Origin of the sequence: Arthrobacter burdickii (assembly GCF_030433645.1) — a bacterium.
Lineage (GTDB): Bacteria > Actinomycetota > Actinomycetes > Actinomycetales > Micrococcaceae > Arthrobacter_D > Arthrobacter_D burdickii.
In genome coordinates this window covers 628,038-743,380 of record NZ_JAROCG010000001.1, presented here as the reverse complement: position 1 = coordinate 743,380, position 115,343 = coordinate 628,038, and the positions used below count along the sequence as shown (strand labels likewise).

General features: G+C 65.7%; 93 protein-coding genes and 1 pseudogene (2 of these 94 cut by a window edge). 43 read left to right on the top strand and 51 right to left on the bottom strand.

Features of this window, described 5'->3' with window-relative positions:
- Window positions 1-582: the 3' portion of an LLM class flavin-dependent oxidoreductase gene (locus tag P5G52_RS03395; RefSeq protein WP_301224681.1), read on the top strand. 450 nt of this gene lie to the left of the window's left edge; 582 of the gene's 1,032 nt are visible here — the last part of the coding sequence; its start codon lies beyond the left edge, outside the window; it ends in the stop codon at window positions 580-582.
- Window positions 583-591: 9 nt separating this feature from the next.
- Window positions 592-1,536, top strand: coding sequence for an SMP-30/gluconolactonase/LRE family protein (locus P5G52_RS03390; protein WP_301224679.1), 945 nt, complete (start codon window positions 592-594; stop codon window positions 1,534-1,536).
- 107 nt (window positions 1,537-1,643) lie between these two features.
- Here the strand turns inward: P5G52_RS03390 and P5G52_RS03385 are convergent, their stop codons facing one another.
- The gene (locus P5G52_RS03385) at window positions 1,644-1,946 is read right to left on the bottom strand and encodes a DUF4193 domain-containing protein (protein WP_301224677.1); all 303 of its coding nucleotides are present in this window, start codon (window positions 1,944-1,946) and stop codon (window positions 1,644-1,646) included.
- Between the two features lie 253 nt (window positions 1,947-2,199).
- Here P5G52_RS03385 and P5G52_RS03380 point away from each other — a divergent pair.
- From P5G52_RS03380 to P5G52_RS03350, 7 genes and pseudogenes are all read left to right on the top strand, one after another.
- A pseudogene (locus tag P5G52_RS03380) lies at window positions 2,200-2,555 on the top strand (PDDEXK nuclease domain-containing protein); the annotation flags it as partial.
- Between the two features lie 68 nt (window positions 2,556-2,623).
- Window positions 2,624-3,634, top strand: coding sequence for a LacI family DNA-binding transcriptional regulator (locus P5G52_RS03375; protein WP_301224675.1), 1,011 nt, complete (start codon window positions 2,624-2,626; stop codon window positions 3,632-3,634).
- On the top strand, window positions 3,631-4,596 hold the full coding sequence (locus P5G52_RS03370; protein ID WP_301224673.1) for an ABC transporter permease: 966 nt from the start codon (window positions 3,631-3,633) through the stop codon (window positions 4,594-4,596). Before P5G52_RS03375 ends, P5G52_RS03370 begins: the two co-directional genes overlap by 4 nt.
- A gap of 124 nt (window positions 4,597-4,720) precedes the next feature.
- Window positions 4,721-5,581 (top strand): carbohydrate ABC transporter permease, encoded by an 861-nt coding sequence (locus tag P5G52_RS03365; protein ID WP_301224671.1) that lies wholly within the window; start codon window positions 4,721-4,723, stop codon window positions 5,579-5,581.
- 94 nt (window positions 5,582-5,675) lie between these two features.
- The gene (locus P5G52_RS03360) at window positions 5,676-7,238 is read left to right on the top strand and encodes an ABC transporter substrate-binding protein (protein WP_301224669.1); all 1,563 of its coding nucleotides are present in this window, start codon (window positions 5,676-5,678) and stop codon (window positions 7,236-7,238) included.
- 115 nt (window positions 7,239-7,353) lie between these two features.
- Window positions 7,354-8,751, top strand: a complete 1,398-nt coding sequence (locus P5G52_RS03355) for a glycoside hydrolase family 32 protein (protein ID WP_301224667.1) — start codon at window positions 7,354-7,356, stop codon at window positions 8,749-8,751.
- A 25-nt stretch (window positions 8,752-8,776) separates the two neighbouring features.
- Window positions 8,777-9,652 (top strand): carbohydrate kinase family protein, encoded by an 876-nt coding sequence (locus tag P5G52_RS03350; protein ID WP_301224665.1) that lies wholly within the window; start codon window positions 8,777-8,779, stop codon window positions 9,650-9,652.
- A gap of 363 nt (window positions 9,653-10,015) precedes the next feature.
- Here P5G52_RS03350 and P5G52_RS03345 read toward each other — a convergent pair whose 3' ends face one another.
- Window positions 10,016-10,204: a hypothetical protein gene (locus P5G52_RS03345; protein WP_301224663.1), complete on the bottom strand. Its 189-nt coding sequence runs from the start codon at window positions 10,202-10,204 to the stop codon at window positions 10,016-10,018.
- 305 nt (window positions 10,205-10,509) lie between these two features.
- Between P5G52_RS03345 and P5G52_RS03340 the strand changes: the two genes are divergently transcribed.
- The gene (locus P5G52_RS03340) at window positions 10,510-11,460 is read left to right on the top strand and encodes an alpha/beta hydrolase fold domain-containing protein (RefSeq protein WP_301224661.1); all 951 of its coding nucleotides are present in this window, start codon (window positions 10,510-10,512) and stop codon (window positions 11,458-11,460) included.
- Here the strand turns inward: P5G52_RS03340 and P5G52_RS03335 are convergent.
- From P5G52_RS03335 to P5G52_RS03315, 5 genes are all read right to left on the bottom strand, one after another.
- Window positions 11,430-11,795: a DUF1016 N-terminal domain-containing protein gene (locus tag P5G52_RS03335; protein WP_301228631.1), complete on the bottom strand. Its 366-nt coding sequence runs from the start codon at window positions 11,793-11,795 to the stop codon at window positions 11,430-11,432. The genes P5G52_RS03340 and P5G52_RS03335 overlap by 31 nt on opposite strands.
- A gap of 813 nt (window positions 11,796-12,608) precedes the next feature.
- Entirely contained in the window at window positions 12,609-13,619 is a 1,011-nt protein-coding gene (locus P5G52_RS03330) for a D-ribose ABC transporter substrate-binding protein (protein ID WP_301224659.1), read from the bottom strand.
- Between the two features lie 47 nt (window positions 13,620-13,666).
- The gene (locus P5G52_RS03325) at window positions 13,667-14,812 is read right to left on the bottom strand and encodes an ABC transporter permease (protein WP_301224657.1); all 1,146 of its coding nucleotides are present in this window, start codon (window positions 14,810-14,812) and stop codon (window positions 13,667-13,669) included.
- Window positions 14,809-16,383 (bottom strand): sugar ABC transporter ATP-binding protein, encoded by a 1,575-nt coding sequence (locus P5G52_RS03320; protein ID WP_301224655.1) that lies wholly within the window; start codon window positions 16,381-16,383, stop codon window positions 14,809-14,811. Before P5G52_RS03320 ends, P5G52_RS03325 begins: the two co-directional genes overlap by 4 nt.
- Window positions 16,380-16,985: a DUF2291 family protein gene (locus tag P5G52_RS03315; RefSeq protein ID WP_301224653.1), complete on the bottom strand. Its 606-nt coding sequence runs from the start codon at window positions 16,983-16,985 to the stop codon at window positions 16,380-16,382. Before P5G52_RS03315 ends, P5G52_RS03320 begins: the two co-directional genes overlap by 4 nt.
- Before the next feature lie 223 nt (window positions 16,986-17,208).
- On the opposite strand from P5G52_RS03315, the gene P5G52_RS03310 reads away from it, so the two are divergent.
- The 3 genes from P5G52_RS03310 to P5G52_RS03300 are packed head-to-tail and all read left to right on the top strand — an operon-like array spanning window position 17,209 to window position 20,186.
- Window positions 17,209-17,964: an SDR family NAD(P)-dependent oxidoreductase gene (locus P5G52_RS03310; protein WP_301224651.1), complete on the top strand. Its 756-nt coding sequence runs from the start codon at window positions 17,209-17,211 to the stop codon at window positions 17,962-17,964.
- 3 nt (window positions 17,965-17,967) lie between these two features.
- Window positions 17,968-19,737 (top strand): D-apionate lactonase family protein, encoded by a 1,770-nt coding sequence (locus P5G52_RS03305; RefSeq protein WP_301224649.1) that lies wholly within the window; start codon window positions 17,968-17,970, stop codon window positions 19,735-19,737.
- Window positions 19,738-19,745: 8 nt separating this feature from the next.
- Window positions 19,746-20,186 (top strand): RbsD/FucU family protein, encoded by a 441-nt coding sequence (locus P5G52_RS03300; protein ID WP_301224647.1) that lies wholly within the window; start codon window positions 19,746-19,748, stop codon window positions 20,184-20,186.
- Window positions 20,187-20,277: 91 nt separating this feature from the next.
- Here P5G52_RS03300 and P5G52_RS03295 read toward each other — a convergent pair whose 3' ends face one another.
- Complete coding sequence (locus P5G52_RS03295; protein WP_301224645.1) at window positions 20,278-21,021, bottom strand: FadR/GntR family transcriptional regulator; 744 nt, start codon at window positions 21,019-21,021, stop codon at window positions 20,278-20,280.
- 494 nt (window positions 21,022-21,515) lie between these two features.
- Between P5G52_RS03295 and P5G52_RS03290 the strand changes: the two genes are divergently transcribed.
- The 5 genes from P5G52_RS03290 to P5G52_RS03270 are packed head-to-tail and all read left to right on the top strand — an operon-like array spanning window position 21,516 to window position 26,213.
- The gene (locus P5G52_RS03290) at window positions 21,516-23,273 is read left to right on the top strand and encodes a dihydroxyacetone kinase family protein (RefSeq protein ID WP_301224643.1); all 1,758 of its coding nucleotides are present in this window, start codon (window positions 21,516-21,518) and stop codon (window positions 23,271-23,273) included.
- A complete protein-coding gene (locus P5G52_RS03285) occupies window positions 23,270-23,740 on the top strand; it encodes a ribose-5-phosphate isomerase (RefSeq protein WP_301224641.1) in 471 nt (156 codons plus the stop codon). Before P5G52_RS03290 ends, P5G52_RS03285 begins: the two co-directional genes overlap by 4 nt.
- The gene (locus tag P5G52_RS03280; protein ID WP_301224639.1) at window positions 23,724-24,557 is read left to right on the top strand and encodes a triose-phosphate isomerase family protein; all 834 of its coding nucleotides are present in this window, start codon (window positions 23,724-23,726) and stop codon (window positions 24,555-24,557) included. The genes P5G52_RS03285 and P5G52_RS03280 overlap by 17 nt, the downstream gene beginning before the upstream one ends.
- Window positions 24,554-25,351 carry a sugar phosphate isomerase/epimerase family protein gene (locus tag P5G52_RS03275; RefSeq protein WP_301224637.1) on the top strand — a complete coding sequence of 266 codons (798 nt, stop codon included), beginning with the start codon at window positions 24,554-24,556 and terminating at the stop codon, window positions 25,349-25,351. Before P5G52_RS03280 ends, P5G52_RS03275 begins: the two co-directional genes overlap by 4 nt.
- A gap of 1 nt (window position 25,352) precedes the next feature.
- Window positions 25,353-26,213 (top strand): phosphogluconate dehydrogenase C-terminal domain-containing protein, encoded by an 861-nt coding sequence (locus P5G52_RS03270; RefSeq protein WP_301224635.1) that lies wholly within the window; start codon window positions 25,353-25,355, stop codon window positions 26,211-26,213.
- A 621-nt stretch (window positions 26,214-26,834) separates the two neighbouring features.
- Here P5G52_RS03270 and P5G52_RS03265 read toward each other — a convergent pair.
- From P5G52_RS03265 to P5G52_RS03230, 8 genes are all read right to left on the bottom strand, one after another.
- Window positions 26,835-27,179: a Dabb family protein gene (locus P5G52_RS03265; protein WP_301224633.1), complete on the bottom strand. Its 345-nt coding sequence runs from the start codon at window positions 27,177-27,179 to the stop codon at window positions 26,835-26,837.
- A gap of 148 nt (window positions 27,180-27,327) precedes the next feature.
- Window positions 27,328-28,872, bottom strand: a complete 1,545-nt coding sequence (locus P5G52_RS03260) for a DUF5605 domain-containing protein (protein WP_301224632.1) — start codon at window positions 28,870-28,872, stop codon at window positions 27,328-27,330.
- Between the two features lie 481 nt (window positions 28,873-29,353).
- On the bottom strand, window positions 29,354-30,820 hold the full coding sequence (locus P5G52_RS03255; RefSeq protein ID WP_301224631.1) for a glycoside hydrolase family 43 protein: 1,467 nt from the start codon (window positions 30,818-30,820) through the stop codon (window positions 29,354-29,356).
- A 229-nt stretch (window positions 30,821-31,049) separates the two neighbouring features.
- A complete protein-coding gene (locus P5G52_RS03250; protein WP_301224630.1) occupies window positions 31,050-33,077 on the bottom strand; it encodes a beta-galactosidase in 2,028 nt (675 codons plus the stop codon).
- 236 nt (window positions 33,078-33,313) lie between these two features.
- Window positions 33,314-34,780 carry a glycoside hydrolase family 43 protein gene (locus P5G52_RS03245; protein WP_301224628.1) on the bottom strand — a complete coding sequence of 489 codons (1,467 nt, stop codon included), beginning with the start codon at window positions 34,778-34,780 and terminating at the stop codon, window positions 33,314-33,316.
- A 14-nt stretch (window positions 34,781-34,794) separates the two neighbouring features.
- Window positions 34,795-35,700, bottom strand: coding sequence for a nucleoside hydrolase (locus P5G52_RS03240; RefSeq protein WP_301224627.1), 906 nt, complete (start codon window positions 35,698-35,700; stop codon window positions 34,795-34,797).
- 123 nt (window positions 35,701-35,823) lie between these two features.
- Complete coding sequence (locus P5G52_RS03235) at window positions 35,824-36,258, bottom strand: universal stress protein (RefSeq protein WP_301224626.1); 435 nt, start codon at window positions 36,256-36,258, stop codon at window positions 35,824-35,826.
- A gap of 211 nt (window positions 36,259-36,469) precedes the next feature.
- Window positions 36,470-38,329, bottom strand: a complete 1,860-nt coding sequence (locus P5G52_RS03230) for a PKD domain-containing protein (protein ID WP_301224624.1) — start codon at window positions 38,327-38,329, stop codon at window positions 36,470-36,472.
- 520 nt (window positions 38,330-38,849) lie between these two features.
- Between P5G52_RS03230 and P5G52_RS03225 the strand changes: the two genes are divergently transcribed.
- The gene (locus P5G52_RS03225) at window positions 38,850-41,255 is read left to right on the top strand and encodes a glycoside hydrolase family 3 N-terminal domain-containing protein (RefSeq protein WP_301224622.1); all 2,406 of its coding nucleotides are present in this window, start codon (window positions 38,850-38,852) and stop codon (window positions 41,253-41,255) included.
- Window positions 41,256-41,308: 53 nt separating this feature from the next.
- Complete coding sequence (locus tag P5G52_RS03220; RefSeq protein WP_301224620.1) at window positions 41,309-42,337, top strand: family 43 glycosylhydrolase; 1,029 nt, start codon at window positions 41,309-41,311, stop codon at window positions 42,335-42,337.
- 352 nt (window positions 42,338-42,689) lie between these two features.
- Here P5G52_RS03220 and P5G52_RS03215 read toward each other — a convergent pair whose 3' ends face one another.
- A complete protein-coding gene (locus P5G52_RS03215; protein ID WP_301224618.1) occupies window positions 42,690-43,913 on the bottom strand; it encodes a Bcr/CflA family efflux MFS transporter in 1,224 nt (407 codons plus the stop codon).
- Window positions 43,914-44,771: 858 nt separating this feature from the next.
- Entirely contained in the window at window positions 44,772-45,872 is a 1,101-nt protein-coding gene (locus P5G52_RS03210) for a LacI family DNA-binding transcriptional regulator (protein ID WP_301224616.1), read from the bottom strand.
- Window positions 45,873-46,094: 222 nt separating this feature from the next.
- Between P5G52_RS03210 and P5G52_RS03205 the strand changes: the two genes are divergently transcribed.
- The 6 genes from P5G52_RS03205 to P5G52_RS03180 all read left to right on the top strand — a co-directional run bounded on the left by P5G52_RS03205 (window position 46,095) and on the right by P5G52_RS03180 (window position 55,243).
- The gene (locus tag P5G52_RS03205; RefSeq protein WP_301224614.1) at window positions 46,095-47,621 is read left to right on the top strand and encodes an ABC transporter substrate-binding protein; all 1,527 of its coding nucleotides are present in this window, start codon (window positions 46,095-46,097) and stop codon (window positions 47,619-47,621) included.
- A 24-nt stretch (window positions 47,622-47,645) separates the two neighbouring features.
- On the top strand, window positions 47,646-48,587 hold the full coding sequence (locus tag P5G52_RS03200) for an ABC transporter permease (RefSeq protein WP_301224612.1): 942 nt from the start codon (window positions 47,646-47,648) through the stop codon (window positions 48,585-48,587).
- Entirely contained in the window at window positions 48,584-50,365 is a 1,782-nt protein-coding gene (locus tag P5G52_RS03195) for a dipeptide/oligopeptide/nickel ABC transporter permease/ATP-binding protein (RefSeq protein ID WP_301224610.1), read from the top strand. Before P5G52_RS03200 ends, P5G52_RS03195 begins: the two co-directional genes overlap by 4 nt.
- Window positions 50,366-50,367: 2 nt before the next feature.
- On the top strand, window positions 50,368-51,240 hold the full coding sequence (locus P5G52_RS03190; protein WP_301224608.1) for an ATP-binding cassette domain-containing protein: 873 nt from the start codon (window positions 50,368-50,370) through the stop codon (window positions 51,238-51,240).
- 84 nt (window positions 51,241-51,324) lie between these two features.
- The gene (locus P5G52_RS03185) at window positions 51,325-54,132 is read left to right on the top strand and encodes a glycoside hydrolase family 78 protein (protein WP_301224607.1); all 2,808 of its coding nucleotides are present in this window, start codon (window positions 51,325-51,327) and stop codon (window positions 54,130-54,132) included.
- Window positions 54,133-54,814: 682 nt separating this feature from the next.
- Entirely contained in the window at window positions 54,815-55,243 is a 429-nt protein-coding gene (locus P5G52_RS03180; protein ID WP_301224606.1) for a hypothetical protein, read from the top strand.
- On the opposite strand, the gene P5G52_RS03175 is transcribed toward P5G52_RS03180, so the two are convergent.
- On the bottom strand, window positions 55,213-56,010 hold the full coding sequence (locus tag P5G52_RS03175) for a response regulator transcription factor (RefSeq protein ID WP_301224604.1): 798 nt from the start codon (window positions 56,008-56,010) through the stop codon (window positions 55,213-55,215). The genes P5G52_RS03180 and P5G52_RS03175 overlap by 31 nt on opposite strands.
- A gap of 195 nt (window positions 56,011-56,205) precedes the next feature.
- Here P5G52_RS03175 and P5G52_RS03170 point away from each other — a divergent pair, with 195 nt between their 5' ends.
- The 10 genes from P5G52_RS03170 (at window position 56,206) to P5G52_RS03125 (ending at window position 65,552) form a co-directional block, all read left to right on the top strand.
- Window positions 56,206-57,396 (top strand): 4-hydroxybenzoate 3-monooxygenase, encoded by a 1,191-nt coding sequence (locus P5G52_RS03170; protein ID WP_087071841.1) that lies wholly within the window; start codon window positions 56,206-56,208, stop codon window positions 57,394-57,396.
- A gap of 46 nt (window positions 57,397-57,442) precedes the next feature.
- Window positions 57,443-58,312 carry a protocatechuate 3,4-dioxygenase subunit beta gene (pcaH, locus tag P5G52_RS03165; RefSeq protein ID WP_301224600.1) on the top strand — a complete coding sequence of 290 codons (870 nt, stop codon included), beginning with the start codon at window positions 57,443-57,445 and terminating at the stop codon, window positions 58,310-58,312.
- 6 nt (window positions 58,313-58,318) lie between these two features.
- Window positions 58,319-58,885: a protocatechuate 3,4-dioxygenase subunit alpha gene (gene pcaG / locus P5G52_RS03160; protein WP_301224598.1), complete on the top strand. Its 567-nt coding sequence runs from the start codon at window positions 58,319-58,321 to the stop codon at window positions 58,883-58,885.
- Window positions 58,882-60,405: a lyase family protein gene (locus tag P5G52_RS03155; protein ID WP_301224596.1), complete on the top strand. Its 1,524-nt coding sequence runs from the start codon at window positions 58,882-58,884 to the stop codon at window positions 60,403-60,405. Before pcaG ends, P5G52_RS03155 begins: the two co-directional genes overlap by 4 nt.
- Window positions 60,398-61,228 carry an alpha/beta fold hydrolase gene (locus tag P5G52_RS03150; RefSeq protein ID WP_301224594.1) on the top strand — a complete coding sequence of 277 codons (831 nt, stop codon included), beginning with the start codon at window positions 60,398-60,400 and terminating at the stop codon, window positions 61,226-61,228. The genes P5G52_RS03155 and P5G52_RS03150 overlap by 8 nt, the downstream gene beginning before the upstream one ends.
- Window positions 61,225-61,677 (top strand): 4-carboxymuconolactone decarboxylase, encoded by a 453-nt coding sequence (gene pcaC / locus P5G52_RS03145; protein ID WP_301224592.1) that lies wholly within the window; start codon window positions 61,225-61,227, stop codon window positions 61,675-61,677. The genes P5G52_RS03150 and pcaC overlap by 4 nt, the downstream gene beginning before the upstream one ends.
- Entirely contained in the window at window positions 61,674-62,912 is a 1,239-nt protein-coding gene (locus tag P5G52_RS03140; protein WP_301224590.1) for a thiolase family protein, read from the top strand. The genes pcaC and P5G52_RS03140 overlap by 4 nt, the downstream gene beginning before the upstream one ends.
- 3 nt (window positions 62,913-62,915) lie before the next feature.
- Window positions 62,916-63,626, top strand: coding sequence for a 3-oxoacid CoA-transferase subunit A (locus P5G52_RS03135; RefSeq protein WP_301224588.1), 711 nt, complete (start codon window positions 62,916-62,918; stop codon window positions 63,624-63,626).
- 1 nt (window position 63,627) lies between these two features.
- Window positions 63,628-64,341, top strand: a complete 714-nt coding sequence (locus P5G52_RS03130) for a 3-oxoacid CoA-transferase subunit B (protein ID WP_301224586.1) — start codon at window positions 63,628-63,630, stop codon at window positions 64,339-64,341.
- 140 nt (window positions 64,342-64,481) lie between these two features.
- Window positions 64,482-65,552, top strand: coding sequence for a quercetin 2,3-dioxygenase (locus P5G52_RS03125; RefSeq protein ID WP_301224584.1), 1,071 nt, complete (start codon window positions 64,482-64,484; stop codon window positions 65,550-65,552).
- Between the two features lie 138 nt (window positions 65,553-65,690).
- Here the strand turns inward: P5G52_RS03125 and P5G52_RS03120 are convergent, their stop codons facing one another.
- The 9 genes from P5G52_RS03120 to P5G52_RS03080 all read right to left on the bottom strand — a co-directional run bounded on the left by P5G52_RS03120 (window position 65,691) and on the right by P5G52_RS03080 (window position 76,919).
- Window positions 65,691-67,223, bottom strand: a complete 1,533-nt coding sequence (locus P5G52_RS03120; protein WP_301224582.1) for a carboxylesterase/lipase family protein — start codon at window positions 67,221-67,223, stop codon at window positions 65,691-65,693.
- A gap of 7 nt (window positions 67,224-67,230) precedes the next feature.
- Window positions 67,231-68,475, bottom strand: coding sequence for a DUF3500 domain-containing protein (locus P5G52_RS03115; protein ID WP_301224580.1), 1,245 nt, complete (start codon window positions 68,473-68,475; stop codon window positions 67,231-67,233).
- Window positions 68,453-70,174, bottom strand: a complete 1,722-nt coding sequence (locus P5G52_RS03110) for an FAD-dependent monooxygenase (RefSeq protein WP_301224578.1) — start codon at window positions 70,172-70,174, stop codon at window positions 68,453-68,455. Before P5G52_RS03110 ends, P5G52_RS03115 begins: the two co-directional genes overlap by 23 nt.
- The gene (locus tag P5G52_RS03105) at window positions 70,174-71,040 is read right to left on the bottom strand and encodes a fumarylacetoacetate hydrolase family protein (protein WP_301224576.1); all 867 of its coding nucleotides are present in this window, start codon (window positions 71,038-71,040) and stop codon (window positions 70,174-70,176) included. Before P5G52_RS03105 ends, P5G52_RS03110 begins: the two co-directional genes overlap by 1 nt.
- 20 nt (window positions 71,041-71,060) lie before the next feature.
- Complete coding sequence (locus P5G52_RS03100) at window positions 71,061-71,942, bottom strand: alpha/beta hydrolase (RefSeq protein WP_301224574.1); 882 nt, start codon at window positions 71,940-71,942, stop codon at window positions 71,061-71,063.
- 183 nt (window positions 71,943-72,125) lie between these two features.
- A complete protein-coding gene (locus tag P5G52_RS03095) occupies window positions 72,126-72,266 on the bottom strand; it encodes a hypothetical protein (protein WP_301224572.1) in 141 nt (46 codons plus the stop codon).
- Window positions 72,263-73,222 carry an alpha/beta hydrolase gene (locus tag P5G52_RS03090; protein WP_301224570.1) on the bottom strand — a complete coding sequence of 320 codons (960 nt, stop codon included), beginning with the start codon at window positions 73,220-73,222 and terminating at the stop codon, window positions 72,263-72,265. The genes P5G52_RS03095 and P5G52_RS03090 overlap by 4 nt, the downstream gene beginning before the upstream one ends.
- Window positions 73,219-74,205: an alpha/beta hydrolase gene (locus tag P5G52_RS03085; RefSeq protein WP_301224568.1), complete on the bottom strand. Its 987-nt coding sequence runs from the start codon at window positions 74,203-74,205 to the stop codon at window positions 73,219-73,221. Before P5G52_RS03085 ends, P5G52_RS03090 begins: the two co-directional genes overlap by 4 nt.
- Window positions 74,202-76,919: an alpha-L-rhamnosidase gene (locus P5G52_RS03080; RefSeq protein WP_301224566.1), complete on the bottom strand. Its 2,718-nt coding sequence runs from the start codon at window positions 76,917-76,919 to the stop codon at window positions 74,202-74,204. The genes P5G52_RS03085 and P5G52_RS03080 overlap by 4 nt, the downstream gene beginning before the upstream one ends.
- A gap of 135 nt (window positions 76,920-77,054) precedes the next feature.
- On the opposite strand from P5G52_RS03080, the gene P5G52_RS03075 reads away from it, so the two are divergent.
- Entirely contained in the window at window positions 77,055-77,885 is an 831-nt protein-coding gene (locus tag P5G52_RS03075; protein WP_301224564.1) for an IclR family transcriptional regulator, read from the top strand.
- An 11-nt stretch (window positions 77,886-77,896) separates the two neighbouring features.
- Here P5G52_RS03075 and P5G52_RS03070 read toward each other — a convergent pair whose 3' ends face one another.
- The 6 genes from P5G52_RS03070 to P5G52_RS03045 form a co-directional block, all read right to left on the bottom strand.
- Window positions 77,897-78,718 carry a nucleoside hydrolase gene (locus tag P5G52_RS03070; protein WP_301224563.1) on the bottom strand — a complete coding sequence of 274 codons (822 nt, stop codon included), beginning with the start codon at window positions 78,716-78,718 and terminating at the stop codon, window positions 77,897-77,899.
- 57 nt (window positions 78,719-78,775) lie between these two features.
- Window positions 78,776-81,061, bottom strand: coding sequence for a family 78 glycoside hydrolase catalytic domain (locus P5G52_RS03065; RefSeq protein WP_301224561.1), 2,286 nt, complete (start codon window positions 81,059-81,061; stop codon window positions 78,776-78,778).
- 146 nt (window positions 81,062-81,207) lie between these two features.
- Window positions 81,208-82,218 (bottom strand): oligopeptide/dipeptide ABC transporter ATP-binding protein, encoded by a 1,011-nt coding sequence (locus P5G52_RS03060; RefSeq protein ID WP_301224559.1) that lies wholly within the window; start codon window positions 82,216-82,218, stop codon window positions 81,208-81,210.
- Window positions 82,215-84,347, bottom strand: a complete 2,133-nt coding sequence (locus tag P5G52_RS03055; RefSeq protein WP_301224557.1) for a dipeptide/oligopeptide/nickel ABC transporter permease/ATP-binding protein — start codon at window positions 84,345-84,347, stop codon at window positions 82,215-82,217. Before P5G52_RS03055 ends, P5G52_RS03060 begins: the two co-directional genes overlap by 4 nt.
- A complete protein-coding gene (locus tag P5G52_RS03050) occupies window positions 84,344-85,297 on the bottom strand; it encodes an ABC transporter permease (protein ID WP_363321859.1) in 954 nt (317 codons plus the stop codon). Before P5G52_RS03050 ends, P5G52_RS03055 begins: the two co-directional genes overlap by 4 nt.
- Before the next feature lie 56 nt (window positions 85,298-85,353).
- Window positions 85,354-86,910 carry an ABC transporter substrate-binding protein gene (locus P5G52_RS03045; RefSeq protein ID WP_301224553.1) on the bottom strand — a complete coding sequence of 519 codons (1,557 nt, stop codon included), beginning with the start codon at window positions 86,908-86,910 and terminating at the stop codon, window positions 85,354-85,356.
- Window positions 86,911-87,130: 220 nt separating this feature from the next.
- On the opposite strand from P5G52_RS03045, the gene P5G52_RS03040 reads away from it, so the two are divergent.
- Window positions 87,131-88,417, top strand: a complete 1,287-nt coding sequence (locus tag P5G52_RS03040) for a glycoside hydrolase family 1 protein (protein WP_301224551.1) — start codon at window positions 87,131-87,133, stop codon at window positions 88,415-88,417.
- Window positions 88,418-89,281: 864 nt separating this feature from the next.
- On the opposite strand, the gene P5G52_RS03035 is transcribed toward P5G52_RS03040, so the two are convergent.
- From P5G52_RS03035 to P5G52_RS03015, 5 genes are all read right to left on the bottom strand, one after another.
- The gene (locus P5G52_RS03035) at window positions 89,282-90,298 is read right to left on the bottom strand and encodes an SIS domain-containing protein (RefSeq protein ID WP_301224549.1); all 1,017 of its coding nucleotides are present in this window, start codon (window positions 90,296-90,298) and stop codon (window positions 89,282-89,284) included.
- Window positions 90,299-90,362: 64 nt separating this feature from the next.
- Window positions 90,363-91,139 carry a PfkB family carbohydrate kinase gene (locus P5G52_RS03030; RefSeq protein ID WP_301224547.1) on the bottom strand — a complete coding sequence of 259 codons (777 nt, stop codon included), beginning with the start codon at window positions 91,137-91,139 and terminating at the stop codon, window positions 90,363-90,365.
- A 65-nt stretch (window positions 91,140-91,204) separates the two neighbouring features.
- Complete coding sequence (locus tag P5G52_RS03025; RefSeq protein ID WP_301224545.1) at window positions 91,205-91,972, bottom strand: amino acid ABC transporter ATP-binding protein; 768 nt, start codon at window positions 91,970-91,972, stop codon at window positions 91,205-91,207.
- Complete coding sequence (locus P5G52_RS03020) at window positions 91,969-92,757, bottom strand: amino acid ABC transporter permease (protein ID WP_087072455.1); 789 nt, start codon at window positions 92,755-92,757, stop codon at window positions 91,969-91,971. Before P5G52_RS03020 ends, P5G52_RS03025 begins: the two co-directional genes overlap by 4 nt.
- Window positions 92,758-92,878: 121 nt before the next feature.
- Complete coding sequence (locus P5G52_RS03015; RefSeq protein WP_301224542.1) at window positions 92,879-93,757, bottom strand: ABC transporter substrate-binding protein; 879 nt, start codon at window positions 93,755-93,757, stop codon at window positions 92,879-92,881.
- Between the two features lie 209 nt (window positions 93,758-93,966).
- Here P5G52_RS03015 and P5G52_RS03010 point away from each other — a divergent pair, with 209 nt between their 5' ends.
- Window positions 93,967-95,037, top strand: a complete 1,071-nt coding sequence (locus P5G52_RS03010) for a LacI family DNA-binding transcriptional regulator (protein ID WP_301224539.1) — start codon at window positions 93,967-93,969, stop codon at window positions 95,035-95,037.
- A gap of 1,040 nt (window positions 95,038-96,077) precedes the next feature.
- Here P5G52_RS03010 and P5G52_RS03000 read toward each other — a convergent pair.
- On the bottom strand, window positions 96,078-97,559 hold the full coding sequence (locus P5G52_RS03000; protein ID WP_301224537.1) for an MFS transporter: 1,482 nt from the start codon (window positions 97,557-97,559) through the stop codon (window positions 96,078-96,080).
- Window positions 97,560-97,648: 89 nt separating this feature from the next.
- Between P5G52_RS03000 and P5G52_RS02995 the strand changes: the two genes are divergently transcribed.
- The gene (locus P5G52_RS02995) at window positions 97,649-98,212 is read left to right on the top strand and encodes a TetR/AcrR family transcriptional regulator (RefSeq protein WP_301224535.1); all 564 of its coding nucleotides are present in this window, start codon (window positions 97,649-97,651) and stop codon (window positions 98,210-98,212) included.
- Between the two features lie 74 nt (window positions 98,213-98,286).
- Here the strand turns inward: P5G52_RS02995 and efeB are convergent, their stop codons facing one another.
- The 3 genes from efeB to efeU are packed head-to-tail and all read right to left on the bottom strand — an operon-like array spanning window position 98,287 to window position 101,620.
- Complete coding sequence (gene efeB / locus P5G52_RS02990) at window positions 98,287-99,564, bottom strand: iron uptake transporter deferrochelatase/peroxidase subunit (protein WP_301224533.1); 1,278 nt, start codon at window positions 99,562-99,564, stop codon at window positions 98,287-98,289.
- Window positions 99,565-99,569: 5 nt separating this feature from the next.
- Complete coding sequence (efeO, locus tag P5G52_RS02985; RefSeq protein ID WP_301224531.1) at window positions 99,570-100,772, bottom strand: iron uptake system protein EfeO; 1,203 nt, start codon at window positions 100,770-100,772, stop codon at window positions 99,570-99,572.
- Window positions 100,769-101,620, bottom strand: a complete 852-nt coding sequence (efeU, locus tag P5G52_RS02980) for an iron uptake transporter permease EfeU (protein WP_301224529.1) — start codon at window positions 101,618-101,620, stop codon at window positions 100,769-100,771. Before efeU ends, efeO begins: the two co-directional genes overlap by 4 nt.
- A gap of 245 nt (window positions 101,621-101,865) precedes the next feature.
- Here efeU and P5G52_RS02975 point away from each other — a divergent pair, with 245 nt between their 5' ends.
- Entirely contained in the window at window positions 101,866-103,323 is a 1,458-nt protein-coding gene (locus tag P5G52_RS02975) for a benzaldehyde dehydrogenase (RefSeq protein WP_301224527.1), read from the top strand.
- Window positions 103,324-103,335: 12 nt separating this feature from the next.
- On the opposite strand, the gene P5G52_RS02970 is transcribed toward P5G52_RS02975, so the two are convergent.
- The 3 genes from P5G52_RS02970 to P5G52_RS02960 are packed head-to-tail and all read right to left on the bottom strand — an operon-like array spanning window position 103,336 to window position 107,498.
- Window positions 103,336-104,775 (bottom strand): phytoene desaturase family protein, encoded by a 1,440-nt coding sequence (locus P5G52_RS02970; RefSeq protein ID WP_301224525.1) that lies wholly within the window; start codon window positions 104,773-104,775, stop codon window positions 103,336-103,338.
- Between the two features lie 39 nt (window positions 104,776-104,814).
- Window positions 104,815-105,912, bottom strand: coding sequence for a lipid II:glycine glycyltransferase FemX (locus tag P5G52_RS02965; RefSeq protein ID WP_301224523.1), 1,098 nt, complete (start codon window positions 105,910-105,912; stop codon window positions 104,815-104,817).
- Window positions 105,909-107,498: a glycosyltransferase family 87 protein gene (locus P5G52_RS02960; RefSeq protein WP_301224521.1), complete on the bottom strand. Its 1,590-nt coding sequence runs from the start codon at window positions 107,496-107,498 to the stop codon at window positions 105,909-105,911. Before P5G52_RS02960 ends, P5G52_RS02965 begins: the two co-directional genes overlap by 4 nt.
- Window positions 107,499-107,697: 199 nt before the next feature.
- On the opposite strand from P5G52_RS02960, the gene P5G52_RS02955 reads away from it, so the two are divergent.
- On the top strand, window positions 107,698-108,783 hold the full coding sequence (locus P5G52_RS02955; protein WP_301224519.1) for an inositol-3-phosphate synthase: 1,086 nt from the start codon (window positions 107,698-107,700) through the stop codon (window positions 108,781-108,783).
- Between the two features lie 94 nt (window positions 108,784-108,877).
- Here P5G52_RS02955 and P5G52_RS02950 read toward each other — a convergent pair whose 3' ends face one another.
- The 5 genes from P5G52_RS02950 to P5G52_RS02930 all read right to left on the bottom strand — a co-directional run bounded on the left by P5G52_RS02950 (window position 108,878) and on the right by P5G52_RS02930 (window position 114,815).
- Entirely contained in the window at window positions 108,878-110,542 is a 1,665-nt protein-coding gene (locus P5G52_RS02950; RefSeq protein WP_301224517.1) for a formate--tetrahydrofolate ligase, read from the bottom strand.
- Window positions 110,539-111,339, bottom strand: coding sequence for a phosphatase (locus P5G52_RS02945; RefSeq protein WP_301224515.1), 801 nt, complete (start codon window positions 111,337-111,339; stop codon window positions 110,539-110,541). The genes P5G52_RS02950 and P5G52_RS02945 overlap by 4 nt, the downstream gene beginning before the upstream one ends.
- A 32-nt stretch (window positions 111,340-111,371) precedes the next feature.
- Window positions 111,372-112,619 carry a D-inositol-3-phosphate glycosyltransferase gene (mshA, locus tag P5G52_RS02940; RefSeq protein WP_301224513.1) on the bottom strand — a complete coding sequence of 416 codons (1,248 nt, stop codon included), beginning with the start codon at window positions 112,617-112,619 and terminating at the stop codon, window positions 111,372-111,374.
- Window positions 112,620-112,725: 106 nt separating this feature from the next.
- A complete protein-coding gene (locus P5G52_RS02935) occupies window positions 112,726-113,376 on the bottom strand; it encodes a histidine phosphatase family protein (RefSeq protein WP_301224511.1) in 651 nt (216 codons plus the stop codon).
- Window positions 113,373-114,815, bottom strand: a complete 1,443-nt coding sequence (locus P5G52_RS02930; protein ID WP_301224509.1) for a CCA tRNA nucleotidyltransferase — start codon at window positions 114,813-114,815, stop codon at window positions 113,373-113,375. The genes P5G52_RS02935 and P5G52_RS02930 overlap by 4 nt, the downstream gene beginning before the upstream one ends.
- Window positions 114,816-114,997: 182 nt before the next feature.
- Here P5G52_RS02930 and P5G52_RS02925 point away from each other — a divergent pair, with 182 nt between their 5' ends.
- Window positions 114,998-115,343, top strand: the 5' portion of a protein-coding gene (locus P5G52_RS02925) for an NUDIX hydrolase (RefSeq protein WP_301224507.1). It continues 134 nt past the right edge of the window; only the first 346 of its 480 coding nucleotides appear in the window; its start codon is at window positions 114,998-115,000; its stop codon lies off the right edge, out of view.

Sequence of the window (115,343 nt, the reverse complement as noted above, 5' to 3'; positions counted from 1 at the left end):
CCGGTCACCTGGTCCGGCACCACCCGTCCCGGCCTGGACAACCACGAGGTGTATCCCAAGACCGAGGGCGGCCGCCTGAAGACCTGGATCGGCGTCGGCGGCAGTCCCGAATCCGTGGTGCGGGCCGCCCGCTACGGTATGCCCCTCATGCTCGCGATCATCGGCGGCGACCCTGCGCGGTTCGCCCCCTACGTGGACCTGTACCACCGGGCGCTGACGCAGCTGGGCCAGCCGACGCTGCCCATCGGCGTCCACTCTCCCGGCTACATCGCCGACTCCGACGAGCAGGCCCGCGAGGAACTGTGGCCGGACAACCGGATCATGCGCGACCGCATCGGCAGCGAGCGCGGCTGGGGCCCGACGACGCGCGTGGAGTTCGACCAGGAGGCGGACTTCGGCTCCCTCTACGTCGGATCCCCCGAGACGGTGGCACGGAAGATCGCGGCGACGGCGCAGACCCTCGGGATCGACCGCTTCGATATGAAGTACAGCGCCGGTCCCCTGCCGCACGAGAAACTCATGCACAGCATCGAGCTCTACGGCACGAAGGTCATCCCGATGGTCCGGGAGATGCTCGCCTAGGATCTGCTCATGACGGCTTCATCACCTCTTCTCGAGCAGGGCGCTGCGCTTCAGCGGGTCGCCACCGGTGCTGTCTGGGCGGAAGGACCGGTGTGGCTGCCTCAGCGCCGCTGCGTCCGCTTCAGCGACATCCACAGCAATCGGATCGTCGAATTCAGTGAAGAGACGGGTGACCTGACGGTCTTCGACGACGATGCCGAATTCACCAACGGACGCACCCTCGACCTCGACGGGAACGTCGTCGAGTGCTCCCACGGCCGCCGCGCCCTCCAGCGCGACACCGCCGTACGGCCGGGCGAGGGCCCGGCGCCGCACACGCTGGTCGATCGGTTCGGCGACGTACGGCTGAATTCGCCCAACGACGTCGTCGTGAAGTCCGACGGCACCATCTGGTTCAGCGACCCGTCCTACGGGATCATGCGGCCCGAAGAGGGGCACGCCGGCGAGGAGGAGTACGGGGACCGGTACGTGTTCCGTTTCGATCCGAGCAACGGTTCGATCGTGCCCGTCGTGATGGATGTCGAAGCCCCCAACGGGCTCGCGTTCTCCCCGGATGAACGAACCCTCTACGTCACGGACTCATCCGCCTCCCCAGCGAGCGGCGAGGTGGACCCGGACCGGCCGGCCGGCCACGCGATCCACGCCTACGACGTCTATGGAGGTCGGCACGCGAAGAACGGCAGGGTCTTCACCGAGGTCTCGCCCGGGTTGCCGGACGGGATCCGCGTCGACGAGCACGGCAACGTGTGGAGCTCGAGCCTGGATGCCGTCCAGGTCTTCGCGCCCTCCGGTGAGCGGATCCTGCGGATCGCGGTGCCGGAGAAGATCGGCAACCTGTGCTTCGGCGGCGACGACGGCCGCACCCTCTACATTGCGGCCACTTCCAGCCTCTACCGCATCCGCACCACGACCCGCGACGCCATCCATGTGGCGCGCGAGGCAGCGGTTGCCTAGGAAGTCGCGTGCCCGCTATCGCTCATCGTGGTGCTACCGCCAAGATCCTGGGGTGACATCCCGCTGCACGTTCGGCCGCCGCTGACCCGACACCGGCCGGCCGGTGGTCAGCCTTCGCACTCGGCGCAGTACTTGTCGCCGTTCTTCTCGCGCGCAAGTTGGGTCCGGTGGTGCACGAGGAAGCATGACATGCAGGTGAACTCGTCTTCCTGGACGGGGATGACCTGCACGAGGAGTTCTTCCTCGAGGATTGCGCCTGGCAGGTCGAAGCCCTCGGCGGTGTCGCTGTCTTCGACGTCGATGACGGCGGTCTGCGTGGTGGTGCTGCGCTGGGCCTGGATCGCTTCGAGCGATTCGTTGGCCGGCTGGTCTTCGGGGCGGACGCGGGGCTCGTCGTAGTCCGTTGCCATGGTGTCTCAGTCCTATCGTTGTGGGGGTGTCGCAACAGGGTACATGCGCACGCGTGGCGTCATATCCAGTTGCGCTGGCAGCCGATTACTGGACTATCCGGCGAGATGCAGGTGCATTGTTCGAGCAAACCGACAACACGGCTTGTGCACTTCGTGCGTGCTGGCGCCGCCATGGTGTTGATCAGGGGCTCGGCGACGACTCCATGACTCCGCACGCTAGTGGGGATGGTCCTCGCAGGATGGGGTCTGTGGCAACCTCCGAGAACTTGGTCCTGAGTTCGCGTTCGTCGGCCGGCAGGTGCACCTCGAGGTCGAGGGCGACGATTTCTATGTCGACCTGCTGTTCTTCCACGTCGAGCACTGCGCTACGTCGTCGAACTCAAGACCGGCAAGTTCCAGGCCGAATACGCCAGCAAGCTGAACTTCTACATCGCCCTGGTCTACGACAGGCTTCACCGCGAGGCCCACACCGTTATGGGTGCATCGTCTGCGCCCTGGTTTCAAGTGCCACGGTGGCTACATCTCCTTGCAGCTACAAACCACCAAGGTCCGCAGGGCGTTCGGAGAGTACGTCTCCACCCTCTTGACCTCATTGCAGTGATCGTCTAACTTCTAGTCATACGATTAACCGACACGAGGAGGTGGAGATAGTGGGACCCAAGTCGCAGACCCCCACAATGTGGCAGGTCGCTGAGCGGGCGGGCGTCTCTCAGGCAACTGTCTCTCTCGTATTGAACAACGTGCCTGGCAGTCGCGTGGCCGATGCGACCCGCACCCGGGTGCTCGATGCGGTACGGGAGCTTGGTTACCGTACCAACGCTTTTGCTAAATCCCTGCGCAGCGGCGAGTCCGGCATGATCGGCTTCATCTCCGACGAGGTAGCCAGCGCTCCTTTCGCCGGCGATCTACTCAAGGGGGCTCAATTACTCGCCTGGGAAACGGGCAACGTGATCCTCAGCGTGGATACCTTCAGGGAGCCCGACCTCGAAGCCGCAGCGATCGACATGATGTTGTCGTACCGGGTTCGCGGAGTTGTCTACGCATCGATGTACCACCGGATGGTCGAGGTGCCCAAGGGCCTGGCAGGCATCCCTACGGTCGTCGTGAACGCCCAGGATCGTTCCGGCGAAGTGCCCAGCGTCTTCCCTGACGAAGAGCTTGGTGGCTACACAGCAACACGCCATCTCATTGAGGCCGGCCACAGCCGTATCGCGATGATCAACATCCAGGATGCGACCAGTGACCTTCCCGCGGGCATCGGACGGCTGGCCGGATACCGACGAGCCCTGGTCGAGGCAGGTATCGCTGCACCTTCGGAACTGGTGCGGTATGGCACCGGCACCGTGGAGGACGGGCTGGAGATAACGACCGACCTACTGCGCGGCACTGAGCACCCCACCGCAATCTTCTGCGGCAACGACCGCACCGCTTGGGGCGCCTACCGTGCACTGGAGGCCGCAGGCCTGAGCGTTCCCGACGACTGCTCTATTGTCGGCTTCGACAACCATGCGATGGTTGCGCCCTATCTCGATCCGGGGCTGACAACCATCGAGCTGCCCTACGAACGAATGGCCAGAAAGGCCGTTGAACTCCTCCTCTCCAACGATTTGGAAAGGCCCCGAAAGAATCCCGTCGAGTGCTCACTGATCCACCGTGGATCCGTGGCGAAGGCAAAGGTGCCAGCATGACAACTCAAACCACCCGCGAGACCCGGAACGCACGTTCGCACCCTCCTCGAGGGGGCATCGCTTCACACGTGAAGAGGATGAAGCGAAGTTGGCAGTTATACGTATTACTTGCTCCGGCCACACTGCTGGTCCTCGTTTTCAAGTACTGGCCCATGTATGGCGCTCAGATCGCCTTCCGTAACTACAACCCGGCCGACGGATTTGCCGGCAGCCCCTGGGTGGGTCTAGAGCACTTCTCTCGGTTCGTCACGTCGTTCCAGTTCGAGCGTCTTCTGGCCAATACTCTGACCGTGAACGCGCTGGGGTTGCTGATCGCGTTTCCTGTCCCGATTGTCTTGGCGCTGATCGTCAATCAGCTACAGAGCGAGCGTTTCAAGAAGTTCGCGCAGACCGTGCTGTACTCGCCCTCGTTCATATCGGTGGTTGTCGTCGTAGGCATGATCCACCTCCTGTTCTCGCCGCGTTCGGGAATCGTCAATAATGCCCTCGTCGCCCTCGGGAGCGAGCCGATTTTCTTCATGGGCTCCCCCGACTGGTTCAGGCCCCTGTATATCGGTTCGGATATCTGGCAGAACGCGGGATTCTCGATGATTGTTTATCTCGCTGCGTTGACGGCGATTGATCCGGCACTGCATGAGGCTGCTCGCGTCGATGGCGCCTCCAAGTGGCAGCGCATCAAGCACATCGATATTCCGGGCATCCTGCCGGTCATCACCATCTTGTTCATTCTTGCTATCGGCAATCTGTTCAATCTCGGGTTCGAAAAGGTGCTTCTCATGCAAACCGACCTGAACCTGCCCACCTCGGAAGTCATCCAGACCTACGTCTATAAGGCGGGCCTGCAACAAGCGCAGTTCAGCTACTCGGCCGCTATCGGTCTGTTCAACTCCCTAATCAACCTTGTCCTGCTGCTCACGTTCAACTGGATTGCCAGGCGTGCAGGACAATCGAGCCTCTGGTGATGACGCCATGACCCACACAACCTCAACTCCCCCATCAATGACGCAGAGCCCGGCTACGGCGTCGGCAAAGCCTCCCGCACGGTTACGGCGGAATAGGGTGCGGCGCGGTCAGCTGGCTGACCCGGTGTTCAACACAGTCGCTATCGGCACCCTTCTCGTCGCGATCGTCGCTATCCTCTACCCGCTCTACTTCATCGTCATCGCGTCCTTCAGCGAGCCGGCCGAGATCCTGAACGGCAACGTTTGGCTCTGGCCCCGTGGTTTCACAACGGAGGGATACTCGAGGATCTTCGCGGACTCGACGATCTGGAGGGGCTTCGCGAATTCGGTGCTCTACACGGCGCTCGGTACTGCGATCAGTGTCATCTCGATCCTGTGCGGAGCGTACGCCCTGTCTCGTAAGGACCTGTACGGGCGCACCTTCTTCATGCTCCTGTTCATCATCACGATGTTCATCGACGGCGGGCTGATCGCCCGGTACCTGGTGGTTCGCGACCTCGGCATGCTCGATACGACCTGGGCCGTCATTCTGCCCGGAGCCGTCGGAGTCTGGAACCTCATCATCGCCCGGGCGTTCTTCGAGAACAACGTGCCCGGGGAGCTTCGAGAAGCGGCCCAACTCGATGGAGCAAATGACTTCCGATTCTTCTTCCAGATAGTTCTTCCGCTGTCGAAACCACTGATCTTCCTCATGATCATGATCCACCTGGTAGCGAACTGGAACGCGTTCTTCGACGCCCTCATCTACCTCGACGACGAAAGCAAGTACCCCCTTCAGCTCGTCCTCCGCAACGTACTCATCCAGTCGGAAGTAACCTCCAGCGGAGGAACCGCAGGGTTGGATTCCTATGCGGCAGCCCAACGCCTGGGCGAACTGATCAAGTACGGAATGATCGTCATCTCCAGCCTCCCACTGCTCATCATTCTTCCCTTCATGCAAAAGCACTTCACCAAGGGCGCCCTCCTCGGCGCCGTCAAAAGCTGACAACAAATCCTTCCGCACACTTCTCACCTAAAGGATCTTCACTATGAGACACCGTCGTTTCACCGCCGTAGCTGCTCTCGCGGTCACCGGCACCATGCTCCTCTCCGGGTGTTCCGGAAGCGGTGGCGCTGCCGAAACCCCCGATAAGTCCGAAGAGCTCGGGCTCAATACCACCGGCCTGCCGATCGTCGACGAGACACTCACGCTGTCGTTCGGTGGCACCAAATCAGCTCTGGCCCCGGACTACGCCGACATGCAGCTGGTTCAGCAGTGGCAGCAGGACACCAACATCGCGATCGAATGGGAGAACCTGCCCGAGCAGGTGTATCTCGAGAAGAAGAACCTCATGCTTGCAAGCGATGAGCTTCCCGACGTCCTCTACAACACGGGTCTCACCGATGCCGAAGTCGTCCAGAATGGCAGCAACGGTACGCTTCTGCCGCTCGAGGACCTGATCGAGGAACACGCCCCGACGCTGTCAGGGATCCTCGATCAGAGGCCGGACATCCGTGCCGCCATCACCGCATCTGACGGACACATCTACACCCTGCCGTCGGTTGAGGAACTTGGACTCGTGCAACATCCGAACTTCCTCTACATCAATAAGGCCTGGCTCGACGCCCTGGGTCTGCCTGTCCCCCGCACCATCGACGAGTACCACGCAGCCCTGGAGGCCTTCAAGACGAAGGACCCGAACGGTAATGGCCTGTCGGACGAGATCCCGTTGTCCTTCCGGACGGATTCATTCGCCGCGAACCCGCATGACCTCATCGCGGCGCTGGGCGGCCAGCCAGAGAACAACGATCACCGCATTGTACGCGACGGGAAAGTCGAGTTCACGGCGAACACCGACGAGTACAAGGCTGGTGTCGATGGGCTTGCGGACTGGTACTCCGACGGCCTGATCGACCCTGAGTCCTTTTCGCAGGATGATGTGGCCTACCTTTCCAAGGGCAAGTCGGAGACGGCGATTCTGGGGTCGTTCTTCTGGTGGGAGCTCAAGGAGATGGTCGGCGAAGACCGGATGGGCGACTACACGATTCTGGGCGTCCTTGAGGGCGTCAACGGCGAGAAACTCGCCAGCGTCAGCAACAACCAGGAAATCAGCCGCGGGGCGATGGCGATCACCCGGGCCAACCAGTACCCCGCCGCGACAATGCGATGGGCGGACCGCCTCTTCGACCCGGCAATGTCCGCACAGGCGAACTGGGGTCCGATCGGAGTAACACTGGAGGAGAACTCCGATGGTGTCCTGGTGCAGATCCCTGCCCCGGCCGGCGAGGCCGAAGGCGAACGGCGGCAGAAAGTCGCCCCCGGCGGCCCGAAGATCACGACCGCCGAGGACTTCGAGACTGTCGTCGCGCCTGAGCCGCGAGCCAAGGAACGCCAGGATCTCGTCAACGAGCTCTATGCGCCGTTCAAGGCCAACGACGCCTACCCGCCAGTCATGCTCTCCGTCGAGGAACTGGAACAAACCTCCTTCCCTGTCACCGACATCAATGGACTCGTCAAAGAGAAGTTCGCGAGTTGGATCGTCAACAACACAGTTGAGCAGGAATGGGACGCCTACGTCTCCCAGCTCGACACGATGGGCATTGACGAAGTAATCGCCACATACCAGCAGGCCTACGACCGCTTCCAGCAGGGCGGCGAATAAGGACGCGCGGAGCGGGCGACCAGTCCGCTCCGCGCCAACCCCTTACTAATCGCTTACCAACCGCACCGATTCCCACACTGATCAGCTACTCGATCAGCTATACGTCAGGATTGTCATGACCACGCCCGCCGCCCGCTCGACGGCAACTCCCTCTTCAGTGCGGCCAGCCGCACACTTCACGGCACGCTCGACCTGGCTGAACGATCCCAATGGCCTGCTGTATCACGAGGGCGTTTATCACCTGTTCTTCCAGAACAACCCAAGCGGTGACACGTGGGGGAATATGTCCTGGGGGCACGCCACTTCCACCGACCTGGTGTCCTGGCAGGAGCAGGCAGTGGCCATCCCGGCCACAGCCGAGGAAATGGTCTTTTCCGGAAGCGCGGTCGTCGACACCCGAAACACCGCCGGGTTCGCCGGGCCCGGCCAGACAGCTCTCGTCGCGATCTACACCAGTGCCCGTCCACCACTAGACGGTGCCCCTGGCATCCAGGCCCAAGCTCTCGCATTCAGCCTGGACGCCGGCAACACCTGGACCCGGTATGAGGGCAATCCAGTCCTGGATATCGGTTCAACCGAGTTCCGCGACCCCAAGGTGTTCTGGTACGGCGGCGACAACGGTCACTGGGTGATGGTGGCCGTGGATGCAGTGGATCGCCGGGTCGTGTTCTACACATCCCCCAACCTGATCGATTGGACGCTCGGGTCCCGCTTCGGGCCCTGTCACGCTGTCGGCGGGGTGTGGGAGTGCCCCGATCTGTTCCCGCTCCCCATCAAAGGGACGCAGGAGACCCGCTGGGTGCTCATCGTCAGCCTCAACCCCGGTGCAATCGCGGGTGGATCCGGAACTCAGTACTTCGTCGGGGACTTCGACGGGACAACGTTCATTCCGACCCGGATCACCGAATCGACCGACCCGGCGGACTATGACTGGCTCGACTACGGCCGGGACTACTATGCGGCCGTCTCCTTCAACAATGTGCCGGATGACCGCCGGTTGATGATCGGCTGGGCAAGTAATTGGGACTATGCCAACGAAACCCCGACCGGGCCCTGGCGATCCGCAATGTCCCTGGTTCGAGAAATCGAACTTGTCCGCACCGCCGGTGACCGCCTCCGTATCGCGCAGAGCCCCATCCTGCCCCCCGAACAGTCACCCCTCCACGTCTTCGACCTCACAGTTCCCTGCACACCCGGGGCGCGTACGACGCTCGTACTCACCGGTGACGACTCCGGCGTGGAACGCTTGACCATCACCATCGACGGTGGTGAACGAAGTATCACCTGCGACCGAACCCAAAGTGGCGCCGTCGACTTCCATCCGGCCTTCCCCTCCGTTGACTGGGCACCCCTACCTGATCAGAACACCGAAGAAATCGACCTGTTGATCGTCGTCGACGCTCACATCGTGGAAATCTATGCCGGAAAAGGACTCGTCACACTCGCCGAACAGGTCTTTCCGACCGCACCCTTCACCCGACTGCACCGAGAAACCATCCATGGCCAGAAATAGAACGAACGTCAGCGCCATTCTGGTTGTGGGAGAGGCGATCATCGACGTCGTCAGCGATGGCATAACCCAGCGCAGGCACCCGGGTGGTTCCCCCGCGAACGTCGCGGTCGGTCTGTCCCGGCTCGGGTCCGACGTATCACTCCTCACCGAGCTGGGCGATGACTCACCGGGGGCCGAAATACGCGACCATCTGGCAGCCGAGGGGGTCCACGTCATCACGGACCCCGAACCCAGCAAGGCCTCCACCGCTTCAGCCACCGCCGTGCTCGATGATCAAGGGGCCGCTACCTACGTGTTCGACTTGCAGTGGTCGCTGCGCGAACAGACCCTTTATCACCGCTTCGGTCTCCTGCACACCGGATCGATTGCCGCATTCCTGGATCCCGGGGCGAGGACGGTTCACGATCTCTTCAGGCAGAGCCGCTCATTGGCTCTCCTCAGTTTCGATCCGAACATTAGGCCGGGCCTGATGCCCGACAAAGACGAATGCCTTGAACGGTTCGAGTCGATGGTCGACATCGTCGACATCGTCAAGATGAGCGATGAGGACGCGGCCTGGCTCTACCCCGGCCGAAGCCCTGAAGAAGTCGCTGAAACTCTGGTTGAACGAGGACCAGGCCTCGTCATCATCACGCAGGGCGCACACGGAGCATTATTGTGGACTGACTTCCACAGATGCTCCGTGCCTGCCAGACCTACACCGGTCGTGGACACCATCGGAGCAGGCGATTCATACATGGCATCCGTCCTGCACTCGGTCGCCGCCCTCGGGAAGCTCCCGGCCACGGTTCAGGAACTGCAGGCCATTGGTTCCACTGCATCATTGGCAGCGAGCATCACCGTCTCAAGAGCAGGAGCGCAACCGCCAAACACCGAAGAACTCGCTCAGCTGAAGAAATAAAAGGCGGGGGGCCTCCTTCCGCCCCCGTTACTCATGCGTTATCAACGGACAGGGTGACTGCTCGTGGGGCCGATCTTGTCGTCCAGTGGAAGGCTCCTACGCCACCTATTCGATGAGTGCGCATCACCTTCGACGACGAACCTCCATCAACGCATACTTAGCACGGCCCAACCATCCTTCCCGGGTACTCGGACGGCTGCCGTCCGTCGGCTGAGGCAATGGCAGGACAGTTAGAGGCCCTGACGTGCGAGCTGGACACCTTTGGTTCGACAAGGGCTGGCAGCAACGGATAGACGGCTCGGGTTCGTACTTACGATCTCCGGTGGGCAACCTGACAAAAGGATGATTATCGGCGATTGAGAATTAGCGGGGGAGGCTGCTGCCACGATGGTCGGATTCGTCACCGGGGTTCTGGCCGATGATCCTTGCCAGCTCAGCAAGCCGCTCACGAACAAACTCTTGGGCTTGCGCACGGCAGGCCACGGCGACCACCGGGTGCTGTTCACACTCGACGTCGAGGACCACGGCTTCTATGTCCATCGCATCAAACATCGATCCACCGTTTGCGAGCCCCGCTGACCCCGGGCCTGAGGATAGTTATCGGCGAATAGATCAGAAGGGCGAGAGCGGCTCATAAGCACCATCACTCCCCACAGCCTGGAACGAACCAGGCTATGGGGCGGAAACCTTGCACCCACACCCTGGAACGCTGGGACTATGTAATAGCTGGCGCCTGAGCCTCTCGTTGTTCGGGCGGGTCCTGCGTCCAACATGTCCGGGATGGTCGCCGAAGATCGTAAATTAAGCAGGGAACGAACCATCCAAGTCATTGCTGGCTACATCGTAAGGAAATCCGTATGACCATTGCCTATGACCCCGACTTCGAATCAGCACTAGCCGCAATGCATGCTGCTTACCCCCATGGCTTCCCAGTCACGCCGCGGATGGACTGGCAGGCCTTGCGAACAAGCACGGAACAGGCATTCGAGGAAACACGGCGGGCCGCGTCAATGCCATCGGACATCCGTTGGACGGACCATCAAAGAACAACCTCTGATGGTCGGGCATTGAACCTTCGCTGGATCCAGAAGGAGGGCGGACAACCAGGATCTGCACTGGTGTACATACACGGAGGTGGCATGATTTGCTGCACCGTCGAGCACTACATGCTCGTCCTGGCCGGCCTCGTCCACGACAGCGGTGTCCCGATCCTCGCCGTGGACTTCCTCAACGCGCCGGAAAATAGGGCAGAACACCTCGCAGAAGACGCGCTGACTGGAGTGTCATGGCTGCTCGAACACTCACCGGAACTGGGAATCGACGCCTCACGAATCGCGATCGGTGGGGACAGCGGCGGCGGCGGTATCGCCGCCGGTGCGACCATCCTCGCCCGCGATCGGGGAATACCGATCGCGAAACAAATCCTTATCTGCCCGATGCTTGATGATCGAACCGTGGAGCCCGACCCGGTGTTAGCTCCTTTGGCGACGTGGACGTACGACAACAACATCACTGCTTGGACAGCCATCCTCGGCGACAGGAGAGGCACCGATACCGTACCAGCAAGCGTCGCGCCTGCCCGCCTTACCGACTTCCGCAACCTCCCCCCGGCCTTCATCGACACCGGCGAGGTCGACATCTTCCGCGACGAGGACATCACCTACGCACAGAACCTTCTACGCGCCGGCGTGCACGTCGACTTCTTCCTCAACCCAGGCGCCCCACATGGCTTTGAAGGATTGACGCCCTCGTCTCCACTCGCGAAGACGGTATGGGCTCAACGAATCAAAGCCATCCGCTCCATCTGAGTAGCCCCACACGGAAGCACAAACACCCTCGGTTGCCTACTCGGAAACTGTGCTCCTGCATGAAGAGCGTTCGACCGATGAGCTACTGACCAACAGTGCTGGATGGAACGAGCTGCGTACCAGGTGCGCAACTCGTGGTCGTCGACATTGTTTGGGGGGGCGACGTTGTGGCTCCAACTCAATTGTCCAGACGGTGTCTGGACAATTGTTTTCGAGCCGTCCCATACCGCCGCGAAGGAGCGCCTGTTGTAGAGATGAGTTTGGGAGAAGCCCCTCATATGGGGGAACTCCGCCATTAGGTCCCTCGCTAGGCGCTCGAAAACCCTACTCCCCAGGGGTTCATCCGCTTGCCTGTCCAGAATCGACCGCCCGGTGTTTTAGTACAGCTCGATCATCGCCATATTCACGACGCTGAGCGCGGTGCGATGCTTCTCGCACCAGCGCCATCAACGCCCTAAGCGCGGCGGCGTAATCTCCCAGGATATCCGATTCGAGGTGAGGCGTAAGCCCCCCTAGTTGGAGTGGCGTTCCTTCTCACCAATCGCTGAAAGAGACCCGTGGTCAGCGTTCTACCCCCCTAGCTTGTGGCTCCCGTACGCGAGGCGCCGGCAGTTCATTGCGCCACAGCCTGTGGCGTTATTGAAAGACCGACCGACAAGCAGCTATGTACTTCTGTGTCTCCGTGTTCAGCAACTAGGTTGTCGTACTTTTTCCTAGCGGCGATGACTGATGTCCTGTCGGCAGTTCCTGATGATGCTGACACTGGGTTCGCTGGGGTGCGACCCTCCACTACGCGCATAGTCCTCTCACGCCTCGCAGATGTCGATGCTGTCCGTAGCCGACACCTCCGCGAAGCTCATGACCGTTCGCAGGGGTATCGAACCGAAGGGTGGCATGACCTCTTCGCTGGTGAACGTTCCGCCGGGCTGGCCGATGGCGGCCAGCGCCTACTGGACCACGGCTTCTGCTCCGGCGCGGTCTCCCGTGTTCGTCAGAGTGACTTCCTTTGACGAACAGACGGTCACGGGATCACGCACGCCCAGGGTCAGGTCTTAGTAGGAGATGCGTCAGCCGCGATATTGAAAAATCAGGATGCACGGGTATGCGGGGCCGCGACTACTTCCGCAGCGGCCCCGCGTACCGCCGGCCTACTTGTCGAGGGCGAAGAGCGAGTATTTGTCCGCGTTGTCGGCGTTGATGACGACGCAGTCGAGTGATTGCTTTTCATCCTCCCCGGTTTCGCCGGTGCGGATGAACGAGTCTGCCTGCTGGACGGCGGTTTGTGAGATCACCACGGCCGGCTGGAGGCCGGTCGCTACGAGCTTGCCTGCCTTGATCGCGTCGACCGCGTCGGGGCTGCCGTCGAAGCCGACGATCTTGATCTGGTCGAGTAGTCCAGCGGCTTCGACCGCCGCGACGGCTCCGAGGGCCATGGTGTCGTTGCCGGCGATGATGCCCTGTACATCGGGGTCACGCTGGAGCAGGGTCTCGACTTTGGAGAAGGCTTCGTCCTGGCTCCAGTTGGCGGTTTCCTTCGACGTCTGTACGAGGGACGGGTACTGGGAGATGACGCTGGCGAATGCCTCCGAGCGGACTCCGGCGTTGGTGTCGGACTCCTTGCCCGTCAACTCGATGTAGTTGCCGCCCTCAGGCAGCGCTGCCACGAACTCTTCCGCTACCGCAGCCGCGCCCTGGGCGTTGTTCGCCACGATCTGCGACTTGGCGATGCCTGCCTCGTTGATCTCGCGGTCAATGAGGAAGACGGCCACCCCGGCGTCCTCGGCCTTCTGAATGGGACCGATGGAGGCGTCAGCGCCGGCGTTGTCGAGGATGATCGCCTTGGCGTTCTGGCTGATGGCCGAGTCGATCAGTTCGCTCTGCCGGTTGGGGTCATCGTCGTGGGAGGCGACTGACGTTTCGTAGCCGAGCTTTTCGGCTTCGGCTTTGGCTGCGTCGGCTTCTGCCTTGAAGAACGGGTTTTCCAGGGGCGGCGTGATGATGGCGATGAGACCACTCGCTTCCCCGTCGCTGGATCCGCTGCTGGAGGCGCTGCTGGGGCTGCCGCTGGAACCGCTGTTATCCGAGCCTCCGCAGCCGACGAGTCCGAGGGCGGTGATCGCCATGGTCGCCGTGGCGAGCAGGATCTTACGTCGCATCATGTGTCCGGTACCTTTCATTTCCTGGTGTTGACCGACGCCGTTGCCGATCAAGATTTCCCAACGGGCGTTACATCCGTCTCGGGTTCGTGGGTCGCCGCAGTGCCGGTGGGCGTAGACCCGGCGGGCGCGATCTTCGAGGTCGACGCGAGGGCGGCGTTCTTATTGCGGGTGATCTTCTGCTGCGCCTGGTCAAGCATCACGGCGAGGATGATCACGGCACCCTTGATCGTGACCTGCCAGAAGGTCGAGACCCCGACGATGACGAGTCCGTCGCTGAGGAAGCCGATCACGAATGCGCCAAGGAGCACACCGCGGACGTTCCCACGGCCCCCGGTCAGGGCTGCACCGCCGATGACGACGGCGGCGATCGCGTTCAGTTCGAAGCTCTCGCCGGTCTGGGGCGCCGCGGCCGTCAGCTCGGACGAGATGATGAGGCCGGCGGTTGCGGCACAGAAACCGCTGATGACGTAGACGCTCATCTTGACACGTTTCGTGGGTACGCCTGCAAGGTCTGCGGCGCGCTCGTTACCGCCGGTGGCGTAGACCCAGCGTCCGAAAGGTGTCGTGCGAAGTACGACAAGGGCGATGACCGCGAAGATGATCATGATCCAGATCGCCATGGGGATGCCGAGCAGGCGGCCGCCGCCAATGAGGTTGAAGCCGGTGTTCCCCAGGGTCTCTTCGCCTTGAAGGCGGGGGTATGTCGAGCCGTTCGAGATGAGCAACGCGGCGCCTCGGGCTATATAGAGCATTCCGAGCGTTGCGATGAACGGTGCGACGTTGAATCGCGTCACCAGCAGGCCGTTCACGAGACCGACGAGCGAGCCCACGAGCAACGAGCAGAGTACGACCACCCAGACGGCGGGGTAGAGCACGACGTCGAGTGAATCGATGCGCAGTCCCTGCAACAGCACTCCTGCGACGATTCCCGAGAGGCCCACGGTCGAGCCAACCGAGAGGTCGATGCCACCCTTGAGGATGACGAAGAGCATGCCGATCGCGAGGATCGCATTCATGGCCACGTGACGGGTCATCGTGATCAGGTTCGGCAGCGTCAGGTACGCATCGGAAATCAGGGAGAAGATGATGATGAGGACGATCAGGGCGATGAAGGCCCTGCCCTCGAGGAGGATGGCGCCGAGGTCGAGCTGCCGTTTAGGTGCGGTCGGCCGGGATGTCGCGGTGCTGGTCATCGCTGTGCTGCCTCTTCTTCTCGGTCCTGATGTGCTTCGCCGCTGGCAACCATGACGTCGTCGCGGTTAGCGGTCCGGGGATCGAACTCGCGCACGATGCGCCCCTTCGACATGACGACGATGCGGTTGGCCGCTCCGAGGGCCTCGCCGATCTCACTCGTGGCGAAGAGCACGCCCAGGCCCCGCCGCGCCTCCCTCGCCATCAGGGCGAAGATTTCGGCTTTGGCGCCCACATCGATACCGCGGGTGGGCTCGTCGAGCAGGAGTACGTCGGGCTGCGTCATCAGTACCTTGCCGATGACGACCTTTTGCTGGTTTCCGCCGGAAAGGGACGTGATCGACGCCGACGGCCCCGCGGTCTTGACCTGCACGTCCCGGACGCCGTCCTCAATGGAGCGCTTCTCGGGCCCGCGTCGGAGGAAGCCGCCCTTGACGAAGTCGAGGAGCGACGCGAGCGACATGTTCTGGCCGACCGACATGGTCTGGACGAGGCCATCTCGCTGGCGGTCCTCGGGCACGAGCGCCAGGCCTCGGCTGATGCGCTGCCGGACGTCGAGGCCTTTCACGGAGTCGCCCTTCAGGCGGACGTCGCCGGTGCGGATAGTGAGGCGCCCGGCGACCGCCTCGAGCAGTTCGGTGCGACCGGCACCCATCAGGCCGTAGAGGCACACGATTTCACCGGTCCGCACCGTGAGGTCGAGGTGGTCAACGCTGAGACGGGACGGGTTCGTCGGGTCAGCGACGCTCACGCCGTCGATTTCAAGTACGGGTTCGCCGAAGGTGTCGAGTAGGTCAGGGTTCAGGCCCTCGGCGTTGCGGCCGACCATGTTCGAGATGACCCAGTTGATGTCGATATCGTGGCGGTCACCGCGGGCGACGAGTGCCCCGTCCCGGAAAACGACGGCATGGTCGGCGAGTTCCAGCGCCTCCTCGAGGTGGTGCGAGATGTAGACGATGGCGACGCCGCGCGATGTCAGGTCGCGGATGACTCCGAAGAGCACCTCCACCTCGCTGCCGCTGAGGGCCGAGGTCGGCTCGTCCATGATCAGGACGCGGGCATCGCCGGCGAGTGCGCGGGCGATCTCGACGACCTGCTGCTGGCCGAGACGCAGATCCGCGACGAGAGTGTGCGGGTCGAGTGGTTCCTGGAGTCGTTCGAGCAACTCCGTAGCGAGGGTGGACTGAGTTCGACGGTCAATGAAGAGGCCGCCGCGGGCCATCTCGCGGCCCATGAAGATGTTGTCCTGGATGCTGAGGTTTGGAGCAAGGCTCAGCTCCTGGTGGATGATCGCGATCCCTTTGTCGACCGCCTCGACGGTGTTACGCAACTGCAGGGGCTCGCCGTCGAGCTCAAGGCTTCCGGAGGTAGGGAGCTCGACACCGCTGAGGATCTTCATGAGAGTGGACTTACCCGCCCCGTTCTCTCCGAACAGCACGGTAACGGAGCCCCGGCGGATCTCGAAGTCCACGCCTTTGAGCGCTTGGGTCGCCCCGTAGGTCTTGGTGATGCCGACAGCGCGCATCACGACATCGCCGGGGACGCCGGCGCCGGTGGCGTCGGCAGCCGTCACTGGGTGACCTCGATCGAGATCGGCACGACGGACACCAGTTGGGGATTTACTCGGAGGAATGCTCCAGTGACCGTGATCGTCTTGCCCTGAGCGGCCACGGCGTCAAAATCGGTGAGCACCTCGGCGCGCACGAGGTCATTGAGTTGCGTCGCGACGTCCTGGTACTCGAGTTGGTTGGTGAATTCGTTGAAGGAGATTTCACCGGTCACGTCGCGCAGGGCCGTGCCGTTCAGTGCCGGCCCAACCTGCACCTGCACTGTTGTCTCCGGCGGGATGCCTTCAACGGTTACAGGCATGACCGGTGGCGTAGCCGCTCCGGCTACGCCGGTGAAAGTAACGGGGAATGCGAACGCGCTACTCGCACCCGAGGTGTTGCCGAACTCGGACTCGTCGGCACCTCCGGCCAGCTGCGTCAGAAGGTCGGGCAGAGGGACGGCCTCGGCTTCGATGGTGTCGGTGATGGTTCCAAATTGGTCCGCAGCATAGCTGGCGGGATCCAACTGCCCCTCAGTCGCAGCAGCATCGGCGTCTGCGGTGCTCACAACTTTGACATTGAAGACAGCAGCGACGAATACGATGACAACCAGGGCGGCCAAGGCCATCCAGGGACGTAAGGGCCATCGAGGAGATCGGGACATCGTTGTCGCTCCAGATACGTTATTGAACTGTGGACAGGTGTTGTAAGGCCGATTAACCCTGACCTCAGGGCGGCGGCGAACCGACCTTCAGTGACGCTCGACACGCTGCCATAAAGGGCTGTATCGTGTCAACCGGTTGACCAATTTATTTCTCAGCTTCGTTCGCAGTTCTAAGGAGAAACGTCGCATGGACGCACGCCTTTCGGGCAAGACCGCACTGGTGACCGGGGCGGCCACGGGTATCGGGAAGGCGATCGCCGACCGGTTCATCGCTGAAGGCGCGCGAGTGGTCTACGCCGACCGTGACGCGGAGGGAGCCCAGCGAGCTGCGCGGGGCCCAGGAGCGCTGGCCGTCACGATGGACATCTCTGACGAGCCAAGCGTCGAAGCCGGCTACGCCCGCTTGTCAGAGGCGGGATGGGAGCTCGACATCGTCGTGGCCAACGCCGGCGTGCAGCTCTTCGGTCGCGATGCGCCGATTGCTGACCTGGACCTCGCAACGTGGCGTCAAACCGTGGACGTCAACCTCACCGGAACGTTTTTGACCATCAAGCACGGTGTACGTGCCCTGCGCGCCCACGGCCGCGGAGGCTCTGTAATCCTCACCGGCAGCCCGACAGCACTCAATGGCGAGGGCGCCGATTTCACGGCCTACAGCTCGTCGAAGGCGGGCATGCATGGTCTCGCCCGTGCCGTGGCCGGGGCGTACGCCCGGGAGAACATCCGCGTGAACACGGTCGTCCCGGGCTACACCGAGACCACTCTTGTTTCGGCAATCAGTGACGATCCGGCATCGCGAGCCGCTATCGTCAGCCGTATTCCACTTGGTCGGGCCGGCAGTCCCCGTGACGTCGAGGGTGCAATGGTCTTCCTTGCATCCGATGACGGAGCCTTCGCCACCGGCGCGGAGTTCCGCGTCGATGGCGGTATGACGACGCTCTGAGCCGTGGACTTCACAACGTGGGGTCCCCACCGGGGAACCCCTTGGACCCGGGGACCCTGGAAGGCCGAGCTGCGGGGTGACGAAATCGCCGACCTGCGATACGACGGCGTCCTCGTGTTGCGCTCGATCCGCGCCGTATCCCGGGACCGGGACTGGGGCACGGTCCCGGTCTCGGTGCTGTCACTCACTCATGGTGACGGTGGAAGTGACGCCGGCGACGAAACTGCTGGCACCACAACCTTCCGGCTGCGGTACGACGGACAAGGCATCGCCGCTGACGCCGACCTGCACCTGCACACCGACGGCGACCGTCTCACGATCACCTTCACGCTGACGGCGACCCGCTCCTTCGACACAAACCGCACGGGACTCGTCGTCCTGCACCCACCGCAGGTCGCGGGCTCCCCGTTCCGCGTTGTACACACCGACGGTTCAAGCGAGAGAACGCAGTTTCCCGACCGGATCAGCCCCCACCAGCCCGCCCTCAACATCGCAGCACTCGAATGGTCTGTGGATGGACTCGACCTGAAGGCCCAGTTCATCGGCGACACATTCGAGATGGAGGACCAGCGCAACTGGACCGACGCATCCTTCAAAACGTACTCGCGGCCTCTCGCGCTTCCCTTCCCATACCGAGTCGAAGCGGGTGAGACGACGATCCAACAGATCGAGCTCACAGCAGTGCCCGCCGCCGCAACATCGCCACAGGCGCCAGCTGCGCAAGGAACCCTCATTCGTCTGATCGACGCAGGTCGCCCCGCACCACAGATCGGCGTCGGCGCTCCACCACCGACAACAAGCGTGCAGCACGGACTGCCGCCCGCCGACGTCATTCTGGTCGAGCTCAAAGGAGACGATCCGGATCCCGCCGCCACGCTTACCCGTGCTGCGGCAGCCGGCCTACCGCTCGACATCCGCCTCGTCGTTGACGCACCTGCCCGAGTCGCCGAACTCGTCGCGCTGGCCGCGCCACTCCTTCCTCTCCGGCTGGCCGTCTTCTCCTCCGAAACCCATGTCACCGAGCCCGAGCTTTGGGAAGCCCTTGTCGGTGCTGTGGGAGACCTGGGGTTCGAGACGGAACTGGTCGGCGGAGCCCGCTCGCACTTCACCGAGCTCAACCGGACACACGCACGCCTACCTGCATTCCCGTCCTGGGCTATCAGCCTCACCCCTCAAATGCATGCCCGCGACACATTCCAGCTCGAGGAGTGCATCGGCATGCAGCGTCGTGTTGCAGCCGACGCGACGAAGATCATCGGAGGCGCGCCGCTGCACGTCGGCCCTGTCACCCTCCGCCCTCGCTTCAATGCCGTCCTCACAACCCCCCGTCCGGGTCACAGTCACGGACAGTCCCTTGACCCCGATACAGTCGATGCCCGGCAGTCCGAACCGCAGTTGGCCGCTTGGGTCATCGCAAGCGCCGCTGCGCTGGCTGAGGGCGGGGTGGCGAGCGTGACGTGGTTTGAGGAGCGGGGGCCGCGCGGCCTCGTGGCGGACGACGGCACACCCTATCCTGTCCGCGATGCCGTCGCCGCAGTGCACGCCATGGGTGGTGCTCCGCTTCTTGTTCCTGCCGAGACCAGCCCGGACGACGCGCACACCTGGGTATTGGGGGTGCGCACCACAGGCGGTGCCCGCCTGCTCATCGCACGTCTTGGCGATACTGCCGATCACGTCCTCATCGACGTGGACGGACACGAGATATTGCTCCCACTGGAACCCGGAACATGGCGTGCCATCGATCTCGAGATCGCACCGCACCCTCAACACTAGGAGAACCAATGCTTAAAGGCATCGACCCCCTCCTGGGGGGTGCACTGCTGCACCTCCTCGACGACATGGGTCACGGAGACCAGCTGCTGGTCGTCGACCGCAACTATCCCGCTGCCGCGACGGGCCTCCCCGTTGTCCACCTCGGGGAGGCATCGATGTCGCGGGTCATTGGCGCCGTGCTGAATGTCTTCCCGCTCGACACCTTCCTCGAGACGCCACTTGAGCGGATGGAGGTCGACGGAGACATCACCAAGACGACCCCGGAGCAGGACGCTGTACTCGAGATCGCGCGGGCGTCCCATCCACGACCGCTTGAATGGGGAGTGATTCCCCGGCTGGAATTCTACGAGCGGGCACGTAGCGCGTTCGCCGTCGTGCATGTGCTCGACCCGGACCCATGGGGGTGCTTCGTGCTCCACAAGGGCGTCGTCTTCGCCGATGAGAGCTGACGACCATCGACAGAATCCCCACACGCCGACATCGCTGGTCGACGATGATCGAAAGGACTGCCAGAGGTGCATCGTTCAAACGAGACGGTGCTTACTGTGAGGCAGTGAATTCGGTGAGCAGACGTCGAGAAGCGGTGTCCATGTGAGACTGCATCGTTTCGGTGGCCGCTGCTGCGTCTCGAGACGTGAGGGCTTCGTAGATCGCCGTGTGCTCCGCGAGTGCTGCTGCGGAGTGCGCTTCGTCAGTGAGGGCGCGGTCCACCCAAATGCGCAGCAGGGAACGAATGCTCTGCAGGAGTTCCTGTAGTACTTGATTCCCCGAACCCTCGGCGATCTCACGGTGAAAAGCTGCATCGGCTTCAATGAACACAGGGAAATTACTGACGTTCTTGGTCATGACATCGAGATAGCCGGACATCCGCGCTAGTGCTTCCTCATCGATTCTTTCTACTGCAAGCTGGACTGCTTGCATCTCGAGACCGTTTCGTAGTTCTACCAGTTCGCGGGTGCGGGGTGCTCCCAGCATCATGCCCCAGCTCAGGGTGCGGGGCAGCAGTTCCGAGATGCCATCACGGAGGTATGTTCCAGAACCAGGCCGAACCACAACAATCCCGAGTATTTCCAGGGCAGCAAGGGCCTCTCGCACAGCTGAGCGGCCTACGCCTAAAGATGCAGCCAGTTGTCGTTCCGCCGGGAGCCGCGTTCCAGGATCAATCTCGCCGCTCGTGAAGTAAGCCAGCAGTCGCTCGGCCACCTCAGTAACCGCGGAACCTTGGCTGACTGAGCCGAGGGCTTCGCTGATCTTGGTCAGCGAGTGAGCGGGAGTTGTGGCCACGTGCCAAGCCTAACAATCACCTGCAACAGAACGGGACCCGACAAACTTATGCAGTCAACCGGTTGACCAATGGGAGGCATGCTTCTAGGATCAACATCACGTACCTTCCCTGCTGCAACGTGTTTCATACCCTCGGCCGCAGGTAATCCGCAGGCAACCCGCAGTCGCCAATGATGGCGACTGCGGAGGACCACTCCAGGGAGTCAGTGTGGACACCAAAGCCAAGCAACCGCTGGTCGAGAAATTCGCCATCGGACAAGCAGCAGGGTGGCTCGTGCCGCTCGTCGCCGCGATGGGTCCCGCATATCGCTCTTCCAGCACTGACCGGCGTCTTGAGCACCCCCTGGGACTGTTCGCCCGACTGCCGAGGCACTGAATCGTGCCGGCACGGCAAGCGCGCCCAGCCGTCCCCCTGCTGCATGGACCTCGAAGACCAGAGGTCAGTGCACGTCCATACGAATGAGAACTTCCAGGATAGGTTTAGGAACCGCCCAATGACCCGCTTGTTCAACGATCCCGCAGCCTTCGCTGATGAAATGATTGAGGGCTTTGCCGCCTCCCATTCCCACTGGGTCAGACGAGTCTCGGGCGGAGTGGCTCGCAATACCGAAAGTACGCCGGACACTGTCGCGCTGGTGATCGGCGGCGGGTCCGGGCACTACCCCGCCTTTGCCGGCCTGGTGGGACAGGGGCTGGCCCACGGAGCAGCGATGGGTAACCTTTTCGCGTCGCCCTCCTCTCAGCAGATCTACACCGTCGCCAAAGCCGCCAACAATGGCAGGGGTGTACTGCTTGGCTACGGTAACTACGCTGGCGACGTACTGCACTTCAACCAGGCCCAGGAACGGCTCCGCGCGGAAGGCATCGATTGCCGGAGCGTTGCTGTCACGGATGACATCTCCTCCGCACCCGTGGCCGAACACAGCAAACGTCGGGGTATTGCCGGTGACCTCACGGTGTTCAAAGTGGCCGCTGCGGCGGCGGAGGCGGGTTACTCCCTGGACGCAGTGACGGAGATCGGTGAGCGCGCCAATCATCGGACCCGTTCCTTCGGTGTCGCCTTCACCGGGTGCACCCTTCCCGGCGCCGACACGCCACTGTTCACCGTCCCGGAGGGACGGATGGCAGTGGGCATGGGAATCCATGGCGAGCCGGGCATCGACGAGACCGATATCCCAACTGCCGACGAGCTGGCCGAGTTGATGGTGGAGAAACTCCTTGCGGAAGTACCTGCAGGAATCGACCTCAAATCGTCGCCTACCCCTGTGCGGGTGGTCCCCATCCTCAACGGTCTGGGCAGCGTCAAGTACGAAGAGCTCTTCGTCGTCTACCGCCGGGTCGCCCAGCTCCTCGACAGGGCAGGACTGCAGGTCGTGGACCCGCAGGTGGGAGAACTGGTCACCAGCTTCGACATGGCAGGCACGTCCCTGACCCTGTTCTGGGTCGACGAGGAACTCGAGGCGCTCTGGGCAGCGCCCTGCGATGCACCGGCTTTCCGTAGGGGATCTGTTACAGCTGCTGTCCTCTCCCCCGAACACTCCTCGCTCAGCCCGGCAACCGAGTTGGACATCCCGGACACCACACCCGAATCCCAGGCTGCAGCCCCCCACATATTGGCTGCACTGACCGCGGCCGAAGCCGTGGTGATCACCAATGCCGATGAGCTGGGAAGGATCGATGCAGTCGCCGGTGACGGTGACCACGGCATCGGCATGGAACGCGGTGTCCGTGCTGCTGTCATCGCAGCAACAGACGCTGTGGCACGCGGGGCAGGAGCCGGGACGACGCTGCACATGGCGGCCGACGCGTGGGCAGACAAGGCCGGCGGGACATCCGGCGCCCTCTGGGGGTTGGCGCTACGTGCGGTAGGGGACGCTGTCGGGAATGCCGTGAAACCGAATGCCAATGCCGTGGCTACCGGAGTTGTCAATGCTGCAGCTGCCATCATGCGATTCGGGAAAGCGAAACCAGGAGACAAAACCCTGATCGACGTCCTCGTCCCCTTCGGAGACGCACTGACAGCCGAGGCAGGGACACAGCAGTCCATCACTCAAGCCTGGGGCGCTGCCGCAGTCATCGCCCAGCAGGCCGCCGACAACACCGCCCAGCTGGTGCCCCTCATGGGACGGGCCCGTCCGCATGCGGAGAAGAGCCTGGGCACACCGGACGCCGGGGCTGTGTCCATGGCGCTGATCATCAACGCAGTCCACGCAACGCTCACCCACGGCGCATCACCAAAGGAGAACCCATGAGCACCAAACTGAGACTGATCGTAGGAGCTGACGACGCCGGCTTCGAGTACAAGGAAGCACTCAAAGCTGATCTCGAAGCATCCGAGCTCGTCGAATCGGTCACCGACGTAGGAGTGGATGCCACCAGCCACACCCCGTACCCGTCTGTCGCCATTGCGGCCGCGGAACTCGTTGCTGCGGGTAAGGCCGACCGTGCACTGCTGGTGTGCGGCACCGGACTGGGAGTGGCCATTGCAGCCAACAAGGTCCCCGGCATCCGCGCCGTCACCGCACACGACAGTTTCTCCGTGGAACGCTCCGTCCTGAGCAACAATGCCCAGGTCCTCACCTTCGGCCAGCGCGTCATCGGACTCGAACTGGCCCGCCGCCTGGCCCGCGAATGGCTCACCTACACTTTCGACGAGGAATCCGCGTCAGCGGAGAAGGTCACCCTGATTAAGGACTACGAGGGTGTCACTTCTTCCTAACCCCGCGCCCGCCAAACCCCACGATGCGACAACTCGTACTGCGGTTATCGGCGTCAGCCTGAAAATGTACTTCGGCTACCAGCGCTCGATCGACTACTGCCGAGACGTCGCCGCCCTCGCCGCCGCCCACCCGGCAGTTCGAAGCGGCACCATCGAACTGTTCATCCTGCCCAGCCTGCCCGTACTCCCCAAGGCCGCGCGGATCCTGAGCGAGGCAGGTGTCCACACAGGAGCGCAGAACATCTTCTGGGAAGACGAGGGCGCGTACACCGGCGAAGTGAGCGCCAGAATGGTCGCCGAGCTCGGAGGCCGCTTCGTCGAGGTCGGGCACGCCGAACGACGGCGCATCTTCCACGAGGACAACCGGACGGTCGGCCTGAAGACAGCGGCTGCTTACCGCAACGGGCTCACCCCGGTCCTATGTGTGGGAGAACTCCAGCACGGCTCTGTGGACGAAGCGGTGGCACACTGCTCAGCAGAAATCGACGCAGCACTCCACGCCGCGGATCTATTGGGTCCTGTCCACCGCACCATCGTCGCCTACGAGCCCCAATGGGCCATCGGGGCTGCTGAACCCGCTACTGCGGAGCACATCAGCGCTGTCATCGCGGGGCTGGACGCGCACCTGAGGTCCCTACCAGGCCAGGCCGACAGCCGCGTCATCTACGGCGGAAGCGCCGGACCGGGGTTGATCACTGACCTCGACCCTGCCGTGGCCGGCCTTTTCCTCGGCCGGTTCGCCCATGACCCGCGGGCACTGAAAAGCATCCTGGACGAAACCGCCGCGCGGTTTGCTGACGTCGAGGTCCCATCATGAGCCGCATCGGGTTGAGCAGCTACGCGTTCTTCTGGCAGCTCTCCGACCGGGTTTCCGCACCTATAAGCATTCACCAGGCACTGGAACGCACAGCGGACCTTGGCGTCGACCTCTTCCAGATCTGTGACTACGTCCCGCTGGAATCCATGGACGCCACAGAACTGGAAGCCGTCCGAAGCACGGCTGACCGTTTGGGCATCTCCCTGGAACTCGGCACCAAGGGCATCCGCCCTGAACACCTGAGGAAATTCCTGCACACCGCGATCGTCCTGCGTGCCCCCCTGCTCAGGACCATGTTCAACGGTCCCGGTCATACACCGACAGCCGACGAAGCCGTAGCGATCTTAGAGGAGGTACTGCCCGAGTTCGAGGCGGCCGGAGTCAGGATTGCCGTAGAAACCTACGAGCAGGTGCCCACCTCACGGATCCTCGAGGTGATCAGGACAGTGGGCAGCCCCTACCTCGGCATCTGCAGTGACCCGGCGAACACCGTCGCAGCGTTGGAGATGCCGCGGGAGGTTATAGATACCGTCGCGCCCTACGTCCTGAACATGCACATCAAGGACTTCGCCTTCACCCGCAAGGACGGCTGGGTCGGCTTCACATATGCCGGTGCGCTACTGGGCGAAGGACTACTTGACTACGACTACATGGTCCGCGCAGTCCAACCCCATCAACGCAACATCAACCAGATCGTCGAACACTGGCTGCCCTGGCAGGACTCGGAAGCGGAAACCATCCGCCTCGAAAACCAGTGGACCCAGCACAGCATCCACTATTTAAGGAGCAAATAAGATGTCAGCAGAAAACTTGACGGTCGCCGTTATCGGCGCCGGAGGCAAAATGGGCATGCGGGTCTCCCGCAACCTCCAGAAGAGCGGCCACACGGTGTTCTACAGCGAGAACTCCCCTGCCGGCCAGGAGCGGATCCAGGCGGAGGGCCGCGACATCACCCCGACCGACGACGCGGTCACAGGCGCCGACGTGGTCATCCTCGCCGTGCCGGACACAGTTCTCGGTGTCGTGTCCGAGGGCGTCGTCCCACAAATGAAGTCCGGTGCCATTCTCCTCACGCTGGATCCCGCGGCAGCCTACGCCGGCCTGCTGGCGAAGCGCGACGACGTCGTCCAGGCAGTCGCGCACCCCTGCCACCCATCCGTGTTCCTCGAGCGGACAACCAAGGAGGAATGGGCGGACACCTTCGGTGGCGAAGGCGCCCCGCAGAACGTCGTGGCCGCCATCGACGAGGGCGCCTCTGAGCCGACCAAAGCCGCTGCAGAGGCAACGATTCGGACCATCTACGCCCCCGTCATCGACGTCCACTGGGTCACGGTGAAACAACTGGCCATCCTGGAACCCACCCTCGTCGAGACGGTTGCCTGCATGATCGGCACCCTCCTCAACGAGGCACTGCACGAAACCGTGCACACCGCCGGCGTCCCGGAAGAAGCAGCCAAAGCCATGCTCTTCGGCCACGTCCAGATCGCACTCACCAACGCCCTCCGCGGCTCGAACCCGTTTTCTGAGGCATGCGAAATCGCTATCCAGTACGGCAGGGACACGATCATCAAGGACGACTGGAAGAAGATCTTCGATGACTCCGAACTCGATCATGTCATCGCCAAGATGCTCAAACTTGAGTCACTGAAGCGCTAGATGAACGACGGTCCGCGTGGCGCGTCGTCGTTTTATGGCTGCGTTGTCCAACGTCTTACGAGCGTCTTGTACAGAAGGAGTTCATGAGCGAATTCTGGGACAACCGCCAGTCAGTGCCCGAGGCGTACTCCCTGGCGGGGGTACGACCACCCACGCACCTCATCGCTTGGACCCATCCGGCCCACCACAGTCGACCGGGCAGGTGTGGGAACGGGCAGGAGGGTCGGCCAGGTGCTCATCGAGCGGATCAGGGGCAGAACGCCATCCGAGCATCGCATCTTGAAGCCACGGTTGGTCGTGCGCGCTTCGACTGCTCCTCTGGCCTGAACCACGAGCTTCGCGGAGGTCAGAAGCTCGACCGGTGCGTCTCGTCGGACTAGAGAGCTTGGTTGCAGCCACTCACTGCAACCAGGCTTTCTTATTCCGGTGCGTTGTCGAATATCGCGGTTCAACAACACACCGAGCTTTTCCGCACGGCGAAGGTGCGACATCCAGGGGTCAGCTACGAGCCCGGGACATGGCCAAGCACGAAGCCGGTGCGGCGCGCACGCAGTCCTGAACCTCAGGAATAGTGCGGCATCGGTGGGAGCCGCTTGAACCACTGCTTGTCTGCAGGGGACATCAACTCCTGCCCGGCAGATACTCGTCGTCGGGGATTTTGGACCCAGTAGCGGCGGTGTGCGGATCGCTCGTTTGCTTCAACGAGAAATCGAACACGACGACGCTCCCCTCCTGGTCGCTGAGCAGCGCAGTGACGAATGACTTGAACGCGTGATGCATCGGGTCGTAGAAAGCGGGATCGGTGATCCACGGTTCACCGACGTAGTAGTTTCGATCGCCCTGCGATGCGAAGGACACGATGAAGGCGTGCTGAAATCCTTGCCCCCGACCCTCAAAACTGGTTTGAGCCCGACTCGATGCTGAGAATGTAGGGCCGCCCGTTCCGCAGGGACGTTCCGAGGGCATGGAATCGCTGCTCCACCTGCTGCAAGTCCTGGTCGGTCACATCCTGCCGCTAGCGGAACAGCACGATATGACGTACGACTCCGGTTCATAGTCCGAACTGGTAGCTGTTTGGCCCACTGCCGCACCGCTTCATCCGCCATGAGTGTCCCTACTCGTCCGCAGCTCGTTGCAGCCGAATTACCACGTAGGGTTTCGCTGGAAGGTCGACCTTGACCGAGCCGGTATGGACGCCCGGCACTGCCTCGATGCTCATGTCCCAGGTGTCGATCACATCGATCCGGGCACTCATTCCCTCCGGAACGACGACAGTGCGGTAGCGCGGCCGGGAGGCGCCGAAGTAAATGAGAATGTACTCTCCGTCGACGCCGCCACGGATGTCATCGAAGGTTGAAGTCAATGGGTTCAGGCGTCCTGTTGGGGACGCGGCAACGATGTCACGCAGGAAGGCGATGCGTGCAGGGCTCTCACCGTGCAATTGCCCGCCCTTTGACCAGTGAATCAGATCGTTGTCGTCATAGTAGGTTTCACCGTGCGTCAGGTAGCCGCCGCGGAGCATGCCCTCCCAGAATCGGCGGACGACTTCCTGCGCCATGAGGTTTCCCCACCCCTGGTCAAGATCGCCTTCGTAGCCGAACTCGTCGATGATGACGGGTTTGTTCCACTGTCGGTGCCATTGGTCGATCTTGGCTCCGATGCCGTGGTCTCCTCGTTGCAGGCTGGCATGACTGGCCCATGCCGCGGAGTAGTCGAAGAGCTGCACCCAGTTGTGTATAGACAGGGGGTGCCCCACATGGTCCTCCCGGCGTACCGTCTCGGCGAGCCGGTCCCAGTCTTCGCGTTGCTTGGCGAGGAGGTCGTATTCGTTCGCCATCGACCACCACACGTTGGGGAAACCAGCGAGGCGGCGCACGACGTACCGGATGTACCGCTCATCTGCGGCACCGCTGAGCCGTGAAAGCCCCCACCGGTCGTCGTAGGGGTGGAACAGGATCAAATCGGCTTCGATCCCGAGGTCTGCCAGTTGATGCAGCCGGCGCTCAAGATTATCGAAGAACGCGAGGTCGAAACGGGTGGTGTCGAAAGCGCCCGTCTCGTCACGTTCGAAGACGTACCGCTCCGGTTCTTCCGTGTTGTGCATGAAGTCCTTCGGAAACAGGCACATGCGGATCTTCGTGAAGGGCGCTTGGGCCAGAGCATCGATTGTGGCGTCCTGAAGTTCCTGGCTCTGATGGATCCACGCGTAGGCCGTGGTGCCGTACGGGAGGAACGGTGTCCCATCAGCCCGGGCGAAGTGGAACGTGTCAGCCACCTGGACCGGGCCGGGCATCTGACTGGTCGCGACATCGAAGCCTCCCGTAATCCCGTCCAGTGACCGCGCGTTGGAGCTGGTGGAGAACCGCCAGTTGCCGGACGCCGGGGGCAGGAGCCTCACAAGGTAGCGGCCGTCACCGGCGTAAAAGCCGCCGACAGTGATTGAGTGCTCGGGTGATTCGAACGTGACCGTCAGTTCGACATCAACGAAGGGGTTACCGATCGAAGGTCCCCGCAGCTCGAGCTGCGCTGTTCGGTACACCTGTGCTTCCTGCGGAGTAACCACGATTGCGCTGGCTCGAGGAACCGTGGTGGGCTGGTAGTCGGCACGGGGCGCAATGGGCTCCTCGTGAACCGGTCGCACCTGTCCGTCCTCGAACACGCTGAGTTCCTTCAGGATCGCTGCCGTCCGTGCATCGTCCTCCCCCAGGACCAGGGTGAGGAAAGGCCCCGTCGGAGCCCAGTCCAGATTCTCCAGCAGCGGGGACCGCAGTACCTCGGGGGCGATTCCCTCGACAGCCGCGAGAGCGGCCTGGTTCGCTCGTACCACCGTGAAGGGGGTTTGGCTGGTGATCGTTGGCTGACTCATGCTGCTCCTTGATTTTCCGGGCCAGGCACACTTGTGCCAATGGTTGATGCTGCACAGGCTTGCTGGAATACGTGGTGTCCGCTGGCCAGCGGGGTGCCCCCAATTCCGGTATGAACGTGTGCCGACGTTCTAGAAGGTACGACGACGCCGCTGGTGGCGCACTGCCCGTTCGTCCGGTTCCCGCGCAGGGCAATCGGGCCGTAGGGGGTGGGAACAGTGCCGGGGTTCATGGTGGTGCCCAACCGGTTTCGGAGCTGGCCACTCAAGGTTGTCGTCATGACCGTGCCTCGTCCGAATGGTAGGTCACGCGCTTGATACACGCGTCGGTTCCATCGGCCCCTACGGCGAGCATCCGGCCTGTGAAGCCAGAGGCTACTTCAGTTGAAAGATATCGTCCGTCCAGCCGTGCGATCTCGATGGTTCCACCCTCCTCATTGAGAACCGACAGGACGATGTCATCCGGACCTGCATGGCCAAGGGGGACGGTCGGGCCGGCGGGCGACACGGCCTCGATCCGTACGGTCACCAGGTGGGGGGACACGGATGCCACTCCGACATCGTGCTGAAGGTCACCAATCCGGGCGGTGGCGGTGACGGCGTCCCCTTTCACGCACAGTCCATACCAGTGGCGCGGGTCCATCAGCACCCGGAAGGTCCCCGAGCCCTCGATCGTGGCTTCGGCACGCCACCGCAGATCGGTGATGCGGGTGCACAGTTGACCTACGGAGCCCTCGCCCCGGGTTCCAGCCGCAGCAATCCGCAACCCGTCGTCCGGGCTCATCGACGCCGTGGACTGCGCTTCGCCTCCGGGTACGACCCACCGACCGTCGAGTTCCTCACCAACGAAGTTGTCATTGAAAGAGGTGGCCGCAGTTGGGACCTCGAATTGGTCCTCAATGACAGCGGGCCAACCGTCGCTCCACTCGATCCCCGCAAGGAACGTCTCTCGGCCCAGCACATGAAAGCCGGGCGTCGACCCCTGCACGCGAACGCCCAAATACACGGCCGCCCATGCTCCGTCGGCCTTCGTCGTGAGGTCCATATGTCCGGCGTTCTGGACCGGATGGATGGAACTACGCCGTGTCAGCAATGGATTGTGCGGGTGTCCCTCAAAAGGACCCCGAGGGTGCGGAGCTCGGGCGATAGTGACGGCATGGCCGCGCTCGGTCCCGCCCTCAGCCAGGAGCAGATACCAGGTGTCGTCCACTTGATAGAGGTGTGGCGCCTCGACGGCGGCCAGCCCGCTCCCCTGCCAGACCGGGTAGGGAGGTTCAAGTAATGCGCCGGTGTTGATATCCAGCGGTGCCTGGAGGATACCGACCTCACCCTCCGTGAAGCTCATGCCCTTCCACGTCAGGTAGCACGTCCCATCGACATCCCAGGCAAGATCCGGATCGATTCCGATCGCATCCTGAATCCGGATGGGCTCGCTCCACGGGCCGGCCGCATCGGTGGCACTGACCAGGACCTGCCCGCCGTCGTAGTCACTGACATTGGTCGTTACGTACCAGAAGCGCCCGTCGTGGTGACGCAGGGTCCCGGCGTACAGGCCAGTGGACGCACGACCATCACCCCGAACGAACTGGCTCCTTCGGGTGAGAATGTGGCCGATTCTGGTCCAGTTAACGAGATCCCGACTGTGCCAGATCGGAGCTCCAGGGAAGTACTCGAAGCTTGAGTGCGCGAGGTAGTAATCATCCCCGACCCGGCAAATTGTCGGGTCGGCGTGAAATCCGGGCACGATCGGACGGAGGGAAGCATTGACCGTCGGGGCCGGGTCGGGATTGACGGTGGTCGAAAGGGACGTCGACAGGGCAGTCTCCTGAGATGAGGATTGAAAAGGGGGTGGCGTGTGGAGCGTCAGACCAAAAGATCAGCCGTCTGCGCGGCCATGTTGGAGCCCTCGGTTCATGCATACCTGCCCGGGCGGTTTTGGACAGCATGTTCTCTTGTCGCGAAACCGGTACACCTCAGTTCTCGTGCAGGATGGCGACGGCGAAAGCCGGGACCTCCACCTTGCCGTCGTAGGTGGTGCCGGTGAGGAGGTCTGTACCCCGTCCGGGGACGATGATGTTGTCGGCGGTGTGGTTGAGCACGAAGAGGAAGCTGTTCGCGCCCTCTCCGCGCCGGACCACCTCGACTCCGGTGGGCAGCGACTCGACTGTGGGCCGGACACCGGCCTCAGCGACCAGCGCGTCGGTGAGCCGGGAGGTTGCCTCGTCGTCCAGACGGGTAGCCACGTACCAGGCGGTTCCGGCACCGACGTCGTGCCGGGTGACTGCCGGGAGTCCAGCCAGCGCGCCGTCGGCGTACGAGCGGACAGCCGTCGCACCGGTCAGGTGGATTTTTTCGCTCCACACGTCCGCGGTGGTGGCATCGTCAAGGGTGACCCGCTCACCCTCCTGAAGTGCGTGGAACTCTTCCGTGCGGACCCCGAGGAGTTCGCGGAACGCGCCGGGATACCCTCCCAGGCGCACGTGGTCGTTCTCGTCGACGATGCCGCTGAAGTAGGTCACCAGTACGGTCGCGCCGGCGTGAGCCGCGGCTGCAACGCGTCCGGCGTCGGCGTCGGTGACCGTGTACAGCGTGGGCACCACGACGAGCCTGTAGCCGGTCAGGTCCGCCCCGACAGGCACGATGTCCACGGTGATGCCGCGGTGCCACAACTGCCGGTACCAAGCGATGACCTGTTGGGTGTAGGCGATGTCGTGGGTGGGGTGGGAGTCGAGTTCGGCGCCCCACCACGAGGGGTAGTCGAACACTAGAGCGACATCCGCTCGCACCCGGCTGCCCTTGACCGGGGCAAGCGCGCGCAGCGCCTGCCCGAGCGCCACGGTGTTGCGCCACACGTCGGTGTCCGTCCCGGCGTGGGGGACCATCGCTGAGTGGAACTTCTCCGCACCAGCGGCAGACTGGCGCCATTGGAAGAACATCACCGCATCCGCCCCGCGTGCAACATGGGACAGCGAATTCCGCAGCATCTCCCCCGGGCCCTTGGTGCGGTTGCGGGGCTGCCAGTTCACTGCCGACGTCGAGTGCTCCATCAGGATCCATGGGTTACCGCCAGCGACCCCGCGGGTCAGATCCGCGCTGAAGGCGAGCTCCACGTGGCCCTCTGGGTCGTGGGCGAGCAGGTAATGGTCGTTGGCCACGACGTCCAGGTCCTGGGCCCAGGAGAAGTAGTCCATCCACTTCGTGCCGGTCGACAGCATGAGGTTAGTCGTCGTCGGCACCTGCGGGGCCACCTCGCGCAACACGTCACGCAGCGCCCGATAATGGACGAGTAACTCGTCGGAGGAGTACCGGGCGAAGTCCAACTGCTGGGTGGGGTTGGCATTGCCCGAAGCGGTACGCGGCGGCAGCACCTCATCGAAGGAATCGTACCGCTGGGACCAGAACGCCGTGCCCCACGCTGCATTGAGGGCCTCGACCGTGCCGTAACGGGCCTCAAGCCAGCGTCGGAATGCCGCCGCTGCGTGATCGCTGAAGTCATGCGGCACGTGACAGCCCAACTCGTTGTCGATGTGCCACAGCGCCACTGCGGGGTGGTTGCGGTACCGCTCAGCCATCACCCGGGTCATGCGGACCGCGTAGTCCCGGAATACAGGCGAGGACACCGCATAGGCCTGGCGGCCGCCCTGGTGCAGCACTGTCCCGTCGGCCAGCCGGGGAAGGATCTCGGGGTGATAGCGGGTCAGCCATGGCGGCGGCGACGCCGTCGCCGTCGCCAGTGCTACCTGGATGCCGGCTGCGTGCAGGCGGTCCATGACCTCGTCCAACCACCCGAAGTCGTACTGGCCCTCACGGGGCTCGAGCATCGCCCAGGAGAAAATCGCGACGCTGACCAGGTTGACCCCGGCCTGCTGCATGAGCTCGGCATCCTCGACCTGGGTCGCCAACGGCCACTGTTCGGGGTTGTAATCACCCCCGTATGCCAGTCCTTCCACCGCGGGGAACCTGGTTCCGGCCGTGGTCTCATTCGCCTGCCGTGTCGTCATGGTGCATGTCCTTCTGAGTTGGGGGGTCTGTTCTATGTCATGGTGTGCAACAGAGCACCGTGGGCTTGCCCGCCGGGGAGAGTAAGAGTGTCGCTATCAGGTCGTCGCGAGACCGACCCGATGAGTCGGATCAGGGCGGCACGGGCGGCGAGGATTGCGGCGCCCGTGCGACGTTCCTTACATCCTTCCGGTACTCGGGTCGGGCACCGAACCGGTGCCCAACCTGGAGTCAGGACTCACTCGTCATGACCTCGGTAGATGAAGGACTCAACGTGCACGTCTCCGTCCCGCGCGACCAACCCGATCATGCGGCCAGTGAATCCGCCCGCGACCTCCGTGGAGAAGTACCGGCCGTCGACTCGTCCTAGCTCCTGGAACTCGTCGCCGACCCGAAGTCCGGCCACGACGGAGTCTGGCCCCGCCCCCGGGGCCCCCGGGCTGCCAGCGGGATCCTCCGTCCTGAGTTCAAGCACGGTTCCCAGGCCGACGGCCGCCTCTCCGATGAGCGTCGTTACATCGCCGATCGTCACCACGGCCCGGGCGGTGGCACCGTCGAACCACAGGGTCATCCTGTGCCACTGGTCGATTCTGACTTCAAGTCCTCCGCGGCTTCCGCCCAGGGGGGTGACGACCGCTTGCGTGCACGTCCGCAAGTGCTCCTGACGGCGGCCTACGAATGTGTCGTGGGCGTCGCCTCCAGTCAGTCGCCAGCGGTCGTCCGACCTCTGGAGCACGTGCTGCGGCCAGGCGGAGGGTGCGACCCATGTCAACGGAAGCGAGTCGTGGAGCTCCTCCGTGAAGAGTGCCGCGGTCTCGGGCTCGATCGCTGTCCCGACGCGGGGCCAACCGGCGTGCCAGTCGATGGTCGCTGCGAAGGTCTCCCTCCCCAGGACGTGCCATCCCGACGTCCACCCGTGCGGGCGCACTCCCAGAAACACGACCGCCCAGCTCCCGTCGGGACGCTGTACCAGGTCCGCGTGCCCGGTGTTCTGCACGGGCCCGTCCGTGCTGCGAGCGGTGATCAGGGGGTTGACCGGCGCCGCTTCGAACGGTCCGTTCGGCGAGGGACCTCGCGCGACTGTCGCCATGTGACCTCGCTCCGTCCCGCCCTCCGCGATGAGGAGGTACCAGTGGCCGTCCACCTCGTACAGGTGCGGGCCCTCGGGGTGGTGACCCCCGGTCCCGAACCAGAGCACCGCCGGTTCGGCGAGCAGGCGCCCGGTATCCGTGTCGAGGGGCGCCTGCAGAATGGCGTGGCGCCCTTCAGGGCTCGGACCGGACCAGCTGAGCCAGCACGTGCCGTCCCGGTCCCAGGTGAGGTCGGGATCGATGCCGTGGGCCTCCGGCACGAACAACGGCTCCGACCACCGCGCGCTGGGATCGTCCGTCGTGACGATGAGCTGACCCGCGCCTCCGCTGACGTTGGTCGTGATCAGCCAGAAGTGGTCAGCGTGGTGACGCAAGGTAGGGGCGTAGATGCCGGCCGAGGCCGTGGCCCCTTCGATCGGCAATTGGTCGGGGCGGTTTAGCGCGTGGCCGACGACCTCCCACGAGAGCAGGTCGGTCGAGGTGAAGATCGGAACCCCGGGTGCATACTCAAAACTCGAGGTAGCCAACCAGTAACGATCCCGGACTCGGCACACGCTTGGGTCGGGATGGAATCCGGAAATCACAGGTCTCTTCGGGAGAGTCGCGTCGGCCATGACTGCACTGTCGCTCAACGCAGTGAAGTAGTGTCGTTGTGCGCCGTCTTCGCGTGGTGCGCCTTGATCTTGGCGTACATGTCCTCGAGCAGGAATCGTACGTCGACGAAGTCCGCGACGGCCACCGTACGATGTGGAACCGCGCGTGTCGTCATCCTGCCCGGTTCCTCGAAATGGTGCACGATATGGTGCCGCCAGCGGGCCCCACTTGGCCTCAGTACAACCCCAACGGCAGGTGAATCACCCAACGTGTGGACCTCCGTCTCCCACGCTTCCTCGGCGCGATGCAGATCCTTGAGCTGGCGAACGAGGTACTGCCCGATGGGACCGTACGGTGCAACGCGTTCCTCCAGTTCCGCATATCCGACGTTGACCAGTGAGTAGACCGTCCAGGGTATTTGCTGAACTTGGACGCCTGACTGTAGGACGACATTCGCTGCGTGGACATCATTGCTGAGGTTGTACTCGTAACCAAGGCCCATTGCGTTGACGCTGTCATAGGGATCTCCGCCTACCCAAACCACCGTGAGATCGGAGTTGGTTGCAATAGTGGGATCCAAAAGGAGCGCCGTCGCCATGTCGGTCAACGGACCCAGGAAGATTATCGAGAGGCGCCCCGGCTTTCGGCACTCTCGGATGATCAGCTGGGCCCCCTCGGAGTCCGCAGGAGTGTGCTCATCCGCGATCGCTTGGGCTGCACCGTTGGCGATTGTGACCTTGCCGGTCATTCCAAGGAGTTCGACCAGCAAATCCACCTCGGCACGACTATCCAGCATGCTCGTCGTCGACCGTCTGGCCCCGAAATGAGCAGGAATGATGCCGCGGATATCCAAAGACGGTGAAAGTAAGGCATGAACAATCGCGAATTGGTCATCCGCCTCGTTCTTTGCGTCAGTGTTGATGATGATTCGTTGTTTCAATGTATCAAATCCTGAATTAACTGTACGATTTGTTTGGGGCTGCTCTTCGGCTCTTATCAATACGGTTTGGCAGCGGGTGGAACGGGGTGGTTATGCATAACAAATTGCGAATCGGGAATCGTCTCATTTGTCAGCGTCGTAGGTGTTAGCGATATACACGTCACATGACGCGCCGTGAGCGACGCTGCTGGCTACGCTTCCCAGCACCCGCCCGATGCCTCGCATACGTCGATTGCCCACGACTATCAGTCGTGCCTTCGTCCGGGCAGCTTCGCTGATGAGGGTGTCGGCCGGTTTGCCACGAGCTACCAGGTGGGTCACCTCCAAGCCGTTAGTCCGGAGGTTCCCGGCAACGCCCTTGGCTACTTTCTCGGCGTCGCGGGTCGCGGAGATGACGAATTCATCATTGCCGCTCCGGATCACTTCGTGGTGATCGCCGTCAAAAGCTGAAATGACAAGCAATGGGGCATTGAGCGCGACGGCGAGATCGCGCGCGACCTCCGCGGCCTTGTAAGCAGTTTCACTGCCGTCGACGCCGACAACGACGGGATGGGGCATGTCTGATCCTCCTTCTAGGGAAACTTCTGTGGAACGCAGTCACCATCTTCTGGTCGGTGTCCGCAGTGTTCGCTGCAGTGATTTGTGCGATGTTCCGCCTACCTGTGGGCCCTGCAGAGGCCGGAATGAACGCGGTGCCAAAAATGTGGCGGAGGAGGGCCCGGCAGTCGCAGGGCCCTCCGTCCACCTACCGGACCGAGCATTCAGATACTCAGCGGCTAGGGGTGACGACGACCTGGACGCGATCGAGATTCTGTGCCAGGGCGAAATGGGCTGTCGGGTCGCCGTTGCGTTCCGAGGAGACACGCAGTGCGACCAGATACGTACCGGGTTCATCGAATGTGACGGTCGACTGGAACGTCAGGGCATTGCCGACCCGGGTGACCGGCGCATCTGTGAACACTCCGTCACCATCGAGGTCCCACTCTGTCCTGACGATCTTTCCGGCATCGGGTGGCACTTGTGCCTTGGCCTTCAATCTCACTGACTGGCCAACCTGTGTGGTGGTGATCTCCTTACCCTGGGCAGTGAGGTCAACTGTGGGTTGGATTCCCCGTCGAGCCGCTGCGTTGTCCGGAACGAGGACCTGAGCGTCGGAAATTTCGTACTGCGTAGATGCCGGAGGGGCTACGCCGTCCTCGACCCACGCGGCGACGTCCCGGAGTGCTTGTTCGGCCATTCCGTACCAGTTGACGAGATGCTTGGCGCGTTCTCCCGCGACAGGCGCATCCTGGTGGTCCGCGTGGTCGTTGAAGTAGACCCGGTAGGTTCCTGCCGCGGCATCGCCGAGCGTCGCTTCAATGCGCTGGCGGTACCAGTCGGTGTGCCATGGCAGGGCGTCAGTATCATAGAGATTCGCTACAGCGATGACCTTGCCGTTGACTGAGCCGTCAAAGGCCGTGTTGCCGGAGGCGGATCCGGCTGAACCACCCGTGTACGGAGCAATGCTCACCGCGCGTTGCGGGTAGAGCGGTGTTCCGTCCGGATGACGGAATTGGTCGAGCCCGACGAAGCCTTCGTCAGCGGCTGGGAGTAGGTACCGGTAGTAGAAACGATTGGCGATGTTCCAGCGGTGGGCAACGGTATCGCCGACCTCGGCGAGTTCAGCTCGAATACGGTCGCCCAATGGGGAATCTTCGGTACCGAGGTATCCGTCTGCGCTCCAGAAGTCGTCAACATAGGTGGGATCATTTGCGAGCGGTCGGCTTTGATCCAGTTGGTCCGATTGGTACCCGGTACGGCCCAGCAGGAAGTCGGGGTATTCCCAGCCCTTCCAGGGGATGCCAAGCGCGTGCACTTCTCGAAGCACGGTTCTTTCGGCCTCGTCGAGCGTTGCATACGGGTCCCCGCTCCCGCCGGGCAGCAGAGCAGCACGAATTTCATCGGCTTTGTCCTCGAGGATGAGTTGAGCGGCAGCGCGACCAAGGAAGTTATAGCTCGTTGGCTGGGGTATGGCCTGCACCATCGGGACGTACCCCTCCCATACGCCGGTGCTGTTCTCGGCCGCACCGATAGTCTGGAATGAACCCCCACTGGGCCCGTAGAGGTAGCCGTAGATGGGCCGGTTACTGCCGTAGTACTTTGCGGCAACCTGCTCCGCGAACTTCGCCGCCGCGGCGGCATGCCTATACCCCAGGGCGAAGGAAGCGTTTCCAGCTTGTACGGCATATCCGCCGCTGGAGAGAGCGAATCCGATGGCCCGATCATCCGCCTTCGAAGTGTCCTGCCCCGGACCGAAGACGACCGGGTACGTGAATTGGAAGAACCGCCCGTCCCACTGCGCCTTGTCCTGCTGCGCGTGAAGGTAGATGGTGAATTGGATGTTGGTGCCTTCAAAGTGCCCACGAACCCGGTGATGCGGTGTAGGCAGTGTCTCATCGGTCTCGCTGTCGATCACCGGAGTGCGATACGTAGGGTCGAGGCAATCTGCGGTCACCTGCATGGCGCTGTCGATGGTGGCGCACTCAGGTGAAGCTGCCAGTGCCGGCGCCGCAGTGCTGAGCCCGGTTCCCAGCAGCAGGGTTGCTGCGGCGGCGCCGATTCCTTTGCGATGGGTAGGGGTGAAACGCATGGTCATGCTCCTACTTCAGAGGGGTCTCCAGCGCCGAGGTGCAGTTCCGTCCCTCACTGCAACGCCTTAGACAACGTTCTACACTGAACATTGCCGTCGACGTTACCTGCCTCACATCGGCACGGTCAACAGGCTCCGGTCCGGGGTCCTGCATGATCCCGCTGCACCGGCCAATCCGGATCAGGCCCTCGAGGTTCTGCGGGTCCTCCCTGCCGGCCGTTCTATCCCGGAAATAGCGGAAATAAAGGGATCTTGGGGCATTCTCGCCCGACCCGCACCCCCTCCTGAGTAGACGCTCCGACCGATGTCCGTTGATAGTCCAGTCGAGCGACCAGGGGTCATCCGTCTTCATCTGCCAAGACCCCGTGCGGTCTGACGTAGAACGTTGTACGCTGTGGGTGACATAAACTTCCAAGTCCGGCGTCCTTCCGTCCGGCGTGGCGAACTGGTTCGCCTTCCGGTCACGGAGACAGAAAGCTCCTGGATCGGCTAAACGACTTCGCGGATCGAGGACGCCCCCATGAGTACGATGAACCCCTGGATGGACAAGCACCTTCCTGCCGATCAGCGGGCCGAGCTGCTGCTGAGTGAACTGAGCCTCGACGAAAAAATGGCTCAAGTCTCCTGCTACTTCCCCACCGACATCACAGATACTGCGGACTTCGCTGAGCGTTTCCCACGCGGGATTGGCGAGGTGTCGGCCCTGGAAGCGCGATCCGCCCTGACGCTGGACGACGTGGCCGCCTTTCAGCGCCGCATTCAGTTAGAGGCGATGAAAGGATCCGGACACGGCATCCCGGCGATCTTCCACATGGAGGGACTGTGTGGTGCGTACCTGCCGGGCGCGACAAGCTTTCCTTCCGGGCTGGGGAGGGCCGCCGGCTGGAACGTTGACCTTGAGCGCGCTGTCGGCGAGATCGTCGGCAAACAGGAACGGGCTCTGGGCATAACCCACACTCTGGCTCCCGTCCTGGACGTGTCCCGCGACCCACGTATGGGCCGTCACGGTGAGAGCTACGGTGAAGATCCAAGCCTCTCAGCTGCGTTGGGGGTCGCATTCACTCTGGGCCTGCAGGATGAGGATCCCGTCGGCCGCCGGACCGAAGCGGTCGCGAAACACTTCGTCGGTTCACACCACACCGAAGGCGGTATCCACGGCGCCTACCTCAACGTTCCCGACCGCACCCTACTGGAGGTGTACGGCAAGCCCTTCCAGGCAGCCATCACTCTGGGGGGGCTACGCGGAATCATGCCCTCCTACAACTCGGTGGGCGGTGAACCCGCATCTGCGTCCGTCCGGCTGCTGACAACACTGCTGCGGGAGCAGATGGGCTTTGATGGGCTGGTCGTGTCCGACTACGGAGCCGTGGGAAATCTCCACACAACACAGCGCACGGCGCAATCCGCGCCCCACGCCGGTCTTGCAGCGCTCCGCGCCGGGATGGACGTTGAGCTTCACGTGCCCTACGGCTTTGGCCCCGAGTTGCGGGACTGGTTCGCAGAGGGCCGGGCCGACATCGCGTTGCTCGATCGCGCCGTGCACCAGGTGCTGGCCGCCAAGTTCCGCATGGGATTGTTCGAACACCCTTTCGCTCCCGAGCAGACGGACCGGAACCACTACTTCCATGTTCCCGCGGACACGAGAACTTCTGTACAGTCCGCCCGGGAGTCGCTGGTTCTCCTGCGCAACGACGGCGTGCTGCCACTCCGGCCGGACGTGCAGCGAATCGCGGTGATCGGTTGCCATGCGGCGACTGCCCGTTTCTTCTTCGGCGGTTACACCCACTACTCCATGGCGGAAGGCAAGCTTGCCGCCAACTCCTCCATGGCTGGACTCACCACCAGTGGCGACGACCTCAGAACCGTAGCGAACACTGTTCCGGGGACGAGCATCGAAGCTTCCGACAGTCCTGCGTATGAGGAACTGCTGCAGCGCCAGCAGCCAGGTATTCGTAGCCTCCTCGACGAGCTTCGCCATCGGATGCCTGACTCCGAGGTGGATTGGGCGTATGGCTACTCGTTCGCTGGCGATGATGATTCCGGACACGATGAAGCTGTTGCCCTCGCCGCCCACGCCGATGTCGTGCTTCTGACGTTGGGCGGCAAGCACGGCACAGCCTCCATCGCGTCCATGGGTGAGGGTATCGACGCGACAGACATCAATCTGCCGCCCTGCCAGGACGACCTGATCACCAAACTCGCCCAGCTGGGCAAGCCGATAATCGGCCTGCACCTTGATGGCAGGCCGGTATCCAGCGACGCAGCGGATACCCACCTCGCGGCACTCCTAGAAGCATGGAGCCCCGCCGAGGGCGGCGCGGAGGCCATCGTCGATGTCCTGACCGGTGCTTACGGGCCCAGCGGTCGACTTCCGGTCAGCGTCGCTCGGAACGCCGGCCAGGTTCCGATCTATTACAACCATTCCTACGGGTCCGCCTGGCACCAGGGCGGCAGTGTGGGGTTCGCCGACTACGTCGATGCGCCCCACACCCCTCGATACTTTTTCGGGCACGGGTTGACGTATACGACCTTCGACTACGCGGACCTCACAGTATCCAAGCACCAGGTAGAGGCTGATGACACGGTGGAAGTCAGTCTCACGCTCACGAATACCGGAAACCGGTCCGGTACCGAGGTCGTCCAACTGTATGTGGGTGACAGGTTCGCCTCGGTCTCCAGGCCTGTCGTGGAACTCGCAGGGTTCCGACGGGTAACCCTGGAACCGGGACATACGACCAAGGTCAGCTTCCAGCTCGACATCAGCCAGATGGCGTTCCTTGACGCCGCCATGCGGTGGCGGATCGAAGCTGGTGAGGTCGACGTGATGGTTGGCGCCTCCTCCCAGGACCTGCGGCTGACTGACACGCTGTCCATCGTTGCGGACGCGCTGATTGACGGAAAAACCCGGGGCTTCTACGCCCGTTAGACAAGGGAAGGCCGGGCAGGACGCCGGGCAGGAATGACAGAAAGGGAAACAGCATGACCGACACGATCCGCCCCGGCGAAATCATGTACGACGCTGAGGGACAGCAGATCCATATTCACGGCGGTTCCATACTTGCGGTCGATGGCGAGTATTACTGGTATGGCGAAGACAAGGGCCAGTCGACGCCTGCGACCGGTCGGTGGCACAGTGGTGTCCGCGCCTACCGCTCCCCCGACCTGGTGAACTGGACCGATCTCGGATCGATCCTGCCGGCGGAATCCAGCGATCCTGATTCACCTCTGCACCCTCAAACCATGATGGACCGGCCCCATATCGTGCGTCACCCCGCTAGCGGGAAGTTCGTGTGTTGGATGAAGGTGATGCATGCAGATGGCCGGCAGCGTTCCTGGGTGTACCAGGCCGATCGCTTCGAAGGGCCCTACAGCCTCGTCAGGCCTGGTTTTGAGCCTCTTGGTATGAGCGCTGGCGACTTCGACCTGGTCATCGACTCGGAAACAGGCCGTGGTTACTACTATTTCGAACGGGTTCACTCCGAGCTCATCTGCGCCGACCTCACGGACGATTTCACCGATGTCACGGGAACTTATTCGACTCATTTTCCGCACCCGAACCCACCGTTCGTTCGGGAAGCCCCAGCCTACTTTCGGCATGACGGGCGCCATTACCTCATCACCTCCGGTACCAGCTGGTACTTCCCCAATCGTTCCGAGATAGCCGTCGCCGATGACTACCACGGGCCATGGACCGTCCTCGGGGATCCGCACCGAAACGATCCAAGTGGCACATCATTCCACTCCCAGATCTCATCAGTATTCACCCTGGAGGACGGCCGCCATATAGCGCTGGCGGACCGCTGGCTCCCTGACATGGCCGACGACATGATCTACCGTGCCTGGCGAGCCACGGAAGCCCAGTTCACCGGCGGCCGCCCCGACCCCGATATCGACGCGATCGTCCAAGCAGGAGCTCCGGATACATCACGCGCCCGCCACGTCTGGCTCGAGATCCGGTTCGACAACGGCCGACCCTTCATCGACTGGCAGGACGCTTGGCGACCCTAGCAATCCACTGCAGACAGTCCGCGATGCGACCCCGCCCATAAGTCACTCGGTACGGACAGGACGACACAGGATCGTCGAAACTCAGACGACCGGGAATTGTGGGACGCACGGTATGGGTACGGCTGCCAACACGTCATCGCGGCGCCCACGCCCGCGTGTCGGCACAGCCTGCGATCATCAGCACACCCGATCGTCAGGCGGTGCCGTACCGCCTTGATAGTAGGCAGGCGCGGACAGCGACCGCCTGCAGTCAGGGCGAGCGAAGCTGACGAGGTGCGGAACGGAACAATCCCGCGACCAAAGAAGCGGACTGTTACGCTCGCCCGCCATCACCGCACAGAGGTCCGCTCGCTCAGGAGTTCGCAGTGTCTGCTTCGACGTGGGTAGGACGTACCAGCACCGCAAATAGGAATACAGCCGTTATCCCCACGGCGCCCATGACCAGACCAACCGGCTCCGCCGATCGGACCCCGAGCACCCCGACCACGGGAGACAGAATTCCTCCCAGGCCGAAATTGACGGCACCCAGCAAAGCTGCAGCCGTACCGGCACGGGCAGCATGCGGCGCCATCCCGATCATGGACAGACACGGGCCCGAGGCTCCCGCGGCAAGGTGGAAGACCACCGTGCAGATGACAAGCGCCACCAGACCCAGGCCCAACCGGCTCGTACCAGCAACCGATAGGCCTGCTATCGCCAGTGTCGGAAGTGTGACTCCCAGGATCGTTCGCGGCGAGAACCGGCCTGCAACGCGCGCAGTGATCTGTGTCCCCGCAACGAAGGCGATGGCGTTGAAAGCGAAGACGAGGCTGTAACCGTTTGCGTCGAGCCCATACACCTGCTGCAGCAGGAAGGACGAGGACGTCATGTATGCGAAAACTCCTGAAACGATCATGCCCCCGATGAAGGCGACTCCGACAAAAGCCCGATCGGTCAGCACGGTGCTGTATCGCAGCAGGACAGTACGGACATCGCCGGCTCCACGCCGCTCTGTCGACAGGGTCTCGCGGAGCACCAGGATTGCCAAGATGAGGATCGATGCACCATACGCTGCGACGCAAACAAAGATCCCACGCCAGTCCACCCAGCGCAGCAGCTGAGAACCAACGGCGGGAGCGATCACCGGTGCTATTCCTGTTACCAGTGCCAGCCTGGCGAGAGCATGCATAAAGGAGCGGCCGGTATAGAGATCACGCACGATCGCCATGGTCACGACCGCCCCTCCCGCGGCGCCGGCGCCCTGCAAAACGCGTAACACCAGTACCCACCCGATACTCGGTGCTAGAGCTACGCCAATACTTGCGAGAACATGCACTGCCGTAGCAATGAGAAGCGGCCACCGCCGCCCAATGACATCACTCCAGGGGCCCATAGCAAGTTGACCCAGCGCAAGACCGAGGGTTGTGGCGGTGAGAGTCAGCTGGACGGCAACGGTGCTGGCGCTCAGGTCTCTCTGTAACGCCGGGAAGGTCGGGAGGTACAAGTCAACGGTCATTGGACCAAGCGCGACCAGCAAACTGAGAACCAGTAGGTTGAGCCGAGGCGATGAGGCCGCGCCTGCGGAAGAAAGTGCCATGTGGATCCTTGAACAGTTCGATGCGGGCCGCGGTGCTGTCCACGGAGCCCTGAAACTACCCGTAATTTCCGAGAATAGTTCGAACCAACGGGATTTATAGTTCGAACTTTGCCGCCTTTAGCGGGGTGTTGGTCGGAGCCAAAGCATCATCGGGGGTCGTTTTCCGCAATCCAAGCGGTTGTTAGCCGTGTCCGGCACCACTGAGATGAGGCGCGCGGCACGAGGATCAACGCGATGGAGAAGCAAATCAAGAAAGGACAACTCACCATCTCGACACCGGCCAGCTGGCGCTACGGCAGCCCTCGCACCAAAAGCGGCGGAGAGGCCGGTGACTCACGCACGATGCGGAAGTGAGCAACAAAGCAATTCGTGTCCTGATCTTGTCCACACTCAACTCCGCAGGAGGAGGTCAGCCCGCTCACTGCGCGCCAGCCGTTCAGACGGCTGACTGTCATGGAGCCCCAGTGCATTGATGGTCCTCGTTCTCCTGGTCGTTCAGCCGGTCGAGGAGGATCTGATTTCGATTGACCGGAACGGCGATCCAATCGCCGCGCCGGACGACAGGGCGCCGGACTTCCGAGAGTTACAAAACGTGGATAACGTTCTACAAAAGCTTATCCTATGAGCATAATCAAGACAAGCGTAGTCTGCACTTTGTTTTACCTATGCTAGGCGTCAATTGGGGAACACGAGGATTAAGCGGCACATCCTTATGACAATAATGTCCCCCAGAGAATGTTCGCGCTCACCAGATGATTCTGGATATGTTTCCCGTTTTGTAGAGCTACCCCGGATTACCTGCCGCCAAAGGTTCCTCCCGGAGATCATCTCAACTACTTCTCTGCGCGACGCTGGTTTTCAGTGCTCGAGTGCTGCGGGCTCGGCCGCCAATCTTGCAAGCCCGCTCGTAGATCGAGGAATCAGGCGGGGCGCAATGACATATTGGGCCGGGTTGGTGCGACCGTCCAGCCGCGCCAGAAGCAGCTGGGCCGCTTTGGATCCGGTCATCCGGCCGGACTGGTCCACGGTGGTCAAAGCAATGCGATTGACCGTCGAGATGTAGATGTTGTCGTACCCGACGATTGACAAGTCCTCGGGCACACGGAGATCGTGTTGTTCAGCAGCTCGAAGAACCCCTAATGCGGCGATATCCGCTCCGGCGAAAATGGCCGTTGGGCGTTCAGGTCTAGCCAGGGCTTCCATTCCAGCCTGATAGCCGCCCTCTTCGGAATACCACGTTTCAATGGTGTCCGGCTCGAGCTTGTGCTGACGCATTGCCCGTATGTAGCCGTCCCTGCGGGCTGTATGGGACAGGGAGAAAGGCGTGGTGCCAGCGCTGGCCGGCATGCTGGTGTGAAGGATGCGACGGTGGCCAAGGCTCACCAGATGGTCGACGGCTAGCCGGGCGCCCTCATAGTCGTCGTCAACCACGGTGTCGAAACTTGCAGCGGCGCCATGCAGCGCGACCGTCACGGTCGGGATACGTAAACCAAGCTCCTCCAGCCATTCCGACTCCATCCAGGGTGCAATCACAATGACACCGTCGACCTGCCGGTCAAGAAGCGCCTCGATCGAGCGCTTCTGCCGCTCAGGGGAGGACCCGCCCGCAACCAGGATTTCCTGGAATGGAGAGGCTTCAAGTTCCTCACTGATTCCTTGGACGACTTCCGGTTGGAACGGCGAGGAGAGCTCAACGAGCATCACACCGATCGTGTAGGAGCGTCCCCTCATCGCCCGCGCACCCGCATTGGGCCGGTATCCCAGCTTCTCAATCGCGCTCAGCACCTTCACCCTCATCTCAGGGCTGCTGCCGTAGGCACCGCGAAGGATCTTCGACACGGCGGACACCGACACCCCCGCCTCAACGGCGACATCACGCATCGTGACGCGCCGAGGACGTCCTCCTGCCGGTGACGCATAAGGAGTGTCATTGCTTCCAGTAGCTGGGGAGATGCTCACGCTGAAACCATAGCCGCTCGGATAACGTTCCACGAGATGGCACTCAGGATGAGATTTCGCGCACTGGTTGGCCGTCAGGGGTTGACGGGTCTACCGCGCGTCCTTACTCTCTTATGTAGAACGTTGCACAGACTCGTGATCTACGACACGATCGGATGAGTTCGTTCTTCGCTCTGTGAGCCCAAGCCTCCAGAGCCGGCGTCATCTTACGAAGGAGTAATCATGCAACGCACACGCGCCCAAACGGCCCTCATGGTTCCGGTCACTGTCCTGGCTCTGGCACTCTCCGCCTGCGGTGGCTCGTCCGGGACAGGCAGCGAGGACCAGGGAGCAGGCACGCAGAAAGATACCCTCACCCTGGGCCAGACGGCTGACATCGAGGGCTACAACATCACTCTCCAGCCCAGCTACCAAGGGTGGTTTGGCGACGCCGTCTGGGACACCCTGCTGACCTGTGATGAGTTGAACAATCCATCACCGCAGATCGCCGAGAGCTGGGAGATCAGCGATGACTCGACATCGGCAACCCTCAAAATCCGCGAGGGCCAGACCTTCTCGGATGACACGGAGATCGACGCGGCGGACATACAGGCTTCCGGTGAACTGATCGCGACAGTCAACGCTCGTTTCGAGGGAGTCAAATACGACATCGCCGATCCCAACACCATCACCCTGACGTGGCCCGAGCCTCAGGCAGTGATGATCTCGCGCCTGTGCGAACTGGGGGTCACCTCATCCGAGGCCATAGAGGGTGGACACCTCGACGAGACGCCCGTCAGCTCCGGACCCTATGAACTGGACGCCGGCAGCACAACACGAGGGTCCACCTATACCCTGACCAAGCGCGAGGACTACTGGGACTCCGAGACCTACCCGTACCAGAACCTTGTGCTGAAGGTTCTTGAAAGCGAGACCGCAGGCATCAACGCTCTGAAGACCGGACAGATCGACGGCGTACTGGCCTCCGCAGCAACGATCGATGAAGTCAAGGCCTCCGGTCAGGAAGCCATCACACTGAGTGGCGCCACTACCCGCCTTCTCATCACCGACCACAAGGGAGAGTCCATCCCGGCCCTCGGTGACGTGCGTGTCCGCCAGGCAATGAATATGGTCTTCGATCGCGATGCAATAGCGAAGCAGCTCTACCGCGGATACGCCACACCGGCCTACCAGATCTTCCGCGAGGGTACGGACGCATACATCGAAGGTCTGGAGGACCCTTACCCTTACGACGTCGAAAAGGCCAAGCAACTGATGGAAGAAGCGGGCTACGCTGACGGATTCGACCTGCAGATCCCCTCAGTCTCGGGACAAAACCACGACCTGCTGATCCCCTATATCGCCGAAGCCCTTGGCAAGATCAACATCAAGGTCACCGAGACGCCCCTGACAGGGCCAGACGCCATCAGTAACCTCCTCAGCGGAACCTACCCCGTGCCGCTATGGCAGCTGGGCAATTACGGCGACTCCAGGCAGGACATCGTGGACTACATCCTTCCGTCGGGAATCTGGAACGTCCTGCACCAGGAGGACCCCAAGGTCGCCGACCTGTGGAACACGGTGTTGACGGGAACGGAAGAAGAGTCTGCCCAGGCCCAGAAGGACATCAACCAGTACGTGATCGATCAGGCATGGTTCGTTCCAATGGCGTACCCGAACGGCTTCTACGCTTACAACCCTGAAGTCAAGATTCCCCACGTCTCTGACTTCGCGAATCTTCACCCGCTGCTGCGGGACTTCCAGAAATAAGCGGGAAGGTCGAGGCCTAGTCTTATGATTTCCATCCTGGTCAAGAACCTACTGCGCTCAGTCGGTGTCCTGCTGACTGTCACGTTCGCGACTTTCGCTCTCATGTATGGCGACGGTCGCGGTATCGCCCGCGCTGTACTCGGCGTCAATGCAAGCGACGAGCAGGTCCAGCAGGAGGTCATCCGACTGGGCCTCGACCAACCACTTCTCGTTCAGTACTTCTCGTGGGCCAAAAATGCCCTCACGGGCGACCTTGGCCGCTCCTTCTTCACCGGCGAATCGGTAACCAGTGCACTGTCGACCAGAGTTCCCGTGACCATGTCCTTGGTGTTCTTCACCCTGGTTCTCATGATCATCATCAGCGTCCTATTGGGCGTCGCGTCGGCGCTCTATGGCGGATGGCTCGACCGCATAGTGCAGTTCGTAGCTATTGGCGGCGCCGCAATCCAGGCCTACATCATCGGAATCGTTCTCGTTTTCCTTTTCGCTGTGATCTGGCGGATTTTCCCCGCCACGGGATATGTGAGCCCTGCCGATGATGTGAATGGGTGGCTTTTATCGATCACGCTACCCGTTCTAGCCTTGCTCGTCGGCGCCATTGCCAACGCTGCGTCCCAGTTTCGTAGCGCAGTGGGCGACACCCTCCAGCAGGACTTCGTACGTACCCTGCGTGCCCGGGGGATCCCCGAGTGGCAGATCATCTTCCGGCATGTGCTCCGCAGCGCCAGCGGACCAGGGTTGATCGTTCTCAGTCTCGGCGTGATCTCACTCTTCGGCGGCGCGGTCTTCATTGAGTTGATCTTCGCCCTACCGGGCCTCGGTCAGCTCGCACAAAGCACCGCCATTCTCGGAGACGTGCCAATGGTGATGGGTGCACTTCTTGTCACCGTTCTGGTGATCCTCGTCGTCAACTTCCTTGCCGACCTCGCCGGCGCGGCACTCAACCCCAAATCGAGGATCAAATGAGCGATTTCATCGCAGCACCTATCGAAGCTGCCGCACCGCAATTAAGGTCCGGGGCGCGTCGATCCGCTTGGATCCGCCTGCTGATGAATCCGCTTGGGGCTTTCAGCATCGCGATCCTGCTTCTCATCATCCTCTTCGGACTCAGCGCCCCTTTGTTCGCGCCCTGGCAGCCCGGGGAAACGGATCTGCTGAACGCGAACTCGGGGCCCTTCACCCCGGGCCACCTGTTCGGAGCTGATCAGTCCGGGCGGGACATCTTCTCCCGGCTCATGTGGGGAACCAACGGCACAGTGATCGCCGCACTCATCACTCTCGTTGTGGCCCTGGTGGTCGGCCTGCCGGCAGGTCTGCTTGCCGGCTTCTACCGGGGACGGGCAGACATGATCCTCAACTTCCTGTCGGACGTCATCATGTCCCTTCCGGGAATTGTTCTGCTGATCGCCTTGTATTCGCTGGCCGGACCGAACATCAATCTTGCGATGGCAGTCTTCGGTGTCATCATCGCCCCGAATTTCTTTCGCCTCGTCCGCGCCGTCGTTATCAGTGTCCGCTCGGAGCTCTACGTTGATGCGGCGAAAGTGGTGGGTTTATCTGACCTGCGGATCGTTGGCCGGCACGTCCTCTGGGCCGTCCGCGCCCCCGTGGTCATCCAAAGTTCGTTCATCCTGGCCGGGGGCGTCGGAATCCAGGGTGGGCTGGACTTCCTCGGCATGGGTGATCCAGCGCAGCCCGCGTGGGGACGAATCCTTCAGCAGACCTTCAACAACATCTACACGACCCCCGCAGCTGTGCTCTTCCCGGCGTTGATCCTCACCCTGACGATCCTGGCCCTGATCCTGCTCGGCAATGCTCTTCGGGACGTGCTTCAGGAAACGTCGCGCAGCAAGGCCCTTTCCCCACGGCGTCGCAGAGCCCTTATCGCGAAGGCCGCGCAGGACAGAGAGGAAACTGCTACCGAATCGGTTGCGATCGGAAGTTCGGATGACGTCGTTCTGTCGATCCGTGGTCTACGCGTCGGATATCCCACGGGAGACGGAGTCGTCGAAGTAGTGCGTGGGGTGGACCTGGATGTCCGCCGCGGGGAAATCCATGGACTTGTCGGGGAATCAGGGTCCGGTAAATCGCAGATTGCGTTCTCTACGCTGGGAATCCTGCCACGCGAAGCGCTCATCCTTGGTGGCAGCATTCTCCTCGAAGGGGTGGACCTGCTGGAGGACAAGAAGCGGCTGCGCGGAGTGCGCGGCAGGCGTATCGCCTATGTTCCTCAGGAACCCATGTCGAACCTTGACCCCTCGTTCACGATCGGCGCGCAACTGGTCTACGGACTACGGGCCGCACGCCCTATGTCCGCAAAGGAGGCGCGCGAGCGGTTAGTGGCCCTGCTCGAACGGGTCGGCATCACTGATCCCGAGCGGGTCATGCGGCTCTACCCCCACGAAATCTCCGGCGGAATGGCTCAGCGGGTTCTCATCTGCGGAGCCATCGCGTCCGACCCGGATGTCATTGTGGCAGATGAACCAACGACAGCCCTCGATGTCACCGTCCAGGCAGACGTCCTCGAGCTTCTACGGGAGCTCAGCGCCGAACGAGGACTGGCCATGATCCTCGTGACCCACAACCTGGGTGTCGTCGCCGACCTGTGCGACACGGTCAGCGTCATGAAATCTGGACAGATCGTGGAACGCAACGACGTCGACGAACTGTTCGCCGCACCAAAGCAGCCGTACACGCAGGAATTGCTTGCGTCATCGCGTCGCGTCGAACTGATGGAGGCCTGATCATGTCGCAACCCATTCTCCAGGTGGAAGACCTGGTTGTCCGCTTCCCGGGACGCCGAGGACGTGAAACCACCGTCATCCATGGAGTCTCCTTCGACCTCCACGCCGGGGAAACCCTCAGCCTTGTCGGCGAATCCGGCTCCGGCAAGACAACGATCGGCCGGGCTATCCTCGGTCTGGCACCGGTCAGTGCCGGGCATATCACCTTCCGGGGCGAAACGATCAGCAACGTCTCCAGAGCTCAACGCCGCAAACTGGCCCGCAACGTCCAGGTCATCTTCCAGGACCCATACTCGTCGCTCAACCCCTCCATGACTGTCGAGGACATCATCGTGGAGCCCATGTCAGCTGCCGGGGTGACCGGCGGCAGGGAGAAGGTTCGGGGGCTTCTCGACAGTGTCGGGTTGCCGGCCGACGCCGGGCGTCGATTCCCCAGGGAATTTTCCGGAGGCCAACGCCAGCGCATTGCCATCGCTCGCGCCCTCGCGCTCGAGCCGGCAGTCATTATCTGCGATGAGCCCACCAGTGCACTTGACGTAACAACCCAGGCACGGGTTCTGACGCTGCTGGAACAAATCCAACAGGAGACCGGAGTGGCGTACCTTTTCGTCAGCCACGACCTCGGCGTCGTCCGACACGTAAGCGATCGGATCGCCGTCCTCTACCGAGGCAACATCGTCGAACTGGGAAACGCAGAGCAGGTAGCTACCCGGCCACACCACGACTACACCAAGCGGTTGCAAATGGCCGCTCCCATCGCGGACCCCGTCAAGCAGCGTGTACGCAGGGAGGCGCGCATGAAGTACCTCGCTGCGCACCCCGACCCCGACTTCACCACGCCAGCCGCCGCTACGTCCGTCTCCCTGACGCCGTAGCGCCACAACCCCTTCCGGCGCCCACCTGACGGGCCCGACTGACGGACAGGGTTGTCCGGCAGATCTACCACCTTTGGAGTACACATGACCTGGGCCGAAGCGCCGAGCGCGCCTCGATTTGAGCACCGCACCGATCTCGGGGCGGTGCTAGGCATCAACACGGCAACACCGCGCCTTTCCTGGTTCGTACCTGCAGCGGACGCGGACTATAGCCAGACAGCTGCCGAGATCGAAGTAGTGCGCGGTGGAGTTGCCACCGTGTACCCTGTCAGCGGACCGGAGCAGGTTCTGGTGCCATGGCCCGGTTCCCCGCTGCAGTCGCGGGAATCAGCGTCTGTCCGCATCCGCGTCGCGCACGACCAGCACTGGAGCGACTGGAGCTCACCGGGAGCCGTCGAAGCAGGTCTTTTCCACCCCGCCGACTGGCAGGCCCAATTCATCACCCCAACCCGGGTCGGCGCGGAGAGCACCCCGGCACCCATCCTCGCAGCATCCATCGATGCGCCCGACCGGGTGGTCTCCGCACGCCTCTACGCCACTGCCCACGGGGTGTACACGGCAACACTCAACGGGCAGCGCGTAGGCGACGAGGTCCTCGCGCCCGGATGGACGTCCTACAGTCACCGCCTCCGCTACCAGGTCTATGACGTCACCAGCCACATCACCCCCGGGCACAACGCGCTGGAATTCAAGCTTGGCAACGGCTGGTACCGCGGCCGGCTCGGCTACGAGGGTGCTCGCGCGCTCTACGGCGATAAACTCGCGCTTCTGGCACAGCTCGAAGTGACAACGGCCGATGGTTCCACCCTCATCCTCGGCACGGACGGAACATGGACCGCGCGGGAAAGCGAAATCCTCGCCGATGACCTCTACGACGGCCAACGGACCGACCTGCGCCGCGTGGGACAGGCATCGCCCCCCTCCCCCGTCAAGATCCTCGACGATGACCTGACCCGCCTTGTCGCGCCCGACGGGCCGCCGATCCGGGCAACCCAAGTCCTTCCGGCCCTGCACGTCTGGACGTCGACGAATGGCCGCACACTCATCGATTTCGGACAGAACGCCGTCGGCTGGATCCGGTTGAAAGTGCGAAACCTGCAGGCAGGCAGCGAAGTCGTCATCCGTCACGCCGAAATGCTCGAAGGAGACGGACTCGCCCTTCGCCCGCTGCGAAACGCTGCCGCAACGGATACCTATATCACCGCCGGCGCACCGGAGGAACTGCTCGAACCCGAATTCACGTTCCACGGCTTCCGCTACGCGGAGGTACAAGGAGTCCCGGACGTACGACCCGAGGACCTTGAAATGGTTGTCATCGGCTCGGACCTCACCCGTACAGGAACGTTCAGCACCTCCCACGAGCTTCTCGACAGACTGCACGAGAACGTTCTCTGGAGCATGCGCGGGAACTTCATCGACGTACCGATCGACTGCCCGCAACGCGATGAGCGCCTGGGCTGGACCGGCGACATCCAGGTCTTCGCGCCCACAGCGTCCTTCCTCTTCGACACCGCGGGATTCCTCACATCCTGGCTTGCAGATCTGGCCAGCGAACAACGAGCCGACGGTGCTGTTCCTCATGTAGTGCCGGTCGTCGAGACGGCACTGTCCTGGTTGCCGGCCGCAGCGTGGGGCGATGCGGCTACCTTCGTGCCCTGGACGCTCTATCAGCGCACAGGGGACCTCGGGATTCTCGCACGCCAGTACGACAGCATGAAGGCCTGGGTATCAAAAGTGACAGATGTCGCCGGACCCGACCTGGTGTGGTCAGGAGGATTCCAATACGGTGACTGGCTGGACCCAACAGCACCACCGGAAGCACCAGGGCGCGGCCAGACCAACCCAGACCTCGTAGCCACCGCCCACTTCGTCCGGTCCGCCGAGATTGTCGCAGCAACGGCACGGTTGCTTGATCGTGATGATGATGCCGCCAAGTACACACTCCTAGCCGACAGTGTCCGAAGCGCGTTCGCCTCCCACTTCGTCACCCCCTCTGGCTTGGTGATCTCCGACTCCACGACCGCGTACGCTCTGGCACTCCAATGGTCTCTCCTACCCACCCGGGCCCAGCAGAAAGAGGCCGGCGAACGTTTAGCGGATCTCGTGCGGAGAACGGGTTTCCGCATCAGTACCGGATTCGTCGGTACTCCCCTGATCTGTGACGCTCTTGTCGCAGCTGGGCACCCCGATGTCGCCCATCGTCTCCTTCTTCAAACCCAATGCCCCTCATGGCTCTACCCAGTGACAATGGGAGCCACAACAATTTGGGAACGCTGGGATAGCCTCCGCCCGGACGGTTCGATCAACCCGGGAGAAATGACCTCCTTCAACCACTACGCGTTGGGTGCGATTGCAGACTTCCTGCATCGGTCGGTAGCCGGCCTGGCTCCTCTCACCCCCGGGTACCGTGAACTGGAGGTACGGCCCGTACCTCCCACCGATCTCAAGTGGGCGGCAGCCAGCCATCAAACTCCTTACGGGCGGGCCAGCGTCCGATGGGAGCGCCTCAACGGCAGCATCGACCTGAAGCTGCAGGTACCTGTCGGAGCCACCGCCCGCGTCTACCTACCCTTCACCGATGAAGCTATTACCGTCGGTCACGGAGAGCACCAATGGTCTGTCCCGGATCGATCCCCACGAGCCGGAAACCACCAGAACCAGGCCACCATTCGGGATGTTGTGGACGACTCGGCCCTATGGAAGCTGTTGGAAGAGTTGGCACTTGACGCAGGGATAGCAACCGACGACGTACACCTGGCAGAACAACTGAGCCCATACCTCGACGCGCCCGCACGTTTCACGAGTAAAGCCCTGACACCTGACGAACGCCAGCCCGGCGTCCACCACTTCCGCAGGAGCGCGGACGGGATTATCGATAGGTTCGCGTCGTAATGGCCAAACCTCCTGATCCTCCGTACTCCACACGCCTCGCGGAGTACGTGGAGGCCGTCGCCCACTCTTTTGAGGATTCGACCTCCAGCACCGGTAGTCCAGGGCTGAGCCTCGTACCTGCTCTACGCAGGAAATAGACAGGTCGCCCGATGAGGCGGCACTACAGATTTCGGTGCGCACCGTAGGGCGCGATACCTGCTGCACACCGAAACAGGGGCCTGACTGCAGTGAGTGGCTGCAGTCGGGTCCCGCCCCATTAACCAGCCAGACCATCCCAAATCCCCCACCCATTGCGGAACTAGACCGGGTTTGACCGGAAACATCGGCTGCGGGCTGATGGGCGGGTCCACGGCTTTCTTCGGATAGGAGCTCTGATGAAGACCTCACCAGGTCCGCTGCTCGAGCGTCATCCACGACCTGTCCCCCCGGACGGGAGGGCTTTTCTCCTGCCCGTCCGCCGGGTGGCATGCCGAGCAGCCTTCGCTCTTTCTTCGGTTTTCTTTCGCCCTTCGGCTACGGCGCCATTGAACGACGCCGACCAGACTAGAGGTCAGGAGCAAGTACTCCGAGATCTTCCTGCCGGCCCCGGACCGTCCACCGGAGCCGGCAGGCAGCTTCCACCGCCGCATTCCGCCGGACGGGATGGGATCAGCAGGAACTAGCGGCAGCACAAGGAGCAGGCGTGACGACGATCGGCCTTCCCTCCGTTCCCTCCGGATCTCAGACCGGCGTACGGCAACCGGGCCAGACCGCAACCGACAGGACCCCTGTGCAGCTTCCCGTGCTCGACCCGCGGATCCTCGACGGCCTGGGGACAGAGCTCTCCAGTCAGGCGTGCGCGGTCCGGTTCGCCGAGCTGTTCGGAGAGATGCTTCCGCAGCGGATCCGCGCGGTCGAGGCCGCTCTCGCCGCGCGCGACGCCGACGCCGCCGTCGTCGCACTCCTCAGCCTGAAGGCGAGCGCCTCGATGGTGGGAGCGCTCCGGCTCGTGGAAGCCTCGTCCTCAGCCCTGGAACTCCTCGATGAGCCCTCGGAACACCCCGCGCTCGCCGTGCGGCTGCAGCGCCTCGGAACGGAATTTCAGTCCGCGCTGGGCGGCATCATCCGATAGCCGACACCGCGCACGGTGCGGATGAACCGCGGCGCCTTCGTGTCCTCGTTCAGCTTCTTCCGCAGGTTCCGGATGTGCACCTCGACGAGGTGCTGGTCGTTGACCCAGCCGTCACCCCAGATGCGGGCGAGCAAGGTCTCCCGCTGCCACACCCGGCGCGGCCCGGATACGAGCGTGGCCAGGAGGTCGAACTCGATCCGCGTCAGCGGCAGCTCGACCCCGTCGAGCATCGCGATCCGGCCCTCGGTATCGATGCTGATCGGCCCATGGACCAGCAGCCCCTCCACCTGTTCCGGCGGTGCAACCGTCGTCGTGGCGGCCACCTGCGGCGCGTCTCGCACCTCACCTCCGGCCACCAGCAGGGGCTGCGACACGCTGCGGACGGTACTCCGGGGACGGCGGAACATCGCGTTCACGCGCGCACCGACCTCGCGCGGGCTGAAGGGCTTGACCACGAAGTCGTCCGCGCCGATCTCGAGGCCGATCAGCCGGTCGATCTCGTCCTGCCGTGCCGTGATCATGATGACGTAGGCATCGGTCAGCGGACGGATCTGACGGCATACCTCCACGCCGTCGATATCCGGGAGGTTGAGATCGAGGGTCACGAGGTCCGGCTGGCGTTCCCGCACGAGCGCGACCCCCTGCCGTCCGTTCTCGGCCTCGAGAGTGGTGAAGCCGTTCATGCCCAGTGTCATGACCAGCAACTGCCGCACGTCGGCGTCATCTTCGATGACGAGTGCAACACGCGAATCGGGGTCGGATGTCATGGCTCCCACACTGCCAGATGATGGAACAAGGGCCCGGGAGCATCGCGGCCGTGCTCCCGATTTTCTGCCGAACCGCGTTCGCCTCTTTTCCATTGGACGGAATCGGTGTTCCGGCGGACCCGATGCCTGCTGCAGATTGGATGCAGGCGTACCAGTCGGCACGCCCTGCGGGCCCGCAACGAAGCGAGACAGACCATGGCAGCGCGAAAGATCCTCTCCACCCAGGTGGCCATCCTGGGGGCCGGTCCGGCGGGGCTGATGCTGTCGCACCTGCTGGCCCGTGCGGGAGTCGAATCCATCGTCATCGAGGTCCGTACCCACCAGGACATCGCCGGGACCGTCCGCGCGGGAATCCTGGAGCACGGCACGGTGAACCTCCTGGTGGACAGCGGGGTCTCGGACCGCGTGCTGCTCGAGGGCGACAGGCACGACGGCATCGAGCTGCGCTTTCACGGCGAGAGCCACCGGGTCGATTTCAAGGACCTGGTCGGGGAGTCGGTCTGGCTCTACCCGCAGACCGACGTCTTCCTGGATCTCGCCGCCCGGCGGGCGGCCGACGGCGGCGACGTGCGCTACGGCGTCACCGACACGAGCGTGCACGATGTGGAGGGCAGCCCGAAGGTCTGGTTCACCGACTCCGAGGGCGGAGAGTTCGAGATCCGGGCCGACTTCGTGGTGGGCGCGGATGGCTCGCGCAGTTCCTGCCGGCCTCTCGTGCCGGAAGCGCAGCGCACGTGGTATTTCCACGAGTACCCTTTCGCCTGGTTCGGCATTCTCGCCGAGGCGCCCAGAAGCTCCGACGAACTCATCTACGCCAATTCCGCCAACGGCTTCGCCCTGATCAGCCAGCGCACCGAGACGGTGCAGAGGATGTACTTCCAGTGCGACCCCCGGGAGGACGTCGCCGGCTGGGACGACGACAGGATCTGGGCCGAGTTCCGTGGCAGGGTGAACGGGAATGGCTTCGAACTGAAGGAGGGGCCCATCATCAGCAAGATGGTGCTGCCGTTCCGCAGCTTCGTCTCCACGCCGATGCGCCACGGCAACCTCTTCCTGGTCGGGGACGCCGCACACACCGTGCCGCCAACCGGCGCCAAGGGCCTCAACCTGGCCATCCACGACGTCCAGGTCCTCTTCGAGGGACTCGACAGCCACTACAACGCCCGGTCGCACCACCTCCTGGAGACCTACAGCGATCGCGCGCTGGACCGGGTCTGGAAGGCCCAGCAGTTCTCCTACTGGATGACGACACTGCTCCACACGCCCGCCGACGCGAACGACTTCTCCCGGGCCCGCCAGCTCGGCGAACTCAACTCGGTGGTCTCCTCCCGGCACGGCATGGCCTACCTCGCGGAGGCCTACACCGGCTGGCCGGATCCGCACTAACCCCCATCCCACCTCCCCCACCCGAACCTTCAGAAAGGAGCCGGCCGTGCCGCACGACACCGAGGCCCCGACGGACAAGCTCGTACCTGCTACCGAGGTCCCGGCAGCACGCGCTCCCCTGGACGCAGCCGTGGAGACCCAGCAGGACCTCAGTGCAGAGATCAATGGACTGGCCGACGCGTACGCGCGAGCCCGAAAGGACGGCGCTCCGGCCGAGATCCAGCCGCGGCTGGACTATCCGCCGTACCGCAGCAGCATCCTGCGGCACCCCACCAAGAGCCTCCACCACGCGGACCCGGAGACCATCGAGCTGTTCTCGCCCGCCTTCGGCCACCAGGACGTGCACGCGCTGGAATCCGACCTGACGATCCAGCACAACGGGGACCCCCAGGGCGAGCGGATCATCGTGGCGGGCAAGGTCCTCGACGGTGACGGCCGGCCCGTGGCCGGCCAGCTGGTGGAGATCTGGCAGGCCAATGCCTCCGGCCGGTACATGCACAAGCGCGACCAGCACCCGGCACCGCTGGATCCCAACTTCACCGGCATCGGCCGCTGCATCACGGGCCCCGACGGCTCGTACCGGTTCACCACCATCAAGCCCGGTGCCTACCCCTGGAAGAACCACCTGAACGCCTGGCGGCCCGCCCACATCCACTTCTCCCTGTTCGGTACCGAGTTCACGCAGCGCATCATCACGCAGATGTACTTCCCGGGTGACCAGCTCTTTCCGCTCGATCCCATTTACCAGACCATCGTGGACCAGGACGCCCGCGACCGGCTGGTGGCGAACTACGACCACGACCTGACGGGACCCGAGTGGGCGCTGGGATACAACTGGGACATCGTCCTGACCGGCCCGAAGCGGACCTGGACGGAGAACGAAGCACTTGGTACCGCAGGCGACGACAGCGAATAGGCAGACATGAGCAACCCGATCACCCAGCTCGTCCCCACCCCCGGCCAGACCGTGGGCCCGTTCTACGGGTACGCGCTGCCGTTCGAGAAGGACAACGAACTCCTCGCCCCCGGACTGGCCGGCTCGATCCGCCTCTCCGGCACCGTGTACGACGGCGCCGGAGAGACAGTGCCGGACGCCATCCTGGAGATCTGGCAGCCGGACGCCGACGGCAGGATCGTCCAGAGGACAGGGTCGCTGCGCCGCGACGGCTACACCTTCACGGGCTGGGGCCGCAGCGCCGTCGGCTACAGCGGCGTGTTCACCTTCACCACCGTCGATCCGGGCCCCACCTCCCCCGGGGCAGCACCGTTCATCTCGGTGGCCATCTTCGCGCGCGGCCTGACCAACCGCCTCTTCACCCGCATCTACCTCCCGGAGAACGAGGAGGCACTGGCCCGGGACCCGCTGCTGGCGTCGCTCGAGCCCGAGCGCCGCAGGACCCTTCTCGCCCGTCGGGATCCCGACGGCGGCCTCACCTGGGACGTCCGACTCCAGGGCGAAGGCGAAACAGTGTTCCTGGACTTCCAGTGACGGATTCCACCGCCCTGCCGACGGTTCCTTCCGGCCGGGCAGCCGACGTCGGCCTGCTCCGCCCGGTCTCCGCGTCACCCCGGGTGACGCTGCTGGCGGGGGACACCGCCGTGCTCGCGGCTCTCCTCGCCGTCGAGTCTGGCTGGGCCGCCGTGCTGGAGGAGGCCGGCCTCGCGCCCGCCGGGTCCGCCGCCGTCGTGGCTGCTGCAGCCGACCCGGACCGGTATGACGCCTCCGGCATCGCGATCCGCGCCCAGGACGGCGGCAACCCGGTGATCCCCCTCGTGGCGGACCTGCGGGCACAGGTCGCTGCACTGGACACCGCCGGCACCGGTGCCGGACAGGCGGTCCACGCCTCGCTGACCAGCCAGGACGTGCTGGACACGGCGCTGATGCTGGTGGCCCGCACCAGCGTGGACGCGCTCCTCGGGGACCTGGAGGGCACGACGGCGGCGCTCGCGGTCCTCGCCGAACAGCACGGGGAGACGCTGTGCGTGGCCAGGAGCCTGACGCAGCACTCCCTGCCCTACACCTTCGGGCTCCGCGCCGCGCAGTGGTTCCACGGCGTCGCCGCCGCAGGACGCCGGCTGGAGAACCTGGAGCTCCCGGTCCAGTTCGGCGGTGCCGCCGGTACGCTGGCCGCCGGAACCGCCCTCACCGCCGGCTCGTCCGCCACGCCGTTCAGCCTGGCCGACGCCCTGGCCCGGCAGCTGGGCCTCGCCACCGCCCCCGCACCGTGGCACACGAACCGCCTGGCGGTCACGTCGCTGGGTGACGCCCTGGCAGCAGTGCTGGATGCCCTGGGCAAGATCGCGGCGGATGTCCTGTTCCTCAGCAGGCCCGAGGTCGCGGAGCTGGCCGAACCGCGCGCCGCCGGCCGGGGCGTCTCCTCGGCGATGCCCCAGAAGCAGAACCCCGTCCTGTCGGTGCTGGTCCGCAGCGCCGCCCTGCAGGCACCGAACCTGGCCGCCCAGCTGCATCTGGCGGCCGCCACCTTCAACGATGAACGGCCCGATGGCGCGTGGCATGCCGAGTGGCCCGCACTCCGGCAGCTCCTGGCCCTGGCCCTCGGCGCCGCCCGCCAGATCCGGGAACTCACGGAAGGCCTGCAGGTCTTCCCCGACGCCATGTGCCGCAACCTGGACCTCGCCGGTCCGCTGCTGCTGGCCGAAGGCGTCCACGCTGCGGTGGCCCCCCTGCTCGAGGAGAAGGACGGCCGCAGCGGCAAGCAGCAGCTCCAGGCCGTGGTGGACCGGACGCTGCAGGCGCCGCCGGCGGAGCAGGGCGCCGCCTACCGCACCCTCCTCCGGGCCGCGGTGCCGGCGGGCCTGCTGACCGACCTCCAGCTGGAGGAGCTCCTGGATCCCGCCGGTTACCTCGGTCAGGCTGCGGAGATCTCCCGGCGTATCCTGGCTGCCTTCCCCGACTTCGCCTCCCCGGGTCCCGTCCCCTCCTCCGCGACCGACTTCCCGGCGACCGACTTCCCCGCTACCGATGCGAATGGAGCCCGCCGTGGCTGAACCTTCCCTGAAAGCCGTACTGCTCTCGCCCCAGCGGCCCCTGGGTGACCACCCCCTGCTGGTGGTGGGGCCGTCCCTCGGCACGTCCTCCCTCCTGTGGGAGCGGGCCGCGTCCCTGCTGGGCGCCGATTACGACGTCGTGGCCTGGGACCTGCCCGGGCACGGGGTCTCACCGGCCGCGGCGGAGGCGTTCGACGTCACCGCCCTGGCCGACGCCGTGGTGCACCTCGTGGACTCCATCGCCCCCGGCCGCTCCTTCCACTACGCCGGGGTCTCCCTGGGCGGGGCCACCGGCCTGCAGCTTGGGATCGAGCACGGCGACAGGCTCAGGAGCCTGTCGGTCCAGTGCAGCGGGGCCCGGATCGGAACTGCTGAGAGCTGGCTGGAACGTGCCGGGACCGTGCGCGCCCAGGGTACGCCGGTGCTGATCCAGGGCTCGGCGCAGCGCTGGTTCGCCCCGGGTTTCCTGGACCGCGAAGCGGAGCTCGGCAGCCGCCTCCTGCACGCCCTGCGGGACGCCGACCGCTTCAGCTACGCCTTCTGCTGCGAGGCACTGGCCGCCTTCGACGTCCGCGAGGAGCTGGGCGGCATCCGCGTCCCCACGCAGGTGATCGCCGGTGCCCTGGACGGTGTGGCGCCGCCGTCGCTGGCCGGGGAGACAGCCGAAGGGATCACCGCCGGCGGGGGCACCGCCACGGCCGTGACGCTGGAGGGAGTGGCGCATCTTGCTCCCGCCGAGGCGCCCGCGCACGTTGCGGAACTGATGCGGAGCCTCATCTCCTGGGCGGAATCACGTCAGGGATCGAAGGAAGCAGGCGCATGAGCAGCACCACCGGAGACACTTCCGGCAACGGAGTGGTCCAGCCCGACGCCACCAGCCAGGACATCTACGACGGCGGCATGGCGGTCCGACGCGAGGTCCTGGGCGACGCACACGTGGACCGCGCCAACGCCGCCAAGGACGCCTTCACCGAGGACTTCCAGGACATGATCACCCGGATCGCATGGGGTGGGATCTGGACCCGGCCCGGCCTGTCCCGGCAGATGCGCTCGGCAGTGACCATCACCGCCATGGTGGCGCACGGTCACTGGGACGAACTGGCCATGCACATCCGGGCCGCCGTCACCAACGGCCTGAGCCGGGACGAGATCAAGGAGATCCTGCTGCAGACCGCGATCTACTGCGGGGTCCCCTCCGCGAACACGGCCTTCAGGACCGCGCAGCAGGTCTTCGGGGACATGGACAGGGAAGAGACGGACAACAGGTCATGAACCAGGCTTTCGTGTACGACGCCGTGCGCACTCCCTTCGGCAAGTACGGTGGTGGTCTCGCCGGGGTCCGCCCGGACGACCTCGCGGCGCACGTGATCCGGGAATCGGTGAAGCGCGCCCCCGGGCTCGATGTGGAGCGGATCGACGAGGTGGTCTTCGGCAACGCCAACGGCGCCGGCGAGGAGAACCGCAATCTCGCCCGGATGGGCACCCTGCTGGCCGGCCTGCCGGTGTCCATCCCCGGCACCACCGTGAACCGCCTGTGCGGATCCTCGCTCGACGCGGCGATCATCGCCTCCCGGCAGATCAACGCCGGCGACGCCGACTTGATGCTCGTCGGCGGCGCCGAGTCCATGAGTCGGGCCCCCTGGGTGCTGCCCAAGACCGAGAAGCCCTACCCCGCCGGTGACATGGCCCTCGCGTCCACCACGCTGGGCTGGCGCCTGGTCAACGAGGCGATGCCCAGCCAGTGGACCATCTCCCTGGGCGAGGCCACCGAACGGCTCCGCGAGAAGTACGCCGTCAGCCGCCACGCGCAGGACGACTTCGCCGCGAAATCCCACAACCTCTCCGCCGCGGCCTGGGACGAGGGCTTCTACGACGACCTCGTGGCAGCCGTGCCCGGCACGGACCTGGTCCGGGACGAAGGGATCCGGCCCGGTTCCACCGCCGAGAAACTGGCCGCCCTGAAGACCGTGTTCCGCAACGACCCCGAGGGCGCCGAGGCGGGCGGAACGGTCACCGCCGGCAACGCATCCCCGCTGTCCGACGGCGCCTCCGCCGCCTGGATCGGCAGCGAGAGGGCCGCCGGGCTGCTCGGACTGGAGCCGCTGGCGCGCATCGCCGGGCGCGGGGCGCACGCGAACGACCCGCAGTACTTCGGCTACGCCCCCGTGGAAGCGGCGAACAAGGCCCTCGCGAAGGCGGGCATCGGCTGGGACCAGGTGGGCGCGGTCGAACTGAACGAGGCGTTCGCCGCGCAGGCCCTGGCCTGCATCGACGCGTGGGGCATCGACCCGGCCATCGTGAACCGCCACGGCGGCGCGATCGCCATGGGCCATCCGCTCGGCGCCTCCGGCACCCGGATCCTGGGCACGCTCGCCCGGACCCTGCAGGCGTCGGGAGAACGCTGGGGGGTCGCGGCCATCTGCATCGGCGTGGGCCAGGGCCTCGCCGTCGTCCTCGAGAACGTCACGTCCACCAGCACCAACACCAACAACACAGGGAAGGCCTAGGCGATGCTGGACTTCGTAGACACCGTCGAGGCGGCCGTGGCCGGGATCGAGGACGGCTCCACCGTGATGATCGGCGGGTTCGGCAATGCCGGGCAGCCGTTCGAGCTGATCGACGCGCTGCTGGACTGCGGTGCCCGGGACCTGACCGTGGTGAACAACAATGCAGGCCAGGGCGACCAGGGGCTGGCCCTGCTCATCAGGGAAGGCCGGGTGAGGAAGATGATCTGCTCCTTCCCGCGGCAGTCCGACTCCTGGCACTTCGACGCGAAATACACGGCGGGCGAGATCGAACTCGAACTGGTGCCGCAGGGCAACCTCGCCGAACGCATCCGCGCCGCCGGGGCCGGCATCGGGGGATTCTTCACTCCCACCGGGTACGGCACCATGCTGGCCGAGGGCAAGGAGACCCGCATCATCGGCGGCCGGGGCCACGTGTTCGAGACACCCCTGGCCGCCGACGTCGCCCTGATCAAGGCCCTCACCGCCGACCGGAAGGGCAACCTCGTCTACCGCAAGACCGCCCGCAACTTCGGCCCGATCATGGCCGCCGCCGCACGGCACACCATCGTCCAGGTATCCGACATCGTGCCGGCGGGGGCACTGGACCCGGAGACCATCGTGACCCCCGGAATCTACGTCAACAGCATCGTCCGCGTCACCGGCAGGACAGACAGTGCCGGCACCACCGCGGGTACAGCGGAAAAGGTGGCCTGACATGAGCGTCCAGTCCAACGAGAAGTACCTCCGTACCTCCGACATCAAGACTTCCGACCTCCAGACCTCCGATGCCCCGCTGGGCCGGAACGACCTGGCACGCCTCGTGGCTGCGGACATCGCCCCCGGCTCCTTCGTGAACCTCGGCATCGGCCAGCCCACCCTGGTCTCCAACTACCTCACGGCGGAACAGGACATCACCCTCCACACCGAGAACGGGATGCTCGGCATGGGGCCCGAGGCCCACGGAGAGGAGATCGACGGCGACCTCATCAACGCCGGGAAGATCCCCGTCACCGAACTCCCCGGAGCGTCCTACTTCCACCACGCCGACTCCTTCGCCATGATGCGCGGAGGACACCTGGACATCTGCGTGCTCGGCGCCTTCCAGGTCTCCGCCACCGGTGACCTCGCGAACTGGCACACCGGCGCACCCGGAGCCATCCCCGCCGTGGGCGGCGCCATGGACCTGGCCACCGGTGCCAAGGACGTGTTCGTCATGATGACCCTGCTCACCCGTGAGGGCGCCTCGAAGATCGTCGAGTCCTGCACCTACCCGCTCACCGGGGTGGGCTGCGTGACCCGGGTCTACACCGACAAGGCCGTGTTCCTCACCGAGCCCCAGGGCGTCACAGTCCGCGAGACCTTCGGCTGCACCCTCGAGGAGCTGCAGGACCTGGTGCCCGTCCCCCTCACGGCCGCCGTGGAGCCCTGAACCGACAGGGCGATGCTCCGGCCGAAGGCGGTGCAGATTTAGTTCCGGCTATTGAAATCCTCCCTCGTGGCGGGAGCTCCGGGTCGGCCAGACTGGAGGTCATGCCCGGCACGGGCCGGCCGACCGGAAAGAAGGAAACCATGTCCCTCAGCGTTGAGGAAATGAACACGCAGCTCCCGCTTGCCAATGTGCTGCCCGGCGAGGCGGTTCCCTATTACATGGCCTCGGGTGAGGGTGCCCGCTACGAGCTGGACGGCCAGCTGGTCACGGTCATCGCGCGTGCCGCCGACACCGGGGGGATCTTCAGTGCTGCCTACATCTCCGGGGGTATGGGAGCCGAGTCGCCGTTCGTCACCCACGCGGTGGAACACAAGACCCTCTACGTCTTCGACGGCATCCTCCACGTCTGGCTGCCCGGCGAGAGCCGGATCCTCACTCCGGGCGATTCGGTCGTCATCCCGCCGAACACCCCGCATGCCTACCGTCTGGCGAGCCACTACACCCGCTTCCTGAACTGGATGACACCCGGCGGTGCGGAAGCCTACTACGAGCGGGTCGGCACCCCCATCGACTCCCACGTCCCGCCCGTCCGTGCCGGCCGCAGGCCCACCCGCGAGGAGCAGGCCGCTGTGGGCGCCGAATTCGGCATTTCGTTCCCGGATGTCGAGCGCGTGGCCCCCTCCTTCCGGCACGACGCCGGCCTGCCTCCTGTGCAGAGCCCCTACTTCCTCAGTGCCGGCGAGGGCGAGCGCCTGGTCAGCTACCAGACCATGTTCACCTACCTGTCCCGACCCGCGAACACCGGCTCCAACTACTTCGCCGTCCACACCAAGGGTGCCAAGTCGCCCTACATCCCGCTGCACTTCCACTCCGAGCACACGGAGAACTTCCTGTGCACGGAGGGCCGGATGTGGCTCTACGCCAACGGCCGGGAGATGCTGCTCACCAAGGGCGATTTCGTCCACGCTCCGGCAGGCACCATCCACTCGTTCGCCTTCGATGCGCACAACACCCAGATGGTGGGCTTCCTCACGCCGTCGGTCTTCAACGGATTCTTCGAGTACTTCAACAAGCCCACCGAGGACTACATGTACACGGAGGGCGGGCAGCCCTACATGGACATGGAAGGCTTCGGCCGCGCCCAGGCCGAGATGGACCTGACCGTGGTGGGTCCCCCGCCGCAGCGCCGGGCGGCACTCGACATCTCCTGACCGCAGGGGGACAACGGAGGGCCGCAGGCAGACAGCGAAGGGCCCGGACCTCCGAGAGGACGTCCGGGCCCTTCCTGCGGGCCGTTCCGGAATGCCTTCCCGAGCCTCGACCGGGTGTTACGGCGCAACCGCCGGGAATCACCCTGCTGGCGGTACGTGCCAGAACTGGCGGAGTTCCCGGCGTGGATCATCTGCCACGCGTGGCACTTCGTCCAGGACCATCGTCCTGCGGCCCGGTGCGTAGGGCGGCCAGGCGGGCAGCTCCTCGGCAGCGGGCCGGCCCGCGCGCGCGAAGGCGGCCCATGCGGTGCTCATCATGGCGCTCAGGCCGTGCGGAGGGGCCCCTCCGGTGAGGAACGCCGCCTCGGGCGAGTCCAGCTGCCGGAACACGAACGGGACGTCGAGGGCGTGGCAGGCGCCCAGCTTCCCGCCCAGGGCAGGGCTGCGCCAGCTGAACAGGTAGGAGAAGGTGTTCCCCGAGGATCCTTGCCGGGCGTCCAGGAGACGGTTGCTGGGCTGCCGGTACACGGCGTCGGAGATGGCCGCTTCCAGGAGTTCCGTGCCGCTGGGGACGGAGCCCACTGCGGACTGGAGAGCCCGGGCGTACTCCTCCTCACGTCCCGGGACGGCCCCGCCGTCCGCCAGCACGGCTGCAGCGCGCTCCGGGTAGGACGGATCCGAGGGATGTTCCGGGCGCATCTGCACCGCGAACGATCCCTCGTTCAGGTTTGTCCCGACCAGCAGGTCGACGTCGGAATTGGTGCCATTGCGTACTGACTCCAAGGGGGGCGCCGGAAGCGACGGCGTTCCGACGGTGGGCTGGAACGGCAGCGGAACGGCGAACGTCCGTGCCGCGGCGCGCTGTACCAGGATCTCCTGGGCGTCGAGCAGTCGCTCCACCGGAAGCGCCAGCAGCTCCGCAGCGTAAGCGCGGTCCAGGCCGCAGAGCTTGAGGAACTCGAGGGTGATGCGCGAGGAGTCCTCCGTGCTGCGGTACCTCTCAGCCGTGCCGCTCTGCAGAATCGCCCGCCGGAACAGCCCGCGGGAGGCAGGCATCCCCAGCAATGTGCCCACGGCAGCAGCACCGGCGGACTCACCGAAGACCGTCACGTTGCCGGGGTCCCCGCCGAAGGCCTCGATGTTCCTGCTGACCCAGCGCAGCGCCTCGAGCTGGTCGAGAAGAGCAAGATTGGAGGAGTCAGCATAGTCGGCGCCCAGCAACTCACCCAGATGGAGGAAGCCCAGCGCGCCCAGCCGGTAGTTGATGGTGACCACGACCGTGCCGGTTGCAGCCGCGAGGCGGGCGCCGCCGTACAGTGCGTCGCTGCCGGAACCGGACAGGTACGCACCGCCGTGGATCCACACCAGAACCGGCAGTCGGGAGCCGCCGTCCGGCGTCCAGACGTTCAGGTTCAGGCAGCCGCTTTCGCTCCAGCTCCGGGGCTTGCGGCCGGGTGAAGCGGGGGTTTCCGGATTCTGCGGCGCCGCGGGCCCCGGCGCCGTGCAGTCCCGGATGCCGGTCCAGTCGGCGGCGGGGACCGGCGGGAGGAACCGGCGCTTTCCTGCGGGAGAGCCTGCATACGGGATGCCACGGAAGGACCGGACGCTTCGGCCGTCAACTTGTGCTGCGGTGCCGCGGACGATTCCTGCGGACGTGGTGGCCAGGGTCATGCCGGCCTCACGGAGCAACCGCCGGGTACTGCTTCACCAGTTCCCGTCCGTAGTCGTTCCCGTTGGGGGTGCGCACTACGGTGTGCATGTGGAAGGGTGCGGGCTCGTCGTTGCTGAGGAAGACGCCGGTGTGGTGGTCCAGCTCCAGCACCACCACCGGGCTCTGCAGCCTGAAGTAGAACGGTTCCTCGTCCTCCCAGCCGCCGATCCAGCTGAAGAATGTCTCGACGTAGTTCTCCTGGATCTCCCGGCGGCGGGCGGCCCGCGGCCCCTGGGGCAGGTACGCGATGAAGTCCTCGACCAGGGCGTCCAGCACCCCGCGCGCCTCGGCGGGCAGATCCGGAACGCGGATCCCCTCGTACGGGATGACCCGGTTGTCCTGGAAACAGCCGCCCAGGTGCCGTTCGTCGCCGGGGTGGATCCGGCCCTCCGGCATGGCCGGGTCCACCATCGCCTCGTACACCGTGGCGTCGGCCCGCAGGGTCCCGGGGAGGGCCCCCATCAGCTGCCGGGCCAGGCGGATGCGTTCCTTGAACACCATGACGCCCCTGTAGGGGCCGTCGTCGATCCTGTCCGGCTCGGCACCCAGGAACACGGGTGAGACGACCAGCTGCGTCCCGACGACGAGGCAGTTCAGCGCCGCGTGGTGGCCGAAGATCTGCCAGCCCCAGGGCTCGGACTCCGATGGCTCGCCGTACAGTGCGAAGTTATAGCTGAACTCGTTCATCAGCAGCGGCAGGTCCACCAGGTCGCCCAGGAACCCGTTGATGCGCATGAGGTTCCGGACCAGGTCGAAGCCCTCGGTGCTGAGGCTCGCCTCCACGACGGCGAGCGCGGCGTCCCGGACAGGGCCGTCCACCTCGTCCAGCCGGAGTCCGGTGTCGTGCTGCATAAACTCCGGATTCGCCCAGCTCTGCCACTCGGGGGCGTCCACGGCATAGCTGAGGCGTCGCGCCTGGTCCGGCGTGGCCACGCCCAGCAGCTTCCGGGCGGCTGCCACCATCTCCGCGGTGGGTGCCTCCTCGCCGGCACGCGCGGGTGCCAGCGGATAGAGGCCCTCGCGGCGGTTCCCGTCGCTGGTGATCCCGGTGAACGGCTGGGGGTAGAGCTTCTTCCAGCCCTCGATCATGGGACCGGCGAAGGGGTCGGTGGTCGCCGCCTCGGCGTACTCGCGGGCGTTCAGGCCGCGGATCTCCGCGACGCGGGGGTGGTCCGGGGCAAAGAGGAAGTCACGGAAGGACAGCGTCGACACGGGTGCTCCTGGATTCATCGATGGACGTCGTCGCCCAGCCGGCGGCGACGGACAGTGCTGCTGCGGCGGCCTCGGCGGAACTGCCGCGCCACGCCACGTGCTGGTCCGGGCGGACCAGCACGGCTTCCGCTCCCCACACGTCGGAGTGGTGCCTGCCGTCGTCGGACGGCCCGACGGCGGCGACCGTCACCGGGATGCCCTGGCGGCGTGCGGCGTCCAGCACCGGCGCGAAGACCTGCGCTGCGGACCGGCCCAGCGCGCCGGCGTCGGCCAGCAGTGTGAAGCCCGAGCCCAACCGGCCGTACACGGAGGTCGAGTCCTCCAGCCAGGTGTGCGGGAGCAGCGCCCCGGGGCTGGCGGAGGGGACATAGCGGATGGGGTCCTCGGGCGGAACGGGTCGGCCGTCCGGCACGACCAGGGGCGAATCGCCGTAGCTGTAGCCGAGCACCAGGCCCAGGGAATCGAACTCGCTCCGCTTCACGGCGAGTGCTTCGTAGGCCGCCTGCCGCGCGGCGTCCCCGGCGGGACCGGCGGTGGCCAGGTCGGGGTCGGCGAAGTGGTACGCGAGCGCCCTGCCGTTGGTTGCGGCATCACGGATGGTGCGCGCGGCCACCGGCCGGCGTTCCTCCCCGTAGCTGGCCAGGAGCTCGGGGCCGCCCCAGCCGTTGATGGCGGCGGCGAGTTTCCAGGCCAGGTTGGCCGCATCACCGATGCAGGTGTTGAAGCCGTGACCACCCCAGGGCGGGTTCAGGTGTGCGGCGTCGCCCACGAGGAAGGTGTTGCCGCGGCTGTACTCGGGAGCCAGCAGCATGCGGGCCGTCCAGGGGTCGGTGGCCAGCACGTCGACGTCCACCTCCGAGCCGACCAGCGAGCGGACCAGTGCGCCGGCATCCTCGGTGCTGACCGCCACGTCGGCGTCCACACCCTGGATGATGGCCCACCAGGTGTCCGTTCCGTCCAGGGGTCCCACCATGCCGGCCGTGTCCGAGCCCACCACCCAGTACTGGACGGCAGGGTCGAGGGCGACTGCCGAGGCGAGGCCCGTCGAGCGGAAGAGGATGCTGATGTTGGACAGCGCGGCGGAGCCTCCCTCGAGGCGGATGCCCAGGCTGCGCCGGACGACTGATGATCCGCCGTCGGCCCCGACCACGAAGTCCGCGGTGATGATCCGGGTGCCGCCGGAGGCGTCGGAGACGACGACGCTGTGGGGGGCCTGCGCCCCGCGGACCTCGACCACGCTCCAGCCCGTCGCGAAGGTGACGAGCGGGTTCGCGGCGACTGCAGCACGGAGCGTCTCCTCCAGGACCGGCTGCGGAACCTGCTGGCCGCATTCCGGCTGGGGGCCGTAGCGTCCGGGGACCAGCTGGAACGCGTTCCGGAACCGGCGCAGCTCGCGGACGGACCCGGTGAGACCCGTGCAGAAGATGACGTCCTGCGAGTAGTCGACCGGGAGCGGCGAGGCGGCACGCAGCGCATCGGCCAGTCCTAGCCGACGCAGGTGCGTCATGGTCCGCGCATTCGTGGTCTTGGCCCGCGGTCGGGTGGGGTCCACGACGGCCCGGGGCTCGATGACGGTGCTGGGAATGCCTCGTGCCGCCAGATCCAGCGCCAGGAACAGCCCGCTGGGACCGCCGCCGGAGATCAGGACCTCCGCCTGTTCCGGTATCTCGCCTGCAGGAAAGGTCGAGAGGGCTACCATCAGGCCCGGCTCCGGAGCGATGGTTCGCCGACGGGGGTGGTCAGGGTGCCGAGCTTCTCGATCTCCACCTCGACGGTGTCGCCGGGCTGGAGCAGCCACTGCGGTGTGCGCGCGTAGCCGACGCCCTCCGGGGTGCCGGTGGCGATGATATCGCCCGGGTGGAGGGTGAAGGTCTCGCTGATCAACGAGATGATCGCGGGCACGGAGAAGATCATGTCCCGCGTGTTGCCGTTCTGCGCCTCGATGCCGTTCACGCGGGTCCGGACCTGCAGTCCGTCGCGGAGGTCACCCACATCGTCGCGGGACACGAGCGGGCCCAGCGGCCCGCTGAAGTCCCCGTTCTTGCCCAGCGTCCACTGCGAGGTGAGCTTCTGGGCCTTGCGGGAGGTGATGTCGTTGAAGGTCGAGTAGCCGAAGACGGCCTCGGCCGCGGTCGCCTCGTCCGCCGACTCCACGCGTCGGCCGATGTAGGCCGCTACTTCCCCTTCCCAGTCCAGGCCCGCCTCGCCGGCAGGCACGGGGACGGGGACATCGCCCACGGAGAGGGAGGCTGTCCAGCGACCGAACAGGGTCGGGTACGGCGGGAGTTCCTGGTCCTTGAAACTGCCCTCGGCGGCATGGGCTCGGTAGTTCAGCCCTACACAGATGACCCGCGCGGAGGCGGGGACGAGCGGTACTTCCGGGACGCTACCGCGCTCCATGGAGCTGCCGGCGCCGGAGGCGTCCGCTACCAGCGAGGCGGACTTGTCCTGCCAGCCTTCCGGGTCGGCCCAGAAATCGGGAACGGGGGCGAGCGGGAACACACGCGAGTCCACAAGGGCCGCTGCCCAGGGTTGGCCGACGTGGAGGATTCCGATGAACTGCATGAAAAAGCCTTTCAGGTGTGTCAGGGCATGGTGCCAGGCAGGTTCCGGCTGGCCTGCCGGCGGAAGAAATCGATGGTGGCGGCGGTCGCCTGTTCAGCGGCCGTGGTACCGCCGTCGGGCTGCGACCACATGTGGTCCGCCTCCTCGATCAGGAGGAGTTCGACGGCGGCACCCGCGCCTTCCAGCGCCTCGGCGAGCGTGGCGGACTGGGGTGCGGGGACGAAGCGGTCGGCCGTCCCGTGGGCCAGGAAGAAGGGGGGAGCGCCGGCATGCACGTACGTGACGGGACTGGCTGCAGCGGCCTTGTCCGGTGCCTCCGACGGCTGGGCGCCGAGAAGGAGCGCCTCCCGTGAGCCCGGATCATCAGCCCGGGCCACGGCGTCCGTCCGGGCCTGGGCGCCCATCCGCACCAGGTCGGTGGGCGGGTACCAGGCAGCGACCGCAGCGACGCCGTCGTCGGTGGCCGGTTCCCCGAAGTGCTCCACCCTGGCGGTCAGGCCGACCAGGCCGGCGAGGTGGCCACCGGCCGAATCACCCCACGCGTAGATGCGATCCGGGTCCACGCCGTAGTCGGCGGAGTGCGTCCGCACCCACCGCACGGCTGCCTTGGCGTCCAGCACCTGAGCCGGGAAGGTCGCTACCCCGCTCAGGCGGTAGTCGGCGGACGCAACCACGAAGCCCGCATCCACCAGCTGCTCGATCGGGCTGAGACCGAACCCGTCGACCGTGGGCCCCAGGGAGGACCGCTCGCCGGTCCGCCACCCGCCTCCATGGAAATGGACCACAGCGGGGAAGGTGGTACCGGCGGATGCGCCGGCGGGCAGGTAGAGATCCAGCAGCAACGGGGCCGAACCCTCGGGGTGTGCGAACTCGATCCCTCGAAGGATCGGTCCTGCCGTCATCGTCGACTCCATGTGTCCCCCGCGCCGTTCTTCCCGTGGTTCTGTGCGATGCGTCGTCCGAACCGCGTCCTGGTTCAACTGTCGGGCATCGGGCCGCCGTGTGCGCGGCCGGTTTCACTGAATGGAAAGTTCGCGTGGCGTCGGTCACGTCCACCCGGTCCTTCGATCCGGGCGCCGGCTGGATCAGCGCGGGGCGACAGGGTCCGTTGCGCGGTACTCGAAGCGCTCCAGCACCGTGCTGCCATCACCGGACGACATGCCGATGACCCTGCCGGTGGTGGGGTCGGGAAAGAACCCCGAGATGACGGGTGTCGAGCCTCTCACTGCCCGCGCACCGCACCCAGTTCCCGCACCAGGAAATCCAGGGCCGCCTGCCCTTCGGGCAGCCCGGCGGTGTGGTTGAGGTGCCCGTGGAACGCCCCTTCCGCGAGGAAGTACGTCAGCGGCACTCCGGCTTGTTGAAGGGTCGAGGCGAACAGCTCGGACGAGCCGCGCGCGTCGTCGTACTCACATGCGAGCAGCGCGGTGGGCGGAAGCCCTGCCGGGTCGGCGTAGCCGGGCATCGCGTACGACGACGCCATGCTCACCGGCCCGCCCACGTAGTTCTCCGCCTGCCGGACACAGTCCTCCGGCGTGAACCGCAGATGTCGGGGCAGTCCCGCCATCACTTCCTCGTCGAGGCCCCGCGCCGGTGGCGGCAGTTCGGCGTACAGGAAGGGATAGGCCAGCAGGAGCTTCGCCGGCACCGGCTTCCCGGCATCGATCAAGTAGAGCGCCGCGCCCACCGCGAGGTTGCCGCCGGCGCCCGCCCCGCCCAGGCACAACAGGTCCGGGTCCAGCCCCAGGGACTCCGCGTTCTTCCGGGCCCAGAACCAGCCGGTCAGGGCGTCCTCGTGGGGCACCGGGAAGCACACACCGTTCCGGGCCAGCCGGTAGTCGACGGAGAGTACCGGCGTCCCGGTGTCGGCCAGCACACGGGCAAGGTAGTCCGATTCCAGCATGTCCAGGCCGCCACTGACGAACCCCCCGCCGTGCAGCCACACCAGCGCGGCACTGCCCGCCGACGCCGGTTCGCCGTAGATCCGGATCCTTACCGGGCCGTGCCGGCCCTCGGCGGAGACCGTGCGGACGGGAACGTCCGGACCGGGGGACCGGACGGCGTCCGCGTTCAGGACGCGTGGCCCGTCCGGGGAGGCCAGGTACTCGGCGAAGCCGGCATCCGGGCCGGTGCCTGCTGCGGGAGCTCCGGGAGCGGAGAGTTCCGTCCGGCGGGACGTCACGAGCTCCCCAGCTTCCGGGAGAAGTAGGAGACGGCGGTGGCCAGGATGGTGTCCAGCTGGTCCTCCGCCCCGAAGAAGCAGTGATCGCCACCCTCGATGGTCACCACCTCATGCTCCACTCCCGCATCCGCGAGCGCTGCTGCAAGAAGGTCTGTCTGGGAGTGCGGCACCAGGCCGTCGCTGTCGCCGTGGATGAGCAGGAAGGGCGGCGCCCCGGCGCGTACATGGCTGACGGGGCTCGCGGCGGCCAGGAGGGCGGGGTCGTCGGAGCCGCCCACCAGCATGTGTTCGGGCTGCAGCGACATCCCGGCCGGAACACCCGCCGTCAGGGCAGCGGGGAACAGACCGTCCGGCATGTCCATGAGGGGGATGTCGACCAGGGAGGAGACACCGTAGAAGTCGACGACGGCGCTGATGGCACTCGAGTGCCCCTGCGCGCCGAGACCGCCGTGAAGGTCCTCCCGCTCCCCGGTCAGTCCCAGCATCGCCACGAGATGGCCGCCTGCGGACTCGCCCCAGGCCCCGAACCGGCCCGGGTCGACGCCCAGGTCCTCCGCGAACTCGCGCAGGTACCGGACAGCGGCCTTGAGGTCGTGCAGCTGCGCCGGGAAGGGCGCCTCCAGGGCATGCCGGTAGTCCGCGGTGGCACACGCGATCCCGGCCTCGTTGAGCAGGCGGAAGACGGAGTCCGGCGTGAAGGTGGGCGGCAGCTCACGCCGATCCCCCAGCTGGAAGGCGCCGCCGTGGACCCAGAGGACCAGCGGGACGGGTGCCGCAGCCTGGCGCGGAAGCCAGACGTCCAGCTTCAGCGGCCGGAAGCCGAGCGCCCGGGCGTAGGTGAGTTCGCGGTGCACCAGGGAGACGTCCGAGACCTGCTCCGGCGTCCCGGGGCCGTCGAAGACGGGAAACGGCGGGACGTCCACCCCGCCCGGGCGGGCAGGATCGGGGCGGGCAGGATCGACTACAGCTTCATCGACTGTCATGAGGTGCTCCTTGCTGGTTCTGGTTCCTGGGCTCCCCCGCCGGCGGCCAGGAAGGAATGGGTGCCGGGTCCGACGACGGCGGGCGGCCCGCCGGGCAGCCGTATCTCGGCGCTGGTGGCGGCGGGCACGGTGGCGGTGAGCACCAGCACGCCGTCGTGCAGTGTCCACTGCACCTCGATGAGGCCCCTCGGGCCCCGGTGGGACGTACGGGCAGAGGTCAGACCCGCACCGGGACGCGGCTCGATGATGATCCGCTCATACCCGGCGCTGTCCGGGTCCTGCCGTAGTCCGGCGGTGTAGCGGTGGAGGAAGGACACCACGGCGCCCTTGCTGTAGTGGTTGAGCGACTGGTGCGGGGTGCCGTCGGCGTCCATCCCGTTCCACAGCTCCCACATGGTGGTGGCGCCTCGGTCCACCATCGCCAGCCAGGACGGCTCGGAGTCCTGCATCAGGAGCTCGTAGGCCAGCTGCAGGTCGCCGTTGTCCGCCAGGACGGGCAGCAGGTAGGGCGTGGACAGGAAGCCGGTTCCCAGGTGGGTGTCCGCGTCGCGGATCAGTGCGGCCAGTTGGGCGGTGACGGTGCTGCGGCGCTCCGCAGTGACCAGGTCGAAGGCCAGGGCGCGGACGCAGTTGGCCTGGCTCGCAGGGGTGACCTGCCCCGTGGAATCGAGGTATTCGATCTCCCAGGCCTCCCGGATACGCCCCGAGAGCTCCGCCAGTGCCTTCGCGTCATCCACCCGGCCGAGGACGGAGGCGATGCGTGCCATCAGCGACGTGGTGTTCCGGTAGTAGGCGGTGGCCACGATGCCGGAATCGGCGGTACGAGCGGCGAAGAGGTCCGGTTCCGGGCCGTCCGGTTCCATCCATTCGCCCCAGTGAAATCCCGTGTCCCACAGGTACTTCTCATGCGGCGCCGGAACAGAGCCGGCGGCAGCGCGGGAAGGGTGCCGCTGCGACTCCGCGGTCGTCCGGACGAAGCCCAGCCACCGGTTCATCGCGGCCCAGTTCTCCTCGAGGATGCCGGCGTCCCCCGTGGCCAGGTACAGCTCCCAAGGCACCATCACGATCGCGTCGCCCCAGCCCGCCGACCCATTGACAAAGGCCATGAAGTCCGCAGAGGTGGCGTCCGGGCCGGGGGAGGGCGAAACGTTGGCGATGACCCCGCTGTCCCACTGGTCGGCGCGGACATCGTTGAGCCACTTCCGCGAGAAGCCGGCGACGTCGAACAGATATGCAGCTGTAGGTATAAACAACTGCCAGTCCCCCGTCCAGCCGGCCTTCTCACGCTGCGGGCAGTCGGTGGGGACCTCGCACGAGTTGTCCCGGAAGCTCCACTCCACGATCTCGTGCAGCCTGTTCAGCCGCTCATCACTGCAGGTGAAGGTCCCGATCCTTTCCAGGTCGGTCTGGACCAGGCAGCCGGTGATGTCCGCCCGCTTCAGGTCCGGCTCAAGCCCCTGGACCGAGACGTACCGGAAGCCGTGCGTCGTGTGCCGGGGCTCGAACACCTCCCCGGAGACGCCCGAGGCGATGACGGAGTCCACCTGCCCCGCGTCCAGGAACGCGCCAGGGGTGCGGAAATCGTGCGGGCGCAGGTGATCCCGGGTGACGTCGCCCCTGCCCGGAGCGTCGTCCAGCGCCTCCCCGTACTCCAGGGTGACCGTCTCACCTGCCGCGCCGAGCCTCCCGAGCCGCACCCAGCCGTGGATGTTCTGGCCGAAGTCCACCACCTGATGGCCGGTCGCGAGGCGGGTGATGGACACCGGAGCGAGTTCCTGCACGATGCGGGTGGGTGGCGCGGTCGGACCGACCAGCGTGTCGTAGCTGCAGTCGCGGACGACAGCGGGCCTCGCCCGGGAGGTGGACACCCGGAAGTCGACGCGCTGGCCCGCCATCAGGTCGGCGCCGAGGATCTCGGTGGGTGAGGCGAGCCAGGACGCGTCGGTGCCGAGAATCGTCCGGCCTGACCCGGACCCCAGTTCCAGCTGCGCCAGGAATGCCGTCTGCCGGCCGTACATGTCGGCGTCGCGCGTGTACCCGAAGGTGCCGCGGTACCAGCCGTCGGTGAGGACGGCACGGAGGGTGTTGATGCCCGGGAGCAGGAGGGCCGTGACGTCGAATGCCTGGACCTGCAGGGTGGTGGAGTAGCTGGTCGAGCCGGGGGTGAGCTGCTGGTCCCCGACCCGCCGTCCATTGAGGAACAGCTCGTAGATGCCGTGGGCGGTGGCGTAGGCGCGGGCGGAGTCCGGGACGGCGGCCAGGGTGAAGGTCGTGTGCAGCGCATGACCGGGACGCTCGCCGGGCTCGGGGACGGTCGACTCGTCCCGCCCGATCCACTGTGCGGTCCAGTCCGAGGGATGCAGGAGTCCCAGCTCCACCGCCATCGGATCGGACCAGGCGCTCGCCGTCTCGGCGCCGTCGGTCCCGGTGTTCCAGGTGCGGACGCACCAGGCGAACCGGCTGCGGGACGTGAGTTCCGGCCCCGAATAGGGCACCGGCCGATGTCCGGCGGAGGAGACCCAGCCGGTGTCCCAGCCGTTGGTGGCGGTGATCTGGTAGGCCGTCTGGCGCGTGGTTCCGGCGGGCGGCGTCCAGCCGAGCCGCGGTGCGGCGGCGGTGATCCCGAAGGCCTCCCGCAGGTGGTCGACCCGCAGCCGTGTGGGGGCGATCAGGCGGGACGCCTCGACGGCGGTGTCGAGAACGGTGGAGGTCATACGGCAGGCTCCTGAACGTGGGTAGCTAGGGTTCAAGCTTCGTTTCCTGCCGGCCGCCTCCACAGTGCTCTTTCATTGGATGGAATAGCATTGGAACATCATTATCGACAGACCACCGGCACTAGGACCTTCTGCATGACCATCCCTCCGGAGACCGATGCCCCTCCCGTTCGCGGGAAGCGGCCCAAGCAGGGCGAGCCGGTCGTGGACCGCGCACTGAGCCTGCTCGCTGTCTTCTCCGACCGGCGCCGGGCGTTGACCCTGTCGGAGCTGGCGCGGTACGCGGACATGCCCGCCCCGACGGCGCTGCGGCTCATCGCACGGCTAGTGGCGTGGGGCGCCCTGGAGAGGCTCGACGACGGACGGTACGTCGTCGGGGTCCGCCTCTGGGAGGTCGCCTCGTTGTCCCCCCGCGGGCATGGCGTCCGGGAGATCGCGCTGCCGTACCTCGAGGATCTGTTCGAGGTCACCCGCCACCATGTCCTGCTGGCCGTCCGGGACAACGAGCAGGCGGTGCTGATCGAGCGGCTCTCCTCGAGGGACGCCACCGAGGTGGCCTACCGGGTGGGCGGCCGCGCGCCGCTGCGGTCCACCGCCGTCGGACTGGTGCTGCTGGCCGGTGCCGACCACCAGTTCCAGGAGACCATCCTGCGGAAGCCCCCGGAGGAGGAGCCCGGGGTGGCCACCCTGCCCGAAGGCCAGGTCCGGCGCACGCTGTCGGACGTGCGGCGCACCGGCATCGCGATGATCCGGCGCACCGCACCCTCCCGCACGGTCTCCGTCGCCTCACCCATCTTCGACGCCCAGGGGTCCGTGGCGGCCGCGCTGTCCATCGTGGTCCCGGATGGTTCCACACCCCCGAACGTCCTGGCCCCGGCGGTGCGTGCCGCCGCCCGGGCGGTCTCCCGGAACCTGGGCCACCAGGCGGAGGTCAGCCAGGACGTGTGGACGCACTCCCAGGGCTGACGCGGCACCGACTACCCCTGCACCACGAGGCGGCGGATCAGGTCGTCCCACAACCCGACGCTGTCGATCTGGTGGTCGTCCGCCGTCCTTGGGGCAGTCCGCCGTCCCGGCATAGGGGCCCCCGGTACGAACGGCACCAGGACGCTGTCGCCGAGAGTAAGCGTCGTGCCCAGCTCCACGAAGGGTGGAACATCGAGCAGGCGCTCCGCCAGCCAGGAGCCTACTGGTGATGCGGCAGCGAGCTCGTTCTTCACTGCATCGACCGCAACGGTCATCTGCGTGTACTCCTCGTAGGGGATCCGCTCAAGGGCCATCCCTGATGCCAGGACCTCCCCTGCCGCTCCGGCGTCGGTATCGGAGTTGTACTCCCCCCGGCCCGGCTCGGTTCTGGTGCCACCCACCCACACCAGCGCTGCCCTGTCCGCGAGCGACAGGTCCAGTCGAAGCGCAGCAGCGACGTTGGTCAGTGGTCCCCCGCAGAGAACAGTGGTCCGTTCGAAGCGAGCGGACGTCTCCACGATCGTGCGCGCCGCAGCGCTGACCTGGCCCGTGGTGGTCCCGGGGGCCTCAGCACCCAGAATCACCCGTACGTCCTTCAGCCCGAGGAGCTGCACGAGGCGCTCGGCGAGGTGCAGGCCGCGGCTGGCCGTAGTCGTCGGGTCGACACCTGCTGCTCCGGCCAGTCCCGGGTCCAGGGGCGACGTCGTCACCAGGACCGTCGCCCCCGGGTCGCAGCACAGGAGAATGTGTGCGAGGGCAACGAGCCCGTCAGGGTCGCCACCGAAATCGTTGTCGATGACGAGCAGCTCCTCAGCCGGCTTGACGGCTGTCACAGCTGGGCCCTGAAGGAAACGCACGGGATCACGGGGAGGAGTAGCATCGGACTCCGCCTACACACCTGAGGACACGGCGAGAGCCGCAGACGAGGTGAAGCGGTGGGTGCCGCCCCGGACGCTGAAGTATTCGCCGCCGGGAAGCTCGACGTCCGCTTCCACGCCGTCGGGGACCGTCACCTCGAGGGTGAGGGCGCCGTCGTCGAGCCGCCATTCCACCCGGACGGTCCCGTGCGGGGTCTTGAGGGACGTCGTGGCCCAGTCGATGCCTTCACCCGGTACCGGGGCGATCCGGACCCTGCTGTACCCGGGCGCGAGCGGGCTGATGCCGCCGATCCCCTTGTGCAGCCAGTCGGCCACGGCGCCCAGGGCGTAGTGGTTGAAGCTGGTCATCTCACCGGGATTGATGGTGCCGTCCGGGAGCATCGAGTCCCAGCGTTCCCACACGGTAGTGGCGCCCATGGTCACGGGATACAGCCAGGACGGGCAGCCCTGTTCCAGGAGCAGGCGGTAGGCGTCCTCGCTGTGGCCGGTGTCCGTGAGGGCTCCGGTGATGAACGGGGTGCCGGCGAAACCGGTGGATACGCGGTAGTCGTTCTTCCGGACCAGCTCGGCGAGGCGTTCTCCCGCGAAGTCGCGGTGTTCGGCGCTGGGCAGGATGTCGAAGGCGATCGCGAGGGCGTAGACGGTGGTGCAGTCGCTGCGGATGGTGCCGTCGGTGGCCACGTAGTGCTCCAGGAAGGAGGCCTGGACCCGTGCGGCGAGCTGCTCGAAGTACTCGGCGTCGTCCTGGTGTCCCAGTAGCCGGGCCGTGTCGGCCGTGATCGAGGCCGTACGGAACAGGCAGACCGTGGCGACGACGCCGGTGTCCGCTTTCGCGTCCCAGGGCTTGTCCGGATCCGCGTCGGGGTCCAGCCAGTCACCGAACTGGAAGCCCTGATCCCACAGTCCGGTGTCCGAGAGCAGTCCCTCCACCCGCCGGGTGTGCGAGGTCATCGATTCGTACTGGTTCTTCAGCACTGTGAGATCGCCGTACGCTTCCCAGAGCGCCCATGGCACCCAGACGGATGCTTCGCTCCACAGGGCCGATGATTCCGGTGCCGGGAATTCCGGGGGCTGGGGGCAGTACTTGAGGGCGTCCGGAACGGTGATGGGTACCAGCCCGTCGGCTGCTTTCTGCTCGGCGGCGAGGTCCAGCAGCCAGTCCTGGAGGAAGCCTCTGACGTCGTAGAGGAACGCTGCGGTGGGTGCGAAGACCGCGATGTCGCCGGTCCAGCCGAGGCGCTCGTCGCGCTGCGGGCAGTCGGTGGGCAGGTCCAGGAAGTTGCCCCGCAGCCCCCAGACGATGTTGCGGTGCAGCTGGTTGACCAGCTCGTTGGAGCACTCGAAGGTACCGGTGCGCTCCAGCGCGGAGTGGACCACCACTGCTTCGAGGGAGTCCTCGGTGAGCGTCCCGGGCCAGCCGGTGATCTCCGCATAGCGGAAGCCATGGAACGTTTTGGTCGGTTCGAAGAAGTCCTCGCCGCCGGACAGGACGAAGGTGTCCGTGGCCTCGGCGGAGCGCAGGGGCCGCACGCCCAGCTCGCCGTCTTCCAGTACTTCTGCGTGGCGCACCGTGATGGGGTGCCCTTCCCCGCCCTGGATCCGGAAACGGAGCCACCCCACGAGGTTCTGGCCGAAGTCCACCAGCGTCCTGCCGGTGGGAGAGGCGAAGATCTCCACGGGCCGGACGACGCCGGCGCGCACCACCGGCGGACCCACCGGTTCGGCCAGCCGGTCACCGTCGAACTCCACGGTGTGGGTCCCGGCCCAGGCGCCGGCGTCGAAGCCCGGCTCCGCCCAGCCTGCCTGAACCCTGCGGGCGTCGATGGTCTGCCCGTCGTAGAGGTCGTTGACGGTGGTGGCGGAAGGCCCGGCCTGCCAGGTGGTGTCGGAGGCGACGGACTGGACGTGTCCGTCGGCGAACTCGATGTCCAGCTGGCCGAAGAACCCCAGTTCGCTGCCGTACAGGTTCGACATGCCGTGCCAGGCCAGGCGCCCGCGGTACCAGCCGTTGCCGAGTTCCACGCCGAGGACGGTGGACGGCCCCACCAGGGCGGTCACGTCGTAGCTGCGGTAGCGGAGCCGCCATTCGTAGGAGCTCCAGCCCGGGCTCAGCACGTCCTCGCCCACTGGGACACCGCTGATCAGCGCCTCGTAGACACCGTAGGCGGTGGCGCGCAGCGTCGCCCTGGCCACGGCGCCGTGGCCCTCCTCGAGCCGGAACTCCTTGCGGAGCAGCGGGGCTCCGTCGAAGTCCTCATCGGGTGAGATCATGGCGGCGCGCCAGGGTGCCTGCGTCATCGGAATCCGTTCTGCTTGGCCGCCAGCTACGTGACGGCGGGGAAGGTCAGGGGTTGTGGTGGTGGTGCTGACGGGCCCGTCAGGAAGGTGCCGTCAAGGTGCTGTCGAGGTAGAGCAGAGGTGTGCTGATGGTTCGGGGGGAACGGTCAGGCCGCGTAGTGGCAGGCGACGTCGGACGCGCCGACCCGCCGGAGTGCGGGCCGCTCGTCCCGGCACAGGTCGGTGGCCAGGGGGCACCGGAGCCGGAAGGGGCACCCGCCGGGGGCGGGGGTGGCTGCCGCACCGGTCCGCACGCCGAGGGATTCCCGGGCTTCCCTGCGAGCCGCCTGCTCGGCGGGCCGGGGCACCGGGGACGCTGCCACGAGGGTCTGGGTGAAGGGGTGCTTCGGGTCCTCCGTGACGGCCGCGGCGGGGCCGGTCTCCATGACCTGCCCGCGGTAGAGCACCACCACGCGCTGTGCCAGGAACTGGACCACGGCGATGTCGTGGGCGATGAACAGGTAGCCCAGGCCGCGCTCGTCGCGCAGGTCCGCCAGCAGGTTCAGCACCTGCGCCTGCGTGGAGAGGTCCAGTGCGCTCACGGCCTCGTCGCAGACCACGAGCTTGGGATCGCAGATGAGGGCGCGGGCCACGGAGATGCGCTGCCGCTGGCCGCCGGAGAACTGGCTCGGGTACCGGTCCACGGCGTCGCGGGGTAGTCCCACCCGTTCCAGTATGTCCTCTGCGCGCTGCCGGGCCTCGGTCGGGTTCACGCCGCGGAGCCGGAGCGGTTCGGCGAGCGAGGAGCCGACGGTGTTCCGGGGGTTGAGTGAGGAGTTGGGGTCCTGGAAGACGGCCCGCAGCTCCCCGCCCAGAGCCCTGCGCTGGGACGCGCCGGCGGAAGTGATGTCCTTGCCCTGGTAGGTGATGGACCCGGAGGAGACCTTCTGCAGGCCCAGGATCGCCTTGCCGATCGTCGACTTGCCGGATCCGGATTCCCCGACCAGGCCCACGGTCTCCCCCGCGGCGATGCTGAAGCTCACGCCGTCCACGGCGGCCGGAGCAGCCGTTGCCTTGCGGCCGCGGCCGTATCGCACCACGAGGTCCTTGACCTCCAGCAGGGGCTGGACGGGTGCGGGTGACGTCGGTTCCGGGCGGATCGAGGTCGAGGTGCTCATGCGGGATCCTTTTCGGCAGTTCTTTCAGTGGGTCGTGCTTCGACGTGAGCGGTCCTGATCTCGGCCAGTCGTGCTTCGGCAGGTCGTGTTTCGACGAGGTCCAGGATGCGGTGGCTCGGCACATCGGTGGCCACCCAATCCAGGCCTTCGACGGCCAGTTCGTCCGCCTTCACGCAGCGGACCGTCCCGTCACCGGTGCCGGACGGTAGCAGCGGGATGGGGACTTTGCAGGCGGACCCGGCGAACTGGCAGCGGGCGGCGAAGCGGCACGTGGTGGGCCAATCCTTGGGTTGCGGGACCTGCCCGCTGATAGTGGCCAGCCGCTCGGGCATGTCCGCGGCACTGGTGGCGTGCGGGTCCGCGGCCAGCAGGGCGAGCGTGTAGGGGTGACGGGGGTTGTCCAGGATGCTGTCCGTCCGGCCGTTCTCCACGACCTGCCCGGCATACATCACGGCAACCCGGTCGCACAGGTCGGCGACCACGCCGAGATCATGGGTGACCATCACCACGGACATCCCGGTCTCCTTCGCCAGGCTGCGCAGCAGTGAGAGGATCTCGGCCTGCACGGTGACGTCCAGTGCCGTGGTGGGCTCGTCCGCGACGAGCAGGCGGGGCCGGCCGGAGAGCGCCAGGGCGATGGCCACGCGCTGGGCCATGCCGCCGCTGATCTGGTGCGGGTAGACCGTGAGGATGCGGGCGGCGTCCACGATGCCCACCTTCTCCAGCAGGTTCAGTGCTTCGGCCTTCGCTTCGGCCCTGCCCGTCCTGCGGAGCCGCCGGATGGCGGCGGTGAGCTGGTAGCCCACGGTGAACATCGGGTCCAGGGCACGCATGGGTTCCTGCGAGATGAGGGCGATCTCGCGTCCGCGGATCCCTTCCATGTCCTTATCGGTCGCCGCTGCGAGGTTCCTGCCGTTCCAGAGGATCTGGCCTCCGGTCACCGAGACCCCGGACGGCAGCAGGCCCAGCAGTGACAGTGCCGTCATGGTCTTGCCACACCCTGATTCGCCCACCAGGCCCAGGACGGTGCCCGGTTCGACGTCGAAGGAGACGTCCGTGACCAGGCGGACACCGCCATCCACGCCCACGGACAGGTTGCGCACGCTCAGCGTGTCCTTCCCCGCCTCGTCCTCCCCGGACGAAGCGGCCGGAGAGGCCGCAGCGATGGCGGCGACGGCTTTCGCCCGCTGACGCCGGGCGGCGGCGGAGGGCAGGTGGGAGGCGGTGGTGTTGGGTGCCTTGCCGAGCGCGTTGCCGATCGCGTTGGCGGAGAGGACCGTCAGCGCGAGCACGGCCCCGGTGGGGACCATGAGCCAGGGTGCGTCGTAGACGTGCTGGGACGCACCCTGGATCATTCCGCCCCAGCTGGGCTCGGGGATGGGCGGCCCGAAGCCGATGAAGGCCAGTCCGGCCTGGATGAGCATGCCGACGGCGAAGATCAGGGCCGCCTGGACCACGATGGTGTTCGTCAGGCCGGGCAGCACGTGGCGGAGGCTGATGCCCACGGAGCTGACGCCGTCCACCTTGGCTGCGTCCACGTAGAGCTGGGACTGCAGCGACTTGGCCTGGCCCAGCATGACACGGTAGATACCCGCCGAGATGAGTACGCCGAGGATGGCCATGACCAGCGGGATGTTGGTTCCCACGGCGCCGATGACGGCCAGGATGATCACCGTGCCGGGCAGGGACATCATGATCTCTGTGACGCGGCTGATGACGGCCTCCACGCGTTCACCGGCTGCTGCTGCGAGCATCGCCAGGAGGGTGCCCAGTCCGACGGCGACGATCACGGTGATCATGGAGGTGCCGAGCGTGCCGGCGGCGGAGGCGAAGATGCGGCTCAGGAGGTCCCGGCCCAGTTCGTCCGTCCCGAGCCAGTGAGCGGCGCTGGGTCCGGACAGGACGGCGGTGAAGTCCTGGTCCTCGGTCCGAAAGGGCAACCAGAGGGGCGCCGTCAGGGAGGCGATCACGATCACGGCCAGCCAGACCACCCCGGCCGTACTGGCCGGTGAGGCGAACAGCTTGGAGGCGGAGAGCCGCCGGCCGGCCCTGGCGGGAGCCGGAGGAAGGAGCGCGGCCGAGGCCGGCTCCGGAGAATCCGCAGGGGCAGGGGCGACGTTCGGGATCATGAGGCACGCAACTTCGGGTCGAGGAACTTGGTGGCGAGTTCCAGCACCAGGTTCACGGCGACCACCACGACAGTGGCGATCACCACCACGCCCTGCACGGACGGGGCGTCATGGGTGCTGACGGAGTTCTGCACGGCCTGGCCCAGGCCTGGCATGGCGAACAACTGCTCGGCGATGACGGAACCGCCGAAGAGCTGGATGAACTGCAGGGCGATGCCCGCCACGATGGGCAGGCTGGCGTACCGCAGTGCGTGGACGTACAGGATCTTCCAGGTAGGCGTGGCCGTGGCACGGAGGGTCCGGATGTGCTCCTGCTGGAGTGCCTCGAGCATGGAGGCCCGGGTCTGGCGGGCGATGAAGGCCGCTCCGCCCACGGCCAGGGTGATCACCGGCAGGGCCAGGGACAGGGCCCAGTCCCTCGGGGAAACATCGAACGGGACATACCCGGTCGCGGGGAAGACCGGGGACTGCACCGCCAGGAGGTAGACGAAGATGATGCCGATCCAGAAGGCCGGCAGGGCTACCGCCATGCCGGCGACGCCCCCGATAATGCGGTCGACGACGCCGCCGCGGACTGCGGCGGTGACGCCCAGGGCGATGCCGAGGACGGCGCTGAGCAGGGTGGCACCGGCAGCGAGCGACGCAGTGACCGGGAGCCTGCCGGCCAGGTCCGCGCTGACGGAGCGGCCGTCGATGAGGGAGATCCCGAAATCGCCCTGGACTGCTGCGCCCAGCCAGCGGAAGAACTGGACGGGAAGGGAATCGGACCAGCCCAGACGCTGGTTGACCTCATCGATGGCCTCCTGGGAGGCGCCCGCACCGAGGGACACAGCTCCCGGGCTGCCCGGCATGGCGTGCACCAGCAGGAATGCCAGCACGGCGACCACCAGTACGGTGGCCAGTGCCATCAGCAGGCGCTTGGCGATGAATAGTGCCACGGTGACCTCCATCGGTCGGACTCGGCCGGGCGGGCTCCCCAGGGGAGCCCGCCCGGTCGGGTGGGGTATTAGCTGGCCGGCTTGTAGGACGAGAGGAGCGGGTAGGCGTTGGTACCGGCGAACTCGACCGGCGCCACCTTCTTGGTGTTGTAGCCCTGGTTGACGAGGGCTTCGTACAGCGGGATCATCCAGCCGGATTCCACGAGGCGGGTGTTCAGCTTGGTGGCCGCGGTCTTGGCAGCGGCGTCGTCCTTGGCGGCAGCCAGTTCGGCGGTCGCTGCACTCAGCTCTTCGTCGGTGGCTTTCTGCACGTTGGTGAAACCGTTGAGGACGACTCCGTACATCACGCCCACCGGGTTGTCCCAGTTCAGGGGGCTGTAACCCAGCGGCGTGGTGGCGACGGCGGCGAAGGCTTCATCGGTGGAGGCGGCCATCTTGACGTTCATGGTGATCCCGACCGCGGCCAGGTCCTTCTGGACTGCCTGCAGGTCCGTCTGCGTCTGCGCGCTGGCGATGATGGTGAATTCGAATCCGTCCGGGTAGCCGGCTTCCGCGAGCAGGCTCTTGGCCTTTTCCGGGTCGTAGGCGAACTCGGTCTCGAGGTCCTCGGTGAAGCCGGCGGAGTCCTTCGGCAGGGCGTTCCATGCGGGGATGTCACCCTTGTGGAGTGCGTCCACCAGGGCCTGCCGGTTGATGGCGTGCTGGATCGCCTGCCGGACCTTCTCCTCCGCGAACGCGGGTGCCGTCTTGCCGATCTTGTCGAAGGAGATCATGGTGTTGACGGTGCCGCCGATCTGGGAGACACCCGACCCCTTGGATTCTGCGAAGTCGACGGTGGACGAGGTCAGCATGGCGACGTCGGCCTGGCCGGACACCAGGGCGTTCGCCCGGGCCTGCGGGTCGAGGACGACACTGAAGACGACCTTGTCGAAGGCGAAGTCCGAGGCCTCCGAACTCTCCTCGTTTTTCACGAAGACGTATTTGCTGCCCTTCACGGTGGTCGGGTCCAGGGTGTACGGACCGGATCCGTCCGGGGTCGCAGCGAGGCTCGCGGTGTCCGTGACGCCGTCCTTGCCGACGATCATGCCGGTGGTGGAGGTGAGGTTGTTCTCAAAACCCGGCTGAGGCTTCGCGAACGTCAGGGCTACCTCGGTGGGGCTGACGACGTCGACGGAGGTGATCTCCTGCGCCCCGCCCTTGGCGACCGCGGAGTAGGCACTCAGCGCAGGATCGGACCGGCGGTCGAGGTTCGCCTTGACCAGCTCGGCGTCGAGCTTGGACCCGTCGGTGAACGTGACGTCATCCCTGAGGGTCAGCGTCATGACCGTGTTGTCCGCGTTGTAGCTGAACTCCTCGGCCAGGCCCGGGCCTGCCGATCCGTCCGGCTGGAGCGTCATCAGGCTCTCGTAGAGACCTTCGAAGAACTGCCGCTGGGCTGCCGAGACGCGCAGCGGGTCATAGCCGAAGGAACCGGAGTCACTGTCGATGGCCAGGGTCAGCATGCTGGTATCGGCCTCGGCCGCCGCCTGGTTGGAGCTGCCGCCGCACGCGGTCAACGATCCCAGCAGCAGTGCTCCGGCCAGAACGGCGGAGCTCCCACGGACGGAGGGGTTCAGAAGTTTCATGTAGTGCGCCTTTGCATTCTCGATGGAACAGCGGAGGGAGTCAGTCGGGGCTGGCGGCTCGCCGGCTCTCTCCAAGCATCAGCCGCCCGCATTCGGCACTCACATGAGAATGTCATTCATTGAAAAGGTATTGTGGCGCCGGTCACGCGACGGGAAAGGATTGGAAGCCAGGGCAGAGAGGCCCGTTGCGCCTCCCGGGCGCTGAACCGAAAGGAACCACATGACCGACGCATTCCCCTTCCCGCAGGACTTCCTCTGGGGTGTCGCCAGTGCCGGGCATCAGGTGGAGGGGAGCAACGTCAACAGCGACGTCTGGTTCCTGGAGCACCTGCCGGGCACCATGTTCTCCGAGCCGTCCGGCGATGCCCTGGACCACTACCACCGCTACCGCGAGGACATCGCCCTGATCGCAAGCCTGGGATTCACGAGCTACCGCTTCTCGCTCGAGTGGGCACGCATCGAGCCGGAGGAGGGACTCTTCTCCCAGGCCGAGCTGAACCACTACCGGCGTGTCCTGGAGGCCTGCCACGAGCACGGACTCACCCCCGTGGTCACCTTCCACCACTTCGCGTCCCCGCGGTGGCTCCTCGCCGTCGGCGGCTGGGAAGGCCCCCGGACAGCCGCACTCTTCGCCCGCTACTGCGACCGCGTCATGGCGCACCTGGGTGACCTCATCGGGGTCGCCTGCACCCTGAACGAGCCCAACCTGCCCTGGCTGCTGAAGTCCTTCGGCATCGGCGGCGAGGCCCCCGAGAACCGCGGCTCGGTGCCCGTGTGGGCCGCAGCCGCAGAACGCCTCGGCGTCGACCCCAGCACGATCGCTCCGTTCCAGTTCTCGTCGACCGAGGCCGGATTCGACGTGAAACTGGCAGCACACCGCGCTGCCACGGCAGCCATCAAGGCCCGCCGCCCCGAACTTCCCGTGGGCTGGACCCTGGCGAACTCGGATATCCAGTCCATCGACGGCGGGAGCGAGACCGCCGGCCAGGTGCGCCGCGACGTCAACGAACGCTTCCTCGAGGCGTCCCGCGGCGACGACTTCGTGGGCATCCAGACCTACGGGCGCACCGTCTACGGCCCGGACGGCCTCGCGCCGGCCCCTGAAGGCGCTGCGACGAACCAGATGGGCGAGGAGATCTACCCTCAGGCCCTCGGGACGACCATCCGGGAAGCGGCACGGATCGCCGGGATACCGGTGATCGTCACGGAGAACGGCCTCGCCACGGAGGACGACACGCAGCGGGTGGACTACCTCCGGGCTGCGGTGGACAGCGTCGCGTCCTGCCTCGCCGACGGCATCGACGTCCGGGGCTACATCGCGTGGACGGCCTTCGACAACTACGAATGGGTGTTCGGCTACCGGCCGAAGTTCGGACTGATCGGGGTGGACCGCACGACCCAGGAGCGTATTCCCAAGGACAGTGCGCGCTGGCTGGGCGGCCTGGCGCAGGAACACGCCGTGCAGGCCGGCCTGGACGCGCAAACGGGCGTCGTCCACTCCGCCTGACATCGCCGGGGGCCGTCGTCGGATCCGTCGACGACAGCCCCTCGCGCAGGGGGCCTTGGCGTCCATCCTCCGGGTGGACGCCGGGGTCCCGGATTGCGTGCTGGCGCACGGCAACCCGCCCGGCTCGGGTTTGGTGCTACTCCGAGACGGTGAGGCCCTGCTCGGTGCCTGTATCGGCTCACACCCTGCCAGCGCTTCAGGAGAGGCGTATGGACCGAAGGCGGCGGTCTTGATTGCTCCACGAGTACGCGCACGGCGCACGCGCAACCGGAGGGTTTCTCCTGCGCTATGGCTGGTGCCGCTGATCGCGTCCGTCACCCCGTTTGGGAGAGCAGAGGAATGTGGTTTCCAGGCCCAGTTGTGCACGAAGTGGACCCGCTCGCCGCGTCGGTTTGTCGCGTTTATGCCTGGTTGGGCGGAGGCCGCCGCCCTCCATCGTGTTCGTTCGCTCCAACACCTACAACAACTTGGTGCCAGCTGAAAAGCGCGCCCTGTCAGCGGCCAACGAACTCACGGCAGCGTTCGAGCACATCGGGTTGGAAAGCGCTGAGTAGGAGGGGTCTCGCCCCTTCCCCAACCGCTGCCTGGCATGACACCGGTTATCGGTGAGTGGATTTCGACGGAGAGTGAGTGTGAAGGGCTGTAGGAGACGTCCGCCAGGGGCCCACTCGGCCTGCCTAAGTTATGCGCAGACAGCCGCTGAGACGCATTAGTCAAGAGATGGCCGAGATTTCGTGCAGTGAATTGCTAGAGGCAGTACGTGCGAGCTGGTCAGTCACGAGCCCGAGCACATAGGGCGGTGGTTTGCTGATTGATGACGGACGGGAGGGGTGGTCTTGGTACCCCTCCCGTCCGGGGCTGCTATTAGTAGGCGAACTGCCACATGTAGCGGCGTCCCTCGAGGGCGTATCCGCGTACCGCGGCGTAGTGGGCGGCCAAGCGGAAATCGAGGGTGTAGAACACCAGTGGGGCGACGAAGGCGCGCATGTCCTGCGGGATGCCTGGCAGTTCAAGTTCTCTGCTGTCCACGCGGAACGTCTCCCCGCTGTATTTCTCCAGGAAGCGGTCGACGCGTTCACCCATGGGACGCGTTTCGTCTTCGCTGAGGAACAGGATGCTCTTGGTGTCCTTGTCGAAGACCTCGAACGGACCCTGGAAGAATTCATCCGCGTTGATGGTGGCTGCGTGCATCCACTGCATTTCCTGGAGGAAGCAACTCGTGAAGGTGGATCCCATGCCCTCGAGGGCGCCGGAGGCGATGAGGTAGGTGACGGGAACGTCCTTCATGTTCTCGGCGATCTTGGCTGCGTAAGGCTCGAAGGCGCGGACAGTCGTGTCGATGGCTACGGGAAGAGCGGCCAGGGCATCGAGTTCGGCACTGACATTCGCGCCTTCGCGCTTCAGGATCGCAAGGGCAAGGAGCTGCAATAGAACCTGGTTGCCGTCACCCGTCTTTCCGATGAAGGCTGTATTGACCGCTTGGGCGAGGGCGCCTTCTTCATTCAGGGTCACTGCCACCACGGCGGCGCCGCGCTCCTGGGCCCACCGGGCTGCCTGGACCGTTTCCGGCGTCATGCCTGCAGCGGAAAAGGAGATGACCAGTGCTCCAGACCCGACGCCGGGGGAATTGCGGTAGTAGAACTCGTCGGAGTTCACGGAGCTGACGGGAGTGACTCCCCGCTTGTCGAGGAGATACTGGGCGGCGTGCACGCCCGAAAGGGAGCCTCCGGCCCCGACGAGGTAGACCCGTCGAAGTTCGGGTAGGCCAGAGACGTAGGAGTCGATGTCCGGCCACAGGGTAAGTGCATGTTCTTGCGAGCTGGCGATGTTGTCGGGGATGTCCTTGACGGGCTGCGGGCCGGTGAAAGTACCGTCGGTCACGTTTATTCCTTAGCGGTTGGTGATGGAGTGGGCGTGAGCCCGGAATGTGCTGAGTTGTGAACTCTCAGCGAATCGGTGCGGCGATTTCGGGGGTGATGGGTTCACCGTGGCCGAAAGCGCCGAAGGTCATACAGGTGTGGGCCGCTGCAACGGCGGCTTGGGAGAGGAAAGAGTCGGGGTTTTCCTGCCGGAGGAGGCCGACCAGGACACGCGCGCAAAATGTGTCGCCTGCCCCGAGGGTGTCGATGACTCCTGTGGCGGGGTGCGCGCCGCTGCTCCAACGCTGGGTGCCTCCCCTGCTGAGGACAGCTCCTTTGGTGCCGCGTGTGACCAGGCTCCAGGTCGATCCCGACGCTTCGCTGCGTGCCAGGAGTGCCTCGGACTCGTCGTCGTCAAGGGAGCCGGCGGAAAGGACGGACAGATAACACGACGGCCCGATATGACGGATGTGGTTTGGGTCTGTATGGGTGCTGAAGTCGTAGGAAAGGCGGGTTGCGGCCGCGAACGCGGGAACATACGCGTCAAGCCCGCTGGTTGCTCCTACGTGGACCGCATCGAAAGCTTCGAGCCGGGAGACGTCCTCGGGCGATGGGTCGAATCGCGATACCCCTAGATCCGAGGACAGGAACACCCGGTCGCCGTCTGTGTCGTGCCCGATGACGCAGAAAGCTGTCCTGCCGGTAGCGAACCGCAATCCTGAGGTGTCTACCCCTTCCTCCCACAATGCATTGGCGATGGTCTTGCCCGCGTCATCGGGGGCTACCTGGCCCATATAGGCGGAGTCCGCCCCGAACCTGGACGCAAACACGGAGACATTCAAAGTGTTGCCGCCGGGAAACATGGTTCCCAGTTCGGGGTAGCAGTCAACGACGTTGTCGCCGGCCGTGGCGATACGTGGAGCCCGCATTAGAGGACTTCCGAGAGGAATCGTTGGAGGCGTTCGCTTTGGGGGTTGTCGAAGAGGTCCGCGGGTTTGCCGGCTTCGACGACTTCGCCTTCGTCCATGAAGACCACCTGGTCGGCGACCCTTCGGGCGAAGCCCATTTCGTGGGTGACGACGGCCATGGTCATGCCGCGTTCGCAGAGGCCGGCCATGAGGGTCAGCACGCCCTTGACTAGCTCGGGGTCCAGTGCCGAGGTGGCTTCGTCGAAGAGCATCACTTCCGGTTCCATGGCCAGGGCACGTGCGATGGCGACGCGTTGCTGCTGGCCGCCGGAGAGGTCCCGTGGACGGTGATCGGCGCGTTCGGCGAGTCCGACCTCAGCGAGCCGGCGACTGGCGCGTTCCTTGGCTTCGGCCTTCGACATGCCCTTGACGCTCCGCAGGGCCAGTGCGACGTTCTCGAGGGCGGTGTGGTCGGGGAAGAGGTTGAAGTGCTGGAAGACCATGCCGATACGGCTCCGAAGGACGTCGGGCTTGACCTTCAGGGCGCTTTCCCCGTCGAGGAGCACGTCGCCGCTTGCTGGTTCGTGGAGACGGTTGATGCCGCGCAGCAGGGTCGATTTCCCGGAACCGGAGGGCCCGATGATGCAGGTCGTGGTTCCTGGTGCTATCGACAGGCTGACCCCGCGCAGGACCTTGATGTCGCCGAAAGCCATGGTGAGGTCCCGGACTTCAAGGCTGGAGCCCCGGAAGGTGAGCAGGTCGGTGGAGGCGTTCGTGGAGGTGCTCATGTGTTGCTCCCTGTGATGTGCGGGGTGACCGCATCGAGTTCTTTCACTTCGTTCAGTCCGCTGCTTGGTGCGGCAGGGCGGCGGCGTCCGGTGCGGAACCGGTTGTCGAAGTAGTTCACCAGGTGGGTCAGGGGGACCGTGATAATCAGGTAGAAGACCCCTGCCATGACCAGGGGGGAGAGGTTCCCTGTCAGGACGGCCGCGTCCTGGCCGACCCGGAAGAGTTCACGTTCGGAGACCAGAAGACCCAGGAAGTACACCAGGGAGGAATCCTTCACGATCGCGATGAACTGGTTCACCAATGCGGGAAGGACGCGCCTGATTCCCTGCGGGATGACCACCAGGGCCATGGCCTTGCCGTACCCCATGCCCAGGGCACGGCATGCTTCGAGCTGCCCCTTTTCCACGCTCTGAATACCGGCACGGAAGATCTCACCGATGTAGGCACTGGCAATCAGGCTCAGGGCGATGATGCCCAGTGGATACGGTGAGGGACCGAAAATTTCCTGACTGAACCTGGCAAAGCCCTGCCCGATGAGCAGGATTGTCAGGATGGCCGGCAGTCCCCGGAAAAGGTCGGTGTAGATCCGGGCAGGAATGCGTAGCCAGCGCGAGGTCGATATCCCCATCACCGCCACTACCATTCCCAACACCACGCCGATCACAGTGGCTGCAGCGGAGATGATCAGCGTGTTGACCAGGCCCACTCCCAACAGCTGTGGAAGGACAGCGAGCATCGCATCGAAGTCGAGGAAGGTTTTGATCAGGTTGTCGAGGAAGTCCATATCAAGCTCTCAATGTCTGTAGCCGGGGTGCGAACGGACAAGCGGCCCGCACCCTTGGATGATGTTCCCAGCAGATTTCCGAGCGCTTCCCGAGCGAGTTCCCAAGAGAACAGGGCCCGGACTAGTTGCTCGGGGTCGGCTCGGGGCTCGGCTTGGAGGTCTGCTCCGCGGACGGCAGGTACTGCTCAGGCATCGGCGAGCCCGGGAACCACTTCTGGTAGAGCTCCTTCCAGGTACCGTCCTCCATCGCATCGGCCAGACCCTCATCAAGAGCTTCCTTCAATGCGGTATTACCCTTGGCCACGGCGAACCCGGCCGGAGCATCAAACGACGGGACGTTGATCGCATCGACGAGACCGAACTGTTCCGAATAGGATTTCGCCGATTCGTAATCCAGGAAATGAGCTACAACATTGCCGCTATTGATCGCGGCGACGCCCGAGTTGTTGTCCGGGAAACGGACGATGTCGGCCTCGGTGAAGTTCTTCACCGCGTAGGCTTCCTGCAGCGTCCCCTGGACCACACCGATGCGCTTCCCCTTGAGGTCGGACTCCTCCGATATCCCCGCCTCTTTCGTCGTCAACACGGTGAGGTAGCCGGCGAGGTAGCCCTCGGAGAAATCAACCGTCTGCTTGCGCTCCTCGGTGATGCCGATCGCCGCCACTCCGACATCGAACTGCCCGTTGGCGACGGCCGGGAGCAATCCGGAGAAGTCCTGACCGGTGAACTGGACGTTGTCGATGCCGGCGCGCTCGGCGACGTCGTCGAACAGCTCCACGTCGAAGCCCGTGAACTCACCGGAAGCATCGGTGAAGGTATAGGGCTTGAGATCTCCGACGCTTGCCGCGCGGATAGTGCCTGGTTCGATTAGGTCGTAGGGGTTGGCGGTATCGGAAGACGCAGGTGAAGACGACTCCGACGATCCACAACCAGTAAGAAGAAGGGAGGAAACGGCCGCTCCGACAATCAGGAAGCGTCGGCAGTTGGAAACAGAACTCATGGTTAACTCCAGTGTTGAGACGTATCGGACGGCCGGTTGGTTCCGGACCCAATGCAAGGTGTTCTTCATTGAGGCTTTGATTTTGAGGGGAGGAAGGGTGCGTTGCTTCCGGACCAGAGGTAGTGTGACCGTGTTGGGTCCGGACCCAACTGGTAGGAACCTACCTTGAGACTTACATCACGTCAAGGGTTACCCCACTAGGAGCAGCTGTGTTCGAACGACCCCTAAACCGCGAAGCCACCGTAGCTGACGTCGCTCGGCGGGCCGGTGTCGGCAAGTCGACAGCCTCACGAGCACTTGGGTCCTACGGATCGGTCAGCTCCGAGGTGCGTCTACGCGTCCTTGCGGCGGCCGAGGAGCTTGACTATCGCCCCAACGAGGTAGCGCGCAGCATGAATACCGGGCGGTCACGAACCCTCGGCGTCATCGTCAGCGACATCGAAAATCCGTACTTCAGCGTTGCAACGCGCGGCATAACCGACGCAGCAAACGCATCTCGATACAACGTCATTCTCGCGAACACGTCAGAAAACCTTGAGGCGGAGATCCATGCAGTCCGGGTCTTCCTCGACAAGCGTGTCGACGCGATTATCGTTGCCCCATCCTCCGCATACCAAATTGAACACCTGAAAGCCATCCGCACCTCCGGTAGGCCCCTCGTGCTCCTGGATCGGAAAGTCCCCGGCCTCGATGCCGTATCAGTCGAAGTTAGCATCGCCCCCGCAGCTCATGAGGCAACGTCAAGACTTGTCGAACTCGGGCATACGCGCATCGCATACATATCGTCCCTGCAGACTGATGGCGACTCGTTTGCGGGCTTCCCCTTGGGGATTTCCTCCGTTGAAGACAGGCTCCACGGTATTTTAGACGCCTTGAAAGAAGCAGCAATTCGCCCTGATCCGGAGCTGATCCGGTTCAAAGTAGTAACCATGGAGCGCACGGCCGAGGTGATCGAGGAGCTTCTCGGTCTCGCCGATCCACCGACTGCCATCCTCGCGTCGGACAGCACCATTGCCCGCGACATTCTTTTGGCGCTTCGGGAACGCGATGTCGGGATCCCTGCGAACGTATCGGTCATTGCCCTCGACGATTTCCCTTGGTCACCTCTGACAGGACCACCGCTTACCGTCGTGTCCCCGCCGATTTACGAAGCTGGCTTCGCAGCGGCAGTCGCCGCTATCGACGCGATCGAGGAACGAACTGCCAAACCGGTCGCACTTCAGGCTCGCGTCATCTATCGAAACTCGCATGGCCCCGCCCCAACACGTTCGGTCGGGTGAATATTTGCTGCTGTAGAGGTACTGCTGCCGCGTTTTGAGGGCCGAGACAAGCTTCGATAGAAATAGCACAGTGACACCACTGCCAGGCTCCTCCCCCAATGCAGGACAGGCGTCTGTCGTAAGTTGTCCACTACCGCCTTTTGGCGAAGTTGCCTGCGCAAATGATTGGCTTGCGGTGCCTGAATTGTCGGGACAGCGAACGCGCTGTAGTGATGGCCGTCTCTAGGGTGCTACACCTGCCATTTTCTTCGGCGCTCCGATCGACCCGCACTAGAGCAGCTCCGAGTGGAAGATCAGGCTCTCTGGCACTGGCGGGCGCCCGTAATGCGAGCTAGCAGTGTTTTCGCGGTTGCTGCCCCGATGTCGTAGACGGGCTGAGCGACCACGGTGATGGGCGGTCGCATGAGCCGGGCCCAGGGCATGTCGTCGTACATCATGAAGGACACTGCACGGCGCACCCACGCCAGCCTTGAATCACGGCCTTGGTGCCGGTCTCACCGGCGTACCCGATGGTCAGGCCCGGACCGATGTCTCCGGCGCCCCGGTGAAACCACGGGTCCCCCGTGGCAAGACCGACGGCCAAGGGTGATCGGGTTCCACGATAGGTCAGTGGCAACCGGCGTGAACGCTTGCCCGAGGTGAATCAGGGCAACCGCGACGAAAGCGCCAAGGACCACAGTCGAGAACAGGATGATCAGCGCGTTGTCCTCGTTGTTCGTTGGTTCACCTTTGCCTGCGCGGCAGCCCCCGCCTGGTTCGTGTTGTGGGCTATGAGTTGCCGACGGCGGGGTTCACCCTGAACGGCACTCCGGGCTCGGACCCCGTTTCCTGAGTGTCGCCAGTGCCGGGCATCAGGTGGGGGGAGCAATGCCAACAGCGACACGCGGTTCATGAAGCCTTTGCCGGGCTCCATATTCTCCGAGGCTTCCTCCGATGCCGTAAACCACTTCCACCGCTACCGCGAGGACATCGCCCTGATCGCGAGCCTCGGGTTCACGAGCTACCGCTTCGCCCCCGAGCGAGCACGCATCGAGCGGTTCCTAGCCCAGGTGGACCGCCTCGTCCGACGTCGTGAATTCGTCCCGCGCGACGTCGACCAGGAACCACGAGATGGGGGATGCGAGTGCGAGGGCCACCGCGGCGGCCACGAACACCACGGAGTACCCGTCCACGAGCGACTGCAGTCCGCCTGCCGAGCCCTCGGGCGTCCCCGTTGCCGCGGCCGCCGTGTAGAGCGCGGTGAAGACCGCTGTCCCGATGGATCCGCCGATCTGCTGGGTCGCGGAGACGGCAGCGCTGGCGACACCGGAATCACGGTGGGCGATGCCGAGGAGTGCGACGTTCTGCAGCGGCACGAAGATGAGCGCAAGACCCATGCCGAGCAGGATCTGCGCGGGCAGCACCTCGAGGGCGTAGGAACCGCCGGTGATGCGGCTGAGCAGCAGCAGGCCCGCCGCGGCGACCAGCGGGCCGGCCGTCATAAGGATGCGGGGGCCCACGGTCGGCAGGAGGCGCGTGACGACACCGGCGGACACCATGATCGCCGCCGTCATGGGCAGCGATGCGAGCCCGGAGACCAGCGGGCTCATGCCGAGGACGATCTGGAAGTACAGCGTCAGGTAGAGCAGCGCGCCGAGCAGAGCGGCACCCACCGCGATGGAGGTCAGGTACGCGCCGGCCCGCACGCGGTCGGTGATGATGCGCAGCGGCAGCAGGGGGTGCGCCGAGCGCGCCTCGACGAGAATGAACAGGGCCAGCAGGACCACGCCGACGGCCAGGAAGCCCAGGGTGTCGGCACGTCCCCAGCCGGCTTCGGCACGCGAGAACCCGTACACCACGGAGGCGAGGCCGAGGCTGACGAGCAGGGCTCCGGGGACGTCGTAGCGGGTGCTTCCCTCGGCGCGGCTCTCGCGGAGCACGCGGAACCCGACGGCGATGGCGACGACGGCGATGGGAACGTTCACGAGGAGGCACCAGTGCCAGCTGAAGTACTCGGTCAGGACGCCGCCCAGCAGGAGGCCGATGGCTGCACCGCCGCCGGCGATCGTGCCGTAGACCGCGAAGGCCCGCACACGGTCCTTGCCGCCGGGGAAGGTGACGGAGAGGATGGCGAGCGCGGCGGGCGCCAGCAGGGCTGCGAACACGCCCTGAAGCCCGCGGGCCAGCAGGAGCACGTCCCCCGACGCCGCGAGGCCGCCGATGGCCGATGCGAGCGCGAAGCCGCCCATGCCGACGAGGAAGGAGCGCTTCCGGCCCCAGAAGTCGGCGATGCGCCCGCCGAGGAGGAGGAGCGCGCCGAACGTCAGGGCGTAGAGCGTGACGACCCAGCTGCGGTCACTGTCGGACATGCCGAGCTCGGCCTGGGCCTGGGGCAGGGCGATGTTCACGATGGTCCCGTCGAGCACGACGGTGAGCTGTGCCAGCGCGACGATGGCCAGCACGAGCCAGCGGTTCGCGGGGGCCTTCGCCGGGGTGTCGTCCACGATAGGCGCGGCGGAAGGGCCCGAAGGGTGGGTGGTCATGGTGCTCCTCAGAAATGGTGTCGTTCCGAGGGTAGGGGCGGGCGGGCGGCAAAGTCAAACGAACTAGTTCGTTTGGGTATACTCGTGAAATGCCCTCGACGACGGACGTCCGTTCCCGCATCCTCCTCGCCGCCCGGGGTGAGTTCGCCACCTACGGACTGGCAGGGGCGCGCATCGACCGGATCGCGAGAGCGGCCAGTGCGAGCAAGGAGCGCCTCTACGCGCACTTCACCGACAAGGCCGCCCTGTTCCAGGCCGTGCTCGACGTGAACGCGGCTGAGTTCCACGCCGCGGTGTCCCTCGATCCCGCCGACGTACCGGCCTTCGTGGGCCGCCTCTTCGACCACACGCATGAATACCCCGACATCCTGCGGATGCTCACGTGGGCCCGGCTCGAGGGTGTCGACTACGACCTGCCCGGCATGGGAGCCCAGCCCGACGTCAAGCTGGTGGCGCTCCGAAAGGCACAGGAGCTGGGCCACGTCGATCCGTCGTGGGCGCCGGAGGAACTGCTGCCGATCCTCTTCAGCATCGCGCAGGCTTGGGTCCAGGCACCCCTGGTCGCCCACGAGAACGCGGGCGATACACCGCTGTCCGCCCATCGCGCCTCGGCCGTCGAGGCCGCCCGGCGCGTCCTGCAGCCGAAGGACTGAACCGGCGTCGTTCCCGCCGTCGGAATGATCCGCCGTCGTGGCGGGACCATGTGTGCGGCACCAGGTCTGCGGGGTCAGGACTCGAAGAGCCGCGCTCCGACGTAGCTTCCCTCGGTTGCGCCGCCGGGAATCGCGAAGATGGCGGACCCCACGTGGCGGGTGTACTCGTTGAGCAGGTCCGACCCCGCCAGCCGGGTCTGCACGGGGATGAAGGAGCGCTCGGGGTCGCGCTGGAAGCAGAGGAAGAACAGGCCCGCGTCGAGGCGCCCGAGGTCGTCGTTGCCGTCCACGAAGTTGTAGCCGCGCCGGAGCATGCGGGCACCGCCATTGGTATCGGGGTGCGCCAGCCGTACGTGGGCCTGTTCCGCGATGATGGGTTTCCCGCCGCTGCCGGGCATCGAGAAGTCGGGGGCCGTGAATTCGTCGCCGCCGGAGAGGGGTGCGCCCTTGCCCTTGGTGCGGCCGATGGCGCGTTCCTGCTCGGAGAGGCGCGTGCGGTCCCATGGCTCGATGTTCATGCGGATCTTCCGGGACACCAGGTACGAGCCGCCCGCCATCCAGGCCTGGTCGTCGCTGTCGGCGACCCACACGTGCTCGTCGACGGCCGCGGGGTCCTCGGCCTTGAGATTGGCCGTGCCGTCCTTGAAGCCGAAGAGGTTGCGGGGCGTCACCTGGGCGGTGCTGGTGCTCGAGGTGCGGCCGAAGCCGAGCTGCGAGTAGCGCAGGGAAGCCCGCCCGAAGGCGATGCGGGACAGGTTCCGGATCGCATGGACGGCGACCTGCGGGTCGTCGGCGCAGGCCTGGATACAGAGGTCGCCTCCGCTGATGCGCTCGTCCAGCATGTCCCCCGAGAACCTGGGCAGATCGACCAGGGCACGGGGGCGCCGGGCCCCGATGCCGAACCGGTCGGTGCCGTCGGCCGCCGTGAAGAGCGTCGGGCCGAAGCCGAACGTGATGGTCAGTCCCGTGGGGCCCAGGTCCATCGCCTCGCCCGTGTCCTCGGGCGGCGCCTCGTACGGGCCGGCGTCGGGCGCGAACTCCCCTGCGCTCCCGCCCTGGCTCATGCGGGCAGCGGCGATCGTCCAGTCCTGGAGCAGGCTGACGAGATCCTTCCGCGGGATGTCGTCGACATCGAACACGGCGAAGTGCAGGCGGTCCTGCGCGGGCGTGGTGATCCCCGCCTGGTGCTCCCCGTAGAACGGGTACTTCAGTGCGGCGGCGTCAGCGGGGACCGCAGAGGCATCGGTTGCGGAACGCCCTGCGGCGACACCCGCCCCGACTCCCGCGGCGGCGCTGACCCCGGCGAGGGACAGCGCCCTGCGGCGTGAGATCCGGAATGCGCCTGCTGCCATGGCTGCTAGCCCAGCAGGGCTGCGGTGATCCGCGAGAGCGGTTCGCTGAGGGCGTTGACGCGGTCCGACAGCGCCTTCACGTCCTCGGAGGCCAGGTCGCCGTAGGAGACATAGGCGATGTCGCGCTGGGCGGCGTCGGGCGCACTCGTGCGGTGCTTGTCGAGTTCCGTCGAGAGGGAGGTGAAATCGGCGTCGAGCGTCGCTGCGAGCTCCGGGTCCCTGGCTTCGAGCAGGTCCCGCAGCCCGTCGGCGAGGACGCGGGCACCCTCGACGTTGCCCTGGAAGTCCCAGAGGTCGGTGCCCGACCAGATCTCCTCCTCGCCGGTGACCTTGCCGTTGGCCACCTCGTCCATCAGCCCGATCGCACCGTTGGCGAGCTGGTCGAGGGAGAGTTCGATCCCCTGGATGCTGGAGTGCAGCGTGGTAGTGTCCTCGACGAGCTGGGCCGCGACGGCCTCGCGCTCGGCCTGCGTCAGGGGCACGTAGCCGGCCTCGGCCGGCGGCCAGAGGTCCTTCTCGATGCGGTGCCAGCCGGTCCACTCCTCGCCCTCGGCGAGGTCCGCCTCCCGGTTGTCCAGCTTCGGGTCGAGGTCACCGAAGCTCTCGGCCACCGGTTCCACGCGCTCGAAGTGCATGCGCGTGGTGGGGTAGAGCCTGCGTGCCTCGTCGTCGTTCCCCGCCACGTAGGCGGCGGCGAAGTCCTCGGTGCCCGTCAGCAGCTGGTCCACCTGGTCCTTGACGTAGGCCTTGTAGTTGGTCAGCGCGGCGTCGATCTGCGCCTGCTCGTCCCCGGTCGGCTCGACGGCGGTCCCGGAGTCCGTCACGGTGAAGGCGGCCCGGCCCACGCCGTCGCCCACCATCCCGGGCTTGCAGACCGTGTAGTAGGAGCCCGGGGTGGCGTTGACGACGAGGTCGCGGCTGATGCCCGGGCCGATGTTTTCGACCTCCGAGACGATGCGCAGCCCGTCCTCCGCCAGGAGGTAGAACTCCGTGACCTGGTCCCCAGAGTTCGTGATGGTGAAGGTCAGCGGACCGCTCTCCGCGGTGGCAGCCGAGACGGAGCAGTCCTCCGCGGTGCTCGTGACGCTCAGTTCGCCCGTCCCGCCGGCAGCCGTTCCGGCGGAGGCGTTCGGCGTGCAGGCGGTCACGAAGAGGATGCCGCAGGCAGCGGCGACGGCGGCTGGCTTCGGAAGGCGTGCGGTGATCAATGGGCTCCTTGGGGAACGGGGTGCTGTACCGGGGCAGGAGTGGGCGTGCGCCGCATGCTCCGCCGGATGAACAGGGTCATGGTGGGAAGGATGTAGAGCAGCCAGGCGATGCCCTCGAACCAGGTGGTGGCGGGCGAGAAGTTCACGGTGCCCTTGAGGAGCGTGCCGTACCAGCTCGAGGGAGGGATTGCCGCACTGACGTCGAACAGGAGACTGTGGAGGCCGGGCAGGATGCCCGCTTCCTGGAGGTCGTGGATGCCGTAGGACAGCACTCCGGCCGCCACGACGATCAGCATGCCGCCGGTCCAGGTGAAGAACTTCGAGAGGTTGATGCTGAGCATGCCCCGGTAGAACAGCCAGCCGAGCATGACGGCGGAGGCGAGTCCCAGCGAGGCCCCGAGGATCGGCTGCGTGGTCTGGCCCGTGGCCTGGACTGCCGACCAGAGAAACAGCGCGGTCTCCAGTCCTTCGCGCCCGACAGCGAGGAACGCGACGACGACGAGGCCCTTGCCGCCGGCGGCCAGGTGGCGGTCGACCTGGCCGTGCAGTTCCCCGCGCAGGTTCTTCGCCGTCCTGGCCATCCAGAACACCATCCAGGTGACGAGGCCGACGGCGAGAACGGACAGTACGCCTCCGATGGCTTCCTGCGCCTCGAACGTCAGCCCGTAGGTGCCGTACGTGAGCAGTGCACCGAAGCCGAGGGACAGCGCGGCGGCCAGCGAGACTCCGAGCCAGATCCCGGGCAGCAGGTCCCGGCGCTGGATCTTCACGAGGTACGCCACGAGGATGACCACCACGAGGGCGGCTTCGAGGCCCTCGCGCAGGCCGATCAGGTAGTTGGCGAACATGCAGAGGCTTTCTTGCGGAGGAAGGTCCCCGTCAGCAGGGCAAGGTAAGCATAACCTAACGAACCAGCCCGGTCAGAGCGGCGATCAGGTCCTGTCGATGCCGGCCAGGCCGAGTTCGTCTCGAAACAGCGGAACGCCAAGCCGCGTGACACGGTCTTCCGGGGGCCTCCGTCTCTACACTGGCGGGAGGTGTCGCGTGGTGCCGGACACCGCGTTCCAGCCCTGAACGAGACCAGGAGATGACAATGGCGTTTTTCGACACGCAGGAGTGGACCGGCAGGCTGTACCTCGGCGGCTGGTCCGGTGGCAGCGGCGGCACCGCGGAGGTCAGGGAGCCCGCCACCGGCGGCACGCTCGGCAGCTACGGCGTGGCGACGGCCGACGACGTCGCCACCGCGAGCGCGCACGCTTCGCGGGTGCAGCCGGCCTGGGCCGCCCTGCCCTTCGACGAGAAGGCGGCGATCTTCCGGCGCGCCGGCACCCTGATGGAGGAGCATGCCGCCACAGCCGTCGACTGGCTCATGCGGGAGTCCGGATCGGGCGGGGGCAAGGCGGCCTTCGAAGCCCACCTCGTCGCCGCTGAATTCCATTCCGCTGCCGCGATGGTCGAGGCGCCCTACGGCCAACTGCTGCGCTCCGGCAAGCCCCGCCTGTCCTTCGCGCGGCGCCTTCCCGTCGGGACCGTGGGCGTCATCTCGCCCTTCAACTTCCCGATGATCCTGTCGAGCCGTTCGGTGGCACCGGCGCTTGCAGCGGGTAACGCGGTGATCCTGAAGCCCGATCCCCGCACCGCCGTGTCGGGCGGCCTCTTCCTTGCCGGGATCCTGCAGGAGGCAGGTCTTCCCGAGGGCCTGTTCCACGTTCTCCCGGGCGGTGCTGACGTCGGCGCCGCCCTCGTCGAGGCGCCGAGCGTCCGTGTCATCTCCTTCACCGGCTCGACGGCGGCGGGACGGAAGGTGGGCGAGGCGGCAGCCCGTCACCTCAAGCGCGCCCACCTCGAGCTCGGCGGCAACAACGCCCTGATCGTGCTCGATGACGTCGATCTCGTCCATGCCGTCTCGGCGGGCGCATGGGGGTCCTTCCTCCACCAGGGCCAGATCTGCATGACCACGGGCCGGCACCTCGTGCACTCCAGCATCTACGACGAGTACGTGGAACGGCTCGCGGCGACGGCCGACGGCCTGCCGGTCGGAGATCCCACCACCGGCGCGCCGCTCGGCCCTGTCATCAATGAGGGGCAGCGCGACAATGTTCACCGCCTCGTCACGGCCTCCGTGGACGCCGGTGCCCGCCTCGCTGCGGGAGGTACCTACGACGGTCTCTTCTACCGGCCCACGGTGCTGGCGGACTCCGCCCCGGACCATCCCGGCTTCGCCGAGGAGATATTCGGTCCCGTGGCCCCGGTTCTGTCCTTCGACACCGTCGACGAAGCCGTCGAGATCGTCCGCCGCAGCGAGTACGGCCTGTCCCTCGGCATCCTGACGCGGGATGTCATGAAGGGCCTGGCAATCGCGGACAGCATCCCCTCAGGAATCGTCCACATCAACGACCAGACGGTCGACGACGAGTCCGTGGCGCCGTTCGGCGGCGTCGGATTCTCCGGTACAGGCGCCCGTTTCGGCGGGGCGGAGGCCAACCTCGAGGCCTTCACGGAGACACAGTGGGTCACCATGCAGGGGGAGGTTGCGCGGTACCCCTTCTGACCCGGGGTCCCGTCAGAGCCCGAGGGCCGGCACGGGCAGGCCGAATTCCCGCTTCAGCGCGAGCCTGGCCGCGTTCAGCCCGGCCATGCCGTGCACGCCCGGGCCGGGCGGCGTCGACTGGGAGCAGAGGTAGACACCCTTGATCGGCGTCGCCCAGGGCTGCAGGGACGGTACGGGGCGGGCGATGATCTGGCGCATGTTCACGGCTCCGCTGCTGAAGTCGCCGCCCACGTAGTTCGCGTTGTACACCTCGAGCTCGCTCGCCGTCGTCGTGTGGCGTCGGACCACGACGTCGCGGAAGCCGGGGGCGAACCGCTCGATCTGGGCCGTCACGGCCTCGGCCATGTCCCGCGTGGAGCCGCGCGGCACGTGGCAGTAGGTCCAGAGAGTGTGCCGCCCCTCCGGTGCGCGGGTGGGATCGAACGACGACGGCTGCGACAGCAGCACGTAGGGGCTGTCGGGGTGCCTGCCCTGGTTCACCTGCTTCTCGCCCGCGGCGATCTCCTCCCGCGTCCCGCCCAGGTGCGCCGTGCCTGCCCTGTGCAGCTCGGGGTGCGTCCACGGCACCGGTGCGGAGAGGATGAAGTCCACCTTGCAGGAGGCGTTCCCGTAGGTGAAAGCGGAGAGCGCTGCCTTGTAGGCTGCCGGCAGCCGGCCCCGGGACATGGCCTGGAACGTCTTCGGTGCGACGTCGAGGAGCACCACCCGTGCATCGGAGACCTCGGCCAGGGTCTCGATCCGGCTGTCGGTCACCACCTCACCACCGTGCTGACGGAGGTCGAGGGCCAGCGCGTCCGCGATCGACTGGGACCCCCCGACGGGAATGGGCCACCCGACGGTGTGCGCGAGGAGGTTCAGGGTCAGGCCCGCTCCCGCCCCGGCGAGCGACGGCAGGGTCCCCACGGGGTGTGCCATGACCCCCGTGGTGAGGGCACGCGCCTCGTCCGTCCGGAAGCGGCGGTTCCACGAGGGCAGTCCCTGGTCGAGGACCGCGAGGGCGAAGCGCAGGGCGGCTCCCGGCTTCTTGGGGAACCGCAGCACGGAGTTCAGCGTGAATGCGAGGATCGCCTGCTCGCGGTCGCTGAGCGGCTGCAGGAGCCTGCGGTACGCCTCGCCGTCGACCCCGAGTCCCTCCACGGTCTTCTCCATGCTGCGGTAGGCCACACCCGCCCTGCCGCCGTCCAGCGGATGCGCGAAGGACACCTCGGGGACCGCGAAGCCGATGCGGCGGCTCAGTTCGAACGCGCGGAAGAACGGCGAGGCGAGGGCCATCGGGTGGACCGCCGAGCAGAAGTCATGGAGGTGGTCCTTCTCCATCAGTTCGAGAGAGCGGGACCCGCCCCCGAGCGTGGGTGCTGCCTCATGGACCCGGACGGAGAGGCCCGCCCGGGCCATGACGACGGCGGCCGCGAGTCCGTTGGGACCGGCTCCGACGACTTCGACATCTGGCATGGCTTCCTCTCCTGCCGGGGCGGGGCGCCCCGCCCGGCGTCAGGTCTCCGTGGTGCTGACGGGTTCCCGCCCGCTCCTGCGACCCAGGACGGCAGCGCGACGCAGGACGGCGCGCGCCGCCGATGGCGCTGTGCGCCGCGCGGTGAGCAGCGACGCGACGGCGGCATAGCGGACAGGGCGCAGGGGGATGTCGTAGGTGGTGGGCACCACGACGACGTTCTTCGAGAAGTTCTTCTTGAAGGTCGTGACGTTCGCGAGGCCCGGATAGTTCTCGCTCACGATGCCCGTCAGGCCGCACGCCGTGTTGCCGGCAGCCTTGAGCACCTTGAACGCCTCCCACAGGAGCAGGTACGGGGCGAAGGTGCTGCGCGCCTCGTGCGTGCTGCCGGCGAAGTAGTACACGGAGTAGCCGCGGTACTCCGTGGTGATCAGCCAGCTCAGCGGCACCCCGTCGCGGTAGGCGACAAGGAGCCGGAGGTGGTCGCCCAGCACGGTCAGCAGCGTCTCGTAGTAGGACGAATCGAAGGACTGGAAGCCGTCGCGCTCGGCTGTCTCCTGCATGATCGGGAACAGCTGGGTCCCGAAGACTTCTTTCCATTCCATCCGTGGAATGTGTTTGACCTCGACACCGTTGCGCTGCGCGCGACGAATACTGTTGCGCGCATTCGGCCGGAAACTCTTGAGCAGATCAGCCTCGGACGGGGTCAGGTCGACCACGATCTCCCGCTCGTACCAGCCGTGCTCGATCGGACCGGTCGCGGGTGCCTGGAGAGTGGCCACCTGCATGCGGACGTAGAGCGGATCGACCGAGGGATCCTCCCGGAACTGGTGGCGTACGGTCTCCATGAGCGCGCGCTCGGCAGCGGGCGTCCGCTCGACGAACCAGACGGGCCCGTTCACCACCACCACGGACTCCCGGAAGCGCCGCACCACGTGGACGTAGCCGGCGGTGGCGACGAGCCGGTCGGCAGCATCCCTGTAGGACCAGATGCCGAGGGGCCTGCGCCCGAGGGCCTGCTCGAACTCGACCCAGGAGGGCGTCTGCTCGAGGGGGATCACCACGTCGGGATGCCCGTCGGCAAGGGCGTCGAAACCGCTCTTGTCCAGCCTGCTGTAGGTCAGGGGTGCTGCGCTCACTGATGGTCTTCCACTGGTCGGGTCGATGAACCGCCGTGTACCGGCCCGTCGTGCTGCGCTCCGGAGCCCTGGGCTACCGGAACGGGGGCGGTATCCCCGCGGTCCTGCCAGCCTATCGGAGCAGACCGGGCCGGAAGCCCATCCGGGTGGACGGGCCGTCCGCCGCCGGCCCGGAGAGTATGCCGGTCGGGTGCCCGGTCGAACGGGCCGCCCTGGGGGTCGTCGATGCCGATGCGCCGCACCACGTCGTGCTGCGGTGCGAGGATCTCCACCACAACGGCAGCCATGACGTATGCAGTGACAAGAATATGAGCGAGAACGGCCCACGCATAGGGGCCGAGACCCAGGTTGTGCTCGGCCGCGCCGCCGCTCGTCCGGCCCCCGAGGTACAGCCAGATGGCCGCCCAGTGGAGGGCTTCGACAAGCTGCCAGATGAGCACCACGCGCCATCGCGGGATGGCGAGCGCCACCAGCGGCACGAGCCAGAGCGCGTACTGGGGCGAGTACACCTTGTTGCAGAGGATGAAGGCGCCCACGATCAGCAGGGCGAGCTGGGCCAAGCGGGGACGCCGCCCGGCCAGCAGGGTGAGGGCTGCGACGCCGACGCAGGAGAGCGCGAAGAGGGCGGTGGCACCTGCAGTGATGACCGCGGGAGGGAGCGTCGCGGCGCCGAGTTGACGGGCGACGGCGTTGTAGACGTACCACCCTGACGAGAAGCCGGCATCGCGTGATTCCGAGAAGGTGAGGAAGTATGTCCATCCCGCCATATCTCGGAGCAGAAAGGGGACATCCACGGCGAGCCACGCTCCCGCGGTACCCGCCAGCGTGAGGAGGAAGGGCCGGAAGCGGCCTGTCCGGAACGCCAGGACCAGGACCGCACCGAGCAGCAGGACAGGGTAGAGCTTCACGGCCGTACCGAGTCCCCACAGGACCCCTGCGAGAACCGGCCGGTTCCGGGCGAAGGCCAGCATTCCCGACGTCGCGAGCAGCACGGCCCACAGATCCCAGTTGATGGTGCCGGACAGGATGATGACCGGAGCTGCCGCCACGATGGCGGCGTCCCAGGGACGGCGGCTCGCGAGCCGGAGCGTGGCCAACACCGTCAGGACCCAGACGCCGGCGATCAGTACCGCATTCACATCGAAGTACAGGAGGGCCTTGGCGTCGGCAGGTGCGCTACCGGCCACCAGGTCCACGAAGACCGCCGTGGCGGACGCCAGCAGTCCGAGCAGCACCGGATATTCGAAGAGCACTCCGGGTGTGATGAAGGGCAGGACCCCGTCGCCGAGACCGCGGCTCTGGTAGAGCTCCGCCCAGTCCGAGTAGCACGCACGGTAGAAGTAGTCGGGAGAGGACCACCCCTCCACTCGACAGGGATTCTTGAGGAGGACGGCCAGGACAGCGGAACACACTGTGAGGAGGATCAGTACCCTCTCCACAGTGAACCATCGAGGCGCGATCCGCCCGGGATCCGCGTGCCGGCCCACCGGTCCTCCGACACGCTCGGCGCCGAGCCGGAGGAGGGGGTCCGAGCGGCTCGGGATGCTGATGCGGTACGGTCCGCGTGTCCCCGTACCCGACGTCATCCCCCGAGCGTAGCCGTGGATGGCACCGTTGATACCGTCACCGGCCCTGCACGCGCACCCGCTTGACGAGGGAGAGCGCGCGGGTGAGGAATGGCCCCGCATCCGTGCGCGTTGGAAACTGAACGTAGACTGGCATTTCCTGCCGACCGCGCCCGGGCGACGACGGCCGGGCACATCCAACTGGCTTTCGAGGAGAACTGTGGGACAGAACCCCATTCGCGTGGCAATTATTGGAGTCGGCAACTGCGCCGCATCGCTGGTGCAGGGCGTGCACTACTACCGGGACGCCGACCCGTCCGGCACCGTCCCGGGCCTGATGCACGTCGAGTTCGGCAAGTACCACGTGGGCGATGTGCAGTTCGTGGCCGCATTCGACGTCGACGGCAAGAAGGTCGGCCACGACCTCGCCGAAGCCATCGGAGCCAGCGAGAACAACACCATCAAGATCGCCGACGTGCCGCCCACCGGCGTCATCGTCCAGCGCGGCCACACCCTCGACGGCCTGGGCAAGTACTACCGCGAGACCATCGTCGAGTCCGACGAGGAGCCCGTCGACATCGTCGGCCAGCTCAAGGCCACCAAGGCCGACGTCCTGGTCTGCTACCTGCCCGTGGGCTCCGAGCACGCCGCGAAGTACTACGCCCAGTGCGCCATCGACGCCGGCGTCGCCTTCGTCAACGCGCTCCCGGTCTTCATCGCCGGCACCAAGGAGTGGGCGGACAAGTTCACCGAGGCCGGTGTCCCCATCGTCGGTGACGACATCAAGAGCCAGATCGGCGCGACGATCACGCACCGCGTCATGGCCAAGCTGTTCGAGGACCGCGGGGTCACCCTCGACCGCACGTACCAGCTGAACGTCGGCGGCAACATGGACTTCAAGAACATGCTTGAGCGCGACCGCCTCGAGTCCAAGAAAATCTCCAAGACCCAGGCCGTCACCTCCAACGTCAAGGCTGACCTGCACGCCGACGACGTGCACATCGGCCCCTCCGACTACGTGGCCTGGCTCGACGACCGCAAGTGGGCGTTCGTGCGCCTCGAGGGCCGCAACTTCGGCGACGCCCCCGTCTCCCTCGAGTACAAGCTCGAGGTCTGGGACTCACCGAACTCCGCCGGCGTCATCATCGATGCCATCCGCGCCGCGAAGATCGCCCTCGACCGCGGGATCGGCGGACCCATCCTCTCCGCCTCCAGCTACTTCATGAAGTCCCCGCCGGAGCAGTACGCCGACGACATCGCCTACGAGAAGGTCGAAGCCTTCATCCGCGGCGACCTCGACCGCTAGTCATCATCGCAAGGGGCCGGACGGCATCGCCGTCCGGCCCCTTCGCGTCTGCCCCTCCTGCTCGGGCCTTCCTGAAGGACCTCCTGGAAGGGGCCTAGAACAGCCCGACGGCGTTCCCGTCGCTGTCCACGTCCATCCGCAGGGCTGCGGGCTCCGGCGGCAGCCCCGGCATCGTCATGACCGAACCGGTGAGCGCGACGATGAAACCGGCGCCCGTCTTCGGGATGAGGTCGCGGACGTGGACGGTGAAACCCTTCGGAGCACCGAGCAGGCTCGGATCGTCGGAGAAGGAATACTGGGTCTTCGCCATGCACACGGGCAGTCCGGACCATCCGTTGGCATCGATCTCCTTCAGCCGCCGCAGCGCCCGGACCGAGAAGTCGACGCCGTCGGCTCCGTAGATCTCCTGCACGATGGTGCGGATCTTGTCCTCGATCGGGAGGTCGAGGGAGTAGAGGGGCGAGAAGCTGACCGGTCGGTCCAGGGCCGCGAGCACCTTCGCCGCGAGGTCGTCGCCGCCGGGTCCCCCACCGCCCTGGCCCCAGACATCGGCGACGGCCGCCTCGATGCCCTCGGCGGCGCACCATCCCAGCAGCCAGTAGAGCTCCTCCTGCGAATCCGTGCGGAACCGATTGATGGCCACGACGGGGGTGATGCCGAACTTCTCGATATTGCGGACGTGCCGCAGGAGGTTTGCCGTTCCGTCCCGCAGGGCGTCCAGGGCGGGGGCCGCGAGGTCGGCCTTCGCGACACCGCCGTGCATCTTGAGGGCGCGGATCGTCGCGACGATGACGACGGCGTCGGGCGCGAGGCCGGCGGCGCGCGCCTTGATGTCGAGGAACTTCTCCGCGCCGAGATCCGCCCCGAAGCCCGCCTCCGTCACCACGATGTCCGCCAGGCGCCGGGCGGTCCGGGTCGCGATCACGGAGTTGCAGCCATGGGCGATATTGGCGAAGGGCCCGCCGTGGACGAGCGCCGGCGTGCCCGCGATGGTCTGCACCAGGTTCGGTTTGATGGCGTCCCTGAGCAGCAGGGCCAGCGCGCCCTCGACCTGCAGCTCGCGGACGGTGAGGGGTGTGCGGTCGTACGTGTAGCCGAAGGTGATGTCCCCGAGGCGTTCCTTCAGGTCGTCGAGGTCCCGGGCCAGGCAGAAGACGGCCATGATCTCGGAGGCCACCGTGATGTCGAACCCGTCCTGCCGGGGGGTACCCTGGGCCGGGCCGCCGAGGCCGATGACCACCTCGCGGAGGGCTCTGTCATTGACGTCGAGGACCCGCTTCAGGGTGATGCGCCGCGGATCGATGCCCAGCTCGTTGCCCTGGTGGATGTGGTTGTCGATCAGTGCGGCGAGTGCGTTGTTGGCCGACGTAATCGCGTGGAAGTCGCCGGTGAAGTGCAGGTTGATCTCGTCCATGGGCAGCACCTGCGAGTACCCGCCACCCGTCGCACCGCCCTTCATGCCGAGCACCGGACCGAGGGACGGCTCGCGGAGTGCGATCATCACCCGCTGCCCCGCGCGGGCGAGGGAATCGGCGAGTCCCACCGTGCAGGTCGACTTGCCCTCTCCGGCAGGGGTGGGGCTCATGGCACTGACCAGGACCACCTTCCCCGGCGTTCCGCCGTCGGGCAGGAGGCGGGGATCGATCTTCGCCTTGAAGCGGCCGTAGGGTTCGAGCGCCTCCCGGGGGATCCCTGCGGCATCGGCGATGTCCTCGATGGGACGGATGGCGGCGGCGCGTGCGATCTCGAGGTCACTCATGACACGGACCTGTCAGCGGCCGTGGCCTCGACCGGAGGTAGGCCGGCCCGCTCCAGGACGTAGTCGATGAGCGGTCCGTACAGCCCGGGACAGACGTTGTCGTCCAGGGGAACGGCGACCTCGACCTGTCCCTGCGCTTCGGAGACGAACAGCCCGGGATCGTTGCAGTCGGCGAAGCCGATGGTCGGGAAGCCCGAGCTCGCGGCCTGTCCCGCCCAGCCGTGATCCGCCACGACGAGGTCCGGCATGGCGCGCCCCTCACCGGCGAGCGTGTCGAGGCTGAGCCGCATCGGTTCGGGCAGGTGCGTGTGCATGAGCCCGCCGTGCTGGTGCCAGACGAGGACGCCGAAGACCTGGCGGATGTCACCGGCTCCGAAGCGCCGCCCCTCGGGCACCTCCACCACCGTCGCGCCCGCGGCCGCTGCGGACCGCGCGAAGGCCGCGTGGACGGGGAGGAGGCCCGCGGGGTGACCCGTCGCGAAGAGGATCCGTTCGCCGCGGAGGGCCGAGGCGCCCAGCCGGTCCGCGAAGCGATCGAGTGCCGCGACGCACTTCCCGGCGTCGATCGTGTCCTGGCCCTGGGTGTGACCGCGGTCAGCGCTCGTCCCCGTGCGCTGGTGCATGAGGTCGAAGACGTCGTCGAACGTCCACTCGCGCGTGCGCCTGACACCGAATTCGAGGTTCTCATCGCCCTCGAGGAAGAGGCGCATGTGTCTCAGGTTGTCCTGCCGGGGCGTGGCCACGAGGCCGGTGATGCGAACGGAGTCGAGGTATTCGGCGAGCTCGGTGGGATTCACGCTTCCATCCTAGGCGGCGTACCCAGCCCGCTTCAGCGCGTCGTCGCTGCGGGAAAACGCTCGACGGCGGTGCGGTAGCTCTGCGCCGTCAGCAGCGCCGTGCGCTGCCAGCCGAATGCGAGCGCGTGGACGGCGGCCCCGCGGCCGAGTGTCTCCCGCAGGTGTGCGTCGTCGTACAGGCGCTCGAGGGCGTCCGCCCAGGCCGCCCCGGTGTGCCCGTTCACCAGGATCCCGCTCCGCCCGTCGCTCACGGCCTGCGGGAGGCCGCCGACGTTGGCCGCCACGACCGGGGTCCCGCACGCCTGCGCTTCGAGTGCCACGAGCCCGAAGGACTCGCTGTAGGACGGCATCACCACGGCGTCCGCCGACCGGAACCACTGGGCGAGGTGGACCGCCGTGACGGGTGGGTAGAGGCGGACCTCGTCCGTGAGGCCGAAGTGATCGATGAGGGGCTGGAGTGCGAGCGCCTCCGAGCCACTCCCTGAACCGAGGATGCTCACGGCGAGCGGGATGTCCGGGCGACGGCGGCGGAGTTCGGCGGCCGCCGCGACCAGCACCTGGGGTCCCTTGAGTTTCTGGATCCTGCCGGCGAACACCACGTGGAACTGGTCCGGGGAGAAGGCGAGGGCGGCACGGGCGGCACCGCGGTCACCGGGGTGGAAGGTCGACAGGTCCACCCCGGGGGCCACCACGTCGACCCGGTCGCGGGACGCACCGTACAGGCTGACGAGTTCGGCGGCCTCGGTGCGGGTGTTGGCGATGACACGGGCCGCGCCGTCGACGATGTCCTGCTCGCCGGCGATCCGGTCGGCCGGTTCCGGCGCAGCGAGGGCCTTCATGCGCAGGTTCTTGACCTTCGCCATGGTGTGCATGGAATGGACGAGGGGCAGGTTCATCTCCCTGCTGACGGTCAGGCCGACGATGCCGGAGACCCAGTAGTGGGAGTGCAGGACGTCGAAGTGGCCGTCCGCGAGCAGGTCCGCGACGTCGGTGATCGCGTCGGCGAAGGTCCCGGCCAGCCCGGGAAGGGCTTCCTTCGGGAGCGGACGGGGCGGACCGGCATCGAGGTGATGCACTACGACGCCGTCACCGAGCACCTCGCGGGGCGGTCTGCCTTCACCGGACTCCCGCGTGAAGATCTCGACCTCGATGCCGACGCCGGCCAACTCGAGCGCGGTGCTCCGGACGTAGACATTCATGCCGCCGGCGTCACCCCTCCCGGGCTGCTCGAGCGGGGAGGTGTGCAGGGACAGCATGGCTACGCGCCGGACGGCGGACACACCAGCTCCCTTCCGACCGGCTCCAGGGAAGGGCCGGTCCACCCCTCACGACCGTACAACGCCCCGTTCGCGTGCCTCATTCCGGGTGCGGCCCTGCCCGGTCCGGCTAGAGGTTCCAGTGCACGAGGGCGGGCGTGCGCTTGTCCCACCCGAGCGCGCAGACCGCAGCCGTGCCGAGGACGAAGTGCCGGCCCTCGATACCGCCGAACTGCAGCCACCGGGCGGCGACGATCCGCAGGAAATGGCCGTGTGCCACGAGCAGGGCGTTCTCGATGGGCCTGGCGTCCGGCTCGCGGTCGGCGGGGGTGCCGCAGCCGGCCTGTACGCGGGCGATGATGCGGTCCGCCCGCTCGGAGACCTGGTCCAGTGTCTCCCCGTTGGGGGCACCGTCGTTCCAGATCAGGTACCCGGGGTTCTCCTCGCGCACCGTGGCGCTGTTCCGGCCCTCGTTGTCGCCGTAGTCCCATTCATGCGCGTGCGGTAATACTTCCGCGTCGGGAAATCCCGCCAGTTCGGCGGTGCGGACCGCGCGCTGCAGGGGCGACGTCATCACGAGGTCGAAGTCCACGCCCTCGAGGTGCTCGCGGGCGCCCAGCACCTGCTTCTCGCCGTGCTGCGTGAGCGGGAGGTCCGTCAGGCCGGTGTAGCGCCCGTCACGGGACCATTCCGTCTCACCGTGCCGCAGGAGCCACAGCCTGGGCAGCGGCGTCCCGGCCGGGGTGAGGTCCGGTGCTGCTGCGCCTGTCATGGGCTTCATAGGTTCTCCTGGGATTCGGGCTGCTCGCTCCACCAGCGGCGGAGCTTGGTCTCGGCGTCGGCGGGCTCGTGCGGGCCGTGGTCCATCCGTTCCTCCAGGAGGAACCGGTAGGCGCGTCCCACCACGGGACCGGGCCGGATACCGAGGAGCACCATGATCTGTTCGCCGTCGAGGTCAGGCCGGATGGACGCCAGCTCCTCCTGCTCGGCGAGCGCGGCGATCCTCTCCTCGAGGTCGTCGTAGGCGAAGGCGAGGCGCTCGGCCTTGCGCCGGTTCCGCGTGGTGACGTCGGAGCGTGTGAGGCGGTGCAACCGCTCCAGCAGGGGCCCGGCGTCGTTCACGTACCGCCGCACCGCCGAGTCGCTCCAGCCGGTTTCGCCGTACCCGTAGAAACGCATGTGCAGTTCCACGAGGCGCGCGATGGACTTGATGGTGTCGTTGTCGAACCTCAGGGCCCGCAGCCTCCGTGTCACGAGCTTTGCGCCGACGGCGTCGTGGTGGCGGAAGCTGACCGCTCCTCCGGGTTCGAACTTCCGCGTCGCGGGCTTGCCGATATCGTGCAGGAGCGCGGCGAACCTGAGGACGACGTCGGGCCCCGGCACGGGACCGTCATCGTCCGTCTCGAGGGCGCAGGCCTGCCGCAGGACGGTCAGCGAGTGCTGGTAGACGTCCTTGTGGCGGTGGTGTTCGTCCGTCTCGAGGCGCAGCGCTGCGACCTCCGGCAGCACGTGGTCGGCGAGCCCGCTGTCCACCATCAGGTCGATACCGGCGTCGGGCGCCGCACCCCGGATGAGCTTGGTCAGCTCGTCGCGGACGCGTTCGGCCGAGATGATCGAGATCCTCTCGGCCATGGACGTCATGGCGTCCGACACCTCTGGGGCGACCGTCACGCCCAGCTGGGACACGAAGCGCGCGGCGCGCATCATGCGCAGCGGGTCGTCGGAGAAGGACGACGACGGCGTGCCGGGCGTGCGCAGCAGGCCCGCGTGCAGGTCCCGGACTCCGCCGAACGGATCGACGAGTTCGAGGGACGGCAGCCTCAGGGCCATCGCGTTGATGGTGAAGTCACGCCGCAGGAGGTCGTCCTCGAGGCTCGTCCCGAAGGCGACCGTCGGATTCCTGGAGGCGGGGTCGTAGGCTTCCGCGCGGTACGTCGTGATCTCGATCTGGAAGCCGTCCTTGCGCAGCCCGATGGTGCCGAAGGCGCGCCCGATCTCCCAGTAGGCGTCCGCCCAGCGCTTGATGACGGCGAGCGTCTGGTCGGGGTCGGCACTCGTGGTGAAGTCCAGGTCCGGGGACATCCTGCCGAGGAACAGGTCACGCACCGGCCCGCCGACCAGGGAGAGCTCATGGCCCGCGGCATCGAAGAGTTCGCCGACCTCGAGGACCACGGGAGGGAGGGGTGCGGTAAGGGTCGAGGTGTCCAGCAGGTGCGCCATAGTCCCTTAAGGGTGCCAGATCCGCCCCGGTTTCCCACACCGCGCACCGGCCCGAACCGATGCTGTACGGGTGGGTGGGCGGCGGGTCGCGCCGTCATCGCCGCTCCTTAAAGATCGTTAGAGTGGTCTGCATGGACCGACCCGTTCCAAGTGCTCCAAAGCGCACCCCGTTGACAGTGTCAATGGGAACCACGGGTATGCCTGCCGTCCAGCACCAGCTCCCGACGGTGGAGGAGGTGTCCGCCGGCGGGATCGTCGTGGACGCCAGCAAGGAGACGCTCGACGTCGCCATCATCGCCCGGCTGAACCGTGGCGGACGCCTCGAGTGGTGCCTGCCGAAGGGCCACCCGGAGGGCTCCGAGAACAGCGAGGAAGCCGCTGTCCGCGAGATCGCCGAGGAGACCGGGATCGAGGGCAGGATCGTCTCCGCCCTCGGGAGCATCGACTACTGGTTCACCGTCAGCGGCCACCGCGTGCACAAGACGGTCCACCACTTCCTGCTCATCGCCACGGGCGGATACCTGACGA

Bases quoted from the DNA above. Each gene is read 5' to 3' on its own strand.
- P5G52_RS03390 (WP_301224679.1), top strand. From the start codon at position 592: ATGACGGCTTCATCACCTCTTCTCGAGCAGGGCGCTGCGCTTCAGCGG.
- P5G52_RS03385 (WP_301224677.1), bottom strand. From the start codon at position 1,946: ATGGCAACGGACTACGACGAGCCCCGCGTCCGCCCCGAAGACCAGCCG.
- P5G52_RS03375 (WP_301224675.1), top strand. From the start codon at position 2,624: ATGTGGCAGGTCGCTGAGCGGGCGGGCGTCTCTCAGGCAACTGTCTCT.
- P5G52_RS03370 (WP_301224673.1), top strand. From the start codon at position 3,631: ATGACAACTCAAACCACCCGCGAGACCCGGAACGCACGTTCGCACCCT.
- P5G52_RS03360 (WP_301224669.1), top strand. From the start codon at position 5,676: ATGCTCCTCTCCGGGTGTTCCGGAAGCGGTGGCGCTGCCGAAACCCCC.
- P5G52_RS03355 (WP_301224667.1), top strand. From the start codon at position 7,354: ATGACCACGCCCGCCGCCCGCTCGACGGCAACTCCCTCTTCAGTGCGG.
- P5G52_RS03345 (WP_301224663.1), bottom strand. From the start codon at position 10,204: ATGTTTGATGCGATGGACATAGAAGCCGTGGTCCTCGACGTCGAGTGT.
- P5G52_RS03340 (WP_301224661.1), top strand. From the start codon at position 10,510: ATGACCATTGCCTATGACCCCGACTTCGAATCAGCACTAGCCGCAATG.
- P5G52_RS03330 (WP_301224659.1), bottom strand. From the start codon at position 13,619: ATGATGCGACGTAAGATCCTGCTCGCCACGGCGACCATGGCGATCACC.
- P5G52_RS03325 (WP_301224657.1), bottom strand. From the start codon at position 14,812: ATGACCAGCACCGCGACATCCCGGCCGACCGCACCTAAACGGCAGCTC.
- P5G52_RS03315 (WP_301224653.1), bottom strand. From the start codon at position 16,985: ATGGCCTTGGCCGCCCTGGTTGTCATCGTATTCGTCGCTGCTGTCTTC.
- P5G52_RS03310 (WP_301224651.1), top strand. From the start codon at position 17,209: ATGGACGCACGCCTTTCGGGCAAGACCGCACTGGTGACCGGGGCGGCC.
- P5G52_RS03300 (WP_301224647.1), top strand. From the start codon at position 19,746: ATGCTTAAAGGCATCGACCCCCTCCTGGGGGGTGCACTGCTGCACCTC.
- P5G52_RS03290 (WP_301224643.1), top strand. From the start codon at position 21,516: ATGACCCGCTTGTTCAACGATCCCGCAGCCTTCGCTGATGAAATGATT.
- P5G52_RS03285 (WP_301224641.1), top strand. From the start codon at position 23,270: ATGAGCACCAAACTGAGACTGATCGTAGGAGCTGACGACGCCGGCTTC.
- P5G52_RS03275 (WP_301224637.1), top strand. From the start codon at position 24,554: ATGAGCCGCATCGGGTTGAGCAGCTACGCGTTCTTCTGGCAGCTCTCC.
- P5G52_RS03270 (WP_301224635.1), top strand. From the start codon at position 25,353: ATGTCAGCAGAAAACTTGACGGTCGCCGTTATCGGCGCCGGAGGCAAA.
- P5G52_RS03265 (WP_301224633.1), bottom strand. From the start codon at position 27,179: ATGCCCTCGGAACGTCCCTGCGGAACGGGCGGCCCTACATTCTCAGCA.
- P5G52_RS03250 (WP_301224630.1), bottom strand. From the start codon at position 33,077: ATGACGACACGGCAGGCGAATGAGACCACGGCCGGAACCAGGTTCCCC.
- P5G52_RS03245 (WP_301224628.1), bottom strand. From the start codon at position 34,780: ATGGCCGACGCGACTCTCCCGAAGAGACCTGTGATTTCCGGATTCCAT.
- P5G52_RS03235 (WP_301224626.1), bottom strand. From the start codon at position 36,258: ATGCCCCATCCCGTCGTTGTCGGCGTCGACGGCAGTGAAACTGCTTAC.
- P5G52_RS03230 (WP_301224624.1), bottom strand. From the start codon at position 38,329: ATGCGTTTCACCCCTACCCATCGCAAAGGAATCGGCGCCGCCGCAGCA.
- P5G52_RS03225 (WP_301224622.1), top strand. From the start codon at position 38,850: ATGAGTACGATGAACCCCTGGATGGACAAGCACCTTCCTGCCGATCAG.
- P5G52_RS03220 (WP_301224620.1), top strand. From the start codon at position 41,309: ATGACCGACACGATCCGCCCCGGCGAAATCATGTACGACGCTGAGGGA.
- P5G52_RS03215 (WP_301224618.1), bottom strand. From the start codon at position 43,913: ATGGCACTTTCTTCCGCAGGCGCGGCCTCATCGCCTCGGCTCAACCTA.
- P5G52_RS03205 (WP_301224614.1), top strand. From the start codon at position 46,095: ATGCAACGCACACGCGCCCAAACGGCCCTCATGGTTCCGGTCACTGTC.
- P5G52_RS03200 (WP_301224612.1), top strand. From the start codon at position 47,646: ATGATTTCCATCCTGGTCAAGAACCTACTGCGCTCAGTCGGTGTCCTG.
- P5G52_RS03195 (WP_301224610.1), top strand. From the start codon at position 48,584: ATGAGCGATTTCATCGCAGCACCTATCGAAGCTGCCGCACCGCAATTA.
- P5G52_RS03190 (WP_301224608.1), top strand. From the start codon at position 50,368: ATGTCGCAACCCATTCTCCAGGTGGAAGACCTGGTTGTCCGCTTCCCG.
- P5G52_RS03185 (WP_301224607.1), top strand. From the start codon at position 51,325: ATGACCTGGGCCGAAGCGCCGAGCGCGCCTCGATTTGAGCACCGCACC.
- P5G52_RS03175 (WP_301224604.1), bottom strand. From the start codon at position 56,010: ATGACATCCGACCCCGATTCGCGTGTTGCACTCGTCATCGAAGATGAC.
- P5G52_RS03170 (WP_087071841.1), top strand. From the start codon at position 56,206: ATGGCAGCGCGAAAGATCCTCTCCACCCAGGTGGCCATCCTGGGGGCC.
- pcaG (WP_301224598.1), top strand. From the start codon at position 58,319: ATGAGCAACCCGATCACCCAGCTCGTCCCCACCCCCGGCCAGACCGTG.
- pcaC (WP_301224592.1), top strand. From the start codon at position 61,225: ATGAGCAGCACCACCGGAGACACTTCCGGCAACGGAGTGGTCCAGCCC.
- P5G52_RS03140 (WP_301224590.1), top strand. From the start codon at position 61,674: ATGAACCAGGCTTTCGTGTACGACGCCGTGCGCACTCCCTTCGGCAAG.
- P5G52_RS03135 (WP_301224588.1), top strand. From the start codon at position 62,916: ATGCTGGACTTCGTAGACACCGTCGAGGCGGCCGTGGCCGGGATCGAG.
- P5G52_RS03130 (WP_301224586.1), top strand. From the start codon at position 63,628: ATGAGCGTCCAGTCCAACGAGAAGTACCTCCGTACCTCCGACATCAAG.
- P5G52_RS03125 (WP_301224584.1), top strand. From the start codon at position 64,482: ATGTCCCTCAGCGTTGAGGAAATGAACACGCAGCTCCCGCTTGCCAAT.
- P5G52_RS03120 (WP_301224582.1), bottom strand. From the start codon at position 67,223: ATGACCCTGGCCACCACGTCCGCAGGAATCGTCCGCGGCACCGCAGCA.
- P5G52_RS03110 (WP_301224578.1), bottom strand. From the start codon at position 70,174: ATGGTAGCCCTCTCGACCTTTCCTGCAGGCGAGATACCGGAACAGGCG.
- P5G52_RS03105 (WP_301224576.1), bottom strand. From the start codon at position 71,040: ATGCAGTTCATCGGAATCCTCCACGTCGGCCAACCCTGGGCAGCGGCC.
- P5G52_RS03100 (WP_301224574.1), bottom strand. From the start codon at position 71,942: ATGACGGCAGGACCGATCCTTCGAGGGATCGAGTTCGCACACCCCGAG.
- P5G52_RS03085 (WP_301224568.1), bottom strand. From the start codon at position 74,205: ATGACAGTCGATGAAGCTGTAGTCGATCCTGCCCGCCCCGATCCTGCC.
- P5G52_RS03080 (WP_301224566.1), bottom strand. From the start codon at position 76,919: ATGACCTCCACCGTTCTCGACACCGCCGTCGAGGCGTCCCGCCTGATC.
- P5G52_RS03075 (WP_301224564.1), top strand. From the start codon at position 77,055: ATGACCATCCCTCCGGAGACCGATGCCCCTCCCGTTCGCGGGAAGCGG.
- P5G52_RS03065 (WP_301224561.1), bottom strand. From the start codon at position 81,061: ATGACGCAGGCACCCTGGCGCGCCGCCATGATCTCACCCGATGAGGAC.
- P5G52_RS03060 (WP_301224559.1), bottom strand. From the start codon at position 82,218: ATGAGCACCTCGACCTCGATCCGCCCGGAACCGACGTCACCCGCACCC.
- P5G52_RS03055 (WP_301224557.1), bottom strand. From the start codon at position 84,347: ATGATCCCGAACGTCGCCCCTGCCCCTGCGGATTCTCCGGAGCCGGCC.
- P5G52_RS03050 (WP_363321859.1), bottom strand. From the start codon at position 85,297: ATGGAGGTCACCGTGGCACTATTCATCGCCAAGCGCCTGCTGATGGCA.
- P5G52_RS03045 (WP_301224553.1), bottom strand. From the start codon at position 86,910: ATGAAACTTCTGAACCCCTCCGTCCGTGGGAGCTCCGCCGTTCTGGCC.
- P5G52_RS03040 (WP_301224551.1), top strand. From the start codon at position 87,131: ATGACCGACGCATTCCCCTTCCCGCAGGACTTCCTCTGGGGTGTCGCC.
- P5G52_RS03030 (WP_301224547.1), bottom strand. From the start codon at position 91,139: ATGTTTCCCGGCGGCAACACTTTGAATGTCTCCGTGTTTGCGTCCAGG.
- P5G52_RS03025 (WP_301224545.1), bottom strand. From the start codon at position 91,972: ATGAGCACCTCCACGAACGCCTCCACCGACCTGCTCACCTTCCGGGGC.
- P5G52_RS03020 (WP_087072455.1), bottom strand. From the start codon at position 92,757: ATGGACTTCCTCGACAACCTGATCAAAACCTTCCTCGACTTCGATGCG.
- P5G52_RS03015 (WP_301224542.1), bottom strand. From the start codon at position 93,757: ATGAGTTCTGTTTCCAACTGCCGACGCTTCCTGATTGTCGGAGCGGCC.
- P5G52_RS03000 (WP_301224537.1), bottom strand. From the start codon at position 97,559: ATGACCACCCACCCTTCGGGCCCTTCCGCCGCGCCTATCGTGGACGAC.
- P5G52_RS02995 (WP_301224535.1), top strand. From the start codon at position 97,649: ATGCCCTCGACGACGGACGTCCGTTCCCGCATCCTCCTCGCCGCCCGG.
- efeB (WP_301224533.1), bottom strand. From the start codon at position 99,564: ATGGCAGCAGGCGCATTCCGGATCTCACGCCGCAGGGCGCTGTCCCTC.
- efeU (WP_301224529.1), bottom strand. From the start codon at position 101,620: ATGTTCGCCAACTACCTGATCGGCCTGCGCGAGGGCCTCGAAGCCGCC.
- P5G52_RS02975 (WP_301224527.1), top strand. From the start codon at position 101,866: ATGGCGTTTTTCGACACGCAGGAGTGGACCGGCAGGCTGTACCTCGGC.
- P5G52_RS02970 (WP_301224525.1), bottom strand. From the start codon at position 104,775: ATGCCAGATGTCGAAGTCGTCGGAGCCGGTCCCAACGGACTCGCGGCC.
- P5G52_RS02960 (WP_301224521.1), bottom strand. From the start codon at position 107,498: ATGACGTCGGGTACGGGGACACGCGGACCGTACCGCATCAGCATCCCG.
- P5G52_RS02950 (WP_301224517.1), bottom strand. From the start codon at position 110,542: ATGAGTGACCTCGAGATCGCACGCGCCGCCGCCATCCGTCCCATCGAG.
- P5G52_RS02935 (WP_301224511.1), bottom strand. From the start codon at position 113,376: ATGAAGCCCATGACAGGCGCAGCAGCACCGGACCTCACCCCGGCCGGG.
- P5G52_RS02930 (WP_301224509.1), bottom strand. From the start codon at position 114,815: ATGGCGCACCTGCTGGACACCTCGACCCTTACCGCACCCCTCCCTCCC.